This window comes from Mycobacterium lacus (assembly GCF_010731535.1).
Lineage (GTDB): Bacteria > Actinomycetota > Actinomycetes > Mycobacteriales > Mycobacteriaceae > Mycobacterium > Mycobacterium lacus.
Genome location: NZ_AP022581.1, coordinates 2,306,217 through 2,421,559, shown reverse-complemented (window position 1 = coordinate 2,421,559; position 115,343 = coordinate 2,306,217). Strand labels below are relative to the sequence as shown.

Here is a 115,343-nt window from a genome sequence, read left to right as displayed (position 1 = left end):
GTGCCGCAACCGGTCGTGACGCAAAGCATCGGTAGCACAACGACGGTCAACAATGACGCGCATGTGCAGGTGTGGGTGGTTCGGATTCCCGCCGAGGGTACCTACCACATCACGACGGACGGCCAGGTCAGCGGATACATCAACCCGCGACTGGCGTTCGGCCACGGGAGTTCCTACGGCTACCTGGTGTGGGTGTTCGTTGCCTTGTTCGTTGTCGGCCTGATCGATTTGGCGTTGTCGATCTGGTGGATGGCTCGCCCGAGGCGGAAGGCGGCGTCGGCAATAGTGACCGAGCCGTACTTACCGGTGACACCGGGAGCGGCCCGTGAACCCACAGACGAAGGTGTTCGGCTGGAGCGGATCAAAACGCTTGCGGCGCTGCGGGATTCGGGGGCATTGACCGAAGCGGAGTTTCAGGCGGAGAAACGGCAGATCCTGGACGGGCGGTGACTGTCGCCCGCGGCGAGCGCGTGTTTGTGCACCGACATGCCGTTACGGCCGACATTTTGCGCGCGCTCGCGCGCGGCTTCAATGCCCTCGCGCCATGAACACCGCGCTCAGCTCCGGGGCATACCGGCACACCGATCCGGGGGAGTGGCGCGGGGTGTGCAGCGCCTGCAACTCCGTCCCCGCGACGCGCAACGTGTCTTCGTCGGAAACCGCACGAAAGTCCGTGCCCGGGTCCAGTTCGGGAGTCACCGTCACGTGATCGTTGTGGCCGTGCGTGCACACCATCGCGACCACATTGGGGCCATTGACGGCGGCCAGGATCGGGGCGGCGTCGTGGGCGGCGTCGAAAACCACGACGTCGGAGTCGTCGCCGACGAGCCCGATGTTGTTGTCGACTTCCCAACTGCCACCGTCGAGTTCGAAGGCGCCGTGGGTGATGATGCGCTCGATGGTGACCATCACAACATCACCACCGAGCGCAGCACCTTGCCGTCGTGCATCTTGTGGAACGCCTCCTCGACGCCGTCGAGCCCGATGCGCTCGGAGACGAACTTGTCCAGCGGCAGACGGCCCTGCAGGTAGAGGTCGATCAGGGTGGGGAAGTCGCGTTCGGGCAGGCAATCGCCGTACCACGAGGATTTCAGCGAGCCGCCGTGGGAGAAGAAGTCCACCAGCGGCATGTCCAGGCGCATCTCGGGTGTGGGGACGCCCACCAGCACAACGGTTCCGGCCAGGTCGCGGGCGTAGAAGGCCTGCTTGTAGGTTTCGGGCCGGCCGACGGCGTCGATCACTACGTCGGCGCCGAAGCCCCCGGTGAGGTGCTGGATGGTCTTGACGACGTCGCACTCGCGGGCGTTGACCGTGTGGGTGGCGCCAAACTGGCGGGCCCAGTCCAGTTTCGTGTTGTCGGTGTCGACCGCGATGATCCGCTTGGCGCCCACCAGCGCGGCTCCGGCGATCGCGGCATCGCCCACCCCGCCGCAGCCGATCACCGCGACGGTGTCGTCGCGGCCGACCGCGCCGGTATTGACCGCGGCCCCCAGGCCGGCCATCACCCCGCAGCCCAGCAGGCCGGCGACCGCCGGATCGGCGGCGGGATCGATCTTGGTGCACTGACCGGAGTGCACGAGCGTCTTGTCGGCAAACGCCCCGATGCCCAATGCCGGCGTCAGCTCGGTGCCGTCGGTCAGCGTCATCTTCTGCTCCGCGTTGAAGGTGTCGAAGCAGTAGCGCGGCCGGCCGCGTTTGCAGGCCCGGCACTGGCCGCACACGGCGCGCCAGTTCAGGATCACGAAATCGCCGGGCTCGACGGCGGTCACACCCGGCCCGACCGATTCGACAGTGCCCGCGGCCTCGTGGCCGAGCAGGAATGGATACTCGTCGGTGATGCCGCCCTCGCGGTAGGTCAGGTCGGTGTGGCACACCCCGCAGGCGATGACGTCGACGACGGCCTCGCCGGGGCCGGGGTCCGGGACGACGATGTCCACCAGATCGACGGGTTCGCCCCTTTGTCGTGAAATCACGCCGCGCACTGTCTGGCTCATGGCGTCCAACCTACTGTTGGCATCGAGCCTGCGTCAGTGGCACCGAACCTGCACCGAGATCGCCCATCCCGGCGAATTGGCAGCCCTGTACGCAGGCTCGGCGGTCGAAAGGCCCGGTGTAGCGTCGGCGAGCATGAGCGGAGCACCCGAAACCACCGCCGAAACCACTGAGGCATTCACCGAGCGGGTTATTGCGGCCATCGACGGCGCCAGCCTGGCGATCCTGGTGAGCGTCGGACATCAGACCGGCCTGCTGGACACGATGGCCGGGCTACCGCCGTCGACCAGCACCGAGATCGCCGACGCGGCGGGCCTCAACGAACGCTACGTGCGGGAATGGCTGGGCGGGATGACCACCGGGCAGGTCGTCGACTACGACGCCGCGCGCGAGACCTACTCGCTGCCCGCCCATCGTGCGGCCGTGCTGACCCGCGCGGCCGGGGCGGACAACCTCGCAGTGGTGGCCCAGTTCATTCCGCTGCTCAGCGAGGTGGAACAGAAGATCATCGGCTGTTTTCGTGCCGGTGGCGGGCTGCCCTACAGCGAATTTCCCCGCTTCCACGCGCTGATGGCCGAGATGAGTGGCGTGGTGTTCGATGACGCGCTCATTGATGTGGTGCTGCCGTTGGTCGACGGCCTGCCCGAGCTTTTGCGGTCGGGCGCCGACGTGGCCGACTTCGGTTGCGGCAGCGGTCATGCGATCAACCTGATGGCGCGGGAGTTCCCGGCGAGCCGGTTCACCGGCATCGACTTTTCCGACGAGGCCATCGCGACCGGAACCGAGGAGGCGGCCCGCCTCGGGCTGACGAACGCGACCTTCGAGAGCCACAACCTGACCGAGCTGGGCAAAGTCGCGACCTTTGACGTCATCACCGCGTTCGACGCCATCCACGATCAGGCGCAGCCGGCGCGCGTGCTGGAGAACATCTATCGCGCCTTGCGACCCGGCGGCGTGCTGCTGATGGTCGACATCAAGGCGTCGAGCCGACTGGAAGACAACGTCGGCGTCCCGATGAGCACCTATCTCTACACGACTTCGATGATGCACTGCATGACAGTGTCACTGGCCCTGGACGGTGCCGGTCTGGGAACGGTGTGGGGCCGGCAGCTGGCCACCTCGATGCTCGCCGACGCCGGGTTCGACGACGTGGTGGTGGCCGAGATCGAGTCGGACCCGATCAACAACTACTACATCGCCAGGAAGTGACGCGCCCGACCCGATGGCCGCCTTCGACGCTCTTGACCCCCTCGCCGATTGGCCGGTGGCCAATGTCGCCGCCGCGGTGATTGGACCCACCGGAGTGCTGGCCACCCATGGTGACACCGCCCGGGAGTTCGTGCTGGCCTCCGTGACCAAGCCGCTGGTGGCCCGCGCCGTGCAGATCGCCATCGAGGAAGGGGTCGTCGATCTTGACACCGCGGCCGGTCCGCCTGGCTCGACGATCCGTCACCTGCTGGCGCATGCTTCGGGCCTGGCGATGCACTCGGAGCACGTGCTGGCCCGGCCCGGCACCCGCCGGATGTACTCGAACTACGGGTTTACCGTGCTGGCCGAGACCCTGCAGCAGGAATCGGGAATCGAGTTCGACCGCTATGTAGCCGAGGCGGTGTTTGGGCCGCTGGGTATGGCGGCAACGCGACTGGACGGTGGCACCTGGGCGGCCGGGTTCGGCGCAACGTCGACGGTCGCGGACCTCGCGGTTTTCGCCGGTGACCTGCTGCGCCCGTCGGCGGTCTCGGCTCAGATGCACGCCGACGCGACGGCCGTGCAATTCCCCGGCCTGGACGGTGTGTTGCCCGGATACGGCGTCCAGCGGCCCAACGATTGGGGATTGGGCTTCGAGATCAGGGATTCGAAATCGCCGCACTGGACGGGCACCCGCAACTCGGCGCGGACATACGGCCATTTCGGCCAATCGGGCGGTTTCATCTGGGCCGATCCCGAGGCGGATCTGGCGCTGGTGGTCCTCACGGACCGCGATTTCGGTGAGTGGGCGGTGGACACCTGGCCGGTGCTATCCGACGCGGTGCTCGCCGAGAAAAATGCACACTAGCGCAACAGGGGTCTCACAAGGCACAATAGACACGCACGACACACAACTTGATGCGAGCGTCCTGCTTATCGGATTCACCAGGTCGTTGGGGAAGACGTCCCTCGTGGAACCGAAGGAGCAGCAGATGCGCGCGTCGAACCAATTTGCCGACGTGACGACCGGCGTGGTGTATGTCCACGCGTCGCCCGCGGCGGTGTGCCCGCATGTCGAGTGGGCGTTGTCGTCGACCCTGCAGGCCAAGGCGAACTTGGTATGGACGCCGCAACCGGCCATGCCCGGTCAGTTGCGCGCGGTCACCAACTGGGTCGGACCGGTGGGCACCGGCGCCCGGCTGGCCAACGCGCTGCGCTCCTGGTCGGTGCTGCGGTTCGAGGTCACCGAGGATCCCAGCCCAGGAGTGGACGGCCAACGGTTCAGCCACACCCCGCAGCTGGGCCTGTGGAGCGGCGCTATGAGCGCCAACGGCGACATCATGGTCGGGGAGATGCGGCTGCGGGCGATGATGGCCCAAGGGGCCGACACATTGGCCGCCGAGCTGGACTCGGTGCTGGGGACGGCGTGGGACGAGGCGCTCGAGGTCTATCGCGACGGCGGCGACGCCGGTGAAGTGACCTGGCTCAGCCGGGGTGTTGGCTAGTCTGCGCGCCATAGCCGGGACAGTTCACCGACGACTACATTTCCATCACGCCACAGGCACATTTCCGTCACGCCACAGGTACTTTTTCATCACGACACCAATACTTTTCCGTCACAACATAAGTCGAAGACGTACGTCGACCAACGAACTCGACAACGCGACCGAACGCATACCGACTCACCTATTCGTCGGCCGAAATCCATTGCTCACCACTGTGATCGGGCCGGCTAGGCGCCGGGCACGATCCGGCTAACTCAACTACCTACCAGTGCAAGTGATTTCACGACCAACATAGATCAGGGTACCGAGCCGCGGCAATCACGTTGGCACTCAACCGGATCGAGTGCCACGCAGTCTTGTCCGCGTCGGGCGCGACCTTCGAAACCGCGAAGGTGGTCGAACCCCGCGACGAGGCCGATTGGGACCTTCGAACCCAAAGATCGGTATTGACAACCGCTCTGACGACCCGGCAAACTTCGCTCCACGTTTCACCCGTTAGGTTGCACACCCCGAACTCAATACCGCCCTTTCCAGGTGACGCCACCAAACCGTTATCGGGGCTCGCGACTCCGAACATCAACCGCGTATGTCAACCACTTTCGCTAGTGGATGCATGAGGAGAATCCATGGGTTACGCCAGGCGTATCAGCCAGGTTGGGGCGCTAGCGGTTGTCATGGTGATGGCGACAACGCACGCGATCGGCTATGGCGCACCGACGGATCCGGGCTCCTCGACCGGCGATCCGTGGGCGGACGTGTCCCCGTCGCCGGGTGGGCCTGACACCGCGCCGGCGGCGATGCCCGCCGCGGGCCTGCCGGGGGCCAGCGCGCAGCCGGTCGACCCCGGCAGCATCCCAGACGACTTGCTCAATGCCGTGATCGACTTTCTGGCGTCGGTGCGCAACGGGCTGGTGCCCATCATCGAAAACCGCACCCCCGTCGCGACCCCGCAACAGGTCAGCGTCCCCCAGGGCGGCACCGTCGGCCCGGTTCCGTTCAACGCCTTTGACCCGGACGGCAACAGGATGACCTTCGCGGTGCGCCAGCGCGGCACACCCGGTGGACCCCAGCACGGCGTGGTGTCGATCGACCAACGGACCGCCAGCTTCACCTATACGGCCGATCCGGCCTTCGTCGGCAGCGACACCTTCACCGTCGCCGTCAGCGATGACACCAGCCTCCACGTGCACGGCTTGGCGGGATACTTGGGGCCGTTTCATGGGCACGACGATGTCGCCACCGTCACCGTCTTCGTCGGTGCGACGCCGACCACGACGATCAGCGGTGACTTCAGCATGTTGACGTACAACATCGCCGGGTTGCCCTTCCCACTGTCCAGCGCGATTCTCCCGCGCTTCTTGTACACCAAGCAGATCGGGCAGCGGCTCAACAATTACTACGTCGCCAACGTCCAGGAGGACTTCGCCTACCACGATTTCCTCATCAAGAAATCCAAGATGCCGAGCCAAACACCGCCCGAGCCGCCCACCTTGCTGTGGCCCATCGGTGTGCCCTTCTCCGACGGGCTCAACACCCTCTCGGAGTTCAAGGTGAAGAGGCTCGACCGGCAGACCTGGTGGGAGTGCAGCGCCGACAACTGCCTCACCCCGAAAGGCTTCAGCTACAGCCAGCTGCAGCTTCCGGGGGGTGAAACGATCGACCTCTACAACTTGCACACGAACACCGGCGGTGGGGTGTTCACCAAGTCCAACCTTGGGCAGATCGCCAACTACATCCTGCAGAACTCCGCCGGCCGCGCGGTCATCGTCACGGGTGACTTCAACGCCCGGTACTCGGAACCCGGGGGCATCGTCACCGATTTTGCCAATGCCACCGGACTCACCGACGCCTGGGTGCAGTTGGAGTACGGCGGCGTCACACCGCTCAATGCGCCCACGTGCATGGTGGGCAACCAGTGCGAGCTGCTCGACAAGATCTTTTATCGCAGCGGCCAGGGAGTGACGTTGCAGGCGACCGACTACTCCAACGAGGCGCCGAAGTTCTTCAATTCCAAGGGGGAGCCGCTGTCGGATCACAGCCCCCCGATGGTCGCGTTCCACTACGTGGCCGACAACGTGGGGCCCTGAGGGATGCAGCCGCCAAGGCGGCAAGCGCGGCCCCGCGAAAACCGGACATCAACGTTGGGGACGCAAAATCTGCAGCGCCGCTGGGACCGCGGAGATCTCGGCGGGCAGTGGGCACGCGAAGTCGCCGTCGGCGTAGACGTTGATGCCGGGGCACTCGACGTGGATTGATGTGGCGCGCGCCGTGCTCACCTCGTCAAGCTCGACATGGGCGCCTTGGAAAATGGTAGGGAACAAGCGGACCAGCTTGGTCCGGGAATCCGATTGCGCCATGGTGATGTCGAGCAGGCCATCGGCGTGATTGGCGTTCGGACAGATCAGCAGCCCGCCTCCATAGCTGCGGGTATTGCCGAAGGCCACCAGCGTGAGATCGGCGTCGATCTCCCGGGTTTCGTCGAGGACCAACCGAAACGGCAATAGCCGTAGCTGCGACAGCTCCGCGAGCATCGCGAGGTAGTAGCGCGACCGCCCGTGCGGCCAGCGCATCCGATTGGCCCGATCGGTCACCAGGGAATCGAATCCGGTTGCCGCCACCGTGCCGAACCACTTGTTGACACCCTTGTCATCGCGGATCCGGCCCAGGTCAATGGTTTCCGTCCAGCCATCGATGACGATGTCCGCAGCAGCCTCGGGATCCTTTGTGGGAATACCGAATTCGCGAGCATGATCGTTCCCGGTTCCCGCCGGGATGATGCCCAGCGGTACGTCGGTGCCCGCCAGCACTTGCAGCGCGTTGGAGATCACGCCGTCGCCGCCGGTGACCACGACTGCGTCGGTGCCCTTCTCGAGTGCCGCGGCGACGAGATGGCGCGCGTCTTCGGCGTCGTCGCCGATGATTTCGACGACCTCTACGCCTCGACGGTGCAGCCGGGCGATCGCGAGGTGTGCGGCCCGGACCGCGGCGCCGTGCCCCGAGACGGGATTGGTCAGCGCGGTCACCTTGCCGATGTCGCGCCGGCGTAGTTGCCCGGCCGTGAAGTCCAGGGGGTCGTGCGGCATCACGGAATCAGCTTGCCGGGATTGAGGATTCCGGCGGGATCCAGCGTCGCCTTGACCGCACGCAACAGCTGCACGCCCAGATCGCCCACCTCGTCGCGCATCCAGGGCCGGTGGTCAGCGCCGACCGCGTGGTGGTGGGTGATGGTGCCGCCGGTGGCCATGATCGCGTCCGACGCGGCCTTCTTGGCGGCAAACCACTGATCGATCGGATTGCCGCGCTGCCCGGCGACCACAGTGAAGTACAGCGACGCGCCGGAGGGATAGACGTGCGAGACGTGGCACATCACCAGCGCCGGTGTGCCCGATTCGGCCAGCGAGGCGGTGAGCGCCTCGGTGACGGCGGCCTTGAGTGCGGGAACGTTGGACCAGTCGGTGGCGGTCTCCAGCGTCTCGCAGAGGGCACCCGCGGCCAGCAGGGAGTCACGCAGGTACGGCGCGGCGAACCGGCCCCGCTCCCAGGCCTGCGCCGGCCCTTCGCCAAGTGACTTGCCGCCGTGGGCGGCTAACAGCGCCCGCGTCTCGGCGTGGCGGCTCTCGGCGTGCTCCCTGGTGCCCTCGAACAAGGTGATCCCCAGGCAGCCGCCGGTGATCTGGCTTTCCCCGATCGCCTCGGTGGTGGCGAGGTTGACTCCGGTCTCGGCCTCATCGGAAAGCCGTATGACGGTGGGTCCCGTGCCGGTTTGGGTGACGGCGCGCAGGGCCGTGACCCCGGTGGCAAAGTCGGGGAACGACCACGCCTCATACCGGGTCGTCTCGGGCACCCGGTGCACCCGCAGCCGCACTCTCGTGATGACTCCGAAGGCTCCTTCCGAGCCGATGGCCAGCTGGCGCAGGTCCGGGCCCGCGGCCGACGCGGCCACCCGGCCCAGATCCAGCACGCCGACCGGAGTGATCATCCGGAGCCCGAGAATCATGTCGTTGAAGCGGCCGTAGCCCGCCGAGTCCTGGCCCGACGACCGAGTCGCGGCAAACCCGCCGATGGTGGCGTACTCGAAGCTCTGCGGGAAGTGGCCGAGCGAGAAGCCGTGCTCGCCGAGCAGCCGTTCGGCCTCCGGGCCGGTGACGCCGGCCCCCAACTCGGCGATGCCGGATACCTCGTCGAGGAAATGGAGTTGATTGAAGCGCCGCAAATCCAGCGACACGACGGCGCCGAACCGACCGCGGGTGGGATCGAGCCCACCGGTGACGTTGGTGCCGCCGCCGAACGGGACGATGGCGATGCCGTGATCGGAGCAGTAGCGCAGGATCGCGGCCACGGCGTCCTCGCCGCCGGGGCCGCCGGGCAGCAACACCGCGTCGGGCGCATCCTGGACTCCGCGATCCTTGCGCCGCAGCATGTCGGGGGTCGACTTGCCGCCGGCGTGCAGCAGCCGGTCGCGGTCGGCGGTGCGGCAGAACTCGGCGCCCACGATCTTGGCCAGCGCGTGTTGATCCGCCTGGGACAAGGCGCACGGGCGCAGCCGCACCTGGTCGGGTTCGAGTTCGGTCTCGGTCGAGTCTTCCAGGCCTACAACCTGCTTCAGCAAAGCCCGGACGCCCTCGGACAGTGGCTTGGCCGCGGCGGGATCCCCCCACGCGTTCCATTTCATCGGCGGAAGGAGTTCGTCAAGATGCGTCATGCGTTACAGTATTACACATGCTGTCAATGAGTAATGCCACTGCGGATACCCGGGACCGCATACTTCAGGCGGCCGCGAGCTGTGTGGTCGATTTCGGCGTGGACCGGGTGACCCTCGCCGAGATAGCACGGCGCGCGGGCGTAAGCCGCCCGACGGTATACCGCCGCTGGCCGGATACGCGGTCAATCATGTCGGCGCTGCTGACCAACCACATCACCGACGTGATGCGTGAGGTGCCGGTCGACGGGGACGACCGGGAAGCGTTGGTCAAGCAAGTCGTGGCGGTGGCCGACCGACTGCGCCGCGACGAATTGATCATGTCGGTGATGCATTCGGAGCTGGCCAGGGTTTACATCACCGAACGCCTCGGTGCCAGCCAGCAGTTCCTGATAGCGGGGCTGGCGGCACGCCTGCGCGTGGCACAACGAACGGGCAGCGTTCGCGCCGGCGACCCCCGTCGACTCGCGACCATGGTGCTGCTGATCGCCCAGTCGACCATTCAGTCCGCCGACATCGTCGCACCGATCCTCGATGCCGAAGCGCTGGCCGCCGAACTCACCTACTCACTGAACGGATACCTGTCCTGATGACCAACTCGACCGCGCTCAACGCGGCGCGCCGCGACGCGGACCTTGCCGCACTCGCGGACGGGGAGCCGCTCGACGTCATCGTCATCGGCGGCGGAATCACCGGCGTCGGCATCGCCTTGGACGCCGCGTCCCGAGGCCTGCGGGTGGCCCTGGTGGAAAAGCACGATCTGGCGTTCGGCACCAGCCGGTGGAGTTCCAAGCTGGTGCATGGTGGCCTGCGCTACCTTGCGACCGGCAACGTGGGGATCGCCCGGCGCAGCGCCGTCGAACGCGGAATCCTGATGACGCGCAACGCCCCGCACCTGGTTCATGCGATGCCGCAGCTGGTTCCGCTGTTGCCGTCGATGGGTCGCGCAAAGCACGCGTTAGTGCGCGCCGGATTTCTGGCGGGCGACGCGTTACGCATGCTGGCCGGAACGCCATCGTCGACGCTGCCCAGGTCGCGCCGAGTTCCGCCGCGGCGCGTCGTGGAGATGGCTCCTACCGTGCGACGGGGCGGGCTTCGGGGTGGATTGCTGGCCTACGACGGGCAGTTGATCGATGACGCCCGGCTAGTCACCGCGGTCGCGCGCACCGCGGCGCAGCACGGCGCCCGGGTCCTTACCTACGTGGCGGCGTCCGAGGCCACCGGCACCTCGGTGCGGCTGACCGACCGGCGCACGCGACAGTCGTTCGACGTGTCGGCGCGGGCCGTCATCAACGCGGCGGGGGTCTGGGGCGGCGAGATTGACCCCGCGTTGAAGTTGCGGCCCAGCCGCGGAACCCACCTCGTCTTCGACGCCAGCGTGTTCGGCAATCCGACTGCGGCGCTGACCATTCCGATTCCCGGTGAGCTAAACCGCTTCGTGTTCGCCATGCCCGAGCAGCTGGGCCGGGTCTACCTTGGGCTGACCGACGAAGACGCCCCCGGCCCGATACCCGATGTGCCACAACCGACTTCGGAGGAAATCACGTTCCTGCTGGACACGGTGAACACCGCGCTGGGGACGACGGTGACGGCCACGGATGTCATCGGTGCTTACGCCGGCCTGCGGCCGCTTATCGACACCGGCGAAGGCCGCACCGCCGATGTCTCGCGCGACCACGCCGTCTTCGAGTCGCCGTCTGGCGTGATCAGCGTGGTCGGCGGCAAACTGACCGAATACCGCTACATGGCTGAGGATGTGCTGAATCGCGCCATCCGCCTGCGACACCTGGGGGCCGCCGAATGCCGGACTCGTAACCTGCCGCTGATCGGCGCACCGGCGAACCCCGGCCCGGTCGCGGGAACCGCGGGCGGTGTGCCGGCGTCGCTGGTCGCGCGCTTTGGCGCCGAGGCGGCCAACGTCGTCGTCGCCGCCACGTGTGCGCGGCCCACCGAACCGGTCGCCGACGGCATCGACGTGACTCGCGCGGAGTTCGAATTCGCAGTGACCCACGAGGGCGCGCTGGATGTCGGCGACATCCTAGATCGGCGGACCCGGATCGGTCTTGTGCCGCGCGACCGGGAGCGGGTTGTCGGTGTGGCGGAGGAGTTCCTTGCCGGAGTGGGGTAGTTCTTGGCGAGCAGACGCAGAATCGCACGCGCGAGGTCCGCGCAGTGCGATTCTGCGTCTGCTCGCCAAGGTCAGCTGGCCATACGTGGGCGGGCCAGGTGGCTCCCGATTCGTTTCGCGAGCCGGTCGGGTTCGCGCCTCACGTCGTGGACGACTATTGGAATGATCGTCCACCCAAGCTCTTGGATTTTGCCCCACCGCGTTTTGTCACGCAGCATCTCGTCCCGCCCCGCGTGCCAGTCGATACTTTCGTATTCGGCTGCCACGTAGGCCTCAGGCCACGCGAAGTCGACGCGCCACAGCTCGCCGTCGGGGCCATGGATCGGGTACTGGAGCTCTGGCAGAGGCAGGCGGTGGTCGATCATGACGAGGCGCGCTTCGCTTTCCATGGCCGACTCGGCGCGCCCGTCGGCGAAGGGCAAGAGCTCGCGCACTGCGACGATGCCTCGTCGTCCTCGCTGCTCCGCAACGGCGGTTTCAATGTCATTGTGGGTACAGCGCATTGAACGCAGTGCGGCGTCGAGCGTTGCCAGTGCTCGCGGACGGTGCAACTGCCTTGCGACCTCCACGGCGGTCCAGGCCGGTGCGGTTGCGAGACGCCCTGATATCCGCTGCAGGCGAGCACCAATGCGTTGGTGGACCATCAGACCCACCGTGGGGCGCATCCGTACGCCAGGATCTAGCACGTGAACGGCGGTGGTGTTCTCGGTGTCAAATCCGTACAACGTGGCAGCCGTGCCCATGCACGCTACGGCATGTCGGCCCATAAAGATGTCGAGCGCTGCCAAGCGGCCCAACAGATTTGGTTCCTGGGCGGCGTAGACGCCATGCCAGACGCGAACGAGGGCGCCACATTTCACTTGGACGTCGAGCTGTTGACGGGTCATGACTGTCAGCAATTGCGCGGTGGTGGCAAATCCGCCGGCCTGCCGCAGGAGCTCTGTCACATCGGGGTGCACCGCGAAAGCATGCGAGAAGCGCGTCGCATTGGCCAGCCACCGCTGGGGATAACTGGCGAGCAGACGCAGAATCGCACGCGCGGGGTCCGCGCAGTGCGATTCTGCGTCTGCTCGCGGTATTAGAGCGGGATGTTTTTGTGGCGGCCGCGGCGTGCCGGGGCCTGGGCCAGCGCCTCGGTGAGCTTGCTGCGGGTGTGCGCCGGGTCGATCTTTTCGTCGACCACGCCGATGTCGATGGCGCTGTCCACACCGCCGGCGATCCGCTCATGCTCGGCGGCCAGCTCGTCATGCAGCGCCTCGCGCTCGTGATCCGGGGCGGCGGCCAGCTTGCGCTTGTGCAGGATGCCGACGGCCGCCTTGGCGCCCATGACCGCGACCTCGGCGTCCGGCCAGGCGAACACCTTGGTCGCGTTCAACGAGCGGGAGTTCATCGCAATGTAGGCCCCGCCATAGGTCTTTCGGGTGACCAGCGTGACGCGCGGAACGGTGCACTCGCCGAACGCGTGCAACAGCTTGGCGCCGCGGCGCACCACGCCGCCCCACTCCTGGTCCACACCGGGCAGATAGCCAGGGACGTCGACGACGACCACCAGCGGTATCCCGAATGCGTCGCAAAGGCGCACGAAACGCGCTGCCTTCTCGGCACTTTCGGAGTTCAAGCAACCGCCCAGACGCAGCGGGTTGTTCGCCAACACGCCGACCGTGCGGCCGGACAGCCGGCCCAGACCGACCACCATCGACGGCGCCCAATTGGCCTGGAACTCGTCGAACGGTGTGTCGGAGTCGAGGATCGCGGTCACGATCGGATGCACGTCGTAGGCCCGGCGCGAAGACTCGGGCAACAGCGCGTGGATATCGGTGTCACCGGCCTCGGCCTTGCTGCGGTCGAAATGCCCTTGCTGGCAGAACAATCCGACCAGCCGGCGGCCGCGTTCGTAGGCGTCGAGTTCGTCGTCGGCGACGATATGGCACACCCCGGATTTCTTGTGGTGGGTCTCCGGACCACCGAGCGACGCCATGTCGACGTCCTCGCCGGTGACGCTGCGCACCACGTCGGGCCCGGTGACGAACACCCGGCTTTCCGGCGCCATCACGACGACGTCGGTCAGCGCCGGCCCATAGGCGGCGCCGCCGGCGGCGAAGCCGACGACCACCGAGATCTGCGGGATGTAACCGGACGCGCGAATCATGGCCTCGAACACCAGGCCGACCGCATGCAGCGCGCGCACGCCTTCGGCGAGCCGGGCCCCACCCGAGTGCCAGATGCCCACGATCGGGCTCTGCTCCTCGATCGCGGTGTCGTAGGCATTGACGATGTGCGTGCAGCCCTCGATGCCCATCGCGCCGCCCATCACGGTGCCGTCCGTGCAGAACGCGATGGTGCGCACACCGTTCACGGTGCCGGCCGCGGCAAGCACGCCGGAGCGGTCACGCTCGTGCAGCAGTTCGACGCTGTCGTTGTCGAAGAAGTTGCACAGCCGCAACAGCGGATCGCGGGGGTCGAGCGACTCGCCAACCGCCTCGGGGGCCATGATCGTCATCGCAGGTCTCCTGTGTTCCGAGTGGTGCTCGGGCCTAGTAACGCCCAAAGGCGATCGCCACGTTGTGACCGCCGAATCCGAACGAGTTGTTGACCGCATACCGGTAGTTACCCGGCCGCGGCTTCCCGGCCACCACATCCAGGTCGATCTCTGGATCGAGGTTGACCAGATTCAGTGTCGGGGGGATTATCTGATCCCGCAACGCGAGCACCGTCAAGATCGATTCCACCGCGCCGACCGCACCGACCGAATGGCCGAGGGCGGACTTGGGCGCGTATACCGCCGGCCTATTGCTGCCGAGGGCGTTGTTGATCGCCCTGCCCTCGGCCAGGTCGCCGACCTGGGTGCCGGTGGCATGGGCGTTGACGTGGTCGATGTCGCTGGGAACCAGGCCCGCCAGCTGCACCGCCCGCGTGATCGCGTGCCCGGCGCGTTCCCCGTTGGGGTCCGGTGCCACCATGTGATAGCCGTCCGAGGTGATGCTGGCCCCCATGATGCGAGCCAGGATGTTGGCGCCGCGTGCCTTGGCGTGCTCCTCGGTCTCGATCACCATCAAAGCGCCGGCCTCACCGAAGACGAAGCCGTCGCGGTCCCTGTCGAACGGGCGACAGGCACCGGCGGGATCGTCGTTGTTGGTGGACATCACGATGCGCATGTTGGCGAACCCGGCGATGGGTACCGCCTCGATCCTGGTTTCCACGCCACCGCAGATCGCGATGTCGGCCTCACCGAGCACGATCTGCTGCCACGCGCGGGCGATCGCTTCGGAACCAGACGCGCACGCCGACACCGGCGTCATCACCCCGGCCTTGGCATGGCGTTCCAGGCCGACGGCCGCGGCGGCACCATTGGGCATGTACTTCTGCACGGCCAGCGGAGAGATCGCCCTGAAGCCGCGAGCGCGCATGTCGTCGTAACCGAATACGAGCTCTTCGGCCGAGCCCAGCCCGGTGCCGATGGACACCGCCAGCCGGTTGGTGTCGACCTCCGGCGATCCGGTGTTCTCCCATACCCGGCGGCCCAATATGGTGGACATTCTCTGCAGGTATGCCGTCCGACGCAGCTCGACCCGCGTCAGCTGATGGTCGAATTCCTCCAGCAGGTGCCCGCCGATGCGGACCGGTAGGTCGAACTCCTCGACGAACGGGTCGTCGAGGGTGCGAATTCCACTTTGGCTGTCCAGCAACAACTTCCAGGTGGTCTCCGCGTCGGTCGCGAGTGCGGTGGTCATGGCGATACCGGTGACCACCACATTGGGCAGGGCCTTCCCTGTAACCAGCTCCGTCATGGGTCTAGCGAACGTTCCTTCCGTATCTGTCCGGCTCCTCCTCGGGCCGCGTGCGGCCCGCATCGTCGCCGGACGCCGTGTTCAGTAGCGCCCGAAGGCGAGCGCCACATTGTGGCCGCCGAACCCGAACGAGTTGTTGATCGCGTAACGGTAATCGCCGTAGCGGGGTTCACCCGCGACAACATCGAGGTCGATCTCGGGATCCGGGGTCTCGTAGTTCAGCGTGGGCGGAATGACGCCGTCGCGAAGCGTCAGCACCGTGAGCACGGATTCGAGGGCACCGACCGCGCCGATGGAGTGGCCCAGCGCCGACTTCGGGGCATACACCGCCGCCCGCTCACAACCGGCGACCCGGATGGCATTGGCCTCCGCGGTGTCGCCGATCGGTGTCGCCGTCCCGTGCGCGTTGACGTGGTCGATGTCCGCCGGCGACAGGCCCGCCAGCTCCAGCGCCCGTGTCATCGCCCTGCCGGCACGCACGCCGTCCGCCGCAGGCGCCACCATGTGGAAGGCGTCCGAGGTGATCCCGGCACCCAGCAATCTGGCCAGCGGCTGGGCGCCGCGGGCCTTCGCGTGCTCCTCGGTCTCGATGAGCATGAGCGCCCCGGCCTCGCCGAACACGAAGCCGTCGCGGTCTTTGTCGAACGGCCGCGACGCACGCTCGGGCTCGTCATTGCGGGTCGACATGGCCCGCATCATGGAGAACGCCGCAATGGGTAGCGCCTCGATGGGTCCTTCGACACCGCCGCAGACGGCGACGTCCGCATCACCCATGACGATCTGACGCCAAGCGTGAGCGATCGCCTCCGAGCCCGACGAGCAGGCCGACACCGGGGTCATCACCCCGGCCCGGGCGCCGAGTTGCAGCCCGACGGTCGCCGCGGCGCCGTTGGGCATGATCATTTGAACGGCAAGCGGGGACACCTTGCGGGGCCCGCCCTGGTTCATCAGGTCGTAGCTCTCCACGATCCGCTCGGCGCCGCCCAGACCGGTGCCGACGACGACGGCGAATCGGTCCGGATCGACCTCCGGGGTGCCTGCGGTTTCCCACAGCTGACCGCTCAACAATTTGCCCATGCGCTGGACATACGACATCCGCCGCATGTCCAGCCGGCCCATGTGGCTATCGATCGGTTCCTTGAGGTGGCCGCCGATCTTGACCGGTAGGTCCCATTTGGTGACGAACTCGTCTTCAAGGACGTGGATGCCGCTCTCGCCGGCCAACAGACCCTTCCACGTGCTCTCGATGTCCGGCGAGATCGACGTCGTCGCTGTGACGGCGGTCACCACAACGCTGGGGTAACCGCCATTAGCAGTGGAAGGCTTAGTCACTTGCTGTCCGCTTCCAGCCTTGCCTGAACTTTTTCGACGGCCTCGGGGTTCTCCGACTCGATCTTGGCGCGCAGCGCCTGAGCGGCCTCGGGGTTCTCTTCCTCAAGCTTCTGGATGTAAGCGACAACGTCACCGACGGTGCGCAGACCGGCCAGGTCCTCGTCGGGGATCTTGACGCCGTACTTGTCCTCGGTCTGCACCGCGATCTCGACCATCGACAGCGAGTCGATGTCCAGGTCGTCGACGAACGACTTCTCCGGGGTGACCTCGGACGGCTCGATACCGGTGACCTCTTCGATGATCTCGGCAATACCGGCGATGATTTCTTCCTGAGTTACGGCCACAGCCTTGCTTCCCTTCGTAATGTGTTGTGGGTAAATCGAATTGACGTGCTCTTGGAGCGGTGTGTGGTTGTACTGGCCAAAGCTGGTGTTACAGGTTTGCCAACTCGTCCAGGTCTGCGGGCGACTTGACGGCATGCGTCGGAACCCCCCGAAGTTCACGTTTGGCGATACCGGTGAGGGCGCCCGCCGGGGGGAACTCCACGATCGCCGTGACATTGTGCTCGCTGTGCTCACGGATGTACGCGGTGCACAGGTCCCAGCGCACCGGCTGCGTGAGCTGAGAGACCAAGGCGTCCATCGCCGCGGTCGCGGAGGCAACCGGCTTCCCGTCGCGGTTGGACAATAGCGTGGCCGTCGGCTCGTTGATGGCGATGCGTGCCGCCGCTGCGGCGTAGCCGTCGAGAGCCGAAGCCATGAAACTGGTGTGGAACGCTCCGGCCACACCCAGCGGGCGCACCCGAGCCCTGGCGGGCGGGTCCTCGGCGAGCTTCTCCAGCGCGGTCAGCAGGCCGGCGGCGACGATCTGGCCAGCGGCGTTGCGGTTGGCAGGGACCAAGTCGAGTTGCTCCAGGCGGCCCAGCACCTCGGCCTCGTCACCGCCGAGCACCGCGGACATGCCGGTGGGCTCGATGGCGCACGCTTTGGCCATCTCCGCGCCGCGGGTGGCAGCCAGCGCAACGGCGTCGTCTTCGGCCATGACGCCGGCGATCGCGTATGCCGCGATCTCGCCGACGGAGTGACCGGCCACGACGAATGGCCCCGCCGTCAGCAGCCCACGCTTGGTCAGCTCCCGGTGAGCGAGCAGGGTGGCCGCGACGATCAACGGCTGGGCGATCGCGGTGTCGGTGATCTCCTCGGTCGACGCGGTGGTGCCCAACCGCGCCAGATCCAGGCCGCTGGCCTCGGACCAGGACGCGATCTGGTCTGCCGCGCCCGGCAGTTCCAGCCACGGCGACAGCATTCCTTCGGTCTGCGAACCCTGTCCGGGTGCGAGCAACGCAATCACGTGTCTAAGAGAACACTGTGAAGACGGTTTTGCGGGGTGTAACAGATTATGAACCTCGTCTTAGGTTTTTGTGTACACCCTACAAAACAGGCCCGTAAGCTACACGTTTGAGATCGTCCCGCGATCTGTTGCTTAGATCACTGCGCGCCCAGGTGCGGTCGGATACCGCCCCTTACCGCGGCGGGCAGCGGGGCGATGGCGTTGCTACCGACGCTGGTGTGAACCGTCGGGTAGTTCAGTTGGCCCACCGTGGACGCCACCCGAAGGACGTAGGCGTCACGCGGCTGGGTGGGATCGCGGCCGGTGAAGTCGGTGATGCGCTTGAGCCGATATCGAACCGTGTTTGGATGAACGAACAACTTCCTGGCACAGGCCTCAATCGCGCCGCCACAGTCTAGATAAGCATCGAGTGTCTCGGTGAGCGTCGGTCCGGCATCGGCCAATGGCCGCATCACGTCGGTGTGCAGCGCCACGATCGCCGACGCATCACCCATCAGTGCGCGTTCCGGCAGCAGCTCCCTGGCCAGTACGGGCCGTGGCGCCCCGCTCCACCCGGCGACGGCGTTCATCCCGGAAATCGCCTCGCTGGCGCTGTGGCAGGCCGCGGTGAGCATCGGCGAGGTCGGTCCGATGACCACCGGGCCGTCGGAGAAGGCCTCAAGGATGTCCTGCAGGAATTTGTCCGTCGGCGACAACTGACCGGACACGATGGCCACCAACCAGGTGCCGTGCACGTCGGTCAGTGCCGCGCGGCCGTGGCGAGCGGCGATATCGCGGACGTCCTGGCTGGCCCGTTCGCTGTCGACCTCGTTGTTCGAGCCGTCCCGGCCGGGTGCCGGGGTGCCCACCACGACCGTCGCGGGCGCGGTCGTGTCCCAGTTCAACGCGGCCGCCCGCGACAGCAGCTCAGGGCCGGTGTCGCCGCGGACCACCGCGTCGACAACGCTGGCCTCCATCCGGCTGTCCCAGGTGCCCCGCGCCTCGGCCGCGTCGGCGTACGCCGAGGCGGCGGTAAACGCCAGGTCGCGGCTGTACTTCAAAATGCCGACTGTGAGCGCGGTCAACTGTTCTTCGGAGCGGGCCAGCAGCGGCACCACTTCCTCGAAGAACTCCATCGTGACCCGCACCATGTCCACGGTGTGGCGCAACGCGATTCGTTGCCTGAGGTCCTGGGGGACCAACTCGAATGCCTGCGCGGTGTAGCTGACGTTGCTGTGCGGGTCCTGCATCCACTCGACGAAGTTCACCACGGCCGTCTGGACCACCAGCGCCACGCTGGCGCGCTGAGAGGCTTCCAGGTCGGCGAAGAACGGCAACCGCTCTTGCATGGCCGAGACTGCCTCGGTGGCCAGCCGGCCCGAGTATTGCTTCAACCGCCGCAGCACCGATTCGGGCACGGTGTCCAGCAGTTCGAGCGGCGACCGCGGATGGCGCGCGAAGGGGCCGGCAAACAGGTTGTCATTCACGCCTAAAAGCTACGCCAGGTTTCTGGAACTTTCCTCCAAGAGCGACGCGGGCGTGTGACGGGATCACGCGACGCCGGGATCCGACGTTCCCCCGCAAGCGGGTGGGGTCACCGCGGAGCTGGGGAGTACCCCCAGCTCCGGCGCGGCCTGCACGTCGTCGATCCGGTACTGCTTGGCGGCCGTGACTGGCACCGATTGGTCGATCTCACCATCGCGTGCCAGCGCCTCCAGCACCGCGACCGCCTGGGATTCGGCGTCGGTGTTGAAGTAGCGCCGAGCGGCGGGCCGGGTGTCGGAGAAGCCGAACCCGTCGGTGCCCAGCGTGACGTAGGAGCCGGGCACCCAGGGCCGGATCTGCTCGGGGACCGCGCGCATCCAATCGGATACGGCGATCACGGGCCCGCTGCACCCGGCGAGGGCCTGGGTCACGTACGGGACGCGGGCCGGTCGTTCGGGGTGGCGCAGGTTGGCGGTCTCGGCGGCAACCCCGTCGCGGTTGAGCTCGCCCCAACTGGTCACCGACCACACGTCGGCGGCGACATCCCACTCGGCGGCCAGCAGCTCCGCCGCCTTCAGCGCGGCGGGCATGGACACCCCCGAGGCCAGGATCTGCGCCCTGCTGGTGTGCTGCTCCGTGGCGGCCCGGTACCGGTACATGCCCCGCAGCAGGCCCTCGGGATCGAAGTTCTCCGGCTCCGGCGGCTGAACATACGGCTCGTTGTAGACGGTGATGTAGAAGAACACGTTCTCCGGGTTCTCCCCGAACATCCGGGACAGCCCGCTTTCCACGATGTAGGCGATTTCGTAGGCGAACGCGGGGTCGTAGGAGACCACCGCCGGGTTGGTGGCCGCCAACAGTAGCGAGTGACCGTCGGCGTGCTGCAGGCCCTCGCCGGTCAGTGTGGTGCGTCCCGCGGTGGCGCCGAGCAGGAAGCCACGCGCCATCTGGTCGGCCGCGGCCCACAGGCCGTCGCCGGTGCGCTGGAACCCGAACGCCGAATAGAAGATGTAGATCGGGATCATCGGTTCGTTGTGCGTCGCATACGAGGTGCCGGCCGCGGTGAATGAGGCCACCGACCCGGCTTCGTTGATGCCCTCGTGCAGGATCTGCCCGATCTCGCTCTCCTTGTACGCCAGCATCAGCTCGGCGTCGACCGCCGTGTACAGCTGACCAAGGCGGTTGTAGATCTTCAACGACGGGAACCACGAGTCCATCCCGAACGTGCGCGCCTCGTCGGGAATGATCGGCACGATCCGCGGGCCAATTTGCCTGTCCCGCAATACTTCCTTGAAGGTGCGCACCACCGCCATGGTGGTGGCGACCTCCTGGCTTCCCGAGCCCCTCTTCAACGGGGCGTAGATGTCGCGGCCAGGAAGCTTCAGCGCCTTGGCGTTAGTGCGGCGCTCGGGCAGAAAGCCCCCCAGCGCGCGGCGCCGATCGAGCAGGTACCGGATCTCCGGGGCGTCCGGCCCGGGGTGGTAGTACGGCGGCAGGTACGGATCCTCCTCCAATTGAGCGTCGCTGATCGGAATGCGCATGGCGTCCCGGAAGTACTTGAGGTCTTCCAGCGCAAGCTTTTTCATCTGATGGGTGGCGTTGCGGCCCTGGAAGTGCGCGCCCAGCGAGTAGCCCTTGATGGTCTTGGCCAGAATCACCGTCGGCTGTCCCTTGTGGTCGACGGCGGCCCGGTAGGCGGCGTAGACCTTGCGATAGTCGTGCCCGCCACGCTTGAGGTTCCAGATCTCGGAGTCGCTCATGTGCTCCACGAGAGCCTTGGTGCGTGGGTCGCGCCCAAAGAAGTGGTCGCGCACGTAGGCGCCGTCGTTGGCCTTGTAGGTCTGGTAATCACCATCGGGCGTCGTGTTCATCAAGTTCACCAAGGCGCCGTCGCGGTCGGCGTGCAGCAGGGCGTCCCATTCACGGCCCCACACCACCTTGATGACGTTCCAGCCGGCCCCGCGGAAGAACGACTCCAACTCCTGGATGATCTTGCCGTTGCCGCGGACCGGGCCGTCGAGGCGCTGCAGGTTGCAGTTGATCACGAACGTCAGGTTGTCCAGGCCTTCCAGGGCGCCCACATGGGCCAGGCCGCGGCTCTCCGGCTCATCCATCTCGCCGTCGCCCAAGAAACACCACACGTGCTGGTCGGAGGTGTCTTTGATACCGCGGTCGTGCAGATAATGGTTGAACCGGGCCTGGTAGATGGCGTTCATCGGGCCCAGCCCCATTGACACCGTGGGGAATTCCCAGAAGTCGGGCATCAGCCTCGGGTGCGGGTAGGACGGCAACCCGCCGCCGAGATGGCTGTGCTCCTGGCGGAAGCCGTCAAGCTGGTCCGCGGACAGGCGGCCTTCCAGGAAGGCGCGCGCATAAATGCCGGGGGACGCGTGGCCCTGGATGAACACCTGGTCCCCGCCGCCGGGGTGCGATTTGCCCCGGAAGAAGTGGTTGAAACCGACCTCGTAGAGCGCAGCCGACGACGCGTAGGTCGAAATGTGACCACCGACGCCCACGCCCGGTCTTTGCGCGCGGTGCACCATGATCGCCGCGTTCCATCGGATCCAGGCCCGGTATCGGCGTTCGACGTCTGCGTCGCCGGGAAACCACGGCTCCAGTTCGGTCGGGATGGTGTTGACGTAATCGGTCGAGGTCAACGCCGGGATGGCGATCCGCTGCTCGCCGGCGCGTTCCAGAAGCCGCAGCATCAGGTAGCGCGCCCGCGTCGGGCCCGACCGCTCCAGCAATTCGTCGAAGGACTCGAGCCACTCCGACGTCTCCTCGGGATCGATATCGGGCAGGTAGGACGCCACACCCTCGCGGATCACCCGAACGCGGTCGGGTTCCCTTGCGCTGCTTGGGGTTTTGGCCAGATCGTGGCGCGCGAACTCGGTGGTCAACGCGGTACTCCTGTAGTTGGCGGGGCTTTCTACCTGGGATGCATGGGGTGGTCTATCTCCTATCCTGCCGCACATGCGTTTCGGGCGGGAACCGCCACCGTCCAGGGCGAACCCGGTGCGTCGGGGGCGGTTACAATCCCGACCCGGTAACGTCTGCAAGCGTGCTTATCGGATGGCGTGCCGTCCCTGTCAAGCGAGGCGCCCTGGCGCTGGGCTGCACCGCGGCGGTGCTGATGGGCGTCGTTGGGTGCACGACGGTGACCGAGGGCACGGCCACGCCCGACACCCGGCTTGCCCCGGCGTACCGGTCGTCGGTATCCCTGTCGGTGTCGGCCTCGTCGGCGACGTCGAGCATCCGGGAGTCTCAGCGACAACAATCGCTGACGACCAAGGCCATTCGCAGCTCCTGCGACACGCTGGCTACCACCAGCAAGGACGCCATCGACAAGGTCAATGCGTTTGTCTCGGCGTTCAACGCGGGCCGCAACACCGGCCCGACCGAAGGCCCGGCCATCGACGCGCTCAACAACAGCGCATCGGCGGTCTCGGGCAGCATCAGCGACGCGATCTCGCAGCAGCTGCGGGACGCGTTCAACGCGTATGACGACGCGGCCCGCGCGGTCGCCAACGCCATCGGCACGCACGCGCCGACGGGGGAGTTCAACCGCCGCGTAGACCAGCTCAACGACACCAAGACCAAAGCGCTAAAACTGTGCCTGGCTGCCTTCTGAGGCGGCCGTGTCCGTCGGGTTTCGCTTGTGCGACGATAATGCCGATCCCACGGCGTGCGAATGGTTAGAGGAGGTTCCACTGTGGTCGCGGCGGATCACGCCCCGAGTTACGCTCGCAAACTGGGCATCCAACGAGACCAAGTCGTTCAGGAGTGGGGGTGGGACGAAGACACCGACGACGACATCCGCGCTGCGGTCGAGGAAGCGTGTGGCGGTGAGCTGCTCGACGAAGACAGCGACGAGGTGATCGACGTCGTCCTGCTGTGGTGGCGAGACGGAGACGGCGATCTGGTGGACACCCTGATGGACGCCATCACCCCGCTGGCCGAAGACGGCGTGATCTGGGTGCTGACGCCCAAGACGGGCAGGCCCGGTCACGTGCTGCCCGCCGAGATCGCCGAGGCGGCCCCCACCGCCGGCCTGATGCCGACCTCGTCGGTCAACCTCGGGGACTGGAGCGCCAGCCGGTTGGTGCAGCCCAAATCGCGGGCCGGGAAGCGCTGATGCTGGACGTCGGCGCCACCGCCCCCGACTTCACGCTGCGCGACCAGAATCAGCAGCCCGTCACGCTCAGCGATTACCGCGGATCCAAGAATGTGCTGCTGGTGTTCTTCCCGCTGGCCTTCACCGGGATTTGCCAGGGCGAGCTGGACCGGTTGCGCGATCACCTGCCCGACTTCGACAACGATGACAGCGTGGCGCTCGCCATTTCGGTGGGCCCACCGCCCACCCACAAGATCTGGGCGACCGAGAGTGGTTTCACGTTCCCGGTGTTATCGGACTTCTGGCCGCACGGCGCGGTGAGCCAGGCCTACGGCGTATTCAACGACGCGGCGGGGATTTCCAACCGGGGTACCTTCGTCGTCGATCGGTCGGGGATCATTCGGTTCGCCGAGATGAAGCAGCCCGGTGAAGTCCGCGACCAGCGGCTGTGGACCGAGGCCCTGGCGGCCTTAAAGGCTTGAGTGGGCCTGAGCTGGCCGCTTGGCCTTCTGGCGTGTAGCCTGCGGCGGGCACGGGGCGCGTAGCTCAGTGGTAGAGCTCTGGTTTTACACACCAGCGGTCGGCGGTTCGATCCCGTCCGCGCCCACCAGGTTCGCGAGCGTAACGTCATTGCGACTTTCGGCGCCTTGGATTCAAGGCCGCGGACCCGTCGCAGGTTGCACACTCGACGCCGGTGGTTAGACGATCCGCCAGCCGCGACGCGCGCGAAACCGCATGTCCCACAGGTAGAGCCGATAGGTGAACAGCCACGCCCGATGCGGGATCAGCCGGTCGGCCAGCCGCAGGGCGGACAGCAGCCACTCGAACCGGCGTTGCTGGGACTGCGACCAATCCAGCTGCATCATCGCCCGGAACTCCGGCGCCAAAAACCCCGTGGTCGCAAACAGGTTGAACGGGCCCGCCAGCGCGCGTAACGGCCACGGCAGAAACGCCATCGAGGCCACCCCGCGAAGATGCTCTCGCACCGGCGGGTCGATCCGCAGCTCGTCTAGCGTGCGCTTCCAGTACTCGTCGAAGGCGCCCCGGTCCGGCGGCCACATGTGCTCGGGCACCTGCAGCGTGGTCCCCAACCGTCTGGCGTCGCGATAGACGGCGTCGGCGGCGCTGTCGTCCAGCGGGCCATGCAGGAACTCGTGCTGGTCGACGAAGTAGCGGTACAGGCACGAGGCCACCCACAGCTGCAGCTTGGGGTCGAATGCGTTGTAGGACACCGGGCTCGACGACGTCGACCGAACCTGCCGGTGCGCGATGTCCACGGCGCCGCGGATCAGGGCGCGGTCGGATTCGGTCCCGGTGGTCGCGACCGCCAGGTAGGTGCCGGTGGTGCGGGCGCGCTTGTACGGATGCTTGTAGACATTGCCGCTGTCCACCGGACTTTCCAGCACGCCATAACCGACGCCCGGCATCGACAGCTGCATGATCACATTCGCGGCCGGCAGCAACAACGCCGCCGGGTTCAACAGGTCGGCGACCCGGGTTGCGGGCCGCCTCATGGTGACAGCTGCCTCATAGGTTCGAGTAGACCACGTGTGAGACGCTGCCGGGGTGTTTGCGTCGACAGGGCAGGCCCGGATCATCGGCGTGTTGGTCGGCTACCTGGCCGACCTCGTGCTGGGTGACCCGAAGAGAGGTCATCCGGTCGCGTTGTTCGGTCGAGCGGCCGCGGAGTTGGAGCGGGTCACCTACCGCGACAGCAAGATCGCCGGCGCGGTTCACGTGGGCCTGGCAGTCGGTGCGGCGGTTCTGCTGGGTGCGGCCCTGCAACGCCGGGGCCGGTTCTGGACCATGGCGGCCACCGCGGGCGCCACTTGGGTATCGCTGGGCGGCACCTCGTTGGCGCGCACTGGCCTGCGGATGTCGGAGTTGCTGGACCGCGGCGACGTCGAGGCCGCCCGACGGCTGTTGCCGTCGCTGTGTGGGCGCGATCCGGGCCGACTCGACCGCGACGGCCTGACACGCGCGGCGCTGGAATCGGTGGCGGAGAACACGTCCGACGCCGAGGTGGCACCGCTGCTGTGGGCGGCGGTCGGGGGAGCGCCGGCGGCCTTGGGGTATCGCGCCGTCAACACCTTGGACTCGATGACCGGCTACCGTTCGCCGCGCTATCTCCGATTCGGCTGGGCCGCAGCGCGATTGGATGACCTGGCCAACTATGTCGGCGCGCGTGCGACGGCATTGCTGGTGGTGGTGTGCGCGCCGATCGTCGGTGGATCACCGTCGGGCGCGGTGCGGGCCTGGCGACGGGATGCCTCCAGGCATCCGAGCCCCAACGCCGGAGTGGTCGAGGCGGCCTTTGCCGGGGCCCTTCGCGTGCGGCTCGGGGGGCCCACCCAGTACCGTCACGAGCTGCAGATCCGGCCCACCCTCGGCGATGGTCCGCCACCCACCGTGGCCGATCTGCGTCGCGCGGTGGTGTTGTCGCGGGCGGTACAGGCGGGCGCCGCCGTGGTCGTCGGGCTGTGTCTTCAGCGCCGACGGCCGTAGCGGTCGGCGAGCTTCTCCTCGACCGTCATCGACTTGTCCGACGGCGGCGCCGGTTTCTCCTTGCGGTGGGCGCGGATCTCGGAGTAGACGAAATAGCCCAATCCGATCGGTGCGAGGATGCCGAACGAGATCCACTGGATGCCGTAGGACAGGAATGGCCCGGCGTCCAGATGCGGCACGCCGATCACGCCAAGCCCGCCGGGTTGGCCCTCGACCAGCTGCAGATACGAGCCGGCCAGCGGGATTGCCGTCAACGCGGCCACCTGTCCGGTGTTGATCGAATACACCTGCCGGACACCGTCTCCGGTGAACGGATCCTTGCCCCGGGCGGTCGGCTCGGAGTCACGCAGCCGGGCTGTGATGGTCACGGTTTGCTCCGGCGGGCGGGGGATCGGTGGCACGTGGGAGCCGCGCTCGGGCCGCACGTACCCCCGGTCGACCAGGACGGTCGGTCCGCCGTCGACGACGAAGGGCGCCAGCACCTCGAACGCCGGGTCGCCCTCGACCACCCGCAACCGCGCCAGCACCTGCACGTCCGCCAGGTAATGCCCGGTCGCCGTGACCCTGCGCCACTGTGCGTCCCGCGCCGTCGAATCCTGCTGCGGTAACAGGGTTTTCAGCGATACGGGGGGAGTGTTGAGGGAATACTCGATCTGGTGGTTTTCCCGCGATGTCCTGGTGTTCTTTCCCAGCTGCCACGGCGCGAGCACCATGAAGCACAGGTAGGTGAACGCGACGACCACCAGGGCCAGCGCTATCCATCCGGGCCGCAGCAGGAAAGCCAGGCGGCGCATCACCCCTGGCCGTCCTGACCGAGTCGCTCGTCTACCCAGTCGTGCAGGCCGGGCAGGGCCGCCTCGATGACGGCCAAAACCTCCTCGAAGTCGTGGTAGTCGCCGTAGTACGGGTCCTCGACGTCGAGGGCATAGGGACCTGACCGTGGGTCAAAGGATCGCAGCATCCGTATCCGGGCCTCCTCGACGCCCAGCATTCGCAGCATCCGAACATGGTTGCGGCCCAAGGCCACCACCAGATCGGCCGACAGGTGGTCGGCGTCCAGCTGCGCGGCCCGGTGCCCGGTGGGATAGCCGTGGGCACGCAGAACCCGGGTCGCGCGCTCGTCGGCGCCGTCGCCGACGTGCCAGTTGCCGGTGCCCGCGCTGGTCACCCGCACCGCGTCGCCCAGGCCGCGCCGACGGAGCTGGTCGGCGAACACCTTCTCGGCCATCGCCGAACGGCAGATGTTGCCGGTACAGACGAACGTCACGTGTAACGGATCAGACACCCAACGCCCTCCGCAGCTCGTCGACGGTCCCTACGTGCGTTGCCGTCGGCGCGCTGCCGTCGGCGAAGTCGGCTCGCCCATAGCCCCAGCCGACCACCAGCGCGTCGATGCCGTGCGCGGCCGCCCCGTCGACGTCGTGGCTGCGGTCACCGACCATGAGCACGCGCTCGGGCACCGGCTGCAGCTGTGCGAGCGCGTGCGCCAGCACCTCGGCCTTGCTGCGGCGGGTGCCGTCCGGACTCGCGCCGGCGATGACCTCGAAATGCCTCTCAAGCCCGAAATGGGCGAGGATGCGTCGCGCCGTCGGTTCCAGCTTGGAGGTGGCCACGGCCAGCCGGACACCGGCGGCGCTCAGGTCGGCCAGTAGCGGAGCGATCCCGTCGTACAGGCTGTTCATCGCCCAGCCGCGGGTGCCGTACTCGGCCCGGAAGGCCGCGATAGCCTCTCCGGTGTACTCGCCGAGCTCCATCGCGTGCAATGTTTCGTCCATCGGGGGGCCGACGATCCGGGCGGCCAAATCACCGTCCGGCACAGCGGCACCGACCCGATCGAGCGCGTGGCGGAAGCTGGCGACAATCCCATCCGCGGAGTCCGTGAGGGTGCCGTCGAGGTCGAAGATTACGAGCTGCGGCGTCGCGGCCGCGGGGTCTCCCTGCGATTCGGTCCTGCCCGCCATGGTGTCGGTCACGCTTGCCATTGTCGTTGATGGTTTGGTTGCACGGTCGGCTCGTCTGTCGATCTTGCACGCCCCTTGACGGGCGCCGCTTGGGTATCGATCGAGGCGTGTACACGGTGCCCGATGATTTTGATGCCCCGTTGCCCGACGACCTTTGATTTCGCCGCGACGTGTTGCGCTGCACCAGTGCGCAGGTACGCGCATGCCAACCCCTATGGCTCGGCGGCGATGCTCTGGATTCCTCGCTAACGCACTGGCCCACTACTGTTTGACGCTGTGGCGAGTCTTGACATAAGCCCGCTCGCGGCGGCGCGTTACCACGGCGATCAGGCCGCCGCGCCCGGCATGCTGGATTTCGCCGTCAACGTCCGTCATGCCCAACCGCCGGCGTGGCTGGTGCAGCGGCTGGCCGCGCGGCTGCCGGACCTGGCGCGCTACCCAAGCGCTGACGATGTCCACCGCGCACAAGACGCGGTGGCGGCCCGTCACCGCCGCGCCCGCGATGAGGTGATGCCGCTGGCGGGGGCGGCAGAGGGGTTCGGGCTGCTGAGCAACCTGCGTCCGGCGCGGGCGGCGATCGTCGCGCCGGCGTTCACCGAGCCGGCCGCCGCCCTGACCGCCGCTGGAGTGCGGGTGCACCACGTCGTGCTCGATCCGCCGTTCAGCCTGGACGGTGCGCAGGTGCCCGACGACGCCGACCTGGTCGTGGTGGGCAATCCGACCAACCCCACCTCGGTGCTGCACACCCGCGAACAGCTCCTCGCATTGCGCCGGCCCGGGCGCATTCTCGTGGTCGACGAGGCGTTCGCGGATTCGATTCCCGGCGAGCCGCAGTCGCTGGCCGGTGACGCGCTGCCCGACGTGCTGGTGCTGCGCAGTCTGACCAAGACCTGGTCGCTGGCCGGGCTGCGGGTGGGCTATGCCCTCGGCTCGCCGGATGTGCTGGCCCGATTGACCGCGCAGCGTGCGCACTGGCCGCTGGGCACGCTGCAACTGACGGCCATCGCGGCTTGCTGCGCTCCCCAAGCCGTGGCTGACGCGGCCGCCGATGCCGCGCGGTTGGCCGCGCTGCGTGCGCAGCTGGCGGCCGGCCTGCAATGCGTGGGTGTCGACGTGATCGAGGGTCGGGCCCCGTTCGTGCTGTTCCGCACACCCGGCGCCGAGATGATACGAAAACACCTGCACGACAAGGGAATTGCGGTACGCCGCTGTGATACCTTCGTCGGCCTGGACGATCGGTATCTGCGGGCGGCGGTGCGCCCGGAGTGGCCGCTGCTGACCGACGCGATCGCGGAGGTGCTGCGGTGAGTGTGCGCCTGTGCGACGTCATCGAGGTGCTAGACGAGGCCTACCCACCGCAACTTGCTCAGTCGTGGGATTCGGTCGGCCTGGTGTGTGGCGACCCCGAGGATGTGCTGGACTCGGTGACGATCGCCGTCGATGCGACGCCGGCGGTCGTCGACCAGGTTCCGCAGGCCGGCCTGCTGTTGGCCCATCACCCGTTGCTGTTGCGCGGGGTCGATACCGTTGCGGCCAGCACGCCCAAGGGCGCGCTCGTGCACCGCCTGATCCGAACCGGGCGCTCCCTGTTCACCGCGCACACCAACGCCGACTCGGCGTCACCGGGCGTGTCCGACGCGCTGGCGCACGCCCTTGGCCTCACCGTCGAAGCCGTGCTCGAGCCGGTGCCGGCCGCGTCCGATCGGGACAAGTGGGTCATCTATGTGCCGCGCGAGCACGCAGAAGCGGTGCGGGCGGCGGTGTTTGAGGCCGGCGCCGGCCACATCGGTGACTATGCGCACTGCAGCTGGAGCGCCAGCGGTACCGGGCAGTTTCTGCCGCAGGAAGGGGCGTCGCCGACGGTAGGCAGCATCGGCACCGTCGAGCAGGTGGCCGAAGACCGGGTCGAGGTCGTCGCGCCCGCGCGAGTGCGGGCCGCCGTATTGTCGGCGATGCGCGCCGCGCATCCGTACGAGGAACCGGCGTTCGACATCTTCGCGCTGGTTCCGCCGCCCACCCAAGCCGGGCTGGGCCGCATCGGCTCACTGCCACAACCCGAACCGCTGCGCGCCTTCGTCGCTCGCGTCGGCGCCGCATTGCCGCAGACATCCTCCGGCGTGCGCGCAGCCGGGGATCCCGACATGCCCGTATCACGGGTCGCGGTCTGCGGTGGCGCCGGGGACTCGTTACTGGGCGCCGCCGCCGCCGCGGGTGTGCAGGCGTATGTCACGGCCGATTTGCGGCACCACCCGGCCGACGAGCATTGCCGGGCCTCGGATGTCGCCCTGATCGACGTCGCGCATTGGGCAAGCGAATTTCCTTGGTGTGACCAGGCGGCCGGCGTGTTGCAGTCCCGATTCGGCGCGGAGCTACCGGTGCGGGTGTGCGCCATCCGCACCGATCCGTGGAACTTGGACACTTCACGGGCGGGCGAGACTGGGAGAGATCGGTCATGAAAGCCGAAGTAGCACAGCAACGTTCGCTGCTGGAGTTGTCGAAGCTGGACGCTGAGCTGTCTCGGATCGCACACCGCGCTTCCCATCTGCCGCAGCGGGAGGCCCACGAGCGGGTACGGCTCGAGCACAGCGCCGCCAACGACCGGCTGGCAGCCGTGCGAATCGCCTTGGCGGACTTGGACACCCAGGTCTCGCGTCTTGAGTCTGAGATCGACGCGGTGCGCCAGCGCGAAGACCGGGACCGGTTGTTACTCAAGTCGGGGGCGACCGACGCCAAGCAATTGACCGACCTGCAGCACGAACTGGAGACCCTGGTTCGCCGGCAGACCAGCCTCGAAGATTCGCTGCTGGAGGTGATGGAGCGCCGCGAGGAGCTGGCGGCCCAGCAGGCCGCCGAGTTGGCGGTGATCGAGAAGTTGCAGGCCGACCTGGCCAGCGCCCAGCAGGAACTCGACGCCGCGCTCGCCGAGATCGACCAGGCCCGCAACGAACGTTCGTCGCGCCGCGACGCGCTACACGCGACGCTGGACCCCGATCTTTCGGCGCTCTACGAACGGCAACGCGCCAGGGGCGGGCCGGGGGCCGGGCTGTTGCAGGGACATCGGTGCGGTGCCTGCCGGATCGAGATCGGCCGTGGCGAGCTGGCCCGCATCACGGCGGCAGCCGAGGACGATGTGGTGCGGTGTCCGGAATGTGGTGCGATCCTGTTGCGGGTCAAGGGATTCGAGCAGTGAAAGTCATCATCGAGGCTGACGGCGGGTCGCGGGGCAACCCCGGGCCGGCCGGATACGGCGCGGTGGTGTGGACCGCGGACCGCTCGACCATAGTGGCGGAGAGCAAGCAGGCTATCGGCCGTGCGACCAACAACGTCGCCGAATACCGGGGCCTGATAGCGGGTTTGGACGATGCCGTGAAGATGGGTGCCACCGAAGCCCTGGTCTTGATGGACTCCAAGCTGGTGGTTGAGCAGATGGCCGGGCGTTGGAAGGTCAAGCACCCCGACTTGGTGGAGTTGCACGCCCAGGCTCAGGCGCTGGCGGCGCGGTTTCGCCGGATCAGCTACACGTGGGTTCCGCGGTCCCGCAACGTGCACGCCGATCGGTTGGCCAACGAGGCGATGGACGCGGCGGCGCTCACCACCAATCCGGTCAGGGTCGACAATGCGCCCGTTCCGGTTGCCGAGACCGCCAGAAGGGTTGCGACGGAGTCCCCGCCGGCTCCCGGCTGGACCGGCGCCCGCGGGACGCCCACCCGGCTGCTGTTGTTACGGCACGGGCAGACGGAGCTTTCGGTGCAGCGCCGCTATTCGGGGCGCGGCGACCCGGCATTGAATGAAGTGGGGTGGCGGCAGGCGGGGTTGGCGGCGCGGTACCTGTCGCAGAAGGGCGGGATCGCCGCAGTGGTCTCGTCGCCGCTGCAACGGGCCTTGGACACCGCGGAGACGGCCGCCCGGGCGCTGCGCCTGGACGTGACCGTCGATGAAGACGTGATCGAGACCGACTTCGGGGCCTGGGAGGGGTTGACGTTTGCCGAGGCCGCCGCGCGCGATCCCGAGTTGCATCGTCGCTGGCTGCACGACACCAGCGCCACGCCGCCGGGTGGTGAAAGCTTCGAGGACGTGCTTCAGCGGGTGCTCAGGGCTCGCGACCGGATCATCGCCGGGCACGAAGGCGAGACGGTGCTGGTGGTCTCGCACGTCACGCCGATCAAGATGTTGCTGCGGTTAGCGCTGGATGCCGGCGCCGGCCTCCTCTACCGGTTGCATCTTGACCTGGCGTCGTTGAGCATCGCGGAGTTCTACTCCGATGGCGCGTCATCGGTGCGGCTGGTCAACCAGACGGGCTATCTCTAAACGGGAGTGAACTCGACCGGCGGTGCCGCGGGCGATCGAAACGCCCGGATCGTCATGGCTTGGGGCAGGGTCACCGGCACCACCCGGCCGCCGTGTTCGGCGGCGACCTGGAGGGCGCACAACCGCCGTTGGTGCCCATCCGGGTTCGCCACCGAAACACCCAGCAGGTTCCAGTTCAGTGGACGGTCGGCGGCGACGGACATGTCGGTGAGCAGTCCCCCGCGCGACTACTGCGCTGACCGGACGGCGATGATGCCCGAACGCCGGCGCACCCGAGTCGACACGGATCGGCGCTTTCGACCCTGACTGAAGGAATCTTCATAAGTGAGGTACTCTGACGCATGAAGCCCGCGGGAGAAAGTGGGAGGCAGCAATTGGACGAGGATGACAAGCCGCTCAATCGCCTCGAACGACGCAAGCAGCGCACCCGCGCGGCACTGATCAAGGCCGCGCAAGGCTTCATCGCCGCCGGCACGGTCAATGTGCCTGTCCAGGACATCAGCCAAGCCGCCGACGTCGGCGTCGGCTCGTTCTACAACCACTTCGAGAGCAAGGAACAGCTTTTCGAGGCCGCCATCAACGAAGTCCTTGACGCCCACGGGGCGTTGCTCGATGAGTTGACGGCACCGCTGGATGATCCGGCCGAAGCGTTCGCCTGCAGTTTTCGGCTGACAGGACGGATGTTTCGTCGGCCCGACAGCCGTACCGTGCTCAATCACGGACTGGCGCTGATCACCGCCGACCGGGGGTTGGCGCCGCGCGCCAAGCGCGACATCGCCGCCGCCGCCGCGGCAGGCAGGTTTCAGGCGGCAGACCCCGAACTGGCGATGGCCGTCGCCGCGGGAGCGCTGCTGGGCCTGGGCCAATTGCTGCAAGACCAACCCGAGCGCAACGAGGCCCAAGCCACCGACCTCGTCACGGAGGACTTGTTGCGACTTTTTGGGCTGTCCGCGGAGGAGGCACACGAGCTGTGCAGCAAGCCGCTACCGGAGCTCGCTGAACTCGGCCGGCCGCCGCTTCACGCCGCATCGTGAAAGATCAGCCCCATCGCATAGCGTTCGCCTGAGCGGACGGCCGAGAGCCCGTGGCGCACCGGTGCCGCCGACCAACCCCGCTTCGTGGGCACCGGCCGATCCCGGGTGGTGAATAAGTACCCGTGCCCCTGCGGCAATTGCGTTGCGGTGCCACGGGATTGGGCACGAGGACGCTGTTCGACCAGCAAGAATTCGCCGCCGGTGTAGTCGGTGTTCGGATCACTGAGGTTGATCACCACCTGAAGCGGGAATACCAACTCGCCGTAAAGATCCTGGTGTAGGGCATTCCAGTCGTTGGTGCCGTACTTCAACATCAGGGCGGTGGATCTGGTCTGGCCGGCGGCATGGCAGGTGGCCAACCAATCGTCGAGGCTGTCCGGCCAGGGCACGTCCCGGCCCAGCTTGCCCCACCAGTCGCGGGCTATCGGCAGCAACCGGGGATACAGCGCCTGCTTGAGCCCTTCGATCGGCTCGGGGTAGGGGGCGTGGAAGTAGCGGTACTGCCCGGCACCGTACCGCTTTGGCGCCATGTCGATGGTCGAGCGAAACAGGCCGTCGTCGGCGTAGAGCTCGCGCAGCCGCGCCGCCTCGCTGGGCGTGATCAGCTGCGGTAACAGCGCTCCGCCATACTCGTTGATCCCGGCGGTGATGGCGTCCCAATCACCCGCGGCGACGCGTTTGTCCCAGCCGAGCATCGGCATCCTTCCCGTCGTGGGTGATCTGTCCTGTCCACCCTAAGGATCGTGGTGGCCGAGACATTGCGCGGCGGGTAGCGTGATCGTCGCGGACGAGTTGGCTGGGCGGCCGCGGCTCGAGTTGGTCCGACAGGTCCGGCGCCGAGTCGAGGAAAGTCCGGACTTCACAGAGCGGGGTGATTGCTAACGGCAATCCGAGGTGACTCGCGGGAAAGTGCCACAGAAAACAGACCGCCATCCTCGTGGTGGTAAGGGTGAAACGGTGCGGTAAGAGCGCACCAGCATCCCGGGTGACCGGGGTGGCTCGGCAAACCCCACCCGAAGCAAGGCCAAGAAGGCCGCACCGAAGGGTGCGGCCGCGCAGGCGTCCGAGGGTTGCTCGCCCGAGCCTGCGGGTAGGCCGCTTGAGGCACCCGGCGACGGTGTGTCCAGATGGATGGTCGCCGCCGTGCCGCCGTTGGCTAAGCCGCGGCGGCGCGGAACAGAATCCGGCTTACAGGCCAACTCGCCCGCGCTCATGGCGTGCCTTGCGCACCGACTTGTTGAGCTGGCGCAGGGCGGCGTCGAGCCGCTCGCGGCAACGCTCGGCCAAGTCGGCCTCCTGCTGGAACAGCAGGCCGTAGGTGAACGTGTCCTCGCCGGCGGCGGCCGCGGCTTCGGCCTGCTTAATCAGGTGCTGGCGGCTCACCACGCTGTCCTGATGATCACCGAGCAACGTCTGGATGTCCTTTGCCCGCTGGGAGACCCGGTCCGCGCCGGTAGCGGCCGCGGTGTAACGGAGTCGCTTGGCGCGCTTGCGGATCCGGTGCAGCGCCTCGTCGCGATCGTGTTCGTTGCCGTGGCTTGCCCGGGCGGCCTCGGCGGCCTTGCGGACCCGCCGGTAGGCGGGGCCGATGGTTACCGGTTGCGGCGCGTCGCCGGCGGCGGTGACCGGGGATTGGGCCACCAGCGCGTCGAGGGCGTCGAGCAGACGGAAGTATCGCTGGGACCGCATCGCGATCAACGATCTCCGCATCCCGGTCTGGTAGCGCCGCTCGGCACCCCCGACGAGCCGCTCGCGGATCGGCCCACGCACCAACTCCGGGGCCAGTTGGTCCAGGGCGCGCTGGTAGCGCTCGCCGAGCACCTCCGCGTCCCGGGCCACGCCCAAGACACCGGCAAGCTCACGCAGTTCGTCGATGACCCACGCGCCGTCGGGCAGTCCGAACGACTCGTGGGAGTCGCTGAGCAGGCTGCGGATCTTGCGCGTGGTTACCCGCATCTGATGTACGGCGTCGGGCGCGTCGGCGCGCACCGCGCGATCCCACAGCAGCAGTTCGTCGACGTGCTGGGCCACCGCGCGGTGCACCGGGTCCATGGGTGGCTGCGGGCCGCCAGCCGGCGACGCCGCCCCGAGGACTCGCGCCAGTTTCGAGCCGTGACCGGCGGGTGCGGCACCGGCATCGAGCAGCCGGTTGCTCAACCGGTTCAGCAGCTCGCGACCGTCGATCCCATTTGCCGCCCCATCCGTATCGATGAGCTCCAATTCCCACTCGCGCCACTGTTGTTCGGTGGGACCCGCGGTACCCGAGTCCAGACCGTCCGGAGTTCTCGCCGCCCATGCGGTGACGTCGTCATTGCTGAACTCCGCCAGCGCGGTGCCCTCGGCGCTGTACAAGACCTGGCTTTCGCGTTGGGTCGCGATGCGCGCGATCGGCTCAACCGGGCGATCTCGAACGATCGCCAGCACCACGTCCAGCAGCTCGCTTGGCACGGTTTCCCCGGCTGCGCCGCCCGACGCGGCCAGTGGCGCCCGAATTTCCGTGCGGGCGTCCGGTCCGGCCGGCAGTTTCAGGTGCCACCCCGAGTCCGTGCCCCCGGTGCGGCGCCGCAGGGTGATCCTGTTGCGTGCCAGGTCCTGCGTCGGCGTGTCGAAGTACACCGCGTCCAGCGCCTGGGTCGGCGACTTTTCGACGCGCGCCACGGCGGCGATGCCCTCGAACGACGGCGTCACCGTCGACTCCAGTACCTCGAACTTGCGCTCAACCTCCAGATGGCGCGCCGCTTTGGACGCATTTGCGGGCATTTTCGTCTCCGATGCGAGCGCGTCGCCACGGTCGCGGGTCGTGGATGGGTCCCCATAGAGTGCCACACCAGGGTTACGCATCCTCCGGCGAGAGTCGCGCGTTGCCCCCTCAGAAGCAGTGTTCGTCGGCGGGGAAGACCCCGCCGGCCACTTCCTCCGCGTATTGCATTGCCGCGCGGCGCAATTCACCGCCTATTTCGGCGAACCGTTTGACGAAGCGGGCCGCCTTGCCGCTGCTCAGCCCGGCCATGTCCTGCCAGACCAGTACTTGGGCGTCGCAGTTCGGACCGGCGCCGATTCCGACCGTCGGGATGGTGAGCTTGCCGGTGATCTGGGTGGCCAGCTCCGCCGGGACCATCTCCATCACGACCGAAAACGCTCCGGCTTCGGCGACGGCAATCGCGTCGGCGATGGTCTGTTCCGCGGCGTCGCCGCGGCCCTGCACCCGGAAGCCGCCGAGGCTGTTGACGCTTTGCGGGGTGAAGCCGATGTGTGCCATCACCGGGATGCCCGCCGCGGTCAGGCACGCGATCTGCTCGGTCACTCGTTCGCCGCCCTCGAGCTTAACGGCGTGCGCGCCGCCTTCCTTCATGAACCGGGTGGCGGCCGCCAGCGCGGCGGTGGGTCCCGCCTCATAGCTGCCGAACGGCAGGTCGGCGACGACCAGCGCGTGTGGGGCGCCCCGCACCACGCCGCGCACCAACGGAATCAGCTCGTCGAGCGAGACCGGCACCGTGGTGTCGTAGCCGTACACCACATTGGCCGCCGAATCACCGACCAGCAGCACCGGGATGCCGGCCTCGTCGAAAACCCGGGCGGTCGAATAGTCATAGGCCGTGAGCATGGCCCACTTGTGGCCTTCGGTCTTCCATCTCTGCAGATGGTGGGTGCGAATCCTGGTTCTGGGCGCCGACTGGGGTTGGGCGCCGTTTGACCCATAAACATGCTGCTCAGACATCATTGTCCCTAGTGGTGGTCGGGTCGATCCTCGTGGCCCCGAAAGTTTTTATCCTGGGAGGGGTCCCCGGGTTCGTCTGACCCTGACAGTGTGCCATCTCTGGGCGTCGGATGCACCGTCAGGCCCCTGTGAGACATACCATCAGCGGATGCAGCGGCTCAGTGGACTCGATGCCAGCTTCTTGTACCTGGAAACCTCGTCGCAGCCCATGCATGTGTGCTCGATCATGGAATTGGATACCTCCACGATGCCGGGCGGGTACACCTTCGACCGGTTGCGTGACGCATTGTCCCTGCGTATCAAGGCGATGCCGGAGTTCCGCGAGAAGCTTGCCAACAATCCGCTTAACCTCGACCACCCGGTCTGGGTGGACGACGAGAACTTCCATATCGACCGCCATGTGCACCGCATCGGGTTGCCGTCGCCCGGCGGGCGGGCAGAAATGTCGGAAATCTGCGGCCATATCGCGTCGTTGCCGTTGGATCGCAGGCGGCCGCTGTGGGAAATGTGGGTCGTCGAAGGCGTCGCCGGCACCGATTGCCACCGCAAGGGCCGCCTGGGGGTGATGACCAAGGTGCACCACGCCGGCGTGGACGGGGTGACCGGCGCCAACCTGATGTCGCAGCTGTGCACCACCGAAGCCGACGCGCCCGCGCCCGATCCCGTGGACGGCGTCGGCGGCGCCAGCGGCTGGCAGATCGCCGCCGGGGGACTGCTCAGGTTCGCCACCCGGCCCTTGCAGCTGGCCAATCTGGTGCCGGACACCGTGTCCTCGGTGGTCGGGACAGTGCTGCGGGCCCGCGACGGCCTGACCATGGCGCGTCCGTTCGCCGCGCCGCGAACGTCGTTCAACGCCAGCATCAGTGGCCGGCGCAACATCGCGTTGGCCGAGCTGGATCTCGAGGACATCAAGGTGGTGAAGAACCGCTTCGGCGTCAAGGTCAACGATGTGGTGATGGCCTTGGTGGCTGGGGTGCTCCGGCAATACCTGGCCGACCGCAACGCCTTGCCCGACTCGTCGCTGGTTGCCATGGTGCCGATATCGGTGCATGGCAAATCCGATCGCCCCGGCCGCAACCAGGTTTCGGGCATGTTTGCCAACCTGCAAACCCACATTGCCGACCCGGCCGAGCGGCTGAAAGCCATCGCCGCGGCGAACTCGGTTGCCAAGCAACATAGCTCGGCCATTGGTGCCACGCTGTTGCAGGATTGGTCGCAGTTTGCCGCGCCGGCGGTGTTCGGCATCGCCATGCGCGTGTATGCCCGGACGCGGTTGACCGCGAGTCTGCCCGTGCACAACCTGGTGGTCTCCAACGTGCCGGGGCCGCAAATCCCGCTGTACATGCTCGGCTGTGAGGTCAAGGCGATGTATCCGCTGGGACCGATCTTCCACGGCTCGGGCCTCAACATCACCGTGATGTCGCTGAACGGCAAGCTCGACGTCGGGCTGATCTCGTGCCCGGACCTGCTGCCCGACCTATGGGAGATGGCCGACGAGTTCGCCGTCGTGATGGAAGAACTGCTGGCGGCTCGCGGCTAATGACGCGATCAGGGATGCTGACCAGGATCCGCGGTCCTGTCTGGCAGCATATGGTGATATGGCCTTGTCTCGCCGCAGCAAGATCGCGCGCACGCTGCTGATCTGGACCGCGATCGCCGCCGTGGCGGTGGTTCTCGCGGGCTGCGTCCGCGTCGTCGGCGGGCGTGCTCTGATGGCCGGGCCGAAGCTGGGCCAGCCGATCGCGTGGTCACCGTGTCGCAGCTCCAACTCGGACGTGAAGATCCCCGGCGGCGCGCTGTGCGGCAAGCTCGCCGTGCCGGTCGACTACAACCATCCCGGCGGCGACGTGGCGGCGTTGGCGATGATTCGCTTTCCCGCGACGGGAGACAAGATCGGTTCGTTGGTCATAAACCCCGGCGGCCCCGGCGAATCCGGCATCGAGGCCGCTTTGGGTGTTTTTCAGACGTTGCCCAAGCGGATCCACGAACGATTCGACTTGGTTGGGTTCGACCCCCGTGGGGTGGGAGCGTCGCGGCCCGCGATCTGGTGCAACTCCGACGCCGACAACGACCGGCTGCGGACCGAGCCGCAGGTGGACTACAGCCCGGCGGGTGTGGCGCACGCCGAGGAGGAGACCAGGCAGTTCGTCGCCCGGTGCGTCGCCAAGATGGGCAAGAACTTTTTGGCGAATGTCGGGACCGTCAACGTCGCCCGCGACCTGGATGCCATCCGCGCGGCGCTGGGCGATGACAAACTGACCTACCTCGGCTACTCGTACGGGACGCGGATCGGTGCCGCCTACGCGGAGGCCTATCCGATGAAGGTGCGCGCGATGATCCTCGACGGCGCCGTCGACCCCAATGCCGATCCCATCGAGGCCGATTTGCGCCAGGCCAAGGGATTTCAGGACGCGTTCGACGACTACGCCGCCGACTGCGCGAAGGACGCGGGCTGCCCGCTGGGCACCGACCCGGCCAAGGCCGTGGCCGTCTTCCACAGCCTGGTCGACCCGCTGGTCGACCCCAACAACCCGATGGTCAGCAGGCCGGCGCACACCAACGACCGCCGCGGGCTGAGCTACAGCGACGCCATCGTGGGAACCATCATGGCGCTGTACTCGCCGAGCCTGTGGCACCACCTGACCGACGGCCTGTCCGAGCTGGCCGACCACCGCGGAGACACCATGCTCGCGCTGGCCGATATGTACATGCGTCGCGACTCGCACGGCCACTATTCGAACGCCACCGACGCGCGGATATCGATCAATTGCGTTGACCAGCCGCCAATCACGGATCGGGCCAAGGTCATCGACGAGGACCGCCGATCACGTGAGATCGCGCCGTTCATGAGCTATGGGAAGTTCACCGGCGACGCGCCGCTGGGCACCTGCGCGTTCTGGCCCGTCCCGCCGACCAGCAAGCCGCATGCCGTCACGGCACCCGGCCTGGCGCCGACCGTGGTGGTGTCCACCACCCATGATCCGGCGACACCGTACAAGGCCGGGGTCGACCTGGCGAACCAGCTTCGCGGCTCGCTGCTGACCTTCGACGGAACTCAGCACACGGTGGTATTCCAAGGCGACAGTTGCATCGACGACTACGTGACGGCGTATCTGATCGGCGGCACCACCCCGCCGAACGGCGCAAAGTGCTAGCGGGCCCTCGCCCGGCGTGACGGCATGGCGAAACTTCGCCGCTTTTTCGCCGTGGTGTCACGCTGGGCGGGAAGCGGATGCGAGATCAAGGCGTGACCATTTCGCGCCGCCATGGGTATCCGTGGGTGAGACGATGGCCGCCATGCGTCGCCTGAGACCGTGGAGCTCGGCGCTGCTCTCGTTCGGGCTGGTGCTCGGCGGTCAACTGCCGGCGGCCGAGGCGACTCCGGAATCCGATTCGGGGACGCCGTCGAACCCGGGGGCGCCGGCCGCGGCACCGCCGCCGGAGTGGGGCTCGTGCCGCGATTTCGTCGCCGACACCAGCGACATTCCCGCCGCCCGATGCACGACGGTGTCGGTTCCCGTCGACTACGACAAACCCGGTGGGGCACAAGCCAAACTGGCGGTGATCCGCATTCCCGCGACCGGTCAGCGGATCGGATCGCTGCTCGTCAATCCCGGCGGGCCCGGGGCGTCCGCGGTCGACATGGCCGCCGGGATGGCCGGCGAGCTCAAGGACACCGACGTCACCCGCCATTTCGACCTGGTGGGCTTCGACCCGAGGGGAGTCGGCCACTCGACCCCGGCGCTGCGGTGCCGCACCGACGCCGAGTTCGACGCCTACCGGCGCGACCCGATGGTGGACTACAGCCCGGCCGGGGTGGCGCACATCGAGCAGGTCTACCGCGAGCTGGCCCAGCACTGCGCCGACCGGATGGGCCTCGGATTCTTGGCGAACGTCGGCACCGCGGCGGGCGCGCGTGACATGGACATGGTCCGGCAGGCGCTGGGCGAGGATCAGATCAACTACCTCGGGTACAGCTACGGCACCGAGTTGGGTACCGCCTACGTCGAAAGCTTCAGCGCCCACGTGCGGGCGATGGTGCTCGACGGCGCCATCGACCCGGCCGTCGGCCCCATCGAGCAAAACGTCAGCCAAATGGCGGGATTCCAGACCGCTTTCACCGACTACGCCGCGGACTGTGCCCGCTCGGCGGCCTGCCCGCTGGGCACCGACCCGGCCCACTGGGTCGACCGTTACCACGCCCTGGTCGACCCCCTGGTCGAAAAGCCCGGCAAGACGTCGGATCCGCGCGGCCTGAGTTATGCCGACGCGACCACGGGCACCATCAACGCGCTCTACACCCCGGGCCATTGGAAGTACCTGACCAGCGGCCTGCTCGGGCTACAGCGCGGCGCCGACGCCGGCGACCTGTTGTTGCTGGCCGACGACTACGACGGCCGCGATCGTCAGGGGCATTACAGCAACGATCAGGACGCGTTCAACGCGATCCGTTGCGTCGACGCACCGGCGCCAACGGATCCGGCGGCTTGGGTGTCGGCCGATCAACAGATCCGCAAGGCCGCTCCGTTCCTCAGCTACGGGCAATTCACCGGGAACGCGCCGCGCGATCTGTGCGCGCTGTGGCCGGTGCCGGCCACGTCGACGCCGCATCCCGCGGCGCCGGTGCCGACCGGCAAGGTCGTCGTCGTCTCCACCACTCACGACCCGGCCACCCCGTATCAGGCCGGGGTTGATCTGGCCCACCAGCTGGGCGCGCCGCTGATCACCTACGACGGAACCCAGCACACCGTGGTGTTCGACGGGAACCAGTGTGTGGACACTGCGGTGCTGCGCTACTTCATCGACCCGACGGTCCCGCCGCCGTCGTCGCGGTGCCAGTCCTAGGGGCAACGCATCCGACCGGGCACTGGTAACACAAAATTAATAGCAATTGCATAGTGTCGGGGCTATGGATCGCCAAAAGGAATTCGTCCTGCGCACGCTGGAGGAGCGGGACATTCGTTTTGTCCGGCTGTGGTTCACCGATGTACTCGGTTTCCTCAAGTCGGTCGCGATTGCCCCGGCCGAGCTCGAGGGCGCCTTCGAGGAAGGCATCGGCTTCGACGGATCCTCCATCGAGGGCTTCGCCCGGGTCTCGGAATCCGACACCGTCGCGCACCCGGATCCGTCGACCTTCCAGGTGCTGCCGTGGGCCACCAGCGCCGGCCACCACCACTCGGCGCGGATGTTCTGCGACATCACCATGCCGGACGGCTCGCCCTCCTGGGCGGACCCGCGCCACGTGTTGCGGCGCCAGCTGACGAAGGCCAACGAACTTGGCTTCTCCTGCTACGTGCATCCCGAAATCGAATTCTTTCTGTTGAAGGCCGGCCCCGAGGACGGGTCGGTGCCCGTGCCGGTCGATACCGCCGGCTACTTCGACCAGGCGGTGCACGACTCCGCCTCGAACTTTCGCCGGCATGCGATCGATGCCCTGGAATTCATGGGCATCTCGGTGGAGTTCAGTCACCACGAAGGCGCCCCCGGCCAGCAGGAGATCGACCTGCGGTTTGCCGACGCGCTGTCGATGGCCGACAACGTGATGACCTTCCGCTACGTGATCAAGGAAGTCGCGCTGGAAGAAGGAGCCCGGGCGTCGTTCATGCCCAAGCCATTCGGGCAGCACCCCGGCTCCGCGATGCACACCCACATGAGCCTGTTCGAGGGCGAGGTCAACGCCTTCCACAGCGCCGACGATCCGTTGCAGCTGTCGGAAGTGGGCAAGTCCTTCATCGCGGGGATCCTCGAGCACGCCTGCGAGATCAGCGCGGTCACCAATCAATGGGTCAACTCCTACAAGCGGCTCGTGCAGGGCGGCGAGGCACCCACGGCCGCTTCCTGGGGGGCTGCCAACCGATCCGCGCTCGTGCGGGTGCCGATGTACACGCCGCACAAGACCTCGTCGCGGCGAATCGAGGTGCGCAGCCCCGACTCGGCGTGCAACCCCTACCTGACGTTCGCCGTGCTGCTGGCCGCCGGACTGCGCGGGGTCGAGAAGGGCTACGTGCTGGGCCCACAGGCCGAGGACAACGTTTGGGACCTGACGCCCGAGGAACGCAGCGCCATGGGGTACCGGGAGCTGCCGTCCAGCCTGGATGGGGCGCTGCGCGCCATGGAGGCTTCCGAGCTGGTCGCGGAGACGTTGGGGGAGCACGTTTTTGACTTCTTCCTTCGCAACAAGCGCACCGAGTGGGCCAACTACCGCAGCCACGTCACGCCCTACGAGCTGAGGACCTACCTGTCGCTGTAGCGGGCCGCGCTGCCCGCCTCGCCCCCGGCTAGACGCGCAGGCGTTTTGCGATACCGTCGTGGTCGTGACCAAGCCCGCGACGGAGCGCCCCAGGCTGCCCGGCGTCGGCCGGCTGGGCCTGCTGGATCCGCCGGCGGCCGGCCAGTTGGCTCGGCTGGGGTGGACCGAGCACGATGACCAGGCGCACATCGACCTGCTGTGGGCGCTGTCGCGGGCACCGAATGCCGACGCCGCGCTGCGCGCCCTGGTTCGGCTGTCCGAGAACCCGGAGTCGGAATGGGACGAGCTCAACGAGGCCCTGCTGAGCGAACGCCCCCTGCGCGGGCGGCTGTTCGCCGTGCTGGGTTCCTCGCTGGCGCTGGGGGACCACTTGGTCGCGCATCCACAGTCCTGGAAACTGTTGCGGGGCAACGTCAGACTGCCGTTGGCCGACCAGCTGCGCCGGGGGTTCGTCGAGTGCGCCGAGGAAACATCGGGTGCGCCGCGCTCGGCCGTGCAGCGATTGCGCGTCCTGTATCGCGACCACCTGCTGGTGCTGGCGGCACTCGACCTGGCCGCGACCGTCGAGGACGAACCGGTGCTGCCGTTCACTACCGTGGCCGCCCAGCTGGCGGACACCGCGGACGCGGCGCTGGCGGCGGCCCTGCGGGTGGCCGAGGCGACGGTGTGCGGCGACCGCACACCGCCGCGCCTGGCGGTCATCGCGATGGGCAAGTGCGGTGCGCGCGAACTGAACTACGTCAGCGACGTCGACGTCGTCTTCGTCGCCGAAAGCGCCGACTCGCTGTCCACCCGTGTAGCCAGCGAGATGATGCGGGTCGCCTCGGCGGCGTTTTTCGAGGTGGATGCCGGGTTGCGTCCGGAGGGCCGCAGTGGGGAGCTGGTCCGCACGCTCGACTCGCACATCGCCTACTACCAGCGCTGGGCCAAGACCTGGGAGTTCCAGGCATTGCTGAAAGCCCGTCCCGCGGCCGGCGACGCCGAGCTCGGTGCGCAATACGTTGCCGCTCTGACACCGATGGTCTGGACCGCCTGCGAGCGTGCGGACTTCGTGACCGAGGTGCAGGCCATGCGGCGCCGCGTCGAACAGCTGGTGCCCGCCGAAATCCGCGCCCGCGAGATCAAACTCGGCAGTGGCGGATTGCGGGACGTGGAGTTCACCGTGCAGCTGCTGCAGCTGGTCCACGGCCGCGACGACGAGTCGCTGCACGTGGCTTCCACGGTCGATGCGTTGGCCGCCTTGGGCGCGGGCGGCTATATCGGGCGCGAGGACGCGGCCAACATGACCGCGTCCTATGAGTTCCTTCGGCTGCTTGAGCATCGACTGCAGCTGCAGCGGCTCAAGCGCACCCACATGTTGCCCGAGGCCGACAACGAAGAGGCGGTGCGCTGGCTGGCGCGCGCGGCCCACGTCCGCCCCGACGGCAGGCACGACGCGGCCGGGGTGCTGCGCGAGGAGCTTCGGCGCCACAACGTCCGGGTGTCACGGCTGCACGCCAAACTCTTCTATCAGCCGCTGCTGGAATCGATCGGGCCGGCCGGGCTGGCGATCGGCCATGGCATGACGTCGGAGGCCGCCGAGCGCCAGCTGGCCGCGCTGGGCTACGAGGGGCCGCAGACCGCGTTGAAGCACATGTCGGCGCTGGTCAACCAGAGTGGGCGGCGTGGGCGGGTGCAGTCGGTGCTGCTGCCCCGGCTGCTGGACTGGATGTCGTATGCCCCCGACCCCGACGGCGGACTGCTGGCCTACCGGCGGCTCAGTGAGGCGCTCGCCACCGAAAGCTGGTACCTGGCGACGCTGCGCGACAAGCCCGCGGTGGCCAAGCGGCTCATGCATGTGCTGGGCACCTCGACGTACGTTCCCGACCTGTTGATGCGCGCGCCCAGGGTGATTCAGGATTTCGGGGACGGGCCGTCGGGACCGAAACTGCTCGAGACCGACCCGGCCGCGGTGGCTCGCGCGTTGATCGCCTCGGCGAGCCGCCACCCCGACCCGGTGCGGGCCATCGCCGGCGCGCGCACACTGCGGCGCCGAGAGCTGGCCCGCATCGGTTCCGCAGACCTGCTCGGCCTGCTCGAGGTCACCGAGGTGTGCCGCGCGCTGACATCGGTGTGGGTGGCCGTGCTGCAGGCCGCGCTGGACGCGATGATCCGGGCCAACCTTCCCGACGACGGCAACCCACCGGCGGCCATCGCCGTCATCGGCATGGGCCGGCTGGGCGGCGCAGAGCTCGGCTACGGGTCGGATGCCGACGTCATGTATGTCTGCGAGCCGGCCACCGGTGTCGATGACTCACGGGCGGTGAACTGGGCGACATCGATCGCCGAGCAGGTTCGGGCGTTGCTGGGCACTCCGACCATCGACCCGCCGCTGGAAGTCGACGCCAGCCTGCGGCCCGAGGGCCGCAATGGACCGCTGGTGCGCACGCTGGCCTCGTACGAGGCCTACTACGGACAATGGGCGCAGCCGTGGGAGATTCAGGCGCTGCTGCGCGCGCACGCGGTGGCCGGCGACGCGGAGCTGGGTCAGCGGTTCCTGCTGATGGCCGACAAGACGCGCTATCCGCCCGAAGGCGTGTCAGCCGAAGCGGTGCGCGAGATCCGTCGCATCAAGGCGCGCATCGAGTCCGAGCGGTTGCCCCGCGGCGCGGACCCGAAGACGCACACCAAGCTGGGCCGCGGGGGACTGGCCGACATCGAGTGGACGGTGCAGTTGCTGCAGCTGCGGCACGCGCACGAGATCGGAGCCCTGCACAACACCTCGACGCTGCAATCCTTGGACGCAATCGCCGCGGCGGACCTAGTGCCCGCGGACGAGGTGGACCTGCTCCGGCAGGCCTGGTTGACGGCCACCCGGGCGCGCAACGCGCTGGTGCTGGTCCGCGGCAAGCCCACCGACCAGCTGCCGGGACCCGGACGCCAGCTCAACGCGGTCGCGGTCGCCGCGGGCTGGCCCACCGACGACGGCGGCGCGTTCCTGGACAACTATCTGCGGGTGACGCGGCGCGCAAAAGCGGTCGTGCGCAAGGTGTTCGGGAGTTGAGTCAGGAGGCTGGTGGCTTGGAGGCCACATTCGAGGTGTTAGGCGCAGCGGGGCTGGACGGGGTGAAGACGACGTATGCGCCGCTGACCGAGGTTGTTCGGGACCTCATCGACGCCACCATCCGGACCCGGGCCGACGACGGGGTGATCGAAAAGGCCCGCAGTGCGATCGAAGCGGCAGCCAATCCGACGGCCGTCCGGCGCCGCGGGGCAACGCCGCGACCGCCCAAGCCGACACGGGCCGGGGACGCCGAATGAAGTTCTACATCAGCAGCGCCTTTATGAATACCGCAGAGATCGTCGAGATCGCCAAGGCCGCCGACGAACTCGGCTACGACGGCATCGGGATCCCCGACCATGTCGTCAATGTCCAGACCCTCGATACCCCCTACCCGTACACCAAGGACGGGCAACGGCGTTGGCAGCCTTTCACCGACTGGCCCGACCCCTGGGTCCTCGTCGGCGCGCTGGCACAGGTCACCACCCGGCTGCGGTTCGTCACCACCGTCTACATACCGGCGATGCGCAACCCCTACTCGGCGGCGAAAGCGATTGGCACCGCGGCGGTTTTGGCGTCGGGCCGGGTGGAGCTCGGGGTCGGTGTCGGGTGGTGCCGGGAGGAATTCGCCTTGATGGGTGAGCAGTTCGCGGCCCGCGGCAAACGCACCGACGAAATTCTCGACTTGATGCGGGCGCTGTGGGCGCCGGGCTGGACGGAATTCGATGGCGAGTTCTACCAGACACCGCGGCTGGCGATGCAACCAACTCCGCCGCCCATACCGGTATACGTCGGCGGGCTCAGTGACATCGCGCTGCGCCGCGCCGCCCGTCACGACGGCTGGATCGGTGACCTGATCAAGACCGATCGCGCCATCGAGGCGGTGGGCCGGCTGCATGAACTCCGACTCGAAAATGGGTTGTCTTTAGACGATTTCACGATTTTGACGCCTTTGACCGACGCCTTCACGATCGCCGATTATCAGCGCGCCGCCGATGCTGGCATCACCGGCATCATCACCATGCCGTGGATGTTCTACGCCGGGCCGGACGCCCGTCTGCCCGAGAAGATCGACGGCATGGCGCGCTTCCGCAAGGACCTTGCGCTCGACTGACGGCGAGCAGTCGCAAAGGCCCCTATTTCGGGAGCGAAATAGGGGCCTTTGCGACTGGTGGCGGGTGGGTGGCCTACACGTCGAAGTAGAGCGCGAACTCGTAGGGATGCGGCCGGATGTTGACCGGCTCGATCTCGTTTTCGCGTTTGAAGGCGATCCAGGTCTCGATCAGGTCCGGGGTGAACACGCCGCCCTCAGTGAGGTATTCGTGGTCGGCCTCCAGACGGTCGATCACATCGGACAGCTGGGTCGGCGTCTGCGGGATGTTCGCGGCCTCTTCCGGTGGCAGCTCGTAGAGGTCCTTGTCGACGGGTGCCTGCGGCTCGATCTTGTTCTTGATGCCGTCCAGGCCTGCCATCAGCATGGCGGAGAACGCCAGGTACGGGTTGCCCGACGAGTCGGGGCTCCGGAACTCCAGCCGCTTGGCCTTCGGGTTGCTGCCGGTGATCGGGATGCGCACGCATGCCGACCGGTTGCGCTGGCTGTAGACCAGGTTGATCGGGGCCTCGTAGCCGGGAACCAGCCGCTTGTAGGAGTTGACCGTCGGGTTGGTGAAGGCCAGCAGCGACGGCGCGTGGTGCAACAGGCCGCCGATGTAGTGGCGCGCCGTATCCGACAGGCCGGCGTACCCGGTCTCGTCGTACATCAGCGGGCTGCCGTCCTTCCACAGCGACTGATGCGTGTGCATGCCGGAGCCGTTGTCGCCGAACAGCGGCTTGGGCATGAACGTGACGGTCTTGCCGTTCTGCCATGCGGTGTTTTTGACGATGTACTTGTAGAGCTGCAAGTCGTCCGCGGCGTGCAGCAGCGAGTTGAACTGATAGTTGATCTCGGCCTGTCCACCGCTGCCCACCTCGTGGTGGCCCTTCTCCAGAATGAAGCCGGCGTTGATCAGGTTGGTCAGCATTTTGTCGCGCAGGTCGACGTACTGGTCGTTGGGGGCCACCGGGAAGTAGCCGCCCTTGTGGCGGACCTTGTAGCCGCGGTTGGGGCTGCCGTCGGTCTCGGTCGCGTTGCCGGTGTTCCACCACCCCGAGATCGCGTCCACCTCGTAGAACGCGCCGTTCGCGCGCGAGTCGAAAGCTACCGAGTCGAAGATGTAGAACTCGGCCTCGGCGCCGAAGTACGCGGTGTCGGCGATGCCGGTGCTGGCCAGGTAGTCCTCGGCCTTGCGGGCGATATTGCGCGGGTCGCGCGAGTAGGGCTCCAGGGTGAACGGGTCGTGGACAAAGAAGTTCAGGTTCAACGTCTTGGCCTCGCGGAACGGGTCGATGCGCGCGGTGTCCGGGTCGGGAAGCAGCAGCATGTCGGACTCGTGGATGGCCTGGAACCCGCGGATCGACGAGCCGTCAAACGCCACGCCGCCCTCGAACAGCTTCTCGTCGAGCACGGAAGCCGGAATCGTGAAATGCTGCATGACGCCCGGGAGGTCGCAGAACCGGACGTCGACGTACTGGACTTCTTCGTCCTTGGCGAGCTTGAAGACGTCGTCGGGCGTCATATGTGTCACTGATGTGCTCCTTTTTACTTGGTAATTCGCGGCCGACGCTATGGAGCCGTTATTGCCCGTCAGTCAACCCCGTGTTGCGCAGACGTTACGTGACCCTGGCACCCACCAGAGAACCCGGTCTGGCCCCGGGCCCTATTGTGAGGTCATGGCCGGCAAGATCGTATCTGGTCCACCGTGGAGGCTGTGCGGGCCGTCCCGACGTCGGGCCGACCGGGCCGTAGGACGACGCCCATGACAGGGAAATCGGCCGAATCCCCGCCGAAATACCCCGGCGAGACCCTCGGTTTGCCGCAGACCGGTCCGGGTTCGTTGGCCTCGATGGTGCGGCGGCTGCTGGCGCTGCTGATCGACTGGCTGATCGCCTATGGCTTGGCCCTGCTGGCGTTGGCATTCGGCGTCGTGTCCAAGCCGACATTGCCGACGGTGGTCCTGGCCATCTGGCTGGTGCTTGGTCTGGTGGCGGTGCGGCTTTTCGGGTTCACGCCAGGCCAGCTGGTGCTGGGCATCCAGGTGGTGTCGGTGAACGGACGGCTGCCCGTGGGGATCGGCCGGTTGACGGCCAGGGGCCTGCTGATCGGGCTGGTGGTTCCGCCGTTGTTCGTCGATTCGGACGGCCGCGGGTTGCAGGACCGCCTGACCGGCACCGCGGTGGTGCGACGCTGACCCTGCGTTACCTGCGGCGCACGGTGCGCTGCACGCCGCGCATCTTGGCGTTGCTGGGCAGGGGTCCCTTCGGCAAGACGCCGGAACCGGCCCGCGAACCCAGCGCGGCCAGTCGCGACTCGAGCGCGTCGATTTGCTTGACGCTGATGTTGGCCGGAAGGCGGGTGAGGTGGCGCTCCAACCTGGCCAGCGGGACCTCGCCTTCGCCGTTGCCGACGACGATGTCGTAGATCGGCACATCGCCGACCAGCCGCGCGGTGCGCTTCTTCTCTTGGGCCAGTAGTGGTTTGACCCTGGCCGCCGATCCCTCGGCGACGAAGATGACGCCGGGCCGGCCGATCACCCGATGCACGGCGTCGAAGTGGCCGGTGGCGGCCACCCCGGGGCTCACCCGCCACTTGCCGCGCAGGTTGTCCAGCGCCCATGCGGCCGCGCCGGTTTGTCCTTCGGCTTTGCGGTAGACGGATCGCTGCGCTCGCCGGCCGAAGATGATGAACGCCACCAGCGCGCCCAGCACCACGCCGAGCGGGATGAACGTGATCATGGTCAACCCGCCGGCCCACACGCCGACCCCCACCGAGGCGCCCACGATCAGCACGAAAGCGCCGATCATGTACGGCAGCAGCCGCTGGTCCTCCTTGCGTTGGATGGTGAACGCCTGCCACAGCTGACTGCGCCGCTCTCTGGCCGCCGCCTTGCGCGCGGCTCTCGCTTGCGCCTTGGCGGCCTTGGTTTCTGCGGCATTTCGGGGTTTGGCCATAATCATCAAGAATACGGACGAACCGGTTGATGGGATGCCGAGGAGACGCGGGCCTGTTCGTAGAGCCGGCGTGCGCGGTACGAGGACCGCACCAGCGGCCCGGCCAACACCCCGGCGAAGCCCAGCCCTTCGGCGAACTGCGCGAACTCGACGAACTCCTCGGGCGTCACCCAGCGCTCGACGGGGTGGTGGCGCGCCGACGGCCGCAGATACTGGGTGACGGTGACGATGTCGCAGCCGGCGGCACGCAGATCGGCCAGCGCAGTGCGCACCTCGTCGGGGGTTTCGCCCAAGCCGAGGATGAGGTTGCTCTTGGTGACCAACCCGAAGTCGCGCGCCGCGGTAAGCACGTCCAGACTGCGCGAGTAGGTGAAGGCGGGCCGGATCCGTTTGAAGATCCGCGGCACGGTTTCGACGTTGTGCGCCAACACTTCCGGATGGGACTCGAAGACCTCGGCCAGCCGGGCGGGCTCGCCGTTGAAGTCCGGAATCAACAGCTCCACGCCGGTCGACGGGTTGAGTTCCTTGATCGCGCGCACGGTTTCGGCGTACAACCAGGCCCCACCGTCGGGCAGGTCGTCGCGGGCGACGCCGGTGACGGTGGCATAGCGCAGCCCCATCGTTCGCACGCTCTCGGCGACCCGCCGGGGCTCGTCACGGTCCAGGGGGGCGGGCTTGCCGGTGTCGATCTGGCAGAAGTCGCAACGGCGGGTGCATTGGTCACCGCCGATCAAGAACGTGGCCTCCCGGTCCTCCCAGCATTCGAAGATGTTGGGGCAGCCGGCCTCCTCGCAGACTGTGTGCAGACCCTCCCGCCGGACCAGGCTCTTCAGCTCGGTGTACTCCGGACCCATCCGGGCGCGCGTCCTGATCCACGGCGGCTTGCGCTCGATCGGGGTCTGCGCGTTGCGCACTTCCAGGCGCAGCAGTTTGCGTCCTTCGGGAGTGACGGTCACATCGCTGATGCTACGCGGGCGGCGCTGTGTTGACTTGAGGGCAGGACACCGTCCAGCGCGTCGCAGACGGCCTCGGCGACGGCCGCGCGGACGCCGTCGACGGCGACCGTGCGCCCGAGTTCGGCCGACAACGACGTCACCCCGGCGTCGCTGATGCCGCACGGCACGATGGTCGTGAACGCGCCCAAGTCGCAATCGCAGTTGAGCGCAAACCCGTGCAGCGTCGTCGCCCGCGACACCCGAACGCCGATGGCGGCGACCTTGCGGGCCGGCCGGCCGCCGCCGGCCGCCAACCACACTCCCGAGCGGCCGTCGACCCGTATCGCCTGCAGGCCGACGTCGCCGCACACCTTGATCAGCGCTTCCTCGAGGCGCCGAACGTAATCGACGACATCGAGGGGTTCGGCCAGCCCGACGATCGGATAGCCGACCAATTGTCCCGGACCGTGCCAGGTGATCTTGCCGCCGCGATCGGTGTCTATCACCGGGGTGCCGTCGACCGGCCGTTCGTGCGGTTCGGTGCGTCGCCCGGCAGTGTAGACCGGTGGGTGCTCCAGCAGCAGCAGCGTGTCGGTGCCGCCGGCGCCCCTAGCGTCGGCCAGGTCCCGCTGCAGCTGCCAGGCGGCCAGGTAGTCGACCGTCCCAAGCTGGCGGACGTCGATTGCGGCCAAGCTCGACCGGATGGAACCAGTCACAATGGCGAGGCTACCCGGCGCGTCGCTGTCGGGCCTAATCCTGGTGGCGCCGGGCGGTAGCGTATCCGAGCGCCTCGCCAATCGTGTTGTGGTGGAACTGAAAACCGGCGCGTTCCAGCGCGGCGGGGATGGCGCGTTGACCGTTCAACAGCACCTCGTCGGCGAACTCGCCGAGCACGGCGCGTGCCGCGAAACCGGGCAGCATCAATGGAGTCGGGCGGTTGACCGCGCGGCCGAACGCCGTGGTGAACTCGGCGTTGGTCACGGGCGCCGGCCCGGTCATGTTGACCGGGCCGGACAGCGTGGGGTGGGAGATGGCGAACAGCAGCGCTCGCACCTCGTCCTCGAGGCTGATCCACGACATGTACTGGCGGCCGCTGCCCAGCCGAGCGCCGAGACCCAACGAGAAGACCGGCCGCATCGGTCGCAGCGCCCCGCCCGCCGGCGACAGCACCAGCCCGGTGCGGGCCAGCACGACGCGGGTGCCGCCATATTGGGCCGGCAGCGTGGCCGCTTCCCAGTCCACGCACAGCTGTGCCAGGAAACCCGTTCCCGCCGAATTGGTTTCGTCAACGACGCGGTCCTTGGTGTTTCCGTAGTAGCCGACCGCGCTGGCATTGATCAGGGTGCCGACGCCCGCGTCGGCGACCGCAGCGGACAGCACTTCGGTCGGCGTGATCCGGCTGTCTCGCAGGCTCTGTTTGAACGCCCCGGACCACCGGCGTTGGCCAATGTTGACGCCGCACAGGTTGACCACGGCGTCGACTTCGGTGAGCGCAGCCGGATCGAACTCACCACTCTCGGGGTTCCAGTGCAGTTCTTCGGCATTCGCCGGTGTCCGGCGCACGATGCGCAGCACCGTGTGATCGGCGGCGCGCAACGCCGCCGTCAACGCGGAGCCGATCAAGCCAGACGAACCCGCTATGGCGACGACGGCGGCCACGACTCAAGCCTTTCCCTACAGCCCCAGATCGGCCTCGAACGCTCCCTCTTCGAGCCGATGCTTGATGGTGGTGAGGAAGCGTCCGGCGTCGGCGCCGTCGATCAGTCGGTGATCGTAGGTCAGCGGCAAATAGCAGACCGAGCGGACCCCGATCGACTCGTTGCCGCTGTCGTCGACGACCACCCGCGGCCGCTTGACGATGGCTCCGGTGCCTAACATCGCGGCCTGCGGCGGCACCAGGATCGGCGTGTCGAACAGCGCGCCCTGGCTGCCGATGTTGGTGATGGTGAACGTGCCGCCGGACAACTCGTCGGGTTTCAAGTTGCCCGAGCGTGCCCGGGCCGCGATGTCGGCGATCGCGCGGGCCAGCCCGGCCAGCGACAAGTCGCCGGCGTTGTGGATGACGGGGGAGAGCAGGCCCTGCTCGGTGTCGACGGCGAACCCGAGGTGTTCGGCGTCGTAGTAGGTGATCTCCTTGGTTTCCTCGTTGTAGCTGGCGTTGATGTTGGGATGAATCTTGAGGGCGTCGATCACAGCCCGCGCGATGAACGGCAGGAAGGTCAGGTTCACGCCTTCGCGCTCGGCGAATGCGGCCTTGGCCCTGGCCCGCAACCCCACGATCTTGGTCATGTCGACCTCGTGGGTCTGGGTGAGTTGCGCCGTGGCCTGAAGCGATTCGCGGGTCTTGTTGGCGGTGATCTGGCGAATCCGGCTGGCCTTCTGCGTGGTACCTCGCAGGTGTGCCAGTGCTGGTGCCGGAGCGGGCGCCGGGGGGGCCTTCGGAGCCGGCGCGGCGGCGGGTGCTTGGGCCGCGAGGGCGGGGGCCGCCTTCGCGGCCTCCCTTTTCTGCGCGGCGGCCAGCACGTCCTGCTTGCGGATGCGACCGCCCACGCCGGTGCCCGTCACCTGGGTGAGGTCGATGTTGTTTTCGCTGGCCAGCTTTCGCACCAGCGGGGTCACGTAGGGCGCGCCTACGACGGCGGTTTCGGGTTGGACCGCCGCCGGCGCCGGTGGCTGTGCCGGTTCCGCCCCCGGCGCGGGCGCCGGTTCGGCCCTCGGCACGGGCTCGGGCTTGGCGGCTGGCTCCGGCTTGGGTTCCGGCCCGGGCTCGGGCTTGGGTTCTGGTTTGGCGGCCGCGGCGGCCGCGGCGGTGACGCCGATCCGCGCCAACTCGCCGCCCACCGGGACGATGGCGTCCTCGTCGGCCGTAATGCTGACCAGGACACCGGCCACCGGCGATGGAATCTCGGTGTCCACCTTGTCGGTGGACACCTCCACCAGCGGCTCGTCAACCTGAACCGAATCCCCGATCCTCTTGAGCCAGCGGGTCACGGTGCCCTCGGCCACCGACTCGCCGAGTTCGGGCATCAGCACCGGCGTCGCGTCGCCACCGAAAGGGGCGCCTGACGCCGCCGGGGCCGGCGCCGCTGCCGGTTCGGGTTGGGGTTCGGGCCGGGGCGCGGGTTCGGCCTGGGGGCCGGGTTCGGGTGCGGGCGCCGCCGGGGCGGTCGGCGCCGCCTCCCCGCCGCCTTCCGAGGGTGTCCCGATGATGGCCAGCTCGCCGCCGACCTCGACGGTGTCGTCCTCCTGGGCGATGATCTTGGTCAGCACACCCGCGGCGGGCGCCGGGATTTCGGTGTCGACTTTGTCGGTCGACACCTCGACGATGGGCTCGTCGAGCTCGACCGTGTCGCCTTCTTGCTTGAGCCAGCGGGTGACCGTCCCCTCGGTAACGCTTTCACCGAGTGCCGGCATCTGGACTGAGAAGGCCATCGCTGTTGACTCCTCGATCGGTCGTCGGTCGGCACAGGTCGACCTCTGGCTTACCACACGGTCGTGCACCGGGCATGGAATGCAGTAGATGCCGAAACTATCCTGTCACGCGCCTCGGTCGGCGCATCGTGAGGGCGGGGCGGGCTCAGGCGTTCCGAGCCGCCGTCGGACCCCCTTGTTACCGTGAGGCGACGAGGAGGAGGTCCGGTGCCGGCAACACAACAGGAAGCGCAGCGGTTCGTCGACAGCGCGGACGGCGTCCGCATCGCGGTCTACGAGGACGGCAACCCCCAGGGCCCCACGGTGGTGCTGGTCCACGGCTTCCCGGATTCGCACGTGTTGTGGGACGGCGTCGTTCCGCTCATGGCCGAGCGGTTCCGGATCATCCGCTACGACAACCGCGGTGTCGGCCTGTCGTCGGTGCCCAAGCCGGTTTCGGCGTACACCATGGCCCGTTTTGCCGACGATTTCGCCGCGGTCATCGGCGAGTTGAGCCCCGGCCGGCCGGTGCACGTGCTGGCCCACGACTGGGGCTCGGTCGGGGTGTGGGAGTACCTGGGCCGGCCCGGTTCCCGCGACACGGTGGCCTCCTTCACGTCGGTGTCCGGCCCAAGCCAGCAGCAGCTGGTCGATTACGTCCTCGGCGGGTTGCGGCGGCCCTGGCGCCCACGAACGTTCGCGCGCGCGGTTAGCCAGGCGCTGCGGTTGACGTACATGGTGCTGTTCTCGATACCGGCGCTGACACCGCTGCTGCTTCGCGTGGCACTGGCGAGCGCGGCCGTCCGGCGCCGTATGGTCGGCAACGTCCCCGTCGAGAGGATCCATCACTCCGACAAGTTGGCCCGCGATGCAGCCCACTCGGTGAAGACGTACCCCGCCAACTACTTTCGTTCGTTCTCCCGCCGCTGGCGCGCCCAGCCGATCCAGATCGTCGACGTGCCGGTGCAACTCATCGTCAACACCGATGACCCGTACGTGCGGCCCTACGGCTACGACGAGACCGCGCGCTGGGTGCCACGGTTGTGGCGGCGTGACATCAAAGCCGGCCATTTTTCGCCGATGTCGCACCCGCAGGTGATGGCGGCCGCGGTGCGCGACCTCGCCGACCTGACGGAGGGCAAACGGCCGAGCCGGGGGCTGTTGCGAGCCCAGGTCGGCCGCCCGCGCGGGTACTTCGGCGACACCCTGGTGTCGGTCACCGGGGCCGGCAGCGGGATCGGTCGCGAGACGGCGCTGGCCTTCGCCGCCGACGGCGCCGAGCTCGTCGTCAGTGACATCGACGAGGCCACGGTCAAGGAAACCGCGGCCGAGGTCGCCGCGCGCGGCGGCGTGGCGCACGCGTATGTGCTCGACGTGTCCGACGCCGACGCGGTCGAAGCCTTCGCCGAGCGGGTCAGCGCCGAACACGGCGTGCCCGACATCGTGGTCAACAACGCCGGCATCGGGCAGGCGGGGCGGTTCCTGGACACGCCGGCCGAGCAGTTCGACCGCGTGCTGGCCGTCAATCTCGGCGGCGTGGTCAACGGCTGCCGATCCTTTGGCCGGCGTCTGGTCGAGCGTGGCACCGGCGGCCACATCGTCAACGTGTCCTCGATGGCCGCTTACGCGCCCCTGCAGTCGCTGAGCGCCTACTGCACGTCGAAGGCTGCGACATTCATGTTCTCCGACTGCCTGCGAGCCGAACTCGACGCCGCCGGTGTGGGTTTGACCACGGTCTGCCCCGGCGTCATCAACACCAACATCATCAACACCACCCGCTTCGACGCGCCGCCCGGAAAGGACGACGAGCACGTCGACGGCCGGCGCGGACAGATCGACAAGATGTTCGCGCTGCGCCGCTACGGACCGGACAAGGTTGCCGACGCGATCGTGTCGGCGGTCAAGAAGGACAAGCCGATCCGGCCGGTCGCGCCGGAAGCCTATGCGCTGTACGGCATTTCCCGCGTGCTGCCGCAGGCGCTGCGCAGTGCCGCGCGGATGCGGGTGATCTGACGAGTTAGCTCAGCCCTTTTCGCAGATGTCGGACAGCACCGCGAACATGGTGCGGGTCGGCACACCGGTGGCGCCCTTGGGTGTGTAGCCCCACGCGCTGCCAGTGTTGTACGCCGGCCCGGCCACGTCGAGGTGCGCCCAACCCACCCCGTCGGCGACAAACTCGCGCAGGAACACCCCGGCCACCAGCATGCCGGCGAAGCGTTGCCCGCTCACATTGGCCAGGTCGGCCACGGTCGACTTCAGGTCGTCCTTGAGTTCGTCGGGCAGCGGCATCGGCCAGCCGTTCTCACCCACCCGCTGCGAGATCGCGGCGACCCGGTCGCGGAACTCGTCGCTGCCCATCACGCCGGGTATGCGGGCGCCCAACGCCACCGTCTGCGCTCCGGTCAGCGTCGAAGTTTCGATCAGGTAGTCCGGACTGTCCTCGCATGCCCGAACGATGGCGTCGGCCAGGATGAGCCGGCCCTCCGCGTCGGTGTTGAGCACCTCGACGGTGGTGCCGCCGTATTGGGTCAACACGTCGCCCGGCCGCTGCGCCGTTGCCGACGGCATGTTCTCGGCCATCGGCACCGTGGCGATCACGTCGATCGGCAGCTTGAGCCGCGCGGCCAGCGTGACGGTCGCGATGACCGCGGCGGCCCCGCCCATGTCCGAGGTCATGTGGTGCATCGACGCCGCCGGCTTGATCGAGATCCCGCCGGTGTCAAAGGTGATGCCCTTGCCGACCAGGGCCACCTTCTTGGCCTTGTTCGGGTTCTTGGCCAGCCGCGATCCCCGATGGATCAGCCGCACCAGTCGTGGCGGCCGCGACGAGCCCTGGCCGACACCGATTACCCCGCCGTAGCCGGCCTTGCGCAGCGCCTTCTCGTCGAGCACCTCCACTTCAAGCCCGACGGACTCACCCAAAGCCTTTGCGCGCCTGGCGAATTCGGCGGGAAACAGGTGACTCGGGGGAGTGTTGACCAAGTCGCGGGCGGTGGCGACGGCGGTGGCGACGGCGGCGCCGTGCGCGCTTTGCCTCTTGGCGTCCTTTGCTGCGGATAGCACGGTGATCTTGCGTAGCCCAGGGTCTTTCGGCGCGGTCTTGGCGCTGCGGAAGGCGCTGAACCGATAGCTGCCCAGGATCAGTCCCTCGACGGTGGCAGCGCACACGCCCTCGCCGGGCAACTCGGCCAGCGTGGTGATCACCGCCTCGGCATTGCCAGTTGATCGCGCCGCGGCACCGGCGGCGCGACGGATCGTGTCGGCCGGCCAGTCGTCGCGCGGGTTGCCCAGCCCGACCGTCAGCACGCTGCCCACCGGCAACGACGGCACGACCAGCCGGTGCACCTGTTCAGCACTGCCCGTCGCGTCCAGTGCGCGCAGGCCGGCCTCGATTTCGGCCACCGCGTCGGCGGCCAGGAAAGGTTCGGCCGCGGCAAGGGCCGCGCCCGGCCTGTCTTCGTCGCCGGCCGAAACGACCGGCACGAGCAATACCGAAGAGGCCACACCACGTTTGGGCAGCGATGTGGCGACTGTTACGGAGGGGGACTGGTAACCCGGTTCGGTGGTCACGGGCAATCACCCTAGTCATCAGCGGTGGGGACTTGGCTCGGCGGTGTCCCGGCGTGCAGGTCGTAGGCGGTCACCGGGGCGTCAAAACCCTTGAGGGTCAACGGGCCGTGGGCGATCGCAGGCCAGTCCGGCAACTTGTCACGGAGTTCGGGTGCGGCCAGGATCTGCCCCGGCGCCGCGGCCGCCACGAGTCGTGCCGCCAGGTTGACCGGGCTGCCGAAATAATCCCCGTTGATGGCCAGCACCGTTCCGTAGGCAAGGCCGGCACGCACCCGCAGCGCGGCTTCGCGCGCCCTGGGATGGTCGACGAGATCAAACGCCGCCTTGACCAGCCGCTCGGGCGCCGGGCTCACCCACATCACGGCGTCGCCGATGAACTTCACCACGCGGCCGCCGTCGGCATGCACCACGTCAGCAACGGTGGCGCCAAACTCGGTGAGCAAGTCCGACAGCTGCGCGGGCGTGAGCGTCCGGGTCAACGCGGTGAAGCTGGACAGATCCGCGAATCCGACGCCGCACACGACGCTCGCCGACGTGTCGCGAGCGACACCCTCGAAATAGGTTCGGGCGCTGATCAGATGGTGGCGGTGAACGGTGTCGATCAGCGCCCCGATCCGGGGGACGAACTCGGCGACCGCGCGGTAGGCCTGCGCGGTGGCGAGTTCGTCGTGGGTGTGCGTCATTTGGATGTCCGGCGACCCGGTGCGGATCACGGTCGACTCGGCCTCCGCGAGCCGGGCCATCGCGGCGCCGAGCACCCGCAGCATGCCGGCCGCGCCGTCCTCGCCGACCAGCGCCCTGATTTCGACCCACGTCGACAGGGCGTCGACGTCGGCCTGGCTCAGCGCGGGAACGTCGGGACCCGCGACGGTGAGCCCGAGCAAAGCCCAGGCGCGGGCCACGTCCTCGGCGGATAACCCGAGTTGTTCCGCGGCCGTCTGCAGCGTGTAGATCGGCCGCCCGGACCATTGCAGGACGTCGCCGGCAAGCCCGAACAGCCGGCCGCGACGTTCGGCTTCCACCATTTCGTCGAGCGTGAAGCCGAGCCCGTTCAGGTACTCGATCAGGCCGGCCCGTTCGCGCGGGTTGGCGATTCCGGCGGCCTCCAGCGCTTCGAAATCGAGGGACTCGGACACCCACCCAAGTGTGCCAGTAGCGCTGCCCTGGCTGAATTGCTCGCCTCCTCCCGCCGCTTCGCGGCGCGCATCGTCGACGAGCTAGGGTGGGACGCCGTGACCGCCGCGCCAGATCTGCTTCATGGACCGCTTGAAGACCGCCACCGCCAACTAGGGGCAAGCTTCGCCGAATTCGGCGGCTGGCTGATGCCGGTGTCGTATGCCGGCACCGTCAGCGAGCACAACGCCACCCGCAACGCGGTCGGGCTGTTCGACGTGAGCCACCTCGGCAAGGCGTTGGTCCGCGGACCGGGGGCCGCGAAGTTCGTCAACTCGGCGCTCACCAACGACCTGGGCCGCATCGGGCCGGGCAAGGCGCAATACACGTTGTGCTGCACCGAATCCGGCGGCGTCATCGACGACCTGATCGCCTACTACGTCGACGCCGACGAGATCTTTTTGGTGCCCAACGCCGCCAACACCGCCGCGGTGGTCGACGCGCTACGGGCCGCTGCTCCGGCCGGCCTGACGATCACCAACCAACATCGGAGCTACGCGGTGCTGGCGGTGCAGGGGCCGCGGTCGACCGATGTGCTCGGCTCCCTGGGGCTGCCCACCGACATGGATTACATGGGCTACGCCGACTCCTCGTACTCGGGTGTCCCGGTCCGCGTCTGCCGCACCGGGTACACCGGCGAGCACGGCTACGAACTGCTGCCGCCCTGGCAGACGGCGGGTGTGGTGTTCGACGCGCTGGTGACCGCGGTCTCCGACGCCGGCGGCGAGCCCGCCGGGCTGGGCGCCCGCGATACGCTGCGCACCGAGATGGGCTATCCGCTGCACGGACACGAACTTGCGCTCGACATCTCGCCGCTGCAGGCCCGCTGTGGCTGGGCGATCGGCTGGAACAAGGACGCATTTTTTGGCCGCGACGCACTGTTGGCGGAGAAAGCGGCCGGACCGCGGCGGCTGCTGCGCGGGCTGCGCATGGTCGGTCGCGGTGTCCTGCGCCCCGGTCTGACGGTGCTCGACGGTGACACCAAGGTAGGGGTCACCACGTCGGGAACATTTTCCCCGACGTTGCAGGTCGGCATCGGGCTGGCGTTGATCGACGCCGACGCGGCGATAGAGGATGGCCAGCAAATCACCGTCGACATCCGCGGCCGCGCCGTGGAGTGCGAAGTGGTGCGTCCGCCCTTCGTCGAGGTGAAAACCCGCTAGCGGACCGCCTCGCGCGGCAAAAACCGGTTGGCACGCAGATATACAATCGGCGCCATGGCCAGCGGCTCACTCGAGTTCACGGTTGCCCGCGCGGCGAACCCGGCAACCGACGCGCTGCGTGAGTCAATCCTGGCCGAGCCCGGCTTCGGCAAATACCACACCGACCACATGGTGTCGATCGACTACGACGAGGGCCGGGGTTGGCATAACGCGCGGGTCATCGCGTACGGCCCGATCGAGCTGGATCCATCGGCGATCGTGTTGCACTACGCGCAGCAAGTGTTCGAGGGGCTCAAGGCCTACCGCTGGGCGGACGGGTCGATCGTGTCGTTTCGGGCCGCGGCCAACGCGGCTAGGTTGCGTTCGTCGGCCCGGCGGTTGGCGATCCCGGAATTGCCCGACGAGATTTTCATCGAGTCCCTGCGTCAGCTCATCGCAGTCGACGACGGGTGGGTGCCGCGCGCCGGCGGCGAAGAGGCGCTGTATCTGCGGCCGTTCATCTTTGCCACCGAACCGGGACTTGGGGTGCGGCCGGCCAAGCAGTACCGGTACCTGCTGATCGCCTCGCCGGCCGGCGCGTATTTCAAGGGCGGCATCAACCCCGTCAGCGTCTGGGTGTCGACGGAGTATGTGCGGGCCAGCCCGGGCGGCACCGGAGCGGCCAAGTTCGGCGGCAACTACGCCGCGTCGCTGTTGGCGCAGGCCCAAGCCGCCGACAATGGTTGTGATCAAGTGGTGTGGCTGGACGCGGTCGAACGCCGCTACGTCGAAGAGATGGGCGGGATGAACATCTTCTTCGTGCTCGGCAGCGGCGGCTCCGCGCGCCTGGTCACCCCGGAGCTGTCCGGGTCACTGCTGCCCGGCATCACGCGGGACTCGTTGTTGCAGTTGGCTATTGACGCCGGCTTCGCAGTCGAAGAGCGCAAGATTGATATCGCCGAGTGGCAGAAGAAGGCCGCCGCAGGCGAGATCACCGAGGTGTTCGCCTGCGGCACGGCCGCCGTCATCACCCCGGTTTCGCGGGTGAAGTACGGCGACAGCGAGTTCACCATCGCCGACGGCCAACCGGGTGAAGTGACGATGGCGCTGCGCGACACCCTGACGGGGATCCAGCGGGGCACCTTCGCCGACACCCACGGCTGGATGCTGCGGTTGGCTTAGGTAGGGCGAGCAGCCGCAAAAGCACCCAATTCGGCACCGAATTGGGTGCTTTTGCGGCTCCTCGCAAGCTAAAAGCCGGCAAGCGCCACGGCGCTCACCGTCGTCGTCAATTCGATCGCACCGCCCAGCACGTCGCCCGTGATGCCGCCGAACCGGCGCACGCAATGCCCGACCAGGGCCGCGCCGCAACACACGCCCGCCAGCACCGCAACGGGCCCTTGCCAGAGCCGAGGGCTCGCCAGTAGCGAAACGGCAAGCAGCGCCGCGAGCCAGGCCGCCACCACCGGCGCGGGCTGCGTACCGGCGACCCGCGCGCCCAGGGCGCTGCCGTCGGCCGCCGGCACCGACCGGCGACAGGCGAGCACCGCGCTGACACGCCCGGCGAGAACGGCCACAAGGATCCCCGCCGCGTTCAACGCGGAGAAGGCCAGCCCCTGCAACGTGATCACCAACACGACGGCCGCCACTCCGAATGGTCCGGTTGACCCATCACGCATCACCTCGAGCGCCCGCTGCGGCGGTCCGTAACACCCCAGCCCGTCGGCCGTGTCGGCGACGGCGTCGATGTGCAGTCCGCGGGTGGCCAGCAGCACCACCGCGACCGCGAGCAGCCCGGACAGCGGGCTGGACGGGCCGAACGCCAGCGCACCGGCCCAGGTGATCCCCGCGGCCAGTGCGCCCAGCGCGGCCCCGACCAACGGGAGCGCGGTCATGGCGCCGCGGCCCATCGCGGTGGCCCAAGAACCCGGGACGGGAATGATTGTCCCGAAGGCGAAAGCTGCTGCCAGTGAACGCATCAGGGAGTCGGCTCGCACCGGGTAGCGACACCGGCCTCGGTGAAGGTCGCCATCGAAGACAGTACCGCCACCGCGGCGCGCAGCACCGGCAGCGCCGCGGTGGCTCCCGTGCCCTCGCCCAGCCGCATGCGCAGGTCCAGAACCGGTTCCAATCGCAGGGCCGCCAGGGCCAGTCCGTGACCCGGTTCGGTGGACCGGTGACCGGCCTGCCACCAGAGCCGGGCGCCGGGCGCGAGACGCTCGGCGACCAGCGCCGCGGCCGTCACCGCCATGCCGTCAAGCAGCAGCGGGGTGCGCCGGACGGCGGCCTGCGCGCAAAAGCCCGCCATCGCGGCCAGGTCCGCGCCGCCGCAGCAGCGCAGCAGCCCGACCGGGTCGCGCAACACCGTCCGCGCCCGGAACAGGGCGTCGCGCACCGCGGCCGTCTTGCGTGCCCAGCCGGCGTCATCGATACCGCTGCCGAAGCCGACCACCGCGACCGGCTCGGCGTCCGTCATCGCAGCGACCAGAACCGCTGCGGGGGTGGTGTTTGCGATTCCCATGTCGCCGGCGATGAGCAGGTCGGCACCGGCGTCGACCTCCTCGTCGGCGATCTGCTGACCGGCCGCGATCGCCGCGGCGGCCTGGTCGTGGCTTAACGCGTCCTCGACTGTGATGTCGCCGCTGCCGCGCCGCACCTTGTGGACGCTGATCCGCTCCGGCAGCGTGTCCGCATCCACCGCCAGGTCCGCGACCCGCACCGTCGCACCGGCGATGTCGGCTAGCGCGTTGATGGCCGCCCCGCCGCCGTCGATGTTGGCGACCATCTGGGCGGTCACTTCCGGCGGGTAGGCCGAGACCCCGGAGCGCGCGACACCGTGGTCGCCGGCGAACACCACCACCCGCGCCCGTTCGAACTGGCGCGGTGGGCAGCGCCCCTGGCACGACGCGATCCAGACCGACAGCTCCTCGAGGCGGCCCAGCGAGCCCCGCGGTTTCGTCAGGGTGTCCTGGCGGGCCCGGGCGGCGGTTTCCGCGTCCCAATCGGGCGGCGAGACCGGCGCGAATTCGATCATGATGGCGACGGCTTGATCGAGACGGCCTGCCCGGCCACCACCAGCACCACCCGGTCGCACAACGCGGCCATTCGCTGGTTGAGGGCGCCCAGCTCGTCGGCGAATCTGCGCCCTGACGCGGTGGTGGGCACCACCGTCAGACCGACCTCGGGGCTGACCAGCACCAGCGTTGACAGAAACTCGCCGACCGCGGCGAGCAGCTCATCCGTTTCTGGCAGGGGGACCGCCGCCGATCCGTCGTCCCACGCGTGGTCGCGGTCCAGGGTCCTGGTCAGCCAGGCGCCCAGGTCGTCCACGAGCGTCGGGATGTCCGGCGACTGCCGCAAATGGGTCGCGATGTCGTCGGTTTCGACCGTCGACCAGTGTTCGGGTCGACGGTCGCGGTGCGCGGCGACACGTCGCGCCCAGTCGGGGTCGGTGTGGGCGGACAGCCCGGAGGCCAGGTAGCGGGCCGGCTGGCCGGGTGCCAGTGACTGGGCGATGGCTTCCTCCGCCCACCGGGATTTACCCGACCTGATCCCGCCGAGTACCAGGGTGCGCATTGAGGGTCAGCCTTCCCGGGCGACTGCTAGCCGACACCGCTGCCGCGCTGGACTTGCGGTCGGGGAGCCCGCATCCGGCGCATCTGCGAAGCCCGGCCGGCCGCGTAAAGCCCCAGCTTCCAGCGGCTTTCGGTGTTGTTCGGGAACTTCGCGTCGACCAGCTTGCTCACCTTGCGGCCCAAAATGATGGCGTCGACCGACATCAGCGCCATCAGCGCCAGCATCACGGGGGACATATACAACTGCACCTGCGGGACGGCGAACATGGCGAACAGCAACGCCAGGGCCGACGGCATGAACAAGCCAAGCACGTTGCGCCGGGAGTCAACCACGTCGCGGACGTAACGGCGTATCGGGCCCTGGTCGCGGGGCAGCAGGTAGGCCTCTTCGCCGGCCATCATGCGCTCGCGCCGTTCCGTCATCCGGGCCCGGCTCGCCGCTCGTTCGGCCCGACGTTCCTCGCGGCTGGGTTTGGGGCCGGCCAACGTCTTGCGCCGGGCCCGCGCCTCCGAGGCCGTCATGGGTGCCGGTACAACCGGGCCCTTTTGGCGCCGGGTGGCCTCGCTGCGCTTGGGTGTGGGTCGCCCCTTGGGGCCGGTGGTACGCGACGCGCTCGAGGCAGGGGCCGAACTGCGGGCCGCACCGACACTGTCGCCGGGCGTGTCCGGTACCACTGTGCCCGTTCGATCGCCCCCTTGATCGCCCTTCTTGCGGCCCAGCAGCTTCACAGTCGTCAGGTTACTTCGCGGGCGGGGCAGCAGGAGAAACGGCCCGGAATTTGCCAGTGTTAGGCACGCGCCAATGCGCGGACCTACGCTGGCCAGTGATGAACGACGAGCGGGCCTCGGATGATGCCGTCGGTGCCCTGAGGCCCGGCCGGCTTCAGCTACCCGAGATGCGGGTGCTGATCGCGCCGGATTGCTACGGCGACAGCCTGTCCGCGGTTGAGGCCGCTGCCGCCATCGCTACCGGCTGGACCCGGGCCCGTCCGGACGACCGCTTCGTCATCGCCCCGCAGTCCGACGGCGGCCCGGGTTTCGTGGAGGTGCTGAGCAGCCGGTTGGGGGGGTTGCGGCGATTGCCGGTATCCGGGCCGCTAGACACCGTCGTGAACGCGGCGTGGGTGTTCGATGCGGGGTCGGCGACGGCGTATCTGGAGTGTGCCCAGGCGTGCGGTCTGGGGCTGCTCGGCGGCCCACCCACGCCGGAGACGGCTCTGGCGGCCCATAGCAGGGGAGTCGGCCAGTTGATCGCCGCTGCGCTGCAGGCCGGCGCGAGGCGCATTGTGGTTGGGCTGGGCGGCAGCGCATGTACCGACGGCGGGAAGGCAATGATCGCCGAGCTCGGCGGCTTGCAGGCTGCCCGCCGAAAGCTGGCCGACGTCGAGCTGATCGCCGCCTCGGACACCGAGTACCCGTTGCTGGGGCCATGGGGCGCGGCCAGGGTGTTTGCACCGCAGAAAGGCGCGGACACGGCGACCGTCGCAAGACTCGAAGTCCGCCTCGAGGCCTGGGCGATGGAACTGGACGCTGCCGCGGGAAGGGACGTAAGCGCCGAGCCGGGTGCGGGTGCCGCCGGCGGCATCGGGGCCGGTCTGCTGGCCCTCGGCGGCCGGTGCGAGTCCGGGGCGGCAATCATCGCCGAGCACACCCATTTCGACGACGACATTGCCGATGCGGAGCTGATCGTCACCGGCGAGGGCCGGTTCGATGAGCAGTCCCTGCACGGAAAGGTGGTCGGCGAGATCGCGGCCGCGGCGCGGCCGCTGGGGATTCCGGTGATAGTGCTGGCCGGGCAGGTCGCGCTGGACAAGTCCGCGACCCGGGCAGCGGGCATTATGTCCGCGCTATCCATCGCCGAATACGCCGGTTCGGTGCGGCTGGCCCTGGCCGACGCGGCCAACCAGCTGATGGGTCTGGCGTCTCAGGTGGCCGACCGACTCGGGAATACCGGTCCGGCAAGGTACCGTTGAGGGAGTGGGCTTTCCCCGGGTGGATTTGGCCCCCGATTGATCAAAATGGGCAGACCCATCCAAACGATGATGCATCTAGGAGACGCGATGACGGTGCAGAACGAGTCGAGCGCCAATACCCAGACCCACGGCGTGATCCTGACCGAGGCCGCCGCCGCCAAGGCGAAGTCCCTGCTGGACCAGGAGGGACGCGACGACCTGGCGCTGCGGATCGCGGTCCAGCCGGGCGGATGCGCTGGGCTGCGCTACAACCTTTTCTTTGACGACCGGACGCTGGACGGTGACCTGACCGCGGAGTTCGGCGGCGTGACGTTGACCGTGGACCGGATGAGCGCGCCTTACGTCGAGGGCGCGTCGATCGACTTCGTGGACACCATCGAGAAGCAGGGGTTCACCATTGACAACCCCAACGCCACCGGCTCCTGCGCGTGCGGGGATTCGTTCAACTGACCAGGTAGGTCGAGCAAATTTTAGTATCGTCCTCCGATGGTGCGCAGCACGTAGGAGCACACCAAGATCTGGCCACGCTGAAATAGCACCTGCGCGATGCCTTGCACCTGACCCTTCGGCGGGCCGCCGGTCGCGGGTGTCACCTGCATGGTGAACAACACCTGGGTCTGATACTGCGACAAGTACACGATCTTGTCGATCGAGGTCACCTCGGCCCGTGAGAACTGCTTGCGGAACGCGTCGCTGCTCAACTTGGCCAGGGCCTGGTCGGACCTCCGGTCGCGCACGCCGTCGTAGATGCCGCACAGCGCGTTGCGAGCGATGGTGTCGATATCGTGATGCTCGAGCGCGTCCAGATACCCCTGAATCGCGGTCTTGGCTGATACCTCTGAGAATGTGGCCCCGGTGTTGGCCCCGTTGGTGCGGACCCCGTACACAATCGCCGCCGTCATCGCGGCCACCAGCGCGATGGCCACCAGCGTGCCGATCAGCAGGCGCTTGGGCCGCCTTTCGGGGTAGGACACCGGTGGCGGCAGCTGCCCGGGATAGGCGGCGGGGTAGGTGGCTGACGGGGACGCCGCGTCGTCCGGGTAGGGCAGCGGACCGTCGGTGCCGACAGCGTGGTTCGACGGGTGCGGACCGGCCATCGTGGTTTCTCCTACGGTTGTGGACTTCAGACGACGAGCGGTTGCCGCCAAAGCATGCAATCCTGGCAACGGAGTTAGCTCTCTAGGCAGGCTAGCGCACCACCTGCCGGCGGCTGAGGTTGCAATGACGCCCGATATCCGTGGGTAGGCTAGACGACCTTACGAACGAAGGGCGGAGATTTAGTGACAATCGCGGTAACGGGTTCTATTGCCACGGACCACCTGATGCGGTTTCCTGGCCGATTTTCCGAGCAGCTGCTGCCTGAACACCTGCACAAGGTGTCGCTCAGCTTCCTGGTCGACGACCTCGTGGTGCACCGCGGGGGGGTGGCAGGGAACATGGCCTTTGCCATCGGCGTGCTGGGCGGTGAGGTTGCGTTGGTGGGCGCGGCCGGGGATGACTTCGCCGACTATCGGGATTGGCTCCAAAAGCACGGCGTCAACTGTGAAAACGTGCTGATCTCCAAGACGGCGCACACGGCACGTTTCACCTGCACCACCGACGTCGACATGGCCCAGATCGCGTCGTTCTACCCGGGCGCCATGTCGGAGGCCCGCAACATCAAGCTCGCCGACGTGGTGTCGGCCATCGGCACCCCCGAGTTGGTGATCATCGGCGCCAACGACCCCGAGGCGATGTTCCTGCACACCGAGGAGTGCCGCGCGCTCGGGCTGGCCTTCGCCGCTGACCCGTCCCAGCAGTTGGCCCGGCTCTCCGGCGAGGAAATCCGCAAGCTTATCCACGGCGCTTCTTACTTGTTCACCAACGACTACGAATGGGACCTGCTGCTGTCCAAGACCGGCTGGTCGGAGGCCGACGTAATGGCCCAGATCGGCCTGCGGGTGACCACACTGGGTCCCAAGGGCGTGGATCTGGTGGAGCCTGACGGCACCACGATCCACGTCGGTGTGGTGCCCGAGATCAGCCAGACCGACCCCACCGGCGTCGGCGACGCGTTCCGGGCTGGATTCCTCACCGGGCGCAGCGCTGGCCTGAGCCTGGAGCGTTCGGCGCAGCTGGGCTCGCTCGTTGCGGTGCTGGTGCTGGAGTCGACCGGAACCCAGCAGTGGGACTGGGACCACACGGTCGCGGTGACCCGGCTAGCCGGCGCGTACGGCGAGGACGCCGCCGCCGAGATCGGCGCCGTGCTGGCTTAGCCCCCGCGAGGAGACGCAAAGGCCCCCGAAAACCGCGGTTTTCGGGGGCCTTTGCGTCTCCTCGCCGTCATAACTGGACCGGATACTGCGGCTCAACGATCTGCGGCACCACGCTGTGCTCGACGAAGATCGCGTGCCACAGCATGAAGATCAGCATGGTCCACAATCGGCGGCTGTGGTCGCTGGCACCACTTCGATGCTCGTCGAGCATCCGTCGCACCGCGGCGAGGTCGATCAGGTCGACCAGTTGACTGGCCTGCGACGAGGCCACCATCCCATAGGCCCATTCCAGCAATTCGCCGGCGCGCAGCCAATGCCGGATCGGGACCGGGAAACCCAGCTTGGGCCGGTGCAGCACGTGTGCCGGCACGATGGGCTCCAGCGCGCGCCGCAGCGCGTATTTGGTGGTGGTGCGGGTGATCTTGGCCTCCAGCGGAAGCCGGGAGGCCACGGCGAACACCTCGGGATCGAGAAAGGGCACCCGCAGCTCAAGCGAGTTGGCCATGGTCATCTTGTCGGCCTTGACCAGGATGTCGCCGCGCAGCCAGGTGAACAGGTCGAGGTGCTGCATCCGAGCCACCGGGTCCCAGTCGGTCGATTCGGCGTACACCGGCGCGGTGACGTCGGTGTGGGTCCAGTCGGGCCGGAACCCGGGCAGCACGTCGCGCAGCTGCGCGTCGGAGAAGCTGCGGGCATTGCCGTAGTAGCGCTCCTCGAGCGTCATCGATCCGCGGTGCAGCAGGCTTTTGCCGCGCATCCCCTCCGGCAGCGGCTTGGACACCTTGCCCATCGACCGCCGCAATGGGCGGGGCAGGTATTCGAAGGGCTTCAACGACAACGGTTCCCGATAGATCGTGTAGCCGCCGAACAGCTCGTCGGCGCCCTCGCCCGACAACACGACTTTGACGTGCTTGCGGGCCTCCCGGGCGACGAAGAACAGTGGCACCAGCGCCGGGTCCGCGACCGGCTCGTCCAGATACCAGACGATTTCGGGCAATGCGGCAACGAACTCCTCCGCGCTGACCACCTTGGCGATATGGCGCGCGCCGATGGCCTCGGCCGAGGCCACCGCCACGTCGAGCTCGGAGAATCCCTCGCGTTCGAAACCGGTGGTGAACGTGATCAGTCGGGGGTTGTGCCGAATGGCCAGCGCCGCGATGGCCGTCGAGTCGATACCCCCGGACAGAAACGAGCCGACGGTGACGTCGGCGCGCATGTGCTTGGCGACCGAATCCTCAAGTACCGCCGTGATTTCGTCGTAGCGGGTCTGTTCGGTGTCGGTGGTGATTGGCGTGGCGGCAAAGCGCGGCACGAAGTAGCGGGTGATCTCCGGCTTGAGCCCAGGCCGGACCCGCGCGTAGCAGCCCGATTCGAGCCGGCGCACCCCGCGGTGCAGCGTCTCGGGTTCCGGCACGTACTGCAGGACGGTGTAGTGCTGCAGGGCCCGATGGTCGATCCCCATGTCGAGTCCCACCAACTCGACCAGGTCCAGCAGGCACTTTTTCTCACTCGCCACCGCGGTGCCGCCGGCGCCGGTCGCCATGAACAGCGGCTTGATGCCGAAGGGGTCTCGGGCGCAGAACAATTCGCCGCTGACGGTGTCCCACAACGCGAACGCGAACATGCCGCGCAGTCGCTCCAAGACTCCGCCGCCCCAGTGGTGGTAACCGACGACGATGGCCTCGCCGTCGCCGTCGGTGGCGAAAACGGCGCCGTGCTGGGTGGCAAGTTCGTCGCGCAGCTCGAGATAGTTGTAGATCTCGCCGTTGAACACCAGGATGTAGCGGTCGGGCGCCTCCGGTGGCCCCCACCGCAGCGGCTGGTGGGAATGCGCGATGTCGATGATGGACAGCCGGTTGAATCCGAACACCACCGCCCCGTCGGCAGCCGGATCGGACCAGGTGCCCGGCTCGTCGGGCCCGCGGTGGCGCATCAAATGCAGCGCGCGAGCGATGGCGCTGTCGGCCTTGGCGGCAGCGTCGGCGCCGCCAACACCGACAGCCGGGGCCGCGACGAAGGCCAGCAGTCCACACACGGCGCCTCAGTATGCCGCAATCGGCGCCGCTTGTGGATGCGGCACCGGGTGGGGCGCGATGACGGGCCGGTCGGGTTGCGCCCGTTTCGGGGCGCCGCGAGTCGCGGTTACGGCCCGCGTCGTCGCCCGGGCGAGCGGCGTGGTCTACGCTGCGTAGTATTCGACATCCGAGTTAGCCGACGGTCGCTGCCGCACGTGGCGCTAGCGCCCAGTCGGCCCAGCTTGTGATACAGGAGGCGCCAACGTGACACCTCGCGAGCCCGGCCGTTCGCAACGCTCCCGTCGTCTTCGGCCGCTGGCGCTGGCCGGGACTCTGGGGGCGCTGGCCGTCACCCTGAGCGGTTGCAGCTGGTCGGAAGCGCTTGCCATGGGATGGCCGGAGGGCATTACCCCGGAGGCCCACCTCAACCGGCAACTGTGGATCGGAGCGGTGATCGCGTCGCTGGTCGTCGGGGTGATCGTGTGGGGCCTGATTTTCTGGACCACCGCCTTCCATCGGAAGAAGAAATCCGACACCGAATTGCCCCGTCAGTTCGGCTACAACATGCCGCTGGAGCTGGTGCTTACCGTCACACCGTTCCTCATCATCTCGGTGCTGTTCTATTTCACCGTGGTGGTGCAGGAGAAGGTGCTGCACATCGCCAAGGATCCCGAGGTCGTGATTGACATCACCGCGTTCCAATGGAACTGGAAGTTCGGTTACCAGAGGGTCAACTTCAAAGACGGCACACTGACCTACGAAGGCGCCGACGAGGCGCGCAAGAAAGCCATGGTCTCCAAGCCGGAGGGCAAAGACTCGCACGGTGAAGAGCTCGTCGGGCCGGTGCGCGGGCTGAACACGGAGGACCGGACCTACCTCAACTTCGACAGGGTCGAGACGCTGGGAACCAGCACCGAAATTCCCGTCCTGGTGCTGCCCGCCGGCAAGCGTATCGAATTCCAAATGGCCTCGGCCGACGTCGTGCATACCTTCTGGGTGCCTGAGTTCTTGTTCAAACGGGACGTGATGCCCAACCCGGCAGCAAACAACTCCGTTAACGTTTTCCAGATCGAAGAGATCACCAAGACCGGGGCGTTTGTGGGCCACTGCGCCGAGTTTTGCGGCACCTATCACTCGATGATGAACTTCGAGGTTCGGGTGGTGTCCCCCAACGACTTCAAGGCCTACTTGCAGCAACGCATCGACGGAAAGAACAACGCCGAGGCATTGCTCGCGATCAACCAGTCGCCGGTCGCGGTGACCACTCACCCGTTCGACACCCGCCGCGGTGAAATGGCCCCCCAAGCCAGTAGGTAAGGACCCCATGCACATCGAAGCCAGACTGTTCGAGTTCGTCGCCGCATTCTTTGTCTTGACGACGGTCCTGTACGGCGTGCTGACTGCGATGTTCGCCACCGGCGGTGTCGAGTGGGCCGGCACCACCGCGCTGGCGCTCACAGGCGGCCTGGCCCTGATCGTGGCCACATTCTTCCGGTTTGTGGCCCGCCGTCTGGATGCCCGGCCCGAGGACTACGAGGGGGCTGAGATCAGTGACGGCGCAGGGGAATTGGGGTTCTTCGCGCCGCACAGCTGGTGGCCCATTGTGGTCGCGCTGTCGGGATCGGTGGCCGCCGTCGGTATCGCGCTGTGGTTGCCGTGGCTGATCGTCGCCGGCGTGGTATTCATCCTCGGGTCGGCGGCTGGACTGGTCTTCGAGTACTACGTCGGTCCTGAGAAGCACTGACCGGCACCGAGAAGGTCACAATCGGGGCATCAGTTGGTCGGGAGCCAGTTCGCCGTGACTTCTCCGCCCGGCCCAGTTGGGTAGGGTTTGGCGAAGCACAATGAGAATCCACCGAGCGCATGAGCAAGGATGCAGCCGCGGGGCGTCGTGCGCTGGTTTTGCAGTTGGACAGGGTAGGCAAAGATGAGCGGGCCGAATCCCCCGGGACCAGAAGAAGCCAATTCCGCCAGTGTGCCCAGCGCCGAATTAGAACCCATCGGCGAGGCCGGGGAGGAACTGCACGTGGATGCCAGCCGCCTCCACGGGGGCGAACTGGAACCCTACGACAGCGGCGAAGCCCAGCTAAACGAGCACCCGGGCGAGACCGGCGCTTACTCGCGGGCCTACTCCGCTCCGGAGTCCGAGCAATTCACCGGCGGCCCGTACGTGCCGGCCGATCTCGGGCTCTACGATTACGACAGCTACGACGAGTCCGACCTGGATGACGAACAGGCCGTTCCGCGGTGGCCGTGGGTGGTCGGCGTCGCCGCGATCTTGGCCGCGATCGCGCTCGTGGTTTCGGTATCGCTGCTCGTCACACGCACGGGCACCAGCAAACTTGCCATACCCGAAACGACGTCGTCGGCAGCGCCGGTTCAGGACGAGATCACGACCACCAAGCCGCCGCCACCACCACCGCCGACTACCGCGATTCCGACAGCGACGGAGACCCAAACAGTGACGGTTACCCCTCCGCCACCTGAGACCACTACGCCCCCGCCCCCGGCGACCACCTCCGTGCCGCCACCGGCGACCACCACCGCGGCGGCCCCACCCGCGACCACGACCACGACGCCGGCCGGTCCTCGCCAAGTCACCTACTCGGTGACCGGGACCAAGGCGCCGGGCGACATCATTTCGGTGACCTACGTCGACGCCTCCGGTCGGCGACGCACCCAGCACAATGTGTACATCCCGTGGTCGATGACGGTCACACCGATCTCGCAGTCCGATGTCGGTTCCGTCGAGGCCTCCAGCCTTTTCCGGGTCAGCAAACTAAACTGCTCGATCACCACAAGCGACGGAACGGTGTTGTCGTCCAACACCAATGACGCACCGCAAACGAGTTGCTGATGGTCAGCAGGTATTCCGCGTACCGGCGTGGGCCGGATACGGTCCCCCCGGACGTCGTCGATCGAGTCCTTGTCGGAGCGTGCGCGGCGATCTGGCTGGTCTTGATAGGCGTGAGCGTGGCCGCCACTGTGGCGCTGGTCGACCTGGGCCGCGGTTTCCACAAAATGGCGAGGAACCCGCACACCACTTGGGTGTTGTACGCCGTCATCATTGTCTCTGCGCTGATCATCGTGGGGGCGATCCCTGTGCTGCTGCGCGCACGCCGCATGGCCCACCGTGAGCCAGCTGCCCGGTCAGTAGGTGTGTCGGTACGCGGCGGGCAGCCGGTCAGGCCGGGATCTGCCGCGAATCGCACTCGGGGTGGGACAGCACGCTCGACGCAGGTCAAAGCGTTCTCGCAGGTCGCCGAGTGGTCGGGAGAGGCGGTAGACCGGATCTGGTTGCGCGGGACACTCGCGCTGACGGCCACCATGGGGATCGCACTGATCGCGGTCGCAGCGGCGACCTACCTGATGGCCGTTCGTCACGACGGTGCTTCCTGGGTCTGCTATGGCCTGGCCGGGCTCGTCACCCTGGGAATGCCGGTAATTGAGTGGCTGCACGTTCGGCAGCTGCGGCGTGTGCTTGCCGGTCATTAGCACTAGCGGGCTCGGCCGTTGGCGACGCAAACGAGCCCGCTGGGGGAGACGGCGTGCGGCAAGTAGGCGCCTCCACATTGCAGCCTCGGATCCGATGCCCTCGAAACTGTAGTTAGCGCGGGAAAACCCGAGTGGGCTCCGCGCTAACTACAGCTTCGGAGCTAGGACTTCTCACCGGGCCGTGCCAGCTAGCCGTGCTCGCCATCTGGGGAAACGGCGATGCTCTCCTGGTGTTCGCGCAATGCGGTCAGGGCACGTTGCTCGGCGGCGTGGCCGGCCTCGCGCAGCGCGGTGTCCTCTGATGCCGGATCGGCGAACAGGAAGCTGCCGCTACCCGGCGACCCGGCCGAGCCCAGCTTGTTCATCCGCTTGGGGACGGCGGCTCCCTGATACGCCAGCGGTATCGGGTGGCCGTGGTCATCGACCGGGCCGAGCGGCTGGTGCAGCTCGATGTAGGCGCCGTGCGGCAGCCGCTTGATGATGCCGGTCTCGACGCCGTGCTCGAGCACCGCGCGGTCGCTGCGTTGCAGCCCGATGCACCACCGATAGGTGATGAAGTAGACGAACGGCGGAAGCACCACCATGCCGATGCGCCCGATCCACGTCGTCGCGTTCAGCGAGATGTGGAACTTCAGCGCAATGATGTCGTTCATCGCGGCCAGCGTGAGGACCATGTAGAAGGCGATCGCCATGGCGCCGATAGACGTGCGCACCGGGACATCCCGCGGTCGCTGCAGCAGGTTGTGGTGGGCGTAGTCGCCGGTGAACCGCTTCTCCAGGAACGGGTAGACGATCAGCAGGACGAAAACCACGGTCATGATCACCGCCACCCAGACCGGGGCGGGAATGGTGTGATGCCAGAAGTAGAACTCCCACGCCGGCCAGATGCGGGCCAGGCCCTCCGTCCACATCATGTAGAAGTCCGGCTGCGAGCCGGCCGACACCTGTGATGGCTTGTAGGGCCCCAGGTTCCAGATCGGGTTGATTTGCAGCAAGCCGCCCATCAGGCCGAGCACGCCGACGATGGTGGCGAAAAACGCGCCGGATTTGAAGGCGAACACCGGCATCACCCGCACGCCGATGACGTTGTGCTCGGTGCGCCCCGGGCCGGGGAATTGGGTGTGCTTCTGGAACCACACCAACGCCAGATGCAGCCCTATAAGCGCCAGGATGATCCCCGGTAGCAGCAGGATGTGCAGCGCGTACAACCTCGGGATGAGGATGTTGCCCGGGAAGTCGCCGCCGAAAAGCAGCCAGTGCAGCCAGGTTCCGATCACCGGCATGCCCAGGGTGATCGACGACAGCGCGGCCCGCAGACCAATGCCCGACAGCAGGTCGTCGGGCAGCGAGTAGCCGAAGTAGCCCTCGAACATCGCCAGGATCAGCAGCAGCGAACCGATGATCCAGTTGGCCTCGCGCGGCCGCCGGAACGCCCCGGTGAAGAAGATGCGCGCCAGGTGCACCATGATCGCCGCGGCGAACATCAACGCGGCCCAGTGGTGGATCTGGCGGACGAACAAGCCGCCCCGGACTTCGAAGGAGATGTCCAGCGTCGACTGGTAGGCGCGCGACATCTCGACTCCGCGCAGCGGTTGGTAGACACCGTTGTAGGTGACCTCGAGCATCGACGGATCGAAGAACAGCGTCAGATACACGCCGGTGATCAGCAAGACGATGAAGCTGTACAGCGCGATCTCACCGAGCAGGAACGACCAGTGCGTCGGGAACACCTTGTTGAGCTGTCGGCGCAGAGCGGCCGAGGGGTGATAGCGCGTATCGATGTCCTCCGCTTGGCGGGCCAGGACATCACCGATCTTCGGAGGGCTCAGTTTCGGACTCATGTTGTCGTGCGCTCCCAAAATGCGGGTCCGACGGGCTCGATGAAGTCACCGTTGGCGACCAGATACCCGTTGCTGTCAATGGTGATCGGCAATTGCGCCAACGCACGGGCCGCCGGACCGAATATCGGTTTGGCGAAATGCAAAGCGTCGAACTGCGACTGGTGACAAGGGCACAGGATGCGGTAGGACTGCTGCTCGTACAGCGATGACGGGCAACCCAGATGCGAGCACACCTTCGTGAAGGCGAAGAACTCGCCGAAGTTGAAGCTTTCCTGCCCCTGGCGTTTGACCACGCGGCCCAGATCGCTGGGCTTGATCCGAATGAGCATCACCGGATTGCGGATCCCCAGCATGATCGCCGTCAGCTTCTCGCGTGATTCCACGGTGGTGCCGTCGCCGTCGGATTCGCGCCAGGGGAAGACGGTCTCCATCCCGCCGGCGTCGACGTCTTCCGGGCGCATCTTGACAAACGGTGCTCCCGCATGTGAGCCGGTGGCGCGCGCCAGGTAGATGGTTTCCCCCTGATAGCGCGGGGTCCAGCCCGACGTCCACAGCACGGCCTTCATACCGTTAGCGGTGGGGACGACCGGCTTCCACGGGTTCTTGATGAAGCCACCAGCAAACGCCACCAGGGTGCCAAGGCCGAACGCGCCCAAGCCCATGCCGAACGACAGCCCGATCAACTTGCGGCGCCCGATTGTCGAGCCCTCGAAGGCATCGGTCAGGTTCGCCACGACCGTCTTGCGGTCGATTTCGCGAGAAGCGCCGTCATGGCGTTCCTGGATCGAAATCTCTTCCGGGATAAACTTTTTCTGGAATATCACCGCCCCCACGGCGATCGACAGAATGGACAGCCCAAAGGTCAGGCCATACAGCGGGGTGGTCAGGGAATACCAGAAGCTGCCCGCGGCCTCCTTCGGTTTGTACTCCCACGGCCAGAACAAGAAGATCAGCAGTAGCGCCAGCCCGAAAATGCCACCCAGCAAAAGCCAGCGGGCGACCCCGCGCTCGGCGCGCTTCTCCGCCTTGGTGCCCTCCACCGGCCAGCGAGGCTCCTTGTACACGGTGTCGACACCATCCAGCCGGCCGCCCAGCGTCACCAGCTCCTGGTTCGACATCGCGGCCAGCGCCGCTTCGTCCGGGTCGCTGGCAGCCCCATGAGTGTGGGTGCCGGGACCGGTCACGTCGTCTTTCACGTCAGAGCCGTCGCTCATGATCGCGCCCCAATCCACAGTGCCAGCCCGATGGCGGCGACCATCCCAATGATCCATATCGCCATGCCCTCGGGCGCGGGTCCGAATCCGCCGAGGCCGTAGCCGCCAGGCTGACGTTCCTCGGCGACTGTCCTCACGTAGGCGATGATGTCCTTCTTCGCGTCGAAGGACAGCTGGCGGTCGGAGAACTTCGGCATGTTCTGCGGGCCGGTGAGCATCGCCGTAAGGATTTGCTGCTCATTGGCGGGTCCCAGGTCGGGCGCGAACTTACCCGACGACAGCGCCCCACCCTTGCCGGTGAAGTTGTGGCACGAGGCGCAGTTGAGCCGGAACAAGTCGCCGCCGCGGCCCAGGTCCTCACCCCGTAGCGATCGCATCGCGATGCTGCCGTCGGGGTTGCGCACCACGGTGGGGCCACCCCCGTTGGCTTGCACGTAGGCGCCGATCGCGTCGACCTGTGCTTCATCGAATATCGGCTCCTTGCGCGGCGCCTGAGCCTCACCCCGCATGGCGGGCATCCGGCCGGTCGACACCTGGAAGTAGACGGCCGCCTCGCCGACCCCGATCAGGCTTGGCCCGTGGTCGGGCACGCCCTGCAGGTTGGCGCCGTGGCAGGACACACACGAGGTGTCGAATAGCTGTTTGCCGGTGCGCAGCAGCGCTGAGGACGACTCGTCGGCGACGGCCACCTGCGGCTTGGGGGTCAGCACGGCAGCCAGCCCGCCGGCGATGGTCAGCGCTATCAGCAGCAGCAGGCCACCGGACAAACGGCGGCGAAGACGCCGCCGCGACGGAGCAATCCGCTTGCTGCCACCGGATCGGGTGGACCCCAGTTTCTTCAACCGAGCACTCCTGTTAGTCGGGCGGGGGCTCATCGGATGAAATAGATCACGGTGAACAGCGCGATCCACACAATGTCGACGAAATGCCAGTAATAGGAGACGACGATGCTGGCGGTGGCCTGCGCCGGCGTGAACTTGCTCATCGCGGTGCGGGCCAGCAGGAAAATGAAGGCAATCAGGCCGCCGGTGACGTGCAGCCCGTGGAAGCCCGTAGCTAGATAGAACACGCTGCCGTATGCGCTGCTGGGAATGGTGGTCCCGTGACTCGTGAGGTGGAGGTACTCGTAGGCCTGGCCCAGGATGAAGAACAGGCCCATCAAGAAGGTGATCACATACCAGCGGCGCAGCCCGAAGACGTCGCCACGCTCGGCCGCGAACACGCCCATCTGGCAGGTGAACGACGAGGCGATCAGCACCAGCGTCACCGGCACGGCCTGGTAGAGGTTCAGCTCGGTGGGCGGTGGTGGCCAGTTCCCGCCGGCCTGGGCGCGCGCCGTGAAATAGAACGCGAACAGACCAGCAAAGAACATCAGCTCGCTAGAGAGCCAGACTATGGTGCCAACACTGACCATGTTGGGTCGATTCAGCGAATGCACGCGCGACGTGATTGCAGTCCCTGAGGTCCCCACGGCGGTCGTCACATCCGCAAGTATGACGCTTTGTAGTTGTCGAACTCTACCCGGGTCAGAAATTTTCAAGCATTTCGATTGACGCGCGTCGTGTCCGGAGGTTGGGGAGCGAGCAGCCCGCGTGGGACCATCGGCGACGTGGCGTTGTCATCTGAGGCCCCCTCGCACCGAGACTCTCCGGGAGCACAAGCCGGGTCGGCGACGTCGTGGCCGCAGATCCTGGGTCGGCTGACGGACCGGAACGACCTCGTCAGAGGCCAGGCCTCCTGGGCCATGGACCAGATCATGACCGGTCATGCGAGCCCGGCACAGATCGCCGCATTCGCGGTGGCGATGAAGATGAAGGTTCCCACCGCGACCGAGGTCAGCGAGCTGGCCGACGTCATGCTCAGCCACGCGCGCCAGATGCCCCGCGCGGCGGTTCGGGACGACACCGTCGACATCGTGGGTACCGGTGGTGATGGCGTCAACACGGTCAACCTGTCCACCATGGCCGCGATCGTGGTGGCGGCCGCGGGCGTGCCGGTGGTCAAACACGGCAACCGGGCGGCGTCGTCACTGTCCGGCGGCGCCGACACGCTGGAGGCGCTCGGGGTGCGCATCGATCTGGGGCCCGACCAGGTTGCGCGCAGCCTCGCCGAGGTCGGGATCGGGTTCTGCTTCGCGCCGCTGTTTCATCCGTCCTACCGGCGCGCCTCGGCGGTGCGCCGCGAGATCGGGGTGCCCACGGTGTTCAATCTCCTTGGGCCGCTGACCAATCCGGCCTGGCCGCGCGCCGGGTTGATCGGCTGTGCTTTCGCCGACCTCGCGGAGGTGATGGCGGGGGTGTTCGCGGCGCGCCGCTGCAGTGTGCTGGTTGTGCACGGCGACGACGGGCTCGACGAGTTGACCACGACCACGACGAGCACGATCTGGCGGGTGCACGCGGGCACGATGGAGAGGCTGACGTTGGATCCCGCGGGATTCGGCTTCGTGCGGGCCAACCTCGACGACCTGCGCGGCGGCGACGCGCAGGCCAACGCGGCCCAAGCGCGCGCGGTGCTGGGCGGCGCGACGGGACCGGTTCGAGATGCCGTGGTGCTCAACGCGGCGGGAGCATTCGTCGCGCACGCCGGGCTATCCAGTCGCGCCGATTGGCTGCCGGCGTGGGAGGACGGGTTGCGGCGGGCCCGCGCCGCGATCGACAGCGGTGCGGCCGAACAGCTGCTCGCGCGATGGGTGCGGTTCAGCCAGCAGGTCTAACGTCGCTTGGTCGCCGGCCAGCCGCGCCGATCGCGCCAACGCCGCCCACGCCGCCCAGGCGCCCGCTGACCCCAGTGGTGACGCCCACGCGCCCTCGGATACCCGCACGATGCGCACCCCCGGCGTCGCGAGCCAGCGCGCGATGAGCGCGGTCTCTTCGACCAGCGCACCGGCGAGCGGCGCCGGCGCCGCCAGGATCGCTTGGGCGCTAGCCGCGATGGCGTCGACCACCGGCATCGGCGGCACTCCGCGCCGGGCGCAGCCGGCCGCGGCGAGTTGACCATGGCGGATCACGGCGAGTTGCCAGCCGCCCTCCCCTTTGGGGCCGTCCGGCTTGGCGGCGATCAGCTCGCCCACGGTGGCCAGCGCGCGCAGTCGCTGGCCACGCCACAGCGCTTCGATAGCGGTGGCCGTCTGGTCACGCAGTCGCGCAGCGCTCTCATAGCGACAGCGTTCGGCGAGCGCCGCGACCCGGTGGACGGCAGCCGCTAGCGCCGTGTTGTCGCGTCCGTCGATCAGGGCCGCGGCACGCTGCGTCGCCGCGGTGTACTTCGCCGCGGTGACGTCGCGGTCGGCGGGGCAGGGCGACACTACGAGCTCGGGGCAGGCCGGCCCGTGCAGAGCCGATCGCGCCAGGCGTTTGGTGCAGGTTCGGACCCCGGTGAACCGTGCCAGCAAAGCCGCAGTCTCGGCGGCGTCGGCGCGGGATCTAAACGGGCCGACGGCGCGGTCGTGCCGCGGGGCACGAACCACCGACAGGCGTGGAAACGCTTCGTCGGTGAGCACCACCCACCACCATCGGTGTGGGAACCTCGACCTGCGGTTGTATGGCGGTGCATGGGCGGCCAGCATCCGCAGCTCACGGACACCGGCCTCCAGTGGGTGCGCGCACTCGATGTGGTCGATCGCGTCGGCGAGTGCGACCATCTCCCGCATGCGGCCACGGGAGTCGGCGCCGTTGAAGTATTGACTTACCCGGCGTCGCAGGTCGACCGCGGTGCCGACGTAGAGCACCTCGCCCGACGGTCCGCGGAACAGGTAGACGCCCGGGCGGTGCGGCAGGCCGTCAGCCAGCACCCGTTTGCGGCGCTGAGCCGCGGTCACGCCGGGCAGGTACGAGCGCAAGTCGGCATAGGTGTGCACGCCCTGGTTGCCCACTCTTTCGATGAGTGCATGCAACACGTCGACGGTGGCGCGGGCGTCGTCGAGGGCTCGGTGGGTGGGCGGGGTGGCGACGGCGAACAGTCTTGCCAGGGCAGCCAGCCGCACGCTGGGGGCTTCCTCCCGGCTCAGCACCCGGCGGGCCAGCCGCACCGTGCACAAGACCTTGGGCCGCGGCCAGGTGATTTCGCACCGCTGCGCGGCGGCCCGCAGGAATCCGACGTCGAACCCGGCGTTGTGGGCGACCAGAATCGCGTCGCCGGCGAACTCGAAAAACATCGGCAGCACGGCGTCGATGGTTGGCGCGTCGCCCACCATGGCCGTGGTGATGCCGGTGAGTTGGACGATCTGGGGCGGGATGCTGCGCTGCGGGTCCACCAGGGTCGCGAATTCTCCAAGCACGGCGCCGCCGCGTACCTTGACCGCCCCGATTTCGGTGATCGCGTCGGCCGGTATCCCCGGGGCGCTGGTCGTGCGTCCGCCGGTGGTCTCCAGGTCGAACACGACGAAGGTGGTCTCACGCAACGGTATTTCGTCGGCCGGGACCCAGGCCTGGGCTTCCGACAGGTCGGCGAAACTCAGCTGAGTCGCGCCGGTGACACCCATGGCGCAGACGTTAGGCATCGCGACCGACACCCAGCCTTTCCCACGCCGGGCATCACGCGAATAAATGTCGGTGCCGGCGGTTAGCGTTCGCGGACAGCCGGACCACCCGGCCAAGCCGGAACGAAAGGACATGACTCAGATGGCATCAAGCAGCGGATTCGACCGTGAAGGCGGCGCGGCGCCCGGGCCGGGGGCGCCGGTGGTTATCGACTGTGACGACTGCGCTGTCCGTGGGCCCGGCTGCCACGACTGCGTCGTTACCGTGCTACTCGGGGTACCGGAAACCTTGTTGCACGACGAACGCGCCGCGCTGGAAGTGCTCGCGCAGGCCGGATTGGCTCCGAGGTTGCGTCTGGTGCCGATCCGCCGCGACCGCGGATCGGGTGTGGCGTAGGGTCTCTGCGTCCCGGTTGCTATAGCAGACGCGCGGCGGCTCACAAGGTAATGACAGAAATCTATCCATTTTCTTAATCTCCCCCTTTGGACAAACGCCGATATCGTTTCGTAACCTGTTTGAGACCTAAACCAGCTCGGCGACTCTACGTCGATGGCAGTTTAAGGAAGCAAATTTTGAGGCTCGCCTGTTCGCGGTCGATCGCGCGGGTAATCATGCGATCCGCCATCAGTTCGTTAGCGAGTTTCACCTTGTTGTCCGGCGTTGTCGCCGCGAATTCGGCCGCTGATCCGGCCGACGACGCGCTGGCAAAACTCAACGAGCTGTCGCGGCAGGCCGAGCGGACCACCGAGGCGATGCACACCGCGCAACTCGACTTGAACGCGAAGCTTGCTGCCCAGCAGGCTGCGGAGAAGAAGCACGCCGACGACCAGGCCGCCGCCGATGCCGCGAAAGCCCGCTTGGCCACCTTCCAGGCCGCCGTCAACAAGCTTGCCGCCGCCACCTACATGGGCGGTCGCACCGACGGTATGGACGCCATCTTGACGGGGCAGTCACCGCAGCTGGTGATCGACAGGCTGGCCTTGCAGCGGGTGTTGGCGTCCCAGATGGCCACGCAGATGGCCAATTTTCGGGCCGCCGGAGAACAAGCTGCCAGGGCTGAGCGGGCGTCCGCCAGGTCCGCGGCGGATGCCAAGGCCGCGGCCGAGCAGGCCGCCGCGGTGCGGGCGAGCCTGCAGCGCAAGCAGAGTCAGCTGCAGGTGCAGATCGCCGTCGTGAAGTCGCAGTACATGTCGTTGACGCCCGAGCAGCGCACCGCCCTCGCCGACCCAGGGCCGGTCCCGGCGACCGCCGCGATCGCCGTCACGCCGGCGCCGGGGGCGTTGCCGCCGGGTGAGCCACCGGCCGGCGGGGCCCCGTCGGGCGAGGCTCCACCGCAGGGTGGGATGCCTGGAATGCCGGTCGCGCCCGGTGGCGGTGACCGTGCGGTTGTCGTGCAGGCCGCGTTGGCCCAGATCGGAACGCCCTATGCGTGGGGCGGCGCTGCACCCGGTGGATTCGACTGCTCCGGATTGGTGATGTGGGCGTTCCAGCAGGCCGGCATCGCGCTGCCGCACTCCAGCCAAGCGCTGGCCCAGGGTGGTCAGCCGGTTGCGTTGTCCGACCTGCAGCCCGGCGACGTGCTGACCTTCTACTCCGACGCGTCTCATGCCGGCATTTACATCGGTGACGGCATGATGGTCCATTCCTCCACCTTCGGTCAGCCGGTGCGGGTGGTGCCCATGAACTCGTCCGGTCCGATCTACGACGCCCGCCGTTACTGAGAGCCTCGTCGCGGGACGGCCTCGCCCGCGAGGGCGGTGGCCCTCGATCCTGCTGGCGTGCGTGTTTGTGGTCGGGCTGATCGCGGCCGCGGCCGTGCCCCTACGTCCCCATGGCGGCCACGTGAGCGCTGCGCCGACGCCGTTGGTCGTCGGCGATCGCACGGTCCGGATGGTGAGCCTCGGCGGCCCGGGGACCGACCGCCTGCTGTCGCGTATCGCGGCGGCCATCGGCACCGCGGTCGGCGAAGTGGAGGCCTTCTGGGGTGTCGATTGGACGCGCGACATCTCGGTGGTGGCCACCGGATCGGACGAACAGTTTCGTGCCGCCGCGGGCGGGGGCCCGGCGTCGCGGTGGGCGGACATCGCGGCGGTGACGGTCGTCGACAGCGTCGATCCGGCGCGCCAGACGGCCGTCGGCCAACGAATTGTGTTCGCACCGGGGGCGGCGGGCATGAGCGATGCCGCATTACGAATAGTGTTGGCGCATGAGCTTTTTCACTATGCGGCGCGGCGCGATACTGCCCTGGACGCACCCCGATGGCTGACCGAGGGGGTAGCCGATTTCATCGCCCGGCCGAACAGCGCGATGCCCGATGAGGTCGTGTCGATGGTGCCTTCGCTGCCGTCGGACGCCGAGCTGGACACCCCCGGGCAGCAGCGCTCGTTGGGCTATGACCGCTCGTGGTGGTTCGCCCGCTTTGTCGCCGATAGTTATGGGACGACGAAGCTGCGCGAGCTCTACCTGGCCGCTTGCGGTGTCGGACACGCCGACATGTTCAGCGCCCTGCGCGACGTGCTGGGCGCCGACCCGGCCGGCCTGCTGCAGCGCTGGCAACAGTGGCTGGTCGGCTAGCCTGTCGCAGTGAGCCGGGTCCTGCTGGTGACCAACGACTTTCCGCCCCGCCGTGGCGGCATCCAGTCTTACCTGGGCGAGTTCGTCGGCCGGCTGGTCCAATCCGCTTCAGGGGCCGGATCCCACGCGGTGACGGTGTACGCACCCCAATGGAAGGGTGCCGATGCGTTTGACGACTCGGCCCGGGCCGCCGGCTATCGGGTGGTGCGCCATCCCGGCACGCTGATGCTGCCCGGCCCGACGGTCGATATCCGGATGCGCCGGCTGATCGCCGAACACGGCATCCAGACCGTGTGGTTCGGCGCGGCCGCACCGCTGGCTGTGCTGGCGCAGCGTGCCCGGCAGGCCGGAGCGGCCCGGGTGCTGGCCAGCACGCACGGCCACGAAGTGGGTTGGTCGATGCTTCCGGTCGCGCGGTCGGTGTTGCGCCGCATCGGCGATGACACCGACGTTGTGACGTACGTCAGCCGGTACACGCGGTCCCGGTTCGCGCCGGCCTTCGGGGCCGCGGCCGCGTTGGAATACCTGCCCCCCGGGGTCGACACGGATCGATTCCACCCGGATGCGGCCGCGCGGGCCGAGCTGCGTCAACGTTACCGGCTGGGCGAGCGGCCAACCGTGGTGTGCGTGTCGCGGCTGGTACCGCGCAAAGGCCAGGACATGCTGATCAGGGCGCTGCCGTCGATCCGGCAGCGCGTCGATGGAGCCGCGTTGGTGCTCGTCGGGGGCGGCCCGCACCTCGCGGCGCTACGCAAACTGGCCGGGGATTGCGGGGTGGCCGACGACGTGACGTTCACCGGCGGCGTGCCCGGCGACGAACTACCGGCACACCACGCTCTTGGCGACGTGTTCGCGATGCCTTGCCGAACCCGGGGCGCCGGAATGGACGTCGAGGGCTTGGGCATTGTCTTCCTGGAGGCCTCGGCCACCGGAGTGCCGGTGATTGCCGGCCAATCGGGTGGAGCCCCGGAAACGGTGCAGCACAACAAGACTGGACTGGTGGTCGACGGCCGCGCGGTCGACAAGGTGGCTGACGCCGTCGCCGAGTTGCTGACTGATCGGGACCGGGCCGCCGCGATGGGCGCCGCCGGCCGGGAATGGGTGACGGCCCACTGGCGCTGGGACACACTGGCTGCCCGGCTGGCGGACCTGCTGCGCGGCTAGGGGTGGCGAGCAGACGCAAAAGGCCCCAATTTCGTTGCGAAATGGGGCCTTTTGCGTCTGCTCGCCATGTTAGTCCGAGCTGTAGATTGCCTCGATTTCGGGGGCGAACTTCTCGGCTACCACGGTGCGCTTGACCTTCATGGTCGGCGTCAGTTCACCAGTGTCCTCGGTGAAGTCGACGGGCAGAATGCGGAACTTGCGGATCGACTCAGCATGCGACACCGCCAGATTGGCCTGCTTGATCGCCGCGTCCACCTCGGCGACGAGATCGGGGTCGGTGGCCAGATCGCCCACCGAGGCGCTGGCCGGCTTGCTGTTGCGTTGCTTCCAGCCGTCGAGCGCCTCGGGATCGACGGTGATCAGCGCGCCGATGAACGGCTTGTTGTCCCCGACCACCATCGCCTGGCTTATCAGCGGGTGTGCGCGCAGCTGGTCCTCGAGCACGGCGGGGGCGACATTCTTCCCGCCCGCGGTGACGATGATCTCCTTCTTCCGGCCGGTGATCGTCAAGAAGCCATCCTCGTCGATCGCGCCCAGATCGCCTGTCTTGAACCAGCCGTCGGTGAATGCCTCGTCGGTGGCCTGCTCGTTGTGCCAGTAGCCACTGAACACGACCCCGCCGCGCACCAGCAGCTCGCCATCGTCGGCGATGCGTAAACCGTTGCCAGGCACCGGCTTTCCGACGGTCCCGATCTTAAGGGCACCGATCTGGTTGGCCGTGATGGCCGCGCTGGTCTCCGTCAGGCCGTAGCCCTCGTAGATGGTCAGGCCCACCCCGCGATAGAAATGGCCCAGCCGTGAACCCAGCGGCGCGCCACCCGAGACGGCCGCGTGGCAGGCACCGCCCAGCGCTGTGCGCAGCCTGTGGTAGACCAGCCGGTCGAACAACGCATGTTTGGCGCGCAGCAGCAGCCCTGGGCTGCCGTGGTCTTGGGCGCGGCTCCAATCGACCGCGGTCTGGGCCGCCATCTTGAAGATCGGGGCTTTGCCCTCGTTGGCGGCGTTTTGCGCGGCCGTGTTGTACACCTTCTCAAACACGCGTGGCACCGACACCACCACGGTGGGTTTGAAGACCGCGAACATCGGCAGCAGATTCTTGATATCGCTGGTGAAGCCGACGGTCACTTTGCTGGCGAGCGCGGCCAAGGTGAGGGCGCGAGCCAGCACGTGGGCCAGTGGCAAGAAGACCAGCAGCCGCTGACCTTCGCACAACAGCGTGGGCAGGCACTCCCGGGTACCCCGCATTTCGTGGAGCAGGTTGGAGTGGCTGAGTTGGCAGCCTTTGGGCCGTCCGGTCGTGCCTGACGTGTAGATGAGCGTCGCCGGGTGGTCGGCCCGCAGTGCCTCGAGGCGGGCGGTCAGCTCGGCCGGGTCGACCGCGGCGCCGGCCTGCGCGAGCTCCTCGAGCGCCTTGGGACCCGATCCATTGATCAGCAGCACCCGGCGCAGCGCCGGCAATTCGCCGGTGAGCTCGGTGACGATCGCTGCGTGCGCGTCGGTTTCTGCGAACGCCAACACCGCTGCTGAGTTCTGCAGGACCCAGCGCACCTGCTCGGCCGACGACGTCTCATAGATCGGCACCGTGACCGCGCCCACCGAGAGGATCGCCAGGTCGAGGATCGCCCACTCGTAGCAGGTGGCCGAAAAGATGGACACCCGGTCACCGGCCCGCACGCCCAGGGCGATCAAACCCAGTGCCGCAGAGCGAATCTGGTTAGCCGCCTCGGCACAGGTGACATCGGTCCAGACGCCGTCGATCAGGCGTTGGTAGATGACGAAGTCGGGATCGTCGCGCTCGTGCTGGTAGACCACCGCCGCTAAATTGTCGCGCTCGCCGACCGAAAAGCGGGCTGGGACGCTGTACTCACGCACTCGTTTGACCTCGTTTGACTTCGGTATGACGTTTCCCGGGGTGCCGGCTTGCCGTCGCCCAGCCTAATCCGGGCATTGGCACTGCATCGAAGCGGCCGGTTGGGCGGCGACCTCGTTTGCGGGGGCGTGCCCGCGTACGGCTTTTGATTCCGTGCCCTGACCGGGGTCCTTCGGACGGGTTGTGTGAAGCTGAGGCCATGTACAGCATCCAGATCGCCGACGAGACGTTTGTCGCCGCTGACGGCGCACGGGTCGCGGCCGCGATCGCCGATCGGTCGAGTTGGCGCCGCTGGTGGCCGGACCTGCGCCTGACGGTCACCGAAGACCGTGGCGATCGGGGAATCCGGTGGGCGGTTGCCGGCGCACTGACCGGCACCGCAGAGGTCTGGCTGGAACCGTCGTTCGATGGGGTGCTGCTGCACTACTACCTGCATGCCGAACCGACCGGCGCGGCGGCCTGGCAGCTGGCCCGGATGAACCTGGCCAAGATGACTCACCGCCGCCGGGTGGCGGGCAAAAAAATGGCTTTCGAGGTCAAGGCGACACTCGAGCGGTCGCGCCCCATCGGAGTTTCTCCGGTAGTTTAACCGGGTTAACGTTTTGGCACGGGAGAGTACCGTTTTGCCGGGAGGCCGGGTGCTCCCGCAGATAGCCTAGGGGGGTTGACCCGCTTGCGGGAGAGAGGGAAGTAGTCAGGTGGCGGACAAGACGACGCAGACGATCTACATCGACGCGGATCCAGCCGAGGTGATGAAGGCGATCGCCGACATCGAGGCTTACCCGGAATGGATTTCGGAGTACAAGGAAGTCGAAGTCCTGGAGGCTGACGACGAGGGTTACCCGAAACGGGCACGGATGTTGATGGACGCAACCATCTTCAAAGACACCTTGATCATGTCCTACGAGTGGCCGTCAGATCGCCAATCGCTGAGCTGGACTCTCGAATCCAGCTCGCTGCTGAAGTCCCTCGAGGGCACGTACCGCTTGGCGCCCAAGGGTTCTGGCACCGAGGTCACCTATGAGCTCTCGGTCGACCTTGCCGTCCCGATGATCGGGATGCTCAAACGCAAGGCCGAACGCAGATTGATCGACGGGGCTCTGAAGGATCTGAAGAAACGAGTCGAGGCTGAGTGAATCCAGTGACTTCGTGGTGTCCGCCCCGGCCCGGATCAGTCTTTTTGTCGGCAAAGGCGGGGTAGGAAAATCCACCCTGGCGTCCGCGACCGCGGTCTGTGATGCCAACGCCGGTCATCGAGTGCTGGTGGTGTCCACCGACCAGGCGCACTCGCTGGGCGACGTGCTGGGCATCGCGGTCCCGCCGACCGGTCGGGGCGCACCCATTCGTGTGCTAGCCGATCTCGGAACCGGGGAGGACCAGGGCGGCGGCGGATATCTCGATGCGCTGGCACTGGACACCCTGGCCCTGCTCGAGTCCAGGTGGCACAACGTGGTCGACGCGCTGGACGCGAGATTTCCCGACTCCGAGCTGAGCAGTATTGCCCCCGAAGAACTCTCGGCGCTACCCGGCATCCAGGAAGTGCTCGGATTGCACGCGGTCGGCGAGCTTGCGGCGGCCGGGCGATGGGATCGCATCGTCGTTGACTGTGCCTCGACCGCGGACGCGTTACGAATGTTGACCCTGCCCGCTACCTTCGGGCTATACGTGGAACGTGCCTGGCCGCGGCATCGCAGGCTGTCCATCGCCGCCAATGACGCCCGGTCGGCCGCGGCGGTGGAACTGTTGGAGCGCATTAGCGCCAGCGTGGAGCGGCTCAGCGCATTGCTGACCGACGGTGAATTGGTCAGCGCTCACCTGGTGCTGACCCCCGAGCGGGTGGTCGCGGCCGAAGCGGCCCGAACGCTGGGTTCACTGGCGTTGATGGGCGTGCGCGTCGAGGAATTGCTGGTCAATCAGGTTCTGGTGCGAGATGAATCCTACGAGTACCGCAACCTGCCCGACCACCCGGCGTTCTACTGGTACGCCGAACGCATCTGCGAGCAACGTGCGGTCCTCGCCGAACTCGACGCCACCATCGGCGACGTGGCGCTAGTGCTGGTTCCGCATCTGGCCGGTGAGCCGATCGGCCCCAAGGCGCTGGGTGGGTTGCTGGACAGTTCCCGTCGTCGCCGCGGAGCTGCGCCGCCGGGACCGCTGCGTCCCGTCGTCGACCTGGAGTCCGGGTCGGGGCTGGAATCGGTCTATCGGCTGAGGCTAGCCTTGCCCCAGCTCGATCCCGGGGCGCTGACGCTGGGCCGGTCCGACGACGACCTGATCATCAGTGCCGGCGGCGTGCGGCGCCGGGTTCGGTTGGCGTCCGTCCTGCGGCGGTGTACGGTGCAGGACGCGCGTCTGCGGGGCAGTGAGCTGACAGTTCGTTTTCGACCGGATCCGGAGGTATGGCCAAGGTGAGTAGGGCTCATACCGACGTCGGTCCCGAGCTGCGGAGGCTAGCGCAGGCGATCCTGGACGGGATCGACCCCGCGGTGCGGGCGGCGGCCGTGATGGCCTCGGGCGCCGGCGTTGGGACCGGCAAGTGCCAGCAGGTGTGGTGTCCCGTGTGCGCGCTGGCCGCCGTGGTCACCGGCGAGCAGCACCCGCTCGTGACCGTCATCGCCAACCACAGCGTCGCTCTGCTGGACGTGATCCGCGCCATAGTCGCCGACATTGACCGATCGGCGCAACCCCCACCCGATGGCCCGCCCGATGGCGGCGTCGCTACCGACACGGCCCCGGGGAACGGCGCGGGAAACGGCGCCGCGAAAACGCGCTATCAGCCCATCCCGGTTAGCCTCGAGGAGTGAGCCGCCGCCGCGCGGAGGTGGTCGGAGGCATCGCTGATGGGTACAGTTGGCGCAGAACACCATCCGGTGCGGCCGAGAGGGAACCATGTGGTACTACCTATTCAAGTACATCTTCATGGGCCCGCTTTTTACCTTGCTCGGCCGGCCGAAAGTCGAAGGCCTGGAACACATCCCGAGTTCTGGGCCAGCGATCCTGGCCAGCAACCACCTCGCGGTGGCGGACAGCTTCTACCTTCCGTTGGTGGTGCGCCGCCGGATCTGGTTCCTGGCGAAGGCGGAGTACTTTACCGGCACCGGGCTGAGAGGCTGGATCAACCGCTGGTTCTACAGCGTCTCCGGCCAGGTGCCCATCGACCGCACCAACGCCGACTCTGCGCAGTCCGCACTGCTAACGGCCGAAGGGCTGCTGGCCCAGGGCAAGCTGCTGGGCGTGTACCCCGAGGGCACCCGCTCGCCGGACGGTCGGCTCTACAAAGGCAAGACCGGGCTGGCGCGGCTGGCGTTGCACACCGGGGTTCCAGTGATTCCGGTAGCGATGATCGGCACCGACGTCGTCAACCCGCCGGGCAAAAAGATGTTGCGGTTCGGCCGGGTCACCGTTCGGTTCGGTAAGCCGATGGACTTTTCGCGCTTCGAGGGAATGGCGGGCAACCATTTCATCGAGCGGGCGGTCACGGACGAGGTGATCTACGAGCTGATGGGCCTGTCGGGTCAAGAGTACGTCGACATGTACGCCGCCAGCGTCAAAAACGGCACCCGTGCCGCGAAGGACGCCGTACGGATTCCCGAGACCGCCGCCGGCTAGTGGCGATCGCAAGCGCGGCGTAGCCGGGCGAAGCGGGTCGCCACCATTGGCGCACGTGGCGATCGCAAGCGCGGCGTAGCCGGGCGAAGCGGGTCGCCACCATTGGCGCACGTGGCGATCGCAAGCGCGGCGTAGCCGGGCGAAGCGGGTCGCCACCATTGGCGCACGTGGCGATCGCAAGCGCGGCGTAGCCGGGCGAAGCGGGTCGCCACCGTCGGAGCGCGTGGCGATCGCAAGCGCGGCGTAGCCGGGCGAAGCGGGTCGCCACCGTCGGAGCGCGTGGCGATCGCAAGCGCGGCGTAGCCGGGCGAAGCGGGTCGCCACCGTCGGAGCGCGTCAGCCGACGGCCGATACCGCAGTCAGTCCGGGAGCGTTGGAGCGTTGGGGAATCGCCCGGGCGGTGACCGTCAGCCCGGAAGCGACGATCACTGCCACCGCCCACCACACGTAGGACATCCCGACAAGTTGTCGCCACCAGACCGCGGTCGTCTCGTGGTGCTTGGGCAGCAAGTCGATCGGCGTCCATCGCATCAGCGCCCACCCGGCGGCGCTAAGGGCTGCCAGTGCGACGTTTCGGCGGTGCCAGGCTAATACGCCCGTCACCAGCACGGCCGGCAGCATCCACACCCAGTGGTGTGACCACGACACGGGTGAGACCACCAACCCGAAGAGTGCGACGCAGATCACAGCCAGGGTCGGCTCACCGGCCCGTAGCACCCGCCGCATCGCCCAAATGGTCGCCGCCAGCACGAGGAGGCACGCGACCACCCACAGCGGGAACCGCTCTTGCTCCCCGAGGCCCAGCCGCGCCAGTGCACCCGCGATGTTTTGATCGGTATTCAGGGCCGCCTCACCAATCCGGTCGGTGTGGTGCAGCGTGTGAGTCCAGTACTCCCACGAGTCGCCCCACGCGAGGGCGAAACCGACGAGTGTCGCGGCCGCGAAAGATGCCAGCGCTGCCCACGCGGCCCGGCTATCCCGGCGCAACAGGAAGTAGAGCAGAAACACCGCCGGGGTGAGTTTCAGCGCGATGCCCAAGCCCAGCATCAGCCCGCGTGGCCATGGCGTGCGACGCGGGAAGCAGTCGGCGAGGACCAGGGTCATGAGGATGACGTTGATCTGGCCGAAGGCGAAGTTGGAGTTGATTGGCTCGAGCCAGATCGCGGCCGGAGCCACGATGACGACGGCCAGCCACACCCGGCGCAACCACGCGGGCCCGTTCAGCACCGTCGAGGTGGTCCACACGTCGAGGCGGGTCAGCACGATCACCGTCGAGATGATCAGCAGGACCAACGTCAACACCGTTATCGCGACGCTGGCGGCGGGCATTTGCAACCAGGCGAACGGGCTGAACACGATGGCCGCCAGCGGGGGATACGTGAACGGCAGGTCCAGCCCGATGGGTGTGTGAAACATCACGTTGCCGCTGTAGAGCGGACGCCCGTCCAACCAGGCCTGACCGCCCATCTGATAGATGTCGATATCGATGCGGTACGGCGTGTGACCGAACAGCCCCCAACACACATGGCCCAACGCCGCAGCGGCCAGTAACCAGAGCAGGCACCACAGCAAGACCCGCCCGCGTCGACTGCCCACGCTGGGCGCCCGCCAATTGCTACTCATGTCGCATGACAGCGTAATCGGTGCCGGCGACCGTTACGTGTGGTGCAGCGCGGCCGCCGGGATGAGTGGGGGTGTGGGGCGTAGTTTTTTACGGTGTTCCGTTGGCTCCAACATGACACCGTCGGTCGCGGTCGGCTGCCGTTGCTGTGCTGCCTGATCGCGTTCATTTTGACGTTCTTCGTGACGCGGACGTTCGTGCGCTTTATCCGTCATCGTGCTGAGAGCGGCTTGTCGCCGAGGTGGTGGCAGCCGCGGAACATCCACATCGGATCGGTGCACATTCGCCACGTCGCGTTCCGGGGTGGTCCTGGTGATGCTGTCCGGACTGACCGTGGTCACCTTGTCGATCGACGGACAACAGCGCGAATTCACAATGGCCGCAATCGCTTTCGGAATCGGGGCGGCGTTGATGCGCGATGGGTACGCGCCGGTCCTGCATCTTGTCCGACGTGTACTGGGAGGAAGACGGGCGCAGCTCGGTGGACGCCGTCTTCGCGGCGGTGGCCGTCGCGGGACTATTGATACCGGGCTTCCGCTGATGTTGTTCCTGCCGATCCGGCATGGCACTAACTGGTGCTGCCACAAAGCATGCTGGTTGGCGGATTGGTGTGACGTTGCCGGTAGCGGTGCTGGCGCTGCTCAAAGGCAAGCTCTGGACCGGGCTGCTGGGCATGTTCATCGTTGTGCTGCTGGTCATCGGGGCGATCCGGCTATCGCGCCCGCATGTCCCCTGGGCCCGGTGGCGGTACACCCGTCAGCCGGACTAAATGTGGCGTGCCCCGCAACGGGAGCGGAGATGGCGTCGCCCCGTCGCGCAAGCCATGCCGCGGCTGCAGTGTGTGGTCGCAGGTACCCCGCGCGTGCCCGACGCGGGTGCGGTCGACGCGCAGCTCGATCATGATGTCCGTCTCGCACCTCCGCCCGAGGGAACCGACCCGATCCTGATCGCCCGATAATTTGGCGAGCAGCCGCAATAGTCCCGAAAATTGTGTGTTTCGGGGACTTTTGCGACTGCTCGCAGGACTAGGCTGCGGCGGTGCGGTACTTCTATGACACCGAATTCATCGAGGACGGCCGCACCATCGAGCTGATCTCGATCGGGGTGGTCGCCGAGGATGGCCGCGAGTACTACGCCGTGTCCACGGAATTTGATCGCGAGCGGGCCGGCGGCTGGGTACGCACCCATGTGTTGCCCAAGCTGCCGTCCCCGGCCTCCCCGGTGTGGCGGTCGCGCAGTCAGATTCGCCAGGACCTGGAGAGCTTCTTCGGCGTCTTCAGTGTCGGGACCAATGATCCGATCGAGCTGTGGGCCTGGGTGGGGGCCTATGACCATGTTGCGCTGTGCCAGTTGTGGGGCCCAATGCCGGACCTGCCCGCGGCAATGCCCCGCTTTACCCGGGAACTGCGGCAGCTGTGGGAGGACCGGGGATGCCCCCCGATGCCGCCGCGGTCACGCGATGCGCACGACGCGCTGGTCGATGCTCGGGACCAGCTGCGTCGATTCCGGCTCATCACCTCCGTTGACGATGCGGGCCGGGGTGCGGCGCGCTGAGCCGCGAAACGGCAAGGGGGCGAGACGGACAATCAGATTAGGGCGATGAGACTTGAGCGGCATTGGCTGCTGTGGCCTCGTTCTCCCTGATCAGCCCGCGGCGATCCCCGGTTACCATGGACCGATGAACTGGACCGTCGACATACCGATCGACCAGCTCCCGCCCCTTCCACCGCTGCCGGCTGACCTGCGGGCGCGGCTGGACGCCGCGCTGGCCAAGCCGGCGGCCCAGCAACCCACCTGGCCCGCCGAACAGGCGGCGGCGATGCGCACGGTGCTGGAGAGCGTGCCACCGGTGACAGTGCCGTCTGAAATCGTCCGGCTGCAGGAACAGCTGGCTCAGGTCGCAAAGGGTGAGGCTTTCCTGCTGCAGGGCGGCGACTGCGCCGAGACGTTCATGGACAACACCGAACCCCACATCCGGGGCAACGTGCGCGCCCTGTTGCAGATGGCCGTGGTGCTGACCTACGGCGCCAGCCTGCCGGTGGTGAAGGTGGCGCGCATCGCCGGCCAGTACGCCAAGCCCCGGTCGGCCGACATCGACGCGCTGGGCCTGAGGTCGTATCGCGGCGACATGATCAACGGCTTCGCCCCCAATGCCGCTGCGCGCGAGCACGACCCGTCGCGGCTGGTGCGGGCCTACGCGAATGCGAGTGCGGCGATGAACCTGGTGCGCGCGCTCACGTCGTCGGGCCTGGCTTCGCTGCATCTGGTCCACGACTGGAACCGCGAATTCGTCCGGACCTCGCCGGCCGGTGCACGCTACGAGGCACTGGCGACGGAGATCGACCGGGGTTTGAGGTTCATGAGCGCCTGCGGCGTGGCCGACCGCAATCTGCAAACCGCCGAAATCTATGCCAGCCATGAGGCTTTGGTGCTCGACTACGAGCGGGCCATGCTGCGGTTGTCCGACATCGAGGGGGAGCTGCAGCTGTATGACCTCTCCGCGCACACCGTGTGGATCGGCGAGCGGACCCGCCAACTGGACGGTGCGCACATCGCGTTCGCCGAGGTGATCGCCAACCCGATCGGTGTCAAGATTGGCCCGACGATGACCCCGGAGCTGGCCGTCGAGTACGTTGAGCGGCTCGATCCGCACAACAAGCCAGGCCGGCTGACGCTGGTGAGCAGGCTGGGCAACAACAAGGTGCGTGATCTGCTGCCGCCGATCGTCGAGAAGGTCCAGGCCACCGGTCACCAGGTGATCTGGCAGTGCGACCCAATGCACGGCAACACCCACGAGTCGTCCAATGGATATAAGACCCGGCACTTCGATCGGATTGTCGACGAGGTGCAGGGTTTCTTCGAGGTGCACCGCGCCCTGGGCACCCACCCGGGCGGCATCCACGTCGAGATCACCGGCGAGAACGTCACCGAATGTCTGGGTGGCGCGCAGGACATTTCGGACACGGACCTGGCCGGCCGCTACGAGACGGCGTGTGATCCGCGGCTAAACACCCAGCAGTCGCTTGAGTTGGCGTTCCTGGTTGCGGAGATGCTGCGCGACTAAGGCCAAGGCCCTACAGCAGTCCGCTCAGGTTGCTGCCAATCGTCCATGCCACGGTCGCGACCAGCCCGGTGAGCGCGATGACGATTGCCACCCAGATCAGCACCATGCGGCGCGAGTGTTGACGCGCCCACACGAATTCGTCGATCGAGATACCGGCGAATTGCCCTGATGCCGGTTCATGCCCGTATTCATCGGCTTCGGCGGGTTCAGGCTGCGGCCAGTCTTCGGGTTCGCGTGTGAACTGGCGGGTCGGGTGGTGTACCTGCTGCGCGGTCGCCCGGCGCTGGTTCATTCGGCTGTGATGCAGCGCCGCCGACCGGTGCTGCGCGGAGTTACGCGGCGCCGGCACCCGGAAGTCCGGCAGCGCCAATTCCTCGGCTATCGCTTCCAGATCGGCGGCCATCTCGATCGCGTCGGCGAACCGGTCGGCGGGGTCGCGGGCGGTCGCGCACGCCACGAACTCGTCGAATTGTGTTGGCACGCCATCGATCACGGCACTGGGGTGCGGCACGTCGGTATCCAGTCGTTGGTAGGCGATCGACAATGCCGAGTCACCGGTGAACGGGGTACACCCGGTCAGCAGCTCGTAGGTGAGGATTCCTGCGGAGTAGACATCGCTGCGGGGACCGGCGTTTCCGTCGCGAACCTGCTCGGGGGACAGATAGGCCGCGGTCCCCAAAATGACGCTGGCGGAGGTGATTCCAGCGGCCGCGACGGCACGGACCAACCCGAAATCGGCGATCTTGATGTCGCCGTCGTCGGAGATCAGGATGTTCTCCGGCTTGACGTCGCGATGCACCAGGCCGGCTCGATGCGCGGCCGCCAGCCCGCCCAGCACCCGGCTAAGCACGGCTGCCACGGCATGCGGCGGCATCGGACCACGCTCGATGAGCAGCTCGCGCAGGGTACCGCCCTCGATGAGCTCCATGACCAGAAACGGATGCCTGCCGTCCAGGCCCTGGTCGTAGACCGCGACCAGCCCGGGGTGCTTCAGCCGGGCGACGGTGCGGGCCTCGAGCCGGAAGCGGGTCAGGAATTGGTCGTCACCGCAGTAGCGAGAATCCATCACCTTCAGCGCGACGGGCCGGTCGAGTCGGACGTCGAGGCCGCGGTAGACCGTCGAGGTACCGCCGCTTGCGATCTTGGCCTGGACGAGATAGCGGCCATCCAGCAAGGTGCTGTCCAACGGGTCGCCCGATCCTGCTTGAGCTCGGCGATGATGCGGGCCGGCAGGGCCCGAGGGGGGGCCGGGCAATCCTGCTTGAGCCACGGGGTCATCGTAGGTGGTAGCGCGATCGGTTGGCAGAAGGTGCGCTAAACGTGGCCACTCGTATGCGTATCGGGTTCTAGACTGGCCCGGTGGGCAGTATTCCCGCCGGCGACGACGTTTTGGACCCTGACGAGCCAACGTACGACCTGTCCCGGGTCGCCGAGCTGCTGGGCGTGCCGGTCAGTAAAGTGCAGCAGCAGCTGCGGGAAGGCCATCTGGTCGCGGTGCGGCGTGGTGGTGGCGTGGTGGTGCCGCAGGTCTTCTTCACCAATTCCGGTGAGGTGGTCAAGAGTCTGCCAGGGCTGCTGACGATCCTGCACGACGGCGGTTATCACGACACCGAGATTGTGCGCTGGCTGTTCACCCCCGACCCGTCGTTGACGATCACCCGCGACGGCACGCGTGATGCCATCAGCAACGCCCGCCCCGTCGATGCGCTGCACGCCCACCAGGCTCGGGAAGTGGTGCGCCGGGCGCAGGCCATGGCTTATTAAAGGGTGTCGAACAACTGGTATGAGTGTTGCCCGCAATGCGGGGCAGTCAACAATGCGATGACGCTCCACCTACAAGCAGGCGTGGCGCGTCCAGCAGCTCGTCGATGCCGGCCGCTGGTATCCGTTACCGCGCCTGTGGCCATGCCCGCCGCACCGGTGGCGCGAATACCTCGACGCCATCCCGGTTGTGTTGCGCACCGGGTGTGCGTGGCGGCATTCCCCGAAAGCGGGTAGGGGTACCCCAGCTTGCGAGGGGGAGTGCCCCTAGCCGCACGACTCACCGGGTGCTGGTCGGCCGCGCACCAGCACTTCCCGCGCTGGTGCCACAACGGGACGGATCGCGCCGACCATCAGCCACGTGCGGGCGGACAGGGGCTACACCGGCCAGGCCGTCACCACGCCGCCAGCCGGGCCGCTGTCACCGTCGATGTGGTGTCCGGGCCGACGCCCGGCCACAAGTTCATCGTCCAACCTCGGCGCTGGGCCGTAGAAGGCACCAGCGGCTGGATCACCACTGAGGACGCATCGACCGCCGCTACTAAAAGGCTTCCTCTACCTCGGTCAAATCGCCGTGCGACCCCACAGACTCGACTCCACCCGGGTGCTCGACACCACCCACCTAGCTAGGGGCCTACTAACGTTGACCGGCCGGCTCCATGGGGACCGGCTTCTCGTCCCCGTCGCCGCGCGGTTCGGCCTCGCGGTAGAGCGCGTACCAGGCCATCAACGCGCAAGCGGTAGCGATCCAGAAATGCAGCCATGAATACATGCCGTGCGATCCGTCGGGCTTGAAGATCACCATGACCCACGTCGAGAACCCCGCGATGGCTGCCATCGCCCGTCGGGACTGGGCCAGGGGGGCCGCCACCGCCAGCGGCCAGGAGTAGTACCACGGCAGGGCGGCGGGAACGAACAACACCACGATCAGCATCGACCAGGCGATGCCCGTCAGCGCGGCCCGGTCATCGCGCCGAAACCGCCACCACAACAGCGGGAGTGACACCGCGATGACCGCGATTCCGATGAACCGGGTGACCCGCAGCAGGGCGTAGAAGTCGACCGCAAAGATACTCCTGCCGAAGGCGTGGATCAGGTTCGCGGCAGCAGTCGGCACCGTCAGCCAGTTGATGATTTTCACCGAGCCGGCCAGCGCGGTCAGCCAGCCCAAGCCCACGCCGGCCACAGCCGACAGCACCGCGAACACCGCGACGAAGATCACCAGGGATGACGCGGCGGCCACCAAAAACGCCTGGACGGGCCGATATCCGCGGCGATCGCGCAGATGACGCATCCACACCCAGAACAGGAACGGCAAGGCAAGCCCCGCGGTGGCCTTGACCGCGATCGCGACCGTGATCAGAGTGATGCCCAGAACATGGCGGCGCTGCAAGGTCAGCGCGATGCCGGCGGCCATCAGGCCGACCATCAACATCTCGTTGTGGACCCCGCCCATCAGGTGGATCAGCACCAATGGGTTCAGAACGCAGATCCACAAGGCCGTTGCGCCGCTGGTGCCCAGCTGGCGGGCCAGTCGGGGGGCAGCCCAGATCAGCAGCGCCAGTCCGGGCAGCATGCACAAGCGCAGCAGCATGGTGCCGACGATCACATGATTGCCGACCGCCATCGTGACAAGCTTGGCAACCAGAATGAACACCGGACCGTAAGGCGCTGTGGTGATCGTCCAAATTGGGCTTACGTTGTCCAGCAACGCATTCGGATTAGCCACCGGACCGACCGCATAGGGATCGAAGCCATCGCGCAGCAGCGCGCCCTGGGCCAGGTATGAGTAGGTATCACGACTGAAGACGGGAACCGACAGCAGCAACGGCGCCAACCAGAATGCGGTGGTAGCCCTCATCGTGAACTCGGTGGCTGAGTTAGGACCGGGGTCGGCGAGGAGGCGTCGGCCCAGTACTAGCCATGCGATCACCATCAGACCCACACCCGCCCACAGCAGAATCGACGACAGCACCAGCCCGTGGCCGAAGCGCAGCCAGGACAGGTGCATCGATTCGAGCAGCGGGTCGTGTGGCTTGGTGCTGCCCGCACCCAGACCGCCCACGGTGATGAGCACCGCTCCCAGGCATCCCAGCCGCGCAGGTCGGGCTTCCGGGGCGATGGCGAACGCGCGCAGGCGCGAAAGATATTGGGTGACAGAGTCTTTCGCCGCGGTGACCATCGGTTCAGGCAGACCGGTCCGTCGCCATCTTGGCCAGTTCGGACAGCCCTACTTTGGCTGCGGCGCTGATGGGGGCGGCGGCCAGGGTGGCCAATGCTTGTTGGGTTAGTTCCTCGATACGTCTCTCCGCGGCGGCCAGCGCGCCCACCCCCACGATGACGTCGCGCAATTCGCGCATTTGCCGGTCGGTAAGCTGAGTACCAATCGAGGTCCGTAACAGGTTGGCCGCCAGGCGATCTGACTTCTCCGCCAATGCCACCGCTTCGGCCACCAAGACGGTGCGCTTGCCCGACCTCAAGTCGTCGCCGGACGGTTTACCCGTCACGGCTGGGTCCCCGAACACGCCGAGCACGTCGTCGCGTAGCTGAAACGCCACGCCGAGTTCGGTCCCGAACTGCTGGAAAACGGTTTGAACGTCGGGTCTGTCGGCCGCGGCGGCCACTCCCAGCTGTAGCGGCCGCGAGACCGTGTAGCAGGCGGTCTTGAACATCGCGACGTTCATCGCCGACTCGATCGACTCCACCGCGCTGGCCTCGGCCAGGATGTCGAGGTATTGCCCGCCCAGCACCTCGGTGCGGAGGTCGGCCCAGACGCGCTGGACTCGTCGCTGGGCGTCGCGCGGTAAACCGGCCTGGGAGACCCGGGAGACGATGTCGTCGGCCCAGGCTTGGGCCACGTCGCCGAGCAGGATCGCTGCCGACATCCCGAACTGGTCCGGCGAGCCCCGCCAGTTCCGGTCGCGGTGCAGCGCTGCGAAGTGCACGTGGGCCGTCGGTCTGCCGCGGCGGGTGGAGGAGCCGTCGATCACGTCGTCGTGGACCAGCGCCCACGCGTGCAGCAGTTCCAGCGCGGAAAACAGCAGCAGCACATCGGGATCGGGATCACGAGTTGCCACCGCCTGCCAGCCCCAGTAGGCGAATACCGGCCGCAGCCGCTTGCCCCCGTTGAGCACAAAATCTTCGAGGCAGGCGATTAAGGCGTCGTAGTCGCTACCGATGTAGGCAGCCTCGCTGCGACGGTCGTGCAAGTACCGTCGCAGTTGGTCGGTAATGGCGCCGGCCAACTCGACGGTTGCCGCTGCTGCTGGGGCGTTGAGGCTCAGCGCGGCGCCCCTTTCTCACTCGGCGTTGTCCCTGGCCCGACAGTGTATTCCGCGCGGGCCCGGGCGGCCTTTTCGGACGGCACGGGCGGGCTCAGCTCGCGGCCGTGGGCTGAGTTGCTTCGACCGACTCACTAATCCCCCCTATGCTGGCGGGGTGACCTGGGTTGGCTGGCCGGCAAGGCCCAGCACCAAAAGGTTTGCGCGGCGTGGCGCGACCGTAGACACAGTCGCCTGACGAAGAGGAGCCGTGTGACCCTCAACACCATCGCGCTCGAGCTGGTGCCACCGAACATCGACGGTGGTAAGGAGCGAGCTTTGGAAGATGCACAAAAAGTCGTGCAGAACTCGTCCGAATTCGGGCTTGACGGCCGGATTCGGCACGTAATGATTCCCGGCATGATCGCCGAGGAGGACGATCGGCCCGTCCCGATGCAGCCAAAGCTGGACGTCCTGGACTTCTGGTCGATCATCAAGCCGGAGTTGCCGGGGCTTAACGGTCTGTGCACGCAGGTCACCGCGTTCATGGACGAGCACGCCCTGCGCGATCGGCTCTCCGACCTGATCGCTGCCGGGATGGAGGGTGTGGTTTTCGTCGGTGTGCCGCGCACCATGAATGACGGCGAGGGCTCCGGCGTGGCGCCCACCGATGCGCTATCGATCTATCGCGAGTTGGTGGCCAACCGTGGCGTGATCCTGATCCCCACGCGGGACGGCGAACAGGGCCGGTTCAACTTCAAGTGCGATCAGGGCGCGACCTACGGCATGACGCAGCTGTTGTATTCCGACGCAATCGTCGGCTTCCTGCGCAAGTTCGCCGAGAACTCGGATCATCGGCCCGAGGTGCTGCTGTCGTTCGGCTTCGTACCGAAGGTGGAAACACGCGTCGGCTTGATCAACTGGCTAATCCAGGACCCGGGAAACGCCGCAGTGGCCGATGAGCAGGAGTTCGTCAAAAGGTTGGCTGGCAGCGAGCCCGCTGTGAAACGCCAGCTCATGGTCGATTTGTACAAGCGCGTCATCGACGGCGTCGCTGACCTGGGTTTCCCGCTGAGCGTCCATCTCGAGGCGACGTACGGTGTCTCGGCGCCGGCTTTCGAGACCTTCGGGGAGATGCTCGCCTACTGGTCGCCGGCCGAGCAAATCTAGCCCGCTCGGCGACGATGCGGGCCGGGACGGCCCGATGAGGAGCCGAGCAAATCTAGCCCTGCGGCTCTTCACCCGGGGCCGTGAACCGGGGGGAGCGGTCCCGGCTGATCCAGGCCAGCAGTGCCACGACACCGGCGGCCGCGAACGACGCGATGGCCAACCAGATGCCCGCCCCGGTGAAAGACCGGGTGTTCGGATCGGTGTAGCGAGCCTGAGCGGTCATCGTGCTCACCACGCCGGGTTTGAGCTTCCACTGCACCACCTCGGGCTCGATGCGGTCACCGTTGGTCGAGGTCACTACCCCGGGAAAGGCGACCGTTAGCTCGACGTCGGCGTCGTTGTCCGTCACCGACGTCAGATCCGCGCGGCCCTCCAGGATCACCAGGTTGCCGTTTCGGCGCAGCGATAGATTCACCCCGGCGGCGTCGGAGTTCATGTTGGCCAGCTGGGGCAGCTCGGCGAAGGTCAAATCGGAAAACACCGCCTGGGAGCCCACGTAGCCATCGCTGTCGTAGTTCGAGACGGCCACCTTCTGGCTGAACGGCAGGTTGCCGTCGAGCTGGGGCCCGGTGTCTTTACTCGTGCGCGGTTTGGCGGCGGCGATGATCTCCCCGGACACCAGGTCATCGGGCGAGATGGTGAGCGACGCTCTGACCCGCAGGCATCCGGTAGCCAGGGGCACCAGTAACAGCAGCATCACGGCGGCCAGCACGCGGCGTCGGCGAGCCGTAAATCCTCGAGTCCGGAGCTGGGGGGAGCTGGCGCGCACCAGGTCATCGTGCCAGATCCGGTGTGCCGCTTTGGCGCGCCCCGTGGGGTAGTGCCTGGTTCGCTACAGCGGCAACGCGCGGCCCAGGATCGCGAATGCCCGTGGGTCGCCCGCGAAGTGGTAGCCGCGAATGATGTCCGTGAAGCCGAGCCGCCGGTACAACCGCCATGCGCGGTTGGGCTCGCCGTTGGTCTCTGGTGTGGAGAGCAAGACGTGATGTTCGTCGCGATCGGCGAGGAGTCGGCGGGTCAATGCCTCGCCCAGGCCACGACCTTGGGCGCGGGGATGAATATGCAGTTCGGTCAATTCGAAGTAGTCGCCCATCAGCCGGGCGATCGCCGGCGGGGGAAAGCCGCTGCGCTGCAAGCCCAGGACTACTTGCTGCTGCCACCACTGACCGGGGGCCCCCTGGTAGCCGTAGGCCACACCGAGCAACGGCGCGTCGCTGAGTTCCGCGCTCGACTCCTGCGCCGCATCCACTGCTTCTGTTTCTACGGCAGCCACCGCCTTCCAACCGCGTCGCCGGATGTGCTCGAGCCACATGGCGGCGCGCTGGTTTTCGGTGCCGCGCGGGTAATGCATCGCGTCCACATACACGCTCAGGGCGTCACCGAGACGGCGCTCCATTGTGTTCGGCGGCAGATCGATGAGGAATATCGCCAACTCGCGGTGTCCTCCTCACGCTGTGATTCGGTGCGGTGCTTCCTCACCAGTATCCGACGGAGTGGCCGCGGATTGACGAGCTGCCTTAACCAGGTTGTACCGCACGGCCGTTCGGGCTCACCGTGTCCCGTGGCTGCACCCGGGATAGAATCGCCAGCGAACTAGTGGTACGGCGCAGATTGACCTCGTATCATCTGAGATAGTTGCCCCGGCAACGGGTATTTTCGTGCTGTTGGTCGTAACGTGACAGTTTGTCGGCAAGGAGGGACGAATGCCACTCTCCGATCATGAGCAGCGGATGCTCGATCAGATCGAGAGCGCTCTCTACGCCGAGGACCCCAAGTTCGCGTCGAGCGTCCGTGGCGCGGGTTTCCGAGCACCGACCGCGCGGCGGCGCCTGCAGGGTGTGGCGCTATTCGTCATCGGTCTTGGGATGCTGGTTTCCGGTGTGGCGTTCAAGGCCACGATGATCGGAAGCTTCCCGATTCTCAGCGTTTTTGGCTTCGTCGTGATGTTCGGTGGCGTGGTGTTCGCGATCACCGGTCCGCGGTTGTCCGGCCGGACGGATCGTGGCAGATCCGCGTCTGGCGCGTCACGCCAGCGTCGCACCAAAGGTTCTGGAGGAGGCTCCTTCACCAGTCGCATGGAGGATCGCTTCCGGCGCCGCTTCGACGAGTAGGCGCAACGGACATCACGGGGCAGCCACCGGCTGCCCCGTTTTTGTTGGCCGCAACGGGGGGGCGGGCACCCAGCCTGCGGTGACGGCGCGAATATGCGGCGCATTGGCGCCCGGTGCGCGGGGTCGGCGCCATGAGTGCAGGCTCGGGCCCGTCGGTTACGTCATCTAGGCCGGATCGAGCCCACACCGTTCCCCACTTGGCCCCAGTTGACGCTTCTGCGCATCTGACATGCGATTTTGCAGGTCACGACCGGGTTGCGCGACGCTCCCGCAAGGACCTCAGGCCACCGGGAGTGGCAGATTAGGCGGCAAAACACGCCTCCGATACCCCAACAATGGGTCAAAGTGGGGGATTGTGGGGTATGGTGGCTGAAGTGTTTGGGTGAGTCGGAGCCGCTCTAACTGGAGGTGCCCCAGGTGTTTCTTGGCACCTACACGCCCAAACTCGACGACAAGGGCCGGCTGACGTTGCCGGCGAAGTTCCGCGACGCGCTGGCTGGAGGGTTGATGGTCACCAAGAGCCAAGACCACAGCCTGGCTGTCTACCCGCGGGCGGAGTTCGAGCAGCTGGCGCGGCGGGCCAGTAAAACGTCGCGCAGCAACCCGGAAGCCAGAGCATTTCTGCGCAATCTGGCGGCCGGTACTGACGAGCAGCATCCCGACAACCAGGGCCGGATCACGTTGTCCGCGGACCATCGGCGCTACGCCAACCTCTCCAAGGACTGTGTGGTGATCGGAGCCGTCGACTACCTCGAGATCTGGGATGCGCAGGCCTGGCGTGACTACCAGCAAGCCCACGAAGAGAACTTCTCCGCGGCCAGCGATGAAGCACTCGGCGACATCATCTGAGGAGCATGCCCGTGCATCGTGGCCTCTGCCCGAACCGACCCTGGCGTACTTCCCCAACGCCAGGTTCGCGACTTCGGACAGGGACCCGGGTGCAAGGGCAGCCGTCCGCCGGGTAGGACGGGCGCGAAGCCAGGACTGCCAGAGCCGGGGAGGTGGTGCGGTGGCTGACGGTCCAGAAGATTTCGGCCATGTGCCCGTCCTGTTGCAACGTTGCGTCGAGTTGCTTACCCCGGCGCTGACCCGCCACCAGGCAGACGGTTCGGAGGCGGTGCTGGTCGACGCCACCATCGGCGCGGGTGGGCACGCGGAGCGGTTGCTGACCGAGTTGCCGGGCCTGCGGCTGATCGGACTCGATCGCGACCCGGGCGCACTGGATATCGCCCGAACCCGGCTGGCGCCCTTCGCCGACCGGGTCACGCTGGTGCGCACGCGGTATGACGACCTGACCGCAGCGCTAGCCAAATCCGGTTATGGCGCAGTGGAATCGGTCGATGGGGTGCTGTTCGATCTCGGCGTCTCGTCGATGCAGCTCGATCGCGCCGAGCGGGGCTTCGCCTACGCCCGGGACGCGCCGTTGGACATGCGGATGGACCCGGAGTCACCGTTGACCGCGGCCGACATCGTCAATACCTACGACCAGGCCGCGCTGGCGGACATCCTGCGCCGCTACGGCGAGGAGCGGTTCGCGGTGCGCATCGCCGCGCATATCGTCCGCCAGCGTGCCCGCGCCCCGTTCACCTCGACCTCCCAACTGGTTGACCTGCTCTACCAAGCGATTCCGGCTCCGGCCCGCCGCATCGGCGGCCATCCGGCCAAGCGCACCTTCCAGGCGCTGCGCATCGCCGTCAACGACGAACTGAACTCGCTGCGCAGCGCGATTCCCGCGGCGATGGAGGCGCTGACCGTCGCCGGGCGCATCGTGGTGCTGGCCTATCAGTCGCTGGAGGATCGAATCGTCAAACGCCTGTTCGCCGATGCGGTCGCCTCCCGAAGTCCCGCGGGTCTCCCGGTCGAACTCCCCGGCCATGAGCCTCGATTCCGGTCGTTGACGCGCGGTGCGGAGCGCGCGGACGCCGCCGAGATCGAACGCAATCCCCGCAGCGCTTCCGTGCGATTGCGGGCTCTGCAACGAGTTGGGAAGGGCGACTCATGAAGGCGAAGCGCGAGACCATCGAACGACGCAGCGGCGAGCGCCGGACCGGACGCGACGGTTCTGCTCGGAAACGCATGGCCACACCGGAAGAGTCGACAAGGACGCGGCGCACCCGAACGCGGTCAGGCAAGACCTCGGCTCCCGCCCGCGAGGCCAGGGGGTCGAGACCTGGACCTCAAACCAGCCCGATATACCGACCCGTCGAGCGGCCGGTCCGGCCCAAGAGCACCAGCCAGGCAAAGGCACGGGCAAAAGCTCGCAAAGCCAAGGCGCCCAAGGCTATCCGGCCGAAGCTGGCTGAGCGTTTGGCTGCCCGGTTGTCGGCGATCGACCTGCGGCCACGCACGCTGGCAACCAAGGTTCCATTTGTGGTGCTGGTTATTGGTGCTCTCGGTGTCGGACTGGGCCTGACGCTGTGGTTATCCACCGCCTCCGCCGAGCGTTCCTATCAGCTGAGCCACGCCCGCGAGCGGACCCGGATGCTGCAGCAGCAGAAGGAGGCGCTCGAACGTGATGTGCGCGAGGCGGAGTCCGCGCCGGCGCTGGCAGAGGCGGCACGCAAGCAAGGCATGATCCCGACTAGGGATACCGCCCATCTGGTCCAGGATCCGGACGGTAACTGGGTGGTGGTCGGCACCCCCAAGCCGGCCGACGGCGTACCGCCGCCGCCACTGAACACCAAGCTGCCCGAGGCCGGTCCTCCGTCGCCACCACCGCCCGCGCTTCCCCCGGAGGTCCCCGTTCGGGTGACGCCGGGTCCGGGCGATCCCCCGCCACCGGCGCGGTCCGGACCCGAGGCGCTGCTCCGCGCTCCAGACGGCGCGTCGACGCTGGGCGGTCAGCATCTGTCGCAAGCGGCTCCTCAGCTGCCAGGTCTGCCCGGCAGACAGGTTCCCGGGCCGCTCCCGGGGACGATGCCAACGCCGGGCCTGCCCGTCCCGGGTGGCACCGTTCCCGCCCGGGTGCCCGCCGAACTGCCGGTTCCGATAGGCGGGCTGCCGGTCCCGATGCCTGCCCAAGTGCCCGCGCAGGTACCCGCGGAGGTGCCGATCCCGCTGCAACCCGGGATGGCCCCCCTGGCCCCCCAAGCGGTGGGCCCAGCGATACCGATGGCTCCGGCGTTCGCCCCCGCTCCGGCTAACGGCGAACAGTTCGGCCCGGTCACCGCAGCCGTGCCAGGGGCGCCACGGTGAGCCGAGGCCCCGCGAGGCGGACCCGCCCGTCGCAGTCGCCGCGGCCGGCGCCCGGTCCGCGCAGGCCAAATGACGCGGCGGACGACCGGCAACCCAAGCGGCGGCGGAATCCGGACAAAGCGCAGCGGGCCCGAGAAGCCCGGGAACCCAAGCGCTTCCGGACAGCCAAGGAGGCCAAGGAGTCCCGGGCCACGGCGCGCTCCGACGCGGTGCCCGCCGGCCATTCGGCGCACCAGCGCCGCACCCGGCAGGTGCTGGAAATGGGGACGCGCGGTGCCTCGTTCGTCTTCCGGCATCGCGCCGGCAACGCGGTCATCTTCGCGCTGATGCTGGTGGCAGCGACCCAGCTGTTCTTCCTGCAGGTGTCGAACGCTTCGGAGCTGCGCGCCCAGGCCGCGGGACAGCTCAAGGTCACCGACGTCGAAAGAGCCGTCCGCGGCAGCATCGTGGACCGCAACAACGACCGTCTCGCATTCACCATCGAATCTCGCGCACTGACGTTTCAGCCCAAGAGGATCCGCCAGCAATTGGAGGAGGCCAGGAGGAAGAGCGCCGCGGCCCCCGATCCGCAGCAGCGGCTGCGCGACATCGCCAAGGAGGTCGCCGGTCGGCTGAACAACAAGCCCGACGCCGCGACCGTGCTCAAGAAGCTGCAAAGCGACGAGCCGTTCGTCTATCTGGCGCGCGCCGTCGACCCGGCCATCGCCAGCGCGATCTCCGATAAGTACCCCGAGGTCGGTTCCGAGCGGCAGGACCTGCGCCAGTATCCGGGCGGATCGCTGGCGGCCAATGTCGTCGGCGGCATCGACTGGGATGGTCACGGGCTGCTGGGCCTTGAGGACTCGCTGGACGCCGTGCTGTCCGGAACCGATGGCTCGGTCACCTACGACCGCGGGTCCGACGGCGTCGTCATCCCCGGCAGCTATCGCAACCGGCACCGGGCGGTCAACGGTTCCACCGTCCAGCTCACCCTCGACGACGACATCCAGTTCTTCGTGCAGCAGCAGGTGCAGCAGGCGAAGAACCTGTCCGGCGCCCACAATGTGTCGGCGGTCGTGCTCGACGCCAAGACCGGCGAAGTGCTGGCCATGGCCAACGACAACACCTTCGACCCGTCGCAAGACATCGGGCGTCAGGGGGAGCGGCAGCTGGGCAACCCGGCGGTGTCCTCCCCGTTCGAGCCCGGCTCGGTGAACAAGGTCATCACCGCGTCCTCGGTCATCGAGTACGGACTCTCCAACCCCGACGAGGTGCTGCAGGTTCCCGGCTCGATTCAGATGGGCGGCGTGTCGGTGCATGACGCCTGGGAGCACGGCGTGATGCCCTACACCACGACCGGCATCTTCGGGAAGTCGTCCAACGTGGGCACGCTGATGCTGGCGCAGCGAGTGGGCCCCGAACGCTTCTACGACATGGTCCGTAGGTTCGGGCTGGGTCAGCGCACCGGTGTGGGTTTGCCCGGTGAGAGCGCCGGGCTGGTGCCGCCAATCGACCAGTGGTCGGGCAGCACATTCTCGAATCTGCCTATCGGCCAAGGTCTTTCGATGACCCTGCTGCAGATGACGGGGATGTACCAGGCCATCGCCAACGACGGGGTGCGGATGCCTCCGCGGATCATCAAGGCCACCATCGCCGCCGACGGCACCCGCACCGTTGAGCCGCGTCCCGACGGCATCCGGGTGGTGTCGGCGCAGACCGCGCAGACCGTGCGCCAGATGCTGCGCGCCGTCGTGCAGCGTGACCCGATGGGCTACCAGCAGGGCACCGGGCCCGCGGCCGCGGTGCCCGGCTATCAGATCGCCGGCAAGACGGGGACCGCGCAGCAGATCAACCCCGGCTGCGGCTGCTATTTCGACGACGTCTACTGGATCACGTTTGCCGGGATGGCCACCGTCGACAACCCCCGCTACGTGATCGGCATGATGATGGACAATCCGCAGCGCAACGCGGACGGCACGCCGGGGCACTCGGCGGCCCCGCTGTTCCACAACATCGCCGGTTGGCTGATGCAGCGCGAGAACGTCCCGTTATCGCCCGACCCCGGGCCGCCACTGGTCTTGGAGGCCACTTAGCCTAGGGCCTGTTCGTAAACGTTCACGCGGCCTGCTGGAACGGTGTCGGCTCGCTGGCGCGGGGGTGTCCCCATTGCGGTTGGGGCGGCCTTCGCCGAAGATCTGCCGTCGCGCGAACTGAGTCTGAGCGAAACCAAGGTGCTGGCCTTGCTGGTCAAGCCAGAATCCCGCCAAACGCTATGCAGCACTTGGGATCTCACCGATTGGCAGGGAAACCCATCAGGATTGGTTTCACCGCGCGCAGCGCGCTGGAGCCAGGATCGGAGGGCCGCGATCACCTGGTCGCACGCGCGATGAACTGGCGGGCCGAACTCAAAGGCCCGGTGGTTCCGGCCCACGACCGGCGCAAAAATTCCTTGACGGGCTGGCACCGGCAGGAGTTCACCGGGCACTCGTCGACCTGAACATCTGGACCCCGCTGGAGTGGCTCGACGAGCCCTGCCACTTCCATGACAGGCGAGCCAACGCGCCCGACAGGCCCCGCGTGCACCCCGACGACCACGAGCTGATCGCCGTGATGACAAAGGAATTCGCTGACGGAGCAACCAGCGGCGTATTGCAGCTGCCGGGGTGCGACACTGCCTGGGCGCCGGTGCATGTCACTGTCAACCCGCATCGAACTTGAGCCCGAGAGCTCGGGACACACCACTAGCCACCTCCACCTGAAAAACCTCTCCGGTGGCTAACGCCGATGCCCAGGTTGGAAGCGCCCGAGATGTTGCCGCTTAGTTTCGAAAACCCGAGCCGGAGGTGAGCCGTCCAACGGATTGGTGTGAACCATCCCGAGAGTCCCGAGCCGTTGTTGGCAAAGCCCGAGTTACGTCCAGTGCCGGCGTTTGAAGAGGCCCGACGAGGGCGCGGTGTCCGAATTGAGATACCTGGGCCCCAGTGGGCCGTCGCAACCAGCGATCGTGGCAGGCGGCGTAGAGCACGCGGATCTGAACCCCCCCAATAACATGTTGCCCCCAGGGTCGGTCACCGCCTGCCGGGAAGCCGCACCGCCCGCGGGTGTTGCAGTGACGTCGACGCAGGAACCAGTTAGGAAACCGCGAGGAATTTCTGCTCCCACCCGTCTAGCGGGTTGGAGTCCCCCGGCTTCAGCCGCGGGGAGGACGTCGAGTATCGGTGCCACGTCGACTTGCGCCGTCGACCTGGGTCGAGGTGGTTAGCATTTAGTGCGACCGAGGAGCGCAATGTGGGTGAGTTGCTGCCGCAGGGCACCGTGACGTTGCTGTCGGCCGATGTCGAGGGATCGACGCGGCTCTGGGATGCCCACCCCGAGGAGATGGGCGGTGCGGTCAAGCGCCTTGATGAGGCGTTGGCAGGCGTGATCGCCGCCCATGGCGGGGTACGGCCGGTGGAGCAGGGTGGCCATGACAGCGTTGTGGTCGCGTTCACCCGCGCCTCGGATGCGGTGGCCGCCGCGCTGGATTTGCAGCGAGCGTCGCTGGCCCCGATCCGGTTGCGCATCGGCATACACACCGGTGAGGTGCGGCGGGGCGACCAGGGCGACGATGCCGGTCCGACCATCACCCGGACGGCACGCCTGCGCGATTTGGCGCATGGGGGCCAGACGTTGTTGTCGGGTACTGCCGAGAGCCTGGTGCTCGATCGGCTTCCCGTGGGGGCGTGGTTGGTTGATCTGGGTACGCATCGGCTGCGTGATCTGCCGCGCCCCGAGCCGGTGGCCCAGTTGTGTCATCCCGATCTGCGTGTGGAGTTCCCACCGTTGCGGATGAGCGATGACGTTCTGGCTCATGGTTTTCCGGTGCATTTGACCCGCTTTGTGGGGCGCGGTGCACAGATCAGCGAGGTGCATCAGTTGGTGGCCGAGAACCGGCTGGTGACCCTGAGCGGACCCGGTGGTGTGGGCAAGACCCGGTTGGCGGCCACGGTCACGGCTCAGGCCGCGGCGGAGTTCGGCGGTGCGTGGTTTGTGGACTTGGCGCCGATCACCGACCCCAATCTGGTGCCGATCACGGTGGCGCGCGCGCTGGGCCTGCACGATCAGCCCGGCCGATCCACGAGGGACACCGTGCTGCGGTTCCTCGGCGGGCGTCATGCCTTGCTGGTGCTGGACAACTGCGAGCATCTGATCGAGGCGGTCGCGGACTTGGTGGTGGGCCTGGTGGAGGCGTGTCCGGGGGTGCGGCTGTTGGCGACCAGTCGCGAGCCGATCCGTGTTCCGGGGGAGGTCAGTTACCGGGTGCCGCCCCTGTCGGTGGCTGACGAAGCCATCCAGATGTTTGGTTCCCGGGCCTGCCAGGTACTGCCGGGTTTCCGCCTCACCGAGGACAACGTCGCGGTGGTGACCGAAATCTGCGAACGCCTCGACGGTTTGCCGCTGGCGATCGAGCTGGCGGCCGCGCGGGTGCGCGCGCTATCGCTGGCCGAGATCCTCGATGGCCTACAAGACCGATTCCGGCTGTTGACCGGGGGCGGGCGCACCCTGTCGCGGCGTCATCAGACGTTGTTGGCCTCGGTGGATTGGTCGTATGCGCTGTTGACCGCGCCCGAACGGGTCTTGTTTCGCCGGCTGGCGGTGTTTGCGGGGTGTTTTTTCCTCGACGACGCGCAAGCGATCGCCGGTGGTGGTGATGTCCAGCGCTATCAGGTGCTCGACGAGCTTACGTTGCTGGTCGACAAGTCGCTGGTGGTGACCGAGGACCGGGGGGGTCGAACCAGCTACCGGCTGCCGGAGACGATCCGCCACTACGCCCTGGAAAGGCTCGATGAGGCCGGCGAGGGCGATGTTGTGCGTGCGCGTCACCGCGATCACTACACCGCGCTGGCGGCCCTGCTCGACGACCCGGGCTGCATCGACTATGGGCAGCGTCTCGACCATGCTGAGATGCAGATCGACAATGTGCGCGCCGCGTTTGGCTGGAGTCGGCAGAACTCTGATGCCGAAGGCGCCTTGGCGTTGGCGTCCTCGCTCCTGCCGGTGTGGATGACGCGGGGCCGCATCCGGGAGGGCAGGGCGTGGTTCGACGCCGTTTTCGCCTCCGAGAGAGCCCACGCGGACGCCGGTGGGCTTGCGGTGTCGGCCGCGGTGCGTGCGCGGGCGCTGGCTGACCGGGCGTTGCTCGATGTTTTTGTCGACGCGGCCGCGGGCACGGGTCAGGCCCAACACGCGCTGGCGATCGCACGTGAGGTCGACGACCCGGCCCTGCTGGCCCGGACGCTGACGGCCTGCGGCTTGATCGCCGTGGCGGTGGCCCGCGCGGGGGTGGCAGCGGAGTACTTCGCCGAGGCGATCGAGCTCGCCCGCGCCCTCGACGATCGGTGGCGGCTGGCCCAAATACTCACCTATCGTGCGGTCGATGCGGTGGTGGCCGGCTGCCCGGTCGCGGCGTGCGCGTCCGCCGAAGAGGGACGCAGGCTCGCGGATGCGATCGGTGACCGCTACGACTCGCTTTGGTGCCGTTGGTGTCTCGGGTGGGCGCAGCTGGTGCGCGGTGAGTTGGGCGCGGCCGCAGCACAATTCCGCGAGCTGGTCGACGAGGCCGAGGCAGCGCACGAGGTCATGCACAAGGCGAATGGCCTGCAAGGCCTGTCTTCGGCCCTGGTCTTTCGGGGGGAGCTGAGTGCGGCTCGGGCGGCAGCGGATGCGGCCCTCACCGCGGCCGATCTGGGCGAGTATTTCGCCGGGATGGGCTATTTGGCGGCGGCCAAGGTCGCGCTGGCGTCCGGCGATGTGGCAGCGGCGAAGGACGCCAGCGCGGCGGCCTGGCAGAACATGAGTGTCGTCATGTCCCCGACGGCGGCGGCGCAGCGGGCGTTCAATGCCGAGGTTGCCTTGGCGGACGGGGACCTCGTGGCGGCCCGCCGCTGGTGCGAGGATGCGGTGCAATCGATGACCGGCCGGCACCTGACGGTGGCGCTGACGACGCGCGCCAGGATCGCGATCGCCGAGGGCAAGCGGGCAGAAGCCGAACGCGACGCCCATAGGGCGCTGGCCTGCGTGACCGAGAGCGGGGCGCACGTGGACGCCCCGGATGTGCTCGAATGCCTGGCAGGTTTGGCCGGCGACGCCGGCAATCACCAGGAGGCGGCCCGGCTTTTCGGCGCGGCCAAGGCCATCCGCCAGCGCTTCGGCTTGGTCCGCTACGCGATTCACCAAGCCGGATATGACCAGTCGGTAGCAGCGTTACGGGATGCGATGGGAGTGAGCGACTTCGACGTCGGCTGGGCCGAGGGTGCGGCGTTGTCGACCGGGGAGGCGATCGCATACGCCCAGCGGGGCCGCTCGTGGCGCAAACGGACGGCCACCGGTTGGGAGTCGCTCACGCCGACCGAGACCGACGTCGTGCGGCTCGTGAGTGAGGGATTGGCCAACAAGGACATTGCGACGCGGCTTTTCGTCTCACGTCGCACGGTGCAGACCCACCTGACCCACATCTATACCAAGCTCGGCATCACCTCCCGCGTCCAACTCGCCCAAGCGGCAGCTCACCGCACCGAGATACCGCGCAGCTGGCGGTGACAGCGGGGTCGCACCACCGATGTCCGCCGGCGTCGTGTATCCCCCGGCCGATCGATCTGGCCCGCATGACCCAGATTGCCGGACGCCGGGGCGGCCGTCGCCTACGACGACGTGATCACGCGTCGCCCGCTCGTTGGCGCAGGGTGGTACACCATGCCGGAGTTGGTGGACCTGAGCTGATGCCAAAGATCGCTGGGAAACGCCGTATGCGCCAGCAGTTCACGACGCGCCGCGGCGAGGTGCTTGGCCACATTGGGCAGCTTGTCGCTCAACGTGTCAAGCGTCTGGTCGTATTGGCTGGCAACGGAGTCGGCGTCGGGCTGATCGAAAATGCCGCGCAGCAGGGCGCGCACCCACGGCCAGGACGACTTCGGAGTGATCGAGCTGAGGCTGGTCGCGTAGTGCGCAATGCACCGTTGCCAGGCCGCACCTGGCAAGGCGGCGTCAATAGCGGTCACCAGACCGGTGTGGAAATCACTGGTCACCAGGGCCACCCCGGACAGGCCGCGGGTCACCAGGCCGTGGAATAGCTCCCGCCAGCGTGACTCGTCTTCGGCCGGAGATACGTGCGCGCCCAGGATCTCGCGGTAGCCTCCGGCGTCGATCCCGGTGACCACCGATAACTGCGCCTCCACGATGCGGGCTTGCGCGCGTACGGTGATGGCCAGTGCATCGATGGTGATGAACGGGTAGGGGCCGTGGAGCGGGCGGCTGCGAAGTGCCGTTACGGTTTCGTCGAGTTCGGCGGCCACCGCCGATATCTGCGGTGCGGACAGCTTCGTGACCCCAAGAGCTTCCGCCAGCCTCTCCACCCGCCGGGTGGATACACCCAGCAGATAGCAGGCGGCGACCACCCCGGTGAGCACTCGCTCGGCGCGCTCGCGACGCGCCAGTAGCCAGTCCGGGAAATAGCTGCCGAGACGCAGTTTGGGAATGGCCAGCTCGATCGTGCCGACGCGGGTATCGAACTCCCGACGTCGATAGCCATTGCGGCTGTTCGCCCGAATCACCGTGCGCTGGCCGTAACCGGCTTGACACACCGCGTCGGCCTCAGCGCTCATCAACGCCTGAATGAACGCCGAGAGCAGTCCGCGCAGCAAATCGGGGTCAGCTATGGCGAGTTGGTCTGCCAGCATCGCCTCGACGCCGATGAGACGGGGCTTGTTCATTGCTCGGACTCCTTTAAATCTCCTTCGGCGAGCACGCGATGGCCCTCAGGCCGGAGCCCGGAGGTCATTTCGGCGATGCGTCGGCAAACGCCGCTTGCGAACTAGCGAGGCAACAACGGCGCAGACGCTGCGCACCAACTGCGCAGAACCTTTACTTCGAACCAGGCGCTGCGCTTTCCACTGTGCGACGCGGGGCGAGGAGAGTCATCGGCCAAGGGACGTATATGTGGGCCGCGGGGGTCGCATATCATTCACGGGCTGTTGGCGGAAGCTACGCGGTTGTGCTGATGCCCGCGCGGTACGGGCGGCAGACGCGGGCTGCTGTTCGGCACGCAGGGCGCTGCGGGCGGCGACGGCTAATCTGTGACGTCTCGTTGCCCAGACAATTGGTAGGCGCGAATAGGCCGGACTTGGCGAGCTTGTCTCTGTGCGAATTTGTGATGGATTCGCTTGCGGCGTCGAGTTCGACTTTCCAGTCACTCAGCGCAGTCGTGCGCCAGTAGGCAAGTATGCAATCGCAACAACACATTATTCCTTGCGATGTCACCGGCAGCGTCGCGTTCACACCGGCCGCTGCGGACGACGTGAAGGGCTGGACGCCAGTATTTCTGGAGACAACTCTGTTTAACCGTCGGCCCAAGGTATGCCTCGACATTAAATGCATCCGTGGCGAGTTCTTCGCGCTTCCCGTTGTTGTGTCGTCGGGTAATGAACGTG

Annotated in this window: 97 protein-coding genes, 1 tRNA gene, 1 other RNA gene and 6 pseudogenes (1 of these 105 only partly in view); 58 read left to right on the top strand and 47 right to left on the bottom strand. The window is 67.4% G+C overall.

The window, feature by feature from the left end; genetic code table 11:
* Positions 1-450: the 3' portion of an SHOCT domain-containing protein gene (locus G6N24_RS11065; protein ID WP_085161813.1), read on the top strand. 273 nt of this gene lie to the left of the window's left edge; only the last 450 of its 723 coding nucleotides appear in the window; its start codon lies beyond the left edge, outside the window; the stop codon is at positions 448-450.
* Between the two features lie 108 nt (positions 451-558).
* Here G6N24_RS11065 and G6N24_RS11060 read toward each other — a convergent pair.
* Together G6N24_RS11060 and G6N24_RS11055 are read right to left on the bottom strand one after the other, a co-directional pair.
* Positions 559-909, bottom strand: a pseudogene (locus G6N24_RS11060) (MBL fold metallo-hydrolase); the annotation flags it as partial.
* Complete coding sequence (locus G6N24_RS11055; RefSeq protein WP_085161814.1) at positions 909-1,994, bottom strand: S-(hydroxymethyl)mycothiol dehydrogenase; 1,086 nt, start codon at positions 1,992-1,994, stop codon at positions 909-911. The pseudogene G6N24_RS11060 and the gene G6N24_RS11055, both read right to left, overlap by 1 nt.
* Positions 1,995-2,127: 133 nt before the next feature.
* On the opposite strand from G6N24_RS11055, the gene G6N24_RS11050 reads away from it, so the two are divergent.
* The 4 genes from G6N24_RS11050 to G6N24_RS11035 all read left to right on the top strand — a co-directional run bounded on the left by G6N24_RS11050 (position 2,128) and on the right by G6N24_RS11035 (position 6,772).
* On the top strand, positions 2,128-3,201 hold the full coding sequence (locus G6N24_RS11050; RefSeq protein ID WP_085161920.1) for a class I SAM-dependent methyltransferase: 1,074 nt from the start codon (positions 2,128-2,130) through the stop codon (positions 3,199-3,201).
* Positions 3,202-3,214: 13 nt separating this feature from the next.
* Positions 3,215-4,048: a serine hydrolase domain-containing protein gene (locus tag G6N24_RS11045; protein WP_085161815.1), complete on the top strand. Its 834-nt coding sequence runs from the start codon at positions 3,215-3,217 to the stop codon at positions 4,046-4,048.
* A gap of 124 nt (positions 4,049-4,172) precedes the next feature.
* On the top strand, positions 4,173-4,685 hold the full coding sequence (locus G6N24_RS11040) for a DUF3145 domain-containing protein (RefSeq protein WP_085161921.1): 513 nt from the start codon (positions 4,173-4,175) through the stop codon (positions 4,683-4,685).
* A 626-nt stretch (positions 4,686-5,311) separates the two neighbouring features.
* A complete protein-coding gene (locus G6N24_RS11035; RefSeq protein WP_085161816.1) occupies positions 5,312-6,772 on the top strand; it encodes an Ig-like domain-containing protein in 1,461 nt (486 codons plus the stop codon).
* Positions 6,773-6,820: 48 nt separating this feature from the next.
* Here G6N24_RS11035 and G6N24_RS11030 read toward each other — a convergent pair whose 3' ends face one another.
* Both G6N24_RS11030 and G6N24_RS11025 read right to left on the bottom strand, forming a co-directional pair.
* Positions 6,821-7,768, bottom strand: coding sequence for a diacylglycerol kinase (locus G6N24_RS11030; protein ID WP_085161922.1), 948 nt, complete (start codon positions 7,766-7,768; stop codon positions 6,821-6,823).
* Entirely contained in the window at positions 7,768-9,357 is a 1,590-nt protein-coding gene (locus tag G6N24_RS11025; RefSeq protein ID WP_085161923.1) for an FAD-binding oxidoreductase, read from the bottom strand. Before G6N24_RS11025 ends, G6N24_RS11030 begins: the two co-directional genes overlap by 1 nt.
* Before the next feature lie 47 nt (positions 9,358-9,404).
* Here G6N24_RS11025 and G6N24_RS11020 point away from each other — a divergent pair, with 47 nt between their 5' ends.
* Together G6N24_RS11020 and G6N24_RS11015 are read left to right on the top strand one after the other, a co-directional pair.
* Positions 9,405-9,974, top strand: coding sequence for a TetR/AcrR family transcriptional regulator (locus tag G6N24_RS11020; RefSeq protein ID WP_085161817.1), 570 nt, complete (start codon positions 9,405-9,407; stop codon positions 9,972-9,974).
* Positions 9,974-11,512, top strand: a complete 1,539-nt coding sequence (locus G6N24_RS11015) for a glycerol-3-phosphate dehydrogenase/oxidase (protein WP_139822496.1) — start codon at positions 9,974-9,976, stop codon at positions 11,510-11,512. The genes G6N24_RS11020 and G6N24_RS11015 overlap by 1 nt, the downstream gene beginning before the upstream one ends.
* A gap of 71 nt (positions 11,513-11,583) precedes the next feature.
* On the opposite strand, the gene G6N24_RS11010 is transcribed toward G6N24_RS11015, so the two are convergent.
* The 8 genes from G6N24_RS11010 to aceE form a co-directional block, all read right to left on the bottom strand.
* Positions 11,584-12,471: a hypothetical protein gene (locus tag G6N24_RS11010; protein ID WP_085161819.1), complete on the bottom strand. Its 888-nt coding sequence runs from the start codon at positions 12,469-12,471 to the stop codon at positions 11,584-11,586.
* A 119-nt stretch (positions 12,472-12,590) separates the two neighbouring features.
* On the bottom strand, positions 12,591-14,012 hold the full coding sequence (locus G6N24_RS11005) for an acyl-CoA carboxylase subunit beta (protein WP_085161820.1): 1,422 nt from the start codon (positions 14,010-14,012) through the stop codon (positions 12,591-12,593).
* A gap of 34 nt (positions 14,013-14,046) precedes the next feature.
* Positions 14,047-15,300 (bottom strand): 3-oxoacyl-ACP synthase KasB, encoded by a 1,254-nt coding sequence (kasB, locus tag G6N24_RS11000; protein WP_085161821.1) that lies wholly within the window; start codon positions 15,298-15,300, stop codon positions 14,047-14,049.
* An 81-nt stretch (positions 15,301-15,381) separates the two neighbouring features.
* Positions 15,382-16,632, bottom strand: a complete 1,251-nt coding sequence (gene kasA / locus G6N24_RS10995; protein ID WP_085161822.1) for a 3-oxoacyl-ACP synthase KasA — start codon at positions 16,630-16,632, stop codon at positions 15,382-15,384.
* A complete protein-coding gene (gene acpM, locus G6N24_RS10990; protein WP_085161823.1) occupies positions 16,629-16,976 on the bottom strand; it encodes a meromycolate extension acyl carrier protein AcpM in 348 nt (115 codons plus the stop codon). Before acpM ends, kasA begins: the two co-directional genes overlap by 4 nt.
* 88 nt (positions 16,977-17,064) lie before the next feature.
* Positions 17,065-17,982, bottom strand: a complete 918-nt coding sequence (locus G6N24_RS10985; RefSeq protein WP_085161824.1) for an ACP S-malonyltransferase — start codon at positions 17,980-17,982, stop codon at positions 17,065-17,067.
* A 137-nt stretch (positions 17,983-18,119) separates the two neighbouring features.
* The gene (locus tag G6N24_RS10980; RefSeq protein WP_085161825.1) at positions 18,120-19,448 is read right to left on the bottom strand and encodes a PucR family transcriptional regulator; all 1,329 of its coding nucleotides are present in this window, start codon (positions 19,446-19,448) and stop codon (positions 18,120-18,122) included.
* A 63-nt stretch (positions 19,449-19,511) separates the two neighbouring features.
* Positions 19,512-22,346 (bottom strand): pyruvate dehydrogenase (acetyl-transferring), homodimeric type, encoded by a 2,835-nt coding sequence (aceE, locus tag G6N24_RS10975; RefSeq protein WP_232070751.1) that lies wholly within the window; start codon positions 22,344-22,346, stop codon positions 19,512-19,514.
* A 161-nt stretch (positions 22,347-22,507) separates the two neighbouring features.
* On the opposite strand from aceE, the gene G6N24_RS10970 reads away from it, so the two are divergent.
* From G6N24_RS10970 to G6N24_RS10955, 4 genes are all read left to right on the top strand, one after another.
* Positions 22,508-23,077 (top strand): hypothetical protein, encoded by a 570-nt coding sequence (locus G6N24_RS10970; protein WP_085161826.1) that lies wholly within the window; start codon positions 22,508-22,510, stop codon positions 23,075-23,077.
* 81 nt (positions 23,078-23,158) lie between these two features.
* Complete coding sequence (locus G6N24_RS10965; protein ID WP_085161827.1) at positions 23,159-23,581, top strand: DUF3052 domain-containing protein; 423 nt, start codon at positions 23,159-23,161, stop codon at positions 23,579-23,581.
* The gene (locus tag G6N24_RS10960) at positions 23,581-24,042 is read left to right on the top strand and encodes a peroxiredoxin (protein ID WP_085161828.1); all 462 of its coding nucleotides are present in this window, start codon (positions 23,581-23,583) and stop codon (positions 24,040-24,042) included. Before G6N24_RS10965 ends, G6N24_RS10960 begins: the two co-directional genes overlap by 1 nt.
* A 53-nt stretch (positions 24,043-24,095) precedes the next feature.
* Positions 24,096-24,170: transfer RNA gene (locus tag G6N24_RS10955), tRNA-Val, on the top strand.
* A gap of 88 nt (positions 24,171-24,258) precedes the next feature.
* Here G6N24_RS10955 and G6N24_RS10950 read toward each other — a convergent pair.
* A complete protein-coding gene (locus tag G6N24_RS10950) occupies positions 24,259-25,074 on the bottom strand; it encodes an oxygenase MpaB family protein (protein WP_085161829.1) in 816 nt (271 codons plus the stop codon).
* A gap of 52 nt (positions 25,075-25,126) precedes the next feature.
* On the opposite strand from G6N24_RS10950, the gene G6N24_RS10945 reads away from it, so the two are divergent.
* Positions 25,127-26,065 (top strand): cobalamin biosynthesis protein, encoded by a 939-nt coding sequence (locus G6N24_RS10945; RefSeq protein WP_085161830.1) that lies wholly within the window; start codon positions 25,127-25,129, stop codon positions 26,063-26,065.
* Here the strand turns inward: G6N24_RS10945 and G6N24_RS10940 are convergent.
* The 3 genes from G6N24_RS10940 to G6N24_RS10930 are packed head-to-tail and all read right to left on the bottom strand — an operon-like array spanning position 26,047 to position 28,026.
* On the bottom strand, positions 26,047-26,859 hold the full coding sequence (locus G6N24_RS10940; RefSeq protein ID WP_085161831.1) for an SURF1 family cytochrome oxidase biogenesis protein: 813 nt from the start codon (positions 26,857-26,859) through the stop codon (positions 26,047-26,049). The genes G6N24_RS10945 and G6N24_RS10940 overlap by 19 nt on opposite strands.
* Positions 26,859-27,350, bottom strand: coding sequence for a low molecular weight protein-tyrosine-phosphatase (locus tag G6N24_RS10935; protein WP_085161832.1), 492 nt, complete (start codon positions 27,348-27,350; stop codon positions 26,859-26,861). Before G6N24_RS10935 ends, G6N24_RS10940 begins: the two co-directional genes overlap by 1 nt.
* The gene (locus G6N24_RS10930; RefSeq protein WP_085161924.1) at positions 27,343-28,026 is read right to left on the bottom strand and encodes an HAD-IA family hydrolase; all 684 of its coding nucleotides are present in this window, start codon (positions 28,024-28,026) and stop codon (positions 27,343-27,345) included. The genes G6N24_RS10935 and G6N24_RS10930 overlap by 8 nt, the downstream gene beginning before the upstream one ends.
* A 276-nt stretch (positions 28,027-28,302) precedes the next feature.
* Here G6N24_RS10930 and cobC point away from each other — a divergent pair, with 276 nt between their 5' ends.
* The 4 genes from cobC to G6N24_RS10910 are packed head-to-tail and all read left to right on the top strand — an operon-like array spanning position 28,303 to position 32,334.
* Positions 28,303-29,334 carry an Rv2231c family pyridoxal phosphate-dependent protein CobC gene (gene cobC / locus G6N24_RS10925; protein ID WP_085161833.1) on the top strand — a complete coding sequence of 344 codons (1,032 nt, stop codon included), beginning with the start codon at positions 28,303-28,305 and terminating at the stop codon, positions 29,332-29,334.
* Complete coding sequence (locus G6N24_RS10920; RefSeq protein ID WP_085161834.1) at positions 29,331-30,482, top strand: Nif3-like dinuclear metal center hexameric protein; 1,152 nt, start codon at positions 29,331-29,333, stop codon at positions 30,480-30,482. The genes cobC and G6N24_RS10920 overlap by 4 nt, the downstream gene beginning before the upstream one ends.
* Entirely contained in the window at positions 30,479-31,216 is a 738-nt protein-coding gene (locus G6N24_RS10915; RefSeq protein WP_085161835.1) for a zinc ribbon domain-containing protein, read from the top strand. The genes G6N24_RS10920 and G6N24_RS10915 overlap by 4 nt, the downstream gene beginning before the upstream one ends.
* Positions 31,213-32,334: a bifunctional RNase H/acid phosphatase gene (locus G6N24_RS10910; protein ID WP_085161836.1), complete on the top strand. Its 1,122-nt coding sequence runs from the start codon at positions 31,213-31,215 to the stop codon at positions 32,332-32,334. Before G6N24_RS10915 ends, G6N24_RS10910 begins: the two co-directional genes overlap by 4 nt.
* On the opposite strand, the gene G6N24_RS10905 is transcribed toward G6N24_RS10910, so the two are convergent.
* The gene (locus G6N24_RS10905; RefSeq protein WP_085161837.1) at positions 32,331-32,537 is read right to left on the bottom strand and encodes a hypothetical protein; all 207 of its coding nucleotides are present in this window, start codon (positions 32,535-32,537) and stop codon (positions 32,331-32,333) included. The genes G6N24_RS10910 and G6N24_RS10905 overlap by 4 nt on opposite strands.
* A gap of 171 nt (positions 32,538-32,708) precedes the next feature.
* Here G6N24_RS10905 and G6N24_RS10900 point away from each other — a divergent pair, with 171 nt between their 5' ends.
* Positions 32,709-33,368 (top strand): TetR/AcrR family transcriptional regulator, encoded by a 660-nt coding sequence (locus G6N24_RS10900; RefSeq protein WP_232070750.1) that lies wholly within the window; start codon positions 32,709-32,711, stop codon positions 33,366-33,368.
* Here G6N24_RS10900 and G6N24_RS10895 read toward each other — a convergent pair.
* Positions 33,353-34,063, bottom strand: a complete 711-nt coding sequence (locus G6N24_RS10895) for a 2OG-Fe(II) oxygenase (RefSeq protein WP_085161925.1) — start codon at positions 34,061-34,063, stop codon at positions 33,353-33,355. The genes G6N24_RS10900 and G6N24_RS10895 overlap by 16 nt on opposite strands.
* Before the next feature lie 93 nt (positions 34,064-34,156).
* Here G6N24_RS10895 and rnpB point away from each other — a divergent pair.
* Positions 34,157-34,575, top strand: an RNA gene (gene rnpB / locus G6N24_RS10890) — RNase P RNA component class A.
* A 5-nt stretch (positions 34,576-34,580) separates the two neighbouring features.
* Here rnpB and G6N24_RS10885 read toward each other — a convergent pair.
* Together G6N24_RS10885 and panB are read right to left on the bottom strand one after the other, a co-directional pair.
* Positions 34,581-36,128 (bottom strand): annotated as a pseudogene (locus G6N24_RS10885) (CYTH and CHAD domain-containing protein); the annotation flags it as partial.
* Between the two features lie 109 nt (positions 36,129-36,237).
* A complete protein-coding gene (gene panB / locus G6N24_RS10880; RefSeq protein ID WP_085161926.1) occupies positions 36,238-37,086 on the bottom strand; it encodes a 3-methyl-2-oxobutanoate hydroxymethyltransferase in 849 nt (282 codons plus the stop codon).
* A 148-nt stretch (positions 37,087-37,234) separates the two neighbouring features.
* Here panB and G6N24_RS10875 point away from each other — a divergent pair, with 148 nt between their 5' ends.
* The 7 genes from G6N24_RS10875 to G6N24_RS10845 all read left to right on the top strand — a co-directional run bounded on the left by G6N24_RS10875 (position 37,235) and on the right by G6N24_RS10845 (position 47,490).
* Positions 37,235-38,626 carry a WS/DGAT/MGAT family O-acyltransferase gene (locus G6N24_RS10875; protein WP_085161839.1) on the top strand — a complete coding sequence of 464 codons (1,392 nt, stop codon included), beginning with the start codon at positions 37,235-37,237 and terminating at the stop codon, positions 38,624-38,626.
* Between the two features lie 58 nt (positions 38,627-38,684).
* On the top strand, positions 38,685-40,241 hold the full coding sequence (locus G6N24_RS10870) for an alpha/beta hydrolase (protein WP_085161840.1): 1,557 nt from the start codon (positions 38,685-38,687) through the stop codon (positions 40,239-40,241).
* Between the two features lie 133 nt (positions 40,242-40,374).
* The gene (locus G6N24_RS10865) at positions 40,375-41,931 is read left to right on the top strand and encodes an alpha/beta hydrolase (RefSeq protein WP_139822499.1); all 1,557 of its coding nucleotides are present in this window, start codon (positions 40,375-40,377) and stop codon (positions 41,929-41,931) included.
* 64 nt (positions 41,932-41,995) lie between these two features.
* Entirely contained in the window at positions 41,996-43,336 is a 1,341-nt protein-coding gene (glnA, locus tag G6N24_RS10860; RefSeq protein WP_085161841.1) for a type I glutamate--ammonia ligase, read from the top strand.
* Positions 43,337-43,394: 58 nt separating this feature from the next.
* Positions 43,395-46,379, top strand: a complete 2,985-nt coding sequence (locus G6N24_RS10855; protein ID WP_085161842.1) for a bifunctional [glutamine synthetase] adenylyltransferase/[glutamine synthetase]-adenylyl-L-tyrosine phosphorylase — start codon at positions 43,395-43,397, stop codon at positions 46,377-46,379.
* Entirely contained in the window at positions 46,376-46,636 is a 261-nt protein-coding gene (locus tag G6N24_RS10850; RefSeq protein WP_139822500.1) for a hypothetical protein, read from the top strand. Before G6N24_RS10855 ends, G6N24_RS10850 begins: the two co-directional genes overlap by 4 nt.
* Positions 46,633-47,490, top strand: a complete 858-nt coding sequence (locus tag G6N24_RS10845; RefSeq protein WP_085161844.1) for a TIGR03619 family F420-dependent LLM class oxidoreductase — start codon at positions 46,633-46,635, stop codon at positions 47,488-47,490. Before G6N24_RS10850 ends, G6N24_RS10845 begins: the two co-directional genes overlap by 4 nt.
* A 73-nt stretch (positions 47,491-47,563) precedes the next feature.
* Here G6N24_RS10845 and glnA (G6N24_RS10840) read toward each other — a convergent pair whose 3' ends face one another.
* A complete protein-coding gene (glnA, locus tag G6N24_RS10840; RefSeq protein WP_139822501.1) occupies positions 47,564-49,000 on the bottom strand; it encodes a type I glutamate--ammonia ligase in 1,437 nt (478 codons plus the stop codon).
* A gap of 231 nt (positions 49,001-49,231) precedes the next feature.
* Here glnA (G6N24_RS10840) and G6N24_RS10835 point away from each other — a divergent pair, with 231 nt between their 5' ends.
* On the top strand, positions 49,232-49,663 hold the full coding sequence (locus tag G6N24_RS10835) for an RDD family protein (protein ID WP_085161846.1): 432 nt from the start codon (positions 49,232-49,234) through the stop codon (positions 49,661-49,663).
* Between the two features lie 7 nt (positions 49,664-49,670).
* Here G6N24_RS10835 and G6N24_RS10830 read toward each other — a convergent pair whose 3' ends face one another.
* From G6N24_RS10830 to sucB, 5 genes are read right to left on the bottom strand one after another with little or no spacing between them, the layout of a single operon-like run.
* A complete protein-coding gene (locus tag G6N24_RS10830) occupies positions 49,671-50,423 on the bottom strand; it encodes a DUF4191 domain-containing protein (RefSeq protein WP_085161928.1) in 753 nt (250 codons plus the stop codon).
* Between the two features lie 5 nt (positions 50,424-50,428).
* Positions 50,429-51,379, bottom strand: a complete 951-nt coding sequence (lipA, locus tag G6N24_RS10825) for a lipoyl synthase (protein WP_085161847.1) — start codon at positions 51,377-51,379, stop codon at positions 50,429-50,431.
* Positions 51,376-52,074, bottom strand: a complete 699-nt coding sequence (gene lipB, locus G6N24_RS10820; RefSeq protein WP_085161848.1) for a lipoyl(octanoyl) transferase LipB — start codon at positions 52,072-52,074, stop codon at positions 51,376-51,378. The genes lipA and lipB overlap by 4 nt, the downstream gene beginning before the upstream one ends.
* A gap of 34 nt (positions 52,075-52,108) precedes the next feature.
* Positions 52,109-53,017 carry a TIGR01777 family oxidoreductase gene (locus G6N24_RS10815; protein WP_085161849.1) on the bottom strand — a complete coding sequence of 303 codons (909 nt, stop codon included), beginning with the start codon at positions 53,015-53,017 and terminating at the stop codon, positions 52,109-52,111.
* 15 nt (positions 53,018-53,032) lie between these two features.
* A complete protein-coding gene (sucB, locus tag G6N24_RS10810) occupies positions 53,033-54,790 on the bottom strand; it encodes a 2-oxoglutarate dehydrogenase, E2 component, dihydrolipoamide succinyltransferase (RefSeq protein ID WP_085161850.1) in 1,758 nt (585 codons plus the stop codon).
* Between the two features lie 207 nt (positions 54,791-54,997).
* On the opposite strand from sucB, the gene G6N24_RS10805 reads away from it, so the two are divergent.
* Complete coding sequence (locus G6N24_RS10805; RefSeq protein ID WP_085161851.1) at positions 54,998-56,782, top strand: SDR family oxidoreductase; 1,785 nt, start codon at positions 54,998-55,000, stop codon at positions 56,780-56,782.
* Between the two features lie 9 nt (positions 56,783-56,791).
* Here G6N24_RS10805 and G6N24_RS10800 read toward each other — a convergent pair whose 3' ends face one another.
* Positions 56,792-58,339, bottom strand: coding sequence for a leucyl aminopeptidase (locus tag G6N24_RS10800; RefSeq protein WP_085161852.1), 1,548 nt, complete (start codon positions 58,337-58,339; stop codon positions 56,792-56,794).
* Positions 58,340-58,350: 11 nt separating this feature from the next.
* Entirely contained in the window at positions 58,351-59,475 is a 1,125-nt protein-coding gene (locus G6N24_RS10795; RefSeq protein WP_085161853.1) for an adenylate/guanylate cyclase domain-containing protein, read from the bottom strand.
* Positions 59,476-59,571: 96 nt separating this feature from the next.
* Here G6N24_RS10795 and gcvT point away from each other — a divergent pair, with 96 nt between their 5' ends.
* Entirely contained in the window at positions 59,572-60,675 is a 1,104-nt protein-coding gene (gcvT, locus tag G6N24_RS10790) for a glycine cleavage system aminomethyltransferase GcvT (protein ID WP_085161854.1), read from the top strand.
* Positions 60,676-60,729: 54 nt separating this feature from the next.
* Positions 60,730-61,836: a branched-chain amino acid aminotransferase gene (locus G6N24_RS10785; RefSeq protein ID WP_085161855.1), complete on the top strand. Its 1,107-nt coding sequence runs from the start codon at positions 60,730-60,732 to the stop codon at positions 61,834-61,836.
* A 68-nt stretch (positions 61,837-61,904) separates the two neighbouring features.
* On the opposite strand, the gene G6N24_RS10780 is transcribed toward G6N24_RS10785, so the two are convergent.
* The 4 genes from G6N24_RS10780 to G6N24_RS10765 are packed head-to-tail and all read right to left on the bottom strand — an operon-like array spanning position 61,905 to position 64,904.
* The gene (locus tag G6N24_RS10780) at positions 61,905-62,636 is read right to left on the bottom strand and encodes an adenosylcobinamide-GDP ribazoletransferase (RefSeq protein WP_085161929.1); all 732 of its coding nucleotides are present in this window, start codon (positions 62,634-62,636) and stop codon (positions 61,905-61,907) included.
* Positions 62,633-63,688, bottom strand: coding sequence for a nicotinate-nucleotide--dimethylbenzimidazole phosphoribosyltransferase (cobT, locus tag G6N24_RS10775; protein ID WP_085161856.1), 1,056 nt, complete (start codon positions 63,686-63,688; stop codon positions 62,633-62,635). The genes G6N24_RS10780 and cobT overlap by 4 nt, the downstream gene beginning before the upstream one ends.
* Positions 63,685-64,230 (bottom strand): bifunctional adenosylcobinamide kinase/adenosylcobinamide-phosphate guanylyltransferase, encoded by a 546-nt coding sequence (locus tag G6N24_RS10770; protein ID WP_085161857.1) that lies wholly within the window; start codon positions 64,228-64,230, stop codon positions 63,685-63,687. The genes cobT and G6N24_RS10770 overlap by 4 nt, the downstream gene beginning before the upstream one ends.
* A 26-nt stretch (positions 64,231-64,256) precedes the next feature.
* Positions 64,257-64,904 carry a DUF3043 domain-containing protein gene (locus G6N24_RS10765; protein ID WP_232070794.1) on the bottom strand — a complete coding sequence of 216 codons (648 nt, stop codon included), beginning with the start codon at positions 64,902-64,904 and terminating at the stop codon, positions 64,257-64,259.
* A 221-nt stretch (positions 64,905-65,125) separates the two neighbouring features.
* Between G6N24_RS10765 and G6N24_RS10760 the strand changes: the two genes are divergently transcribed.
* Positions 65,126-66,202 carry a glycerate kinase family protein gene (locus G6N24_RS10760; RefSeq protein ID WP_139822509.1) on the top strand — a complete coding sequence of 359 codons (1,077 nt, stop codon included), beginning with the start codon at positions 65,126-65,128 and terminating at the stop codon, positions 66,200-66,202.
* Between the two features lie 87 nt (positions 66,203-66,289).
* Positions 66,290-66,652, top strand: a complete 363-nt coding sequence (locus G6N24_RS10755; protein ID WP_085161931.1) for an iron-sulfur cluster assembly accessory protein — start codon at positions 66,290-66,292, stop codon at positions 66,650-66,652.
* 20 nt (positions 66,653-66,672) lie between these two features.
* Here the strand turns inward: G6N24_RS10755 and G6N24_RS10750 are convergent, their stop codons facing one another.
* Positions 66,673-67,299, bottom strand: coding sequence for an Rv0361 family membrane protein (locus G6N24_RS10750; RefSeq protein WP_085161859.1), 627 nt, complete (start codon positions 67,297-67,299; stop codon positions 66,673-66,675).
* 183 nt (positions 67,300-67,482) lie between these two features.
* Here G6N24_RS10750 and G6N24_RS10745 point away from each other — a divergent pair, with 183 nt between their 5' ends.
* Positions 67,483-68,457 carry a carbohydrate kinase family protein gene (locus G6N24_RS10745; protein ID WP_085161860.1) on the top strand — a complete coding sequence of 325 codons (975 nt, stop codon included), beginning with the start codon at positions 67,483-67,485 and terminating at the stop codon, positions 68,455-68,457.
* A 67-nt stretch (positions 68,458-68,524) separates the two neighbouring features.
* On the opposite strand, the gene asnB is transcribed toward G6N24_RS10745, so the two are convergent.
* The gene (asnB, locus tag G6N24_RS10740) at positions 68,525-70,492 is read right to left on the bottom strand and encodes an asparagine synthase (glutamine-hydrolyzing) (protein ID WP_085161861.1); all 1,968 of its coding nucleotides are present in this window, start codon (positions 70,490-70,492) and stop codon (positions 68,525-68,527) included.
* Between the two features lie 244 nt (positions 70,493-70,736).
* On the opposite strand from asnB, the gene ctaC reads away from it, so the two are divergent.
* The 4 genes from ctaC (at position 70,737) to G6N24_RS10720 (ending at position 73,967) form a co-directional block, all read left to right on the top strand.
* A complete protein-coding gene (ctaC, locus tag G6N24_RS10735; protein ID WP_085161862.1) occupies positions 70,737-71,789 on the top strand; it encodes an aa3-type cytochrome oxidase subunit II in 1,053 nt (350 codons plus the stop codon).
* Positions 71,790-71,796: 7 nt separating this feature from the next.
* Positions 71,797-72,216 carry a cytochrome c oxidase subunit 4 gene (locus tag G6N24_RS10730; RefSeq protein WP_085161863.1) on the top strand — a complete coding sequence of 140 codons (420 nt, stop codon included), beginning with the start codon at positions 71,797-71,799 and terminating at the stop codon, positions 72,214-72,216.
* Positions 72,217-72,399: 183 nt separating this feature from the next.
* Positions 72,400-73,329: an MmpS family transport accessory protein gene (locus G6N24_RS10725; protein WP_085161864.1), complete on the top strand. Its 930-nt coding sequence runs from the start codon at positions 72,400-72,402 to the stop codon at positions 73,327-73,329.
* Positions 73,329-73,967 (top strand): DUF2561 family protein, encoded by a 639-nt coding sequence (locus tag G6N24_RS10720; RefSeq protein ID WP_085161865.1) that lies wholly within the window; start codon positions 73,329-73,331, stop codon positions 73,965-73,967. Before G6N24_RS10725 ends, G6N24_RS10720 begins: the two co-directional genes overlap by 1 nt.
* Positions 73,968-74,155: 188 nt before the next feature.
* Here G6N24_RS10720 and qcrB read toward each other — a convergent pair whose 3' ends face one another.
* From qcrB to ctaE, 4 genes are read right to left on the bottom strand one after another with little or no spacing between them, the layout of a single operon-like run.
* Positions 74,156-75,808: a cytochrome bc1 complex cytochrome b subunit gene (gene qcrB / locus G6N24_RS10715; protein WP_085161866.1), complete on the bottom strand. Its 1,653-nt coding sequence runs from the start codon at positions 75,806-75,808 to the stop codon at positions 74,156-74,158.
* Positions 75,805-77,022 carry a cytochrome bc1 complex Rieske iron-sulfur subunit gene (gene qcrA, locus G6N24_RS10710; RefSeq protein WP_085161933.1) on the bottom strand — a complete coding sequence of 406 codons (1,218 nt, stop codon included), beginning with the start codon at positions 77,020-77,022 and terminating at the stop codon, positions 75,805-75,807. The genes qcrB and qcrA overlap by 4 nt, the downstream gene beginning before the upstream one ends.
* On the bottom strand, positions 77,019-77,864 hold the full coding sequence (gene qcrC / locus G6N24_RS10705; protein ID WP_085161867.1) for a cytochrome bc1 complex diheme cytochrome c subunit: 846 nt from the start codon (positions 77,862-77,864) through the stop codon (positions 77,019-77,021). The genes qcrA and qcrC overlap by 4 nt, the downstream gene beginning before the upstream one ends.
* A gap of 29 nt (positions 77,865-77,893) precedes the next feature.
* Entirely contained in the window at positions 77,894-78,505 is a 612-nt protein-coding gene (ctaE, locus tag G6N24_RS10700; protein WP_085161868.1) for an aa3-type cytochrome oxidase subunit III, read from the bottom strand.
* A 126-nt stretch (positions 78,506-78,631) separates the two neighbouring features.
* Between ctaE and trpD the strand changes: the two genes are divergently transcribed.
* The gene (trpD, locus tag G6N24_RS10695; RefSeq protein WP_232070748.1) at positions 78,632-79,735 is read left to right on the top strand and encodes an anthranilate phosphoribosyltransferase; all 1,104 of its coding nucleotides are present in this window, start codon (positions 78,632-78,634) and stop codon (positions 79,733-79,735) included.
* On the opposite strand, the pseudogene G6N24_RS10690 reads toward trpD, so the two are convergent.
* Positions 79,673-81,502 (bottom strand): annotated as a pseudogene (locus G6N24_RS10690) (DEDD exonuclease domain-containing protein); the annotation flags it as partial. The gene trpD and the pseudogene G6N24_RS10690 sit on opposite strands and share 63 nt — an antisense overlap.
* 139 nt (positions 81,503-81,641) lie before the next feature.
* On the opposite strand from G6N24_RS10690, the gene G6N24_RS10685 reads away from it, so the two are divergent.
* The 4 genes from G6N24_RS10685 to pimB all read left to right on the top strand — a co-directional run bounded on the left by G6N24_RS10685 (position 81,642) and on the right by pimB (position 85,238).
* Positions 81,642-81,896, top strand: a complete 255-nt coding sequence (locus G6N24_RS10685) for a hypothetical protein (protein ID WP_085161934.1) — start codon at positions 81,642-81,644, stop codon at positions 81,894-81,896.
* Positions 81,897-82,111: 215 nt separating this feature from the next.
* Complete coding sequence (gene ripC / locus G6N24_RS10680; RefSeq protein WP_085161869.1) at positions 82,112-83,221, top strand: peptidoglycan hydrolase RipC; 1,110 nt, start codon at positions 82,112-82,114, stop codon at positions 83,219-83,221.
* A gap of 49 nt (positions 83,222-83,270) precedes the next feature.
* Positions 83,271-84,074: an eCIS core domain-containing protein gene (locus G6N24_RS10675; RefSeq protein ID WP_085161870.1), complete on the top strand. Its 804-nt coding sequence runs from the start codon at positions 83,271-83,273 to the stop codon at positions 84,072-84,074.
* A gap of 9 nt (positions 84,075-84,083) precedes the next feature.
* Positions 84,084-85,238: a GDP-mannose-dependent alpha-(1-6)-phosphatidylinositol monomannoside mannosyltransferase gene (pimB, locus tag G6N24_RS10670; RefSeq protein WP_085161871.1), complete on the top strand. Its 1,155-nt coding sequence runs from the start codon at positions 84,084-84,086 to the stop codon at positions 85,236-85,238.
* Positions 85,239-85,307: 69 nt separating this feature from the next.
* Here the strand turns inward: pimB and G6N24_RS10665 are convergent, their stop codons facing one another.
* Positions 85,308-87,110 carry an AMP-dependent synthetase/ligase gene (locus tag G6N24_RS10665; RefSeq protein ID WP_085161872.1) on the bottom strand — a complete coding sequence of 601 codons (1,803 nt, stop codon included), beginning with the start codon at positions 87,108-87,110 and terminating at the stop codon, positions 85,308-85,310.
* Between the two features lie 197 nt (positions 87,111-87,307).
* Here G6N24_RS10665 and G6N24_RS10660 point away from each other — a divergent pair, with 197 nt between their 5' ends.
* The 5 genes from G6N24_RS10660 to G6N24_RS10640 all read left to right on the top strand — a co-directional run bounded on the left by G6N24_RS10660 (position 87,308) and on the right by G6N24_RS10640 (position 90,717).
* On the top strand, positions 87,308-87,697 hold the full coding sequence (locus tag G6N24_RS10660) for a polyketide cyclase / dehydrase and lipid transport (protein WP_085161873.1): 390 nt from the start codon (positions 87,308-87,310) through the stop codon (positions 87,695-87,697).
* A 109-nt stretch (positions 87,698-87,806) separates the two neighbouring features.
* Positions 87,807-88,244: an SRPBCC family protein gene (locus G6N24_RS10655; RefSeq protein ID WP_085161874.1), complete on the top strand. Its 438-nt coding sequence runs from the start codon at positions 87,807-87,809 to the stop codon at positions 88,242-88,244.
* Positions 88,245-88,260: 16 nt separating this feature from the next.
* A complete protein-coding gene (locus G6N24_RS10650; protein ID WP_085161935.1) occupies positions 88,261-89,520 on the top strand; it encodes an ArsA family ATPase in 1,260 nt (419 codons plus the stop codon).
* Positions 89,517-89,912 carry a hypothetical protein gene (locus G6N24_RS10645; RefSeq protein ID WP_085161936.1) on the top strand — a complete coding sequence of 132 codons (396 nt, stop codon included), beginning with the start codon at positions 89,517-89,519 and terminating at the stop codon, positions 89,910-89,912. The genes G6N24_RS10650 and G6N24_RS10645 overlap by 4 nt, the downstream gene beginning before the upstream one ends.
* Before the next feature lie 85 nt (positions 89,913-89,997).
* Complete coding sequence (locus tag G6N24_RS10640) at positions 89,998-90,717, top strand: lysophospholipid acyltransferase family protein (protein WP_085161875.1); 720 nt, start codon at positions 89,998-90,000, stop codon at positions 90,715-90,717.
* Between the two features lie 336 nt (positions 90,718-91,053).
* Here the strand turns inward: G6N24_RS10640 and G6N24_RS10630 are convergent, their stop codons facing one another.
* Positions 91,054-92,340 carry a glycosyltransferase 87 family protein gene (locus G6N24_RS10630; protein ID WP_085161876.1) on the bottom strand — a complete coding sequence of 429 codons (1,287 nt, stop codon included), beginning with the start codon at positions 92,338-92,340 and terminating at the stop codon, positions 91,054-91,056.
* A 93-nt stretch (positions 92,341-92,433) separates the two neighbouring features.
* Between G6N24_RS10630 and G6N24_RS10625 the strand changes: the two are divergent.
* The 3 genes and pseudogenes from G6N24_RS10625 (at position 92,434) to G6N24_RS10615 (ending at position 95,402) form a co-directional block, all read left to right on the top strand.
* A pseudogene (locus tag G6N24_RS10625) lies at positions 92,434-93,296 on the top strand (hypothetical protein).
* An 80-nt stretch (positions 93,297-93,376) separates the two neighbouring features.
* Positions 93,377-93,892 carry a polyadenylate-specific 3'-exoribonuclease AS gene (locus G6N24_RS10620; protein ID WP_085161877.1) on the top strand — a complete coding sequence of 172 codons (516 nt, stop codon included), beginning with the start codon at positions 93,377-93,379 and terminating at the stop codon, positions 93,890-93,892.
* A gap of 124 nt (positions 93,893-94,016) precedes the next feature.
* Positions 94,017-95,402, top strand: a complete 1,386-nt coding sequence (locus G6N24_RS10615) for a class II 3-deoxy-7-phosphoheptulonate synthase (protein ID WP_085161878.1) — start codon at positions 94,017-94,019, stop codon at positions 95,400-95,402.
* Positions 95,403-95,412: 10 nt separating this feature from the next.
* On the opposite strand, the gene G6N24_RS10610 is transcribed toward G6N24_RS10615, so the two are convergent.
* Complete coding sequence (locus G6N24_RS10610) at positions 95,413-96,657, bottom strand: protein kinase domain-containing protein (RefSeq protein ID WP_232070792.1); 1,245 nt, start codon at positions 96,655-96,657, stop codon at positions 95,413-95,415.
* Positions 96,658-96,761: 104 nt separating this feature from the next.
* On the opposite strand from G6N24_RS10610, the gene G6N24_RS10605 reads away from it, so the two are divergent.
* Entirely contained in the window at positions 96,762-97,166 is a 405-nt protein-coding gene (locus G6N24_RS10605; protein ID WP_085161880.1) for an Rv2175c family DNA-binding protein, read from the top strand.
* A gap of 634 nt (positions 97,167-97,800) precedes the next feature.
* On the opposite strand, the gene G6N24_RS10600 is transcribed toward G6N24_RS10605, so the two are convergent.
* A complete protein-coding gene (locus tag G6N24_RS10600; protein WP_085161881.1) occupies positions 97,801-99,345 on the bottom strand; it encodes an alpha-(1->6)-mannopyranosyltransferase A in 1,545 nt (514 codons plus the stop codon).
* A 4-nt stretch (positions 99,346-99,349) separates the two neighbouring features.
* Positions 99,350-100,408, bottom strand: coding sequence for a bifunctional (2E,6E)-farnesyl/geranyl diphosphate synthase (gene idsA2, locus G6N24_RS10595; protein WP_085161882.1), 1,059 nt, complete (start codon positions 100,406-100,408; stop codon positions 99,350-99,352).
* Positions 100,409-100,696: 288 nt separating this feature from the next.
* Here idsA2 and G6N24_RS10590 point away from each other — a divergent pair, with 288 nt between their 5' ends.
* Complete coding sequence (locus G6N24_RS10590) at positions 100,697-101,593, top strand: mycobacterial-type methylenetetrahydrofolate reductase (RefSeq protein ID WP_085161883.1); 897 nt, start codon at positions 100,697-100,699, stop codon at positions 101,591-101,593.
* 52 nt (positions 101,594-101,645) lie between these two features.
* On the opposite strand, the gene lppM is transcribed toward G6N24_RS10590, so the two are convergent.
* Entirely contained in the window at positions 101,646-102,290 is a 645-nt protein-coding gene (lppM, locus tag G6N24_RS10585) for a lipoprotein LppM (protein ID WP_085161937.1), read from the bottom strand.
* A 135-nt stretch (positions 102,291-102,425) separates the two neighbouring features.
* Complete coding sequence (locus G6N24_RS10580) at positions 102,426-103,025, bottom strand: GNAT family N-acetyltransferase (protein ID WP_085161884.1); 600 nt, start codon at positions 103,023-103,025, stop codon at positions 102,426-102,428.
* A 271-nt stretch (positions 103,026-103,296) separates the two neighbouring features.
* Here G6N24_RS10580 and G6N24_RS10575 point away from each other — a divergent pair, with 271 nt between their 5' ends.
* The 7 genes and pseudogenes from G6N24_RS10575 to G6N24_RS10545 all read left to right on the top strand — a co-directional run bounded on the left by G6N24_RS10575 (position 103,297) and on the right by G6N24_RS10545 (position 113,457).
* On the top strand, positions 103,297-103,704 hold the full coding sequence (locus G6N24_RS10575; RefSeq protein WP_085161885.1) for a DUF3040 domain-containing protein: 408 nt from the start codon (positions 103,297-103,299) through the stop codon (positions 103,702-103,704).
* Positions 103,705-104,121: 417 nt separating this feature from the next.
* On the top strand, positions 104,122-104,553 hold the full coding sequence (gene mraZ, locus G6N24_RS10570; RefSeq protein WP_085161938.1) for a division/cell wall cluster transcriptional repressor MraZ: 432 nt from the start codon (positions 104,122-104,124) through the stop codon (positions 104,551-104,553).
* The gene (rsmH, locus tag G6N24_RS10565) at positions 104,528-105,706 is read left to right on the top strand and encodes a 16S rRNA (cytosine(1402)-N(4))-methyltransferase RsmH (protein ID WP_139822503.1); all 1,179 of its coding nucleotides are present in this window, start codon (positions 104,528-104,530) and stop codon (positions 105,704-105,706) included. The genes mraZ and rsmH overlap by 26 nt, the downstream gene beginning before the upstream one ends.
* Positions 105,703-106,899 (top strand): hypothetical protein, encoded by a 1,197-nt coding sequence (locus G6N24_RS10560; protein WP_085161887.1) that lies wholly within the window; start codon positions 105,703-105,705, stop codon positions 106,897-106,899. The genes rsmH and G6N24_RS10560 overlap by 4 nt, the downstream gene beginning before the upstream one ends.
* Positions 106,896-108,971, top strand: coding sequence for a peptidoglycan D,D-transpeptidase FtsI family protein (locus G6N24_RS10555; RefSeq protein WP_085161888.1), 2,076 nt, complete (start codon positions 106,896-106,898; stop codon positions 108,969-108,971). The genes G6N24_RS10560 and G6N24_RS10555 overlap by 4 nt, the downstream gene beginning before the upstream one ends.
* Positions 108,972-109,043: 72 nt before the next feature.
* Positions 109,044-109,606 (top strand): annotated as a pseudogene (locus tag G6N24_RS10550) (PAS domain-containing protein); the annotation flags it as partial.
* 560 nt (positions 109,607-110,166) lie between these two features.
* Positions 110,167-113,457 carry a helix-turn-helix transcriptional regulator gene (locus G6N24_RS10545; protein ID WP_085161890.1) on the top strand — a complete coding sequence of 1,097 codons (3,291 nt, stop codon included), beginning with the start codon at positions 110,167-110,169 and terminating at the stop codon, positions 113,455-113,457.
* Positions 113,458-113,618: 161 nt separating this feature from the next.
* On the opposite strand, the pseudogene G6N24_RS10540 reads toward G6N24_RS10545, so the two are convergent.
* A pseudogene (locus G6N24_RS10540) lies at positions 113,619-114,626 on the bottom strand (IS256 family transposase); the annotation flags it as partial.
* Positions 114,627-115,343: the final 717 nt, after the last annotated feature.

Excerpts from the sequence above, each read along its gene's own strand:
- G6N24_RS10575 (WP_085161885.1), top strand. The coding sequence starts at position 103,297 with ATGCCACTCTCCGATCATGAGCAGCGGATGCTCGATCAGATCGAGAGC.
- G6N24_RS11035 (WP_085161816.1), top strand. The coding sequence starts at position 5,312 with ATGGGTTACGCCAGGCGTATCAGCCAGGTTGGGGCGCTAGCGGTTGTC.
- G6N24_RS10760 (WP_139822509.1), top strand. The coding sequence starts at position 65,126 with ATGCGGGTGCTGATCGCGCCGGATTGCTACGGCGACAGCCTGTCCGCG.
- G6N24_RS11030 (WP_085161922.1), bottom strand. The coding sequence starts at position 7,768 with ATGCCGCACGACCCCCTGGACTTCACGGCCGGGCAACTACGCCGGCGC.
- G6N24_RS10830 (WP_085161928.1), bottom strand. The coding sequence starts at position 50,423 with ATGGCCAAACCCCGAAATGCCGCAGAAACCAAGGCCGCCAAGGCGCAA.
- G6N24_RS10895 (WP_085161925.1), bottom strand. The coding sequence starts at position 34,063 with ATGCTCGGCTGGGACAAACGCGTCGCCGCGGGTGATTGGGACGCCATC.
- G6N24_RS11050 (WP_085161920.1), top strand. The coding sequence starts at position 2,128 with ATGAGCGGAGCACCCGAAACCACCGCCGAAACCACTGAGGCATTCACC.
- G6N24_RS10940 (WP_085161831.1), bottom strand. The coding sequence starts at position 26,859 with ATGCGCCGCCTGGCTTTCCTGCTGCGGCCCGGATGGATAGCGCTGGCC.
- G6N24_RS10875 (WP_085161839.1), top strand. The coding sequence starts at position 37,235 with ATGCAGCGGCTCAGTGGACTCGATGCCAGCTTCTTGTACCTGGAAACC.
- glnA (WP_085161841.1), top strand. The coding sequence starts at position 41,996 with ATGGATCGCCAAAAGGAATTCGTCCTGCGCACGCTGGAGGAGCGGGAC.
- lppM (WP_085161937.1), bottom strand. The coding sequence starts at position 102,290 with ATGCTGCTGTTACTGGTGCCCCTGGCTACCGGATGCCTGCGGGTCAGA.
- G6N24_RS10930 (WP_085161924.1), bottom strand. The coding sequence starts at position 28,026 with ATGGCGGGCAGGACCGAATCGCAGGGAGACCCCGCGGCCGCGACGCCG.
- G6N24_RS10960 (WP_085161828.1), top strand. The coding sequence starts at position 23,581 with ATGCTGGACGTCGGCGCCACCGCCCCCGACTTCACGCTGCGCGACCAG.
- G6N24_RS10560 (WP_085161887.1), top strand. The coding sequence starts at position 105,703 with ATGAAGGCGAAGCGCGAGACCATCGAACGACGCAGCGGCGAGCGCCGG.
- panB (WP_085161926.1), bottom strand. The coding sequence starts at position 37,086 with ATGTCTGAGCAGCATGTTTATGGGTCAAACGGCGCCCAACCCCAGTCG.
- G6N24_RS10905 (WP_085161837.1), bottom strand. The coding sequence starts at position 32,537 with ATGTCCGTCGCCGCCGACCGTCCACTGAACTGGAACCTGCTGGGTGTT.
- G6N24_RS11015 (WP_139822496.1), top strand. The coding sequence starts at position 9,974 with ATGACCAACTCGACCGCGCTCAACGCGGCGCGCCGCGACGCGGACCTT.
- G6N24_RS11025 (WP_085161923.1), bottom strand. The coding sequence starts at position 9,357 with ATGAAATGGAACGCGTGGGGGGATCCCGCCGCGGCCAAGCCACTGTCC.
- G6N24_RS10865 (WP_139822499.1), top strand. The coding sequence starts at position 40,375 with ATGGCCGCCATGCGTCGCCTGAGACCGTGGAGCTCGGCGCTGCTCTCG.
- G6N24_RS10660 (WP_085161873.1), top strand. The coding sequence starts at position 87,308 with ATGTACAGCATCCAGATCGCCGACGAGACGTTTGTCGCCGCTGACGGC.
- G6N24_RS10950 (WP_085161829.1), bottom strand. The coding sequence starts at position 25,074 with ATGAGGCGGCCCGCAACCCGGGTCGCCGACCTGTTGAACCCGGCGGCG.
- ripC (WP_085161869.1), top strand. The coding sequence starts at position 82,112 with ATGCGATCCGCCATCAGTTCGTTAGCGAGTTTCACCTTGTTGTCCGGC.
- qcrB (WP_085161866.1), bottom strand. The coding sequence starts at position 75,808 with ATGAGTCCGAAACTGAGCCCTCCGAAGATCGGTGATGTCCTGGCCCGC.
- G6N24_RS10835 (WP_085161846.1), top strand. The coding sequence starts at position 49,232 with ATGACAGGGAAATCGGCCGAATCCCCGCCGAAATACCCCGGCGAGACC.
- G6N24_RS10770 (WP_085161857.1), bottom strand. The coding sequence starts at position 64,230 with ATGCGCACCCTGGTACTCGGCGGGATCAGGTCGGGTAAATCCCGGTGG.
- sucB (WP_085161850.1), bottom strand. The coding sequence starts at position 54,790 with ATGGCCTTCTCAGTCCAGATGCCGGCACTCGGTGAAAGCGTTACCGAG.
- G6N24_RS11020 (WP_085161817.1), top strand. The coding sequence starts at position 9,405 with ATGCTGTCAATGAGTAATGCCACTGCGGATACCCGGGACCGCATACTT.
- G6N24_RS10785 (WP_085161855.1), top strand. The coding sequence starts at position 60,730 with ATGGCCAGCGGCTCACTCGAGTTCACGGTTGCCCGCGCGGCGAACCCG.
- G6N24_RS11005 (WP_085161820.1), bottom strand. The coding sequence starts at position 14,012 with ATGACGATCATGGCCCCCGAGGCGGTTGGCGAGTCGCTCGACCCCCGC.
- G6N24_RS11045 (WP_085161815.1), top strand. The coding sequence starts at position 3,215 with ATGGCCGCCTTCGACGCTCTTGACCCCCTCGCCGATTGGCCGGTGGCC.
- G6N24_RS10730 (WP_085161863.1), top strand. The coding sequence starts at position 71,797 with ATGCACATCGAAGCCAGACTGTTCGAGTTCGTCGCCGCATTCTTTGTC.
- G6N24_RS10615 (WP_085161878.1), top strand. The coding sequence starts at position 94,017 with ATGAACTGGACCGTCGACATACCGATCGACCAGCTCCCGCCCCTTCCA.
- cobT (WP_085161856.1), bottom strand. The coding sequence starts at position 63,688 with ATGATCGAATTCGCGCCGGTCTCGCCGCCCGATTGGGACGCGGAAACC.
- G6N24_RS10750 (WP_085161859.1), bottom strand. The coding sequence starts at position 67,299 with ATGGCCGGTCCGCACCCGTCGAACCACGCTGTCGGCACCGACGGTCCG.
- qcrA (WP_085161933.1), bottom strand. The coding sequence starts at position 77,022 with ATGAGCGACGGCTCTGACGTGAAAGACGACGTGACCGGTCCCGGCACC.
- G6N24_RS11040 (WP_085161921.1), top strand. The coding sequence starts at position 4,173 with ATGCGCGCGTCGAACCAATTTGCCGACGTGACGACCGGCGTGGTGTAT.
- G6N24_RS11055 (WP_085161814.1), bottom strand. The coding sequence starts at position 1,994 with ATGAGCCAGACAGTGCGCGGCGTGATTTCACGACAAAGGGGCGAACCC.
- G6N24_RS10685 (WP_085161934.1), top strand. The coding sequence starts at position 81,642 with ATGGCATCAAGCAGCGGATTCGACCGTGAAGGCGGCGCGGCGCCCGGG.
- G6N24_RS10755 (WP_085161931.1), top strand. The coding sequence starts at position 66,290 with ATGACGGTGCAGAACGAGTCGAGCGCCAATACCCAGACCCACGGCGTG.
- G6N24_RS10630 (WP_085161876.1), bottom strand. The coding sequence starts at position 92,340 with ATGAGTAGCAATTGGCGGGCGCCCAGCGTGGGCAGTCGACGCGGGCGG.
- G6N24_RS10725 (WP_085161864.1), top strand. The coding sequence starts at position 72,400 with ATGAGCGGGCCGAATCCCCCGGGACCAGAAGAAGCCAATTCCGCCAGT.
- G6N24_RS10720 (WP_085161865.1), top strand. The coding sequence starts at position 73,329 with ATGGTCAGCAGGTATTCCGCGTACCGGCGTGGGCCGGATACGGTCCCC.
- G6N24_RS10640 (WP_085161875.1), top strand. The coding sequence starts at position 89,998 with ATGTGGTACTACCTATTCAAGTACATCTTCATGGGCCCGCTTTTTACC.
- G6N24_RS10870 (WP_085161840.1), top strand. The coding sequence starts at position 38,685 with ATGGCCTTGTCTCGCCGCAGCAAGATCGCGCGCACGCTGCTGATCTGG.
- G6N24_RS10845 (WP_085161844.1), top strand. The coding sequence starts at position 46,633 with ATGAAGTTCTACATCAGCAGCGCCTTTATGAATACCGCAGAGATCGTC.
- G6N24_RS10915 (WP_085161835.1), top strand. The coding sequence starts at position 30,479 with ATGAAAGCCGAAGTAGCACAGCAACGTTCGCTGCTGGAGTTGTCGAAG.
- G6N24_RS10600 (WP_085161881.1), bottom strand. The coding sequence starts at position 99,345 with ATGGTCACCGCGGCGAAAGACTCTGTCACCCAATATCTTTCGCGCCTG.
- kasB (WP_085161821.1), bottom strand. The coding sequence starts at position 15,300 with ATGACGGAGCTGGTTACAGGGAAGGCCCTGCCCAATGTGGTGGTCACC.
- rsmH (WP_139822503.1), top strand. The coding sequence starts at position 104,528 with ATGAAGCACTCGGCGACATCATCTGAGGAGCATGCCCGTGCATCGTGG.